The sequence below is a fragment of the Polaribacter sp. OB-PA-B3 genome, from assembly GCF_054589375.1.
In genome coordinates, this window is sequence record NZ_BAAIIX010000001.1 from 1 (window position 1) to 115,343 (window position 115,343).

General features: G+C 31.4%; 76 protein-coding genes (1 of these 76 running past the window's edge). 31 read left to right on the plus strand and 45 right to left on the minus strand.

The window, feature by feature from the left end; all coding sequences use genetic code 11:
* A partial coding sequence (locus ACYPV9_RS00005; RefSeq protein WP_459741172.1) for an MBG domain-containing protein occupies positions 1-1,154 on the plus strand: 1,154 nt, incomplete at its 5' end.
* A gap of 58 nt (positions 1,155-1,212) precedes the next feature.
* Here the strand turns inward: ACYPV9_RS00005 and ACYPV9_RS00010 are convergent.
* The 11 genes from ACYPV9_RS00010 to ACYPV9_RS00060 all read right to left on the minus strand — a co-directional run bounded on the left by ACYPV9_RS00010 (position 1,213) and on the right by ACYPV9_RS00060 (position 42,987).
* Entirely contained in the window at positions 1,213-1,818 is a 606-nt protein-coding gene (locus ACYPV9_RS00010) for a DUF4230 domain-containing protein (RefSeq protein ID WP_459741173.1), read from the minus strand.
* A 30-nt stretch (positions 1,819-1,848) separates the two neighbouring features.
* Positions 1,849-2,466, minus strand: coding sequence for a lipoprotein signal peptidase (locus ACYPV9_RS00015; protein ID WP_459741174.1), 618 nt, complete (start codon positions 2,464-2,466; stop codon positions 1,849-1,851).
* A gap of 42 nt (positions 2,467-2,508) precedes the next feature.
* Positions 2,509-3,153, minus strand: a complete 645-nt coding sequence (locus ACYPV9_RS00020; protein WP_459741175.1) for a hypothetical protein — start codon at positions 3,151-3,153, stop codon at positions 2,509-2,511.
* A 57-nt stretch (positions 3,154-3,210) separates the two neighbouring features.
* Positions 3,211-3,588: a TraR/DksA family transcriptional regulator gene (locus ACYPV9_RS00025; protein WP_077810847.1), complete on the minus strand. Its 378-nt coding sequence runs from the start codon at positions 3,586-3,588 to the stop codon at positions 3,211-3,213.
* A gap of 4 nt (positions 3,589-3,592) precedes the next feature.
* On the minus strand, positions 3,593-7,069 hold the full coding sequence (ileS, locus tag ACYPV9_RS00030) for an isoleucine--tRNA ligase (protein ID WP_459741176.1): 3,477 nt from the start codon (positions 7,067-7,069) through the stop codon (positions 3,593-3,595).
* Positions 7,070-7,182: 113 nt separating this feature from the next.
* Positions 7,183-9,156, minus strand: coding sequence for an OmpA family protein (locus tag ACYPV9_RS00035; RefSeq protein WP_459741177.1), 1,974 nt, complete (start codon positions 9,154-9,156; stop codon positions 7,183-7,185).
* A gap of 16 nt (positions 9,157-9,172) precedes the next feature.
* Entirely contained in the window at positions 9,173-10,090 is a 918-nt protein-coding gene (locus ACYPV9_RS00040) for a PorP/SprF family type IX secretion system membrane protein (protein ID WP_299062997.1), read from the minus strand.
* A gap of 26 nt (positions 10,091-10,116) precedes the next feature.
* On the minus strand, positions 10,117-35,295 hold the full coding sequence (locus ACYPV9_RS00045; protein WP_459741178.1) for a tandem-95 repeat protein: 25,179 nt from the start codon (positions 35,293-35,295) through the stop codon (positions 10,117-10,119).
* Positions 35,296-35,393: 98 nt separating this feature from the next.
* Positions 35,394-39,383 carry a hypothetical protein gene (locus ACYPV9_RS00050; protein ID WP_459741180.1) on the minus strand — a complete coding sequence of 1,330 codons (3,990 nt, stop codon included), beginning with the start codon at positions 39,381-39,383 and terminating at the stop codon, positions 35,394-35,396.
* A 353-nt stretch (positions 39,384-39,736) separates the two neighbouring features.
* A complete protein-coding gene (locus tag ACYPV9_RS00055) occupies positions 39,737-42,148 on the minus strand; it encodes a DUF11 domain-containing protein (RefSeq protein ID WP_459741181.1) in 2,412 nt (803 codons plus the stop codon).
* 74 nt (positions 42,149-42,222) lie between these two features.
* Positions 42,223-42,987 (minus strand): TerB family tellurite resistance protein, encoded by a 765-nt coding sequence (locus ACYPV9_RS00060; protein ID WP_299064065.1) that lies wholly within the window; start codon positions 42,985-42,987, stop codon positions 42,223-42,225.
* A gap of 157 nt (positions 42,988-43,144) precedes the next feature.
* Here ACYPV9_RS00060 and ACYPV9_RS00065 point away from each other — a divergent pair, with 157 nt between their 5' ends.
* The 3 genes from ACYPV9_RS00065 to ACYPV9_RS00075 all read left to right on the plus strand — a co-directional run bounded on the left by ACYPV9_RS00065 (position 43,145) and on the right by ACYPV9_RS00075 (position 44,527).
* A complete protein-coding gene (locus tag ACYPV9_RS00065) occupies positions 43,145-43,555 on the plus strand; it encodes a BrxA/BrxB family bacilliredoxin (RefSeq protein ID WP_299064068.1) in 411 nt (136 codons plus the stop codon).
* A 135-nt stretch (positions 43,556-43,690) separates the two neighbouring features.
* Positions 43,691-43,864: a hypothetical protein gene (locus ACYPV9_RS00070; RefSeq protein WP_459741182.1), complete on the plus strand. Its 174-nt coding sequence runs from the start codon at positions 43,691-43,693 to the stop codon at positions 43,862-43,864.
* A 3-nt stretch (positions 43,865-43,867) separates the two neighbouring features.
* Positions 43,868-44,527, plus strand: coding sequence for an HD domain-containing protein (locus ACYPV9_RS00075; protein WP_459741183.1), 660 nt, complete (start codon positions 43,868-43,870; stop codon positions 44,525-44,527).
* A 194-nt stretch (positions 44,528-44,721) separates the two neighbouring features.
* Here ACYPV9_RS00075 and ACYPV9_RS00080 read toward each other — a convergent pair whose 3' ends face one another.
* Positions 44,722-45,591, minus strand: coding sequence for an AraC family transcriptional regulator (locus tag ACYPV9_RS00080; RefSeq protein WP_299064077.1), 870 nt, complete (start codon positions 45,589-45,591; stop codon positions 44,722-44,724).
* Positions 45,592-45,794: 203 nt separating this feature from the next.
* Between ACYPV9_RS00080 and ACYPV9_RS00085 the strand changes: the two genes are divergently transcribed.
* A complete protein-coding gene (locus ACYPV9_RS00085; protein ID WP_299064080.1) occupies positions 45,795-46,379 on the plus strand; it encodes a hypothetical protein in 585 nt (194 codons plus the stop codon).
* A 93-nt stretch (positions 46,380-46,472) separates the two neighbouring features.
* Here the strand turns inward: ACYPV9_RS00085 and ACYPV9_RS00090 are convergent, their stop codons facing one another.
* From ACYPV9_RS00090 to ACYPV9_RS00130, 9 genes are all read right to left on the minus strand, one after another.
* Complete coding sequence (locus ACYPV9_RS00090; protein WP_299064082.1) at positions 46,473-47,255, minus strand: enoyl-CoA hydratase/isomerase family protein; 783 nt, start codon at positions 47,253-47,255, stop codon at positions 46,473-46,475.
* A 35-nt stretch (positions 47,256-47,290) separates the two neighbouring features.
* On the minus strand, positions 47,291-48,700 hold the full coding sequence (locus ACYPV9_RS00095; RefSeq protein WP_299064662.1) for a sensor histidine kinase: 1,410 nt from the start codon (positions 48,698-48,700) through the stop codon (positions 47,291-47,293).
* A gap of 49 nt (positions 48,701-48,749) precedes the next feature.
* A complete protein-coding gene (locus tag ACYPV9_RS00100) occupies positions 48,750-49,214 on the minus strand; it encodes a hypothetical protein (protein WP_459741184.1) in 465 nt (154 codons plus the stop codon).
* A gap of 94 nt (positions 49,215-49,308) precedes the next feature.
* Positions 49,309-49,566, minus strand: coding sequence for a SemiSWEET family sugar transporter (locus tag ACYPV9_RS00105; RefSeq protein ID WP_299064088.1), 258 nt, complete (start codon positions 49,564-49,566; stop codon positions 49,309-49,311).
* Between the two features lie 90 nt (positions 49,567-49,656).
* Positions 49,657-53,007 carry a leucine--tRNA ligase gene (locus ACYPV9_RS00110; protein ID WP_459741185.1) on the minus strand — a complete coding sequence of 1,117 codons (3,351 nt, stop codon included), beginning with the start codon at positions 53,005-53,007 and terminating at the stop codon, positions 49,657-49,659.
* Between the two features lie 149 nt (positions 53,008-53,156).
* Positions 53,157-53,708, minus strand: a complete 552-nt coding sequence (locus ACYPV9_RS00115) for a DUF2911 domain-containing protein (RefSeq protein WP_299064094.1) — start codon at positions 53,706-53,708, stop codon at positions 53,157-53,159.
* 208 nt (positions 53,709-53,916) lie between these two features.
* Positions 53,917-56,028 (minus strand): ferrous iron transport protein B, encoded by a 2,112-nt coding sequence (gene feoB, locus ACYPV9_RS00120; protein WP_459741186.1) that lies wholly within the window; start codon positions 56,026-56,028, stop codon positions 53,917-53,919.
* Positions 56,028-56,258 carry a FeoA family protein gene (locus ACYPV9_RS00125; RefSeq protein ID WP_299064101.1) on the minus strand — a complete coding sequence of 77 codons (231 nt, stop codon included), beginning with the start codon at positions 56,256-56,258 and terminating at the stop codon, positions 56,028-56,030. The genes feoB and ACYPV9_RS00125 overlap by 1 nt, the downstream gene beginning before the upstream one ends.
* A gap of 52 nt (positions 56,259-56,310) precedes the next feature.
* Entirely contained in the window at positions 56,311-56,991 is a 681-nt protein-coding gene (locus tag ACYPV9_RS00130) for an SCO family protein (RefSeq protein ID WP_299064104.1), read from the minus strand.
* A 172-nt stretch (positions 56,992-57,163) separates the two neighbouring features.
* Here ACYPV9_RS00130 and rseP point away from each other — a divergent pair, with 172 nt between their 5' ends.
* Positions 57,164-58,510 (plus strand): RIP metalloprotease RseP, encoded by a 1,347-nt coding sequence (gene rseP, locus ACYPV9_RS00135; protein WP_459741187.1) that lies wholly within the window; start codon positions 57,164-57,166, stop codon positions 58,508-58,510.
* Between the two features lie 59 nt (positions 58,511-58,569).
* On the opposite strand, the gene ACYPV9_RS00140 is transcribed toward rseP, so the two are convergent.
* From ACYPV9_RS00140 to ACYPV9_RS00150, 3 genes are all read right to left on the minus strand, one after another.
* Positions 58,570-58,725, minus strand: coding sequence for a hypothetical protein (locus ACYPV9_RS00140; protein WP_299064110.1), 156 nt, complete (start codon positions 58,723-58,725; stop codon positions 58,570-58,572).
* Positions 58,726-58,795: 70 nt separating this feature from the next.
* Entirely contained in the window at positions 58,796-59,662 is an 867-nt protein-coding gene (locus ACYPV9_RS00145) for a cupin-like domain-containing protein (RefSeq protein ID WP_299064113.1), read from the minus strand.
* A gap of 246 nt (positions 59,663-59,908) precedes the next feature.
* The gene (locus ACYPV9_RS00150; RefSeq protein ID WP_459741189.1) at positions 59,909-61,729 is read right to left on the minus strand and encodes a TonB-dependent receptor plug domain-containing protein; all 1,821 of its coding nucleotides are present in this window, start codon (positions 61,727-61,729) and stop codon (positions 59,909-59,911) included.
* 67 nt (positions 61,730-61,796) lie between these two features.
* On the opposite strand from ACYPV9_RS00150, the gene ACYPV9_RS00155 reads away from it, so the two are divergent.
* The 8 genes from ACYPV9_RS00155 to ACYPV9_RS00190 all read left to right on the plus strand — a co-directional run bounded on the left by ACYPV9_RS00155 (position 61,797) and on the right by ACYPV9_RS00190 (position 67,877).
* On the plus strand, positions 61,797-63,299 hold the full coding sequence (locus ACYPV9_RS00155) for an aminotransferase-like domain-containing protein (protein WP_459741190.1): 1,503 nt from the start codon (positions 61,797-61,799) through the stop codon (positions 63,297-63,299).
* Between the two features lie 78 nt (positions 63,300-63,377).
* Positions 63,378-64,637 (plus strand): Y-family DNA polymerase, encoded by a 1,260-nt coding sequence (locus ACYPV9_RS00160; protein WP_459741191.1) that lies wholly within the window; start codon positions 63,378-63,380, stop codon positions 64,635-64,637.
* A gap of 42 nt (positions 64,638-64,679) precedes the next feature.
* Positions 64,680-65,114, plus strand: coding sequence for a LexA family protein (locus ACYPV9_RS00165; RefSeq protein WP_459741192.1), 435 nt, complete (start codon positions 64,680-64,682; stop codon positions 65,112-65,114).
* A 67-nt stretch (positions 65,115-65,181) separates the two neighbouring features.
* The gene (locus tag ACYPV9_RS00170) at positions 65,182-65,883 is read left to right on the plus strand and encodes a Bax inhibitor-1/YccA family protein (protein WP_299064127.1); all 702 of its coding nucleotides are present in this window, start codon (positions 65,182-65,184) and stop codon (positions 65,881-65,883) included.
* Between the two features lie 151 nt (positions 65,884-66,034).
* Entirely contained in the window at positions 66,035-66,538 is a 504-nt protein-coding gene (locus tag ACYPV9_RS00175) for a DUF2975 domain-containing protein (protein WP_459741193.1), read from the plus strand.
* A gap of 3 nt (positions 66,539-66,541) precedes the next feature.
* Positions 66,542-67,042, plus strand: a complete 501-nt coding sequence (locus ACYPV9_RS00180) for a DUF2975 domain-containing protein (RefSeq protein WP_459741194.1) — start codon at positions 66,542-66,544, stop codon at positions 67,040-67,042.
* A 53-nt stretch (positions 67,043-67,095) separates the two neighbouring features.
* A complete protein-coding gene (locus tag ACYPV9_RS00185) occupies positions 67,096-67,668 on the plus strand; it encodes a DUF2975 domain-containing protein (RefSeq protein WP_459741651.1) in 573 nt (190 codons plus the stop codon).
* A gap of 2 nt (positions 67,669-67,670) precedes the next feature.
* Positions 67,671-67,877 carry a helix-turn-helix domain-containing protein gene (locus ACYPV9_RS00190; protein ID WP_299064134.1) on the plus strand — a complete coding sequence of 69 codons (207 nt, stop codon included), beginning with the start codon at positions 67,671-67,673 and terminating at the stop codon, positions 67,875-67,877.
* Positions 67,878-67,954: 77 nt separating this feature from the next.
* Here the strand turns inward: ACYPV9_RS00190 and ACYPV9_RS00195 are convergent, their stop codons facing one another.
* The 3 genes from ACYPV9_RS00195 to ACYPV9_RS00205 all read right to left on the minus strand — a co-directional run bounded on the left by ACYPV9_RS00195 (position 67,955) and on the right by ACYPV9_RS00205 (position 72,225).
* A complete protein-coding gene (locus ACYPV9_RS00195; RefSeq protein WP_459741195.1) occupies positions 67,955-70,453 on the minus strand; it encodes a S9 family peptidase in 2,499 nt (832 codons plus the stop codon).
* Between the two features lie 96 nt (positions 70,454-70,549).
* Positions 70,550-71,770 carry an NAD(P)/FAD-dependent oxidoreductase gene (locus tag ACYPV9_RS00200; protein ID WP_459741196.1) on the minus strand — a complete coding sequence of 407 codons (1,221 nt, stop codon included), beginning with the start codon at positions 71,768-71,770 and terminating at the stop codon, positions 70,550-70,552.
* 5 nt (positions 71,771-71,775) lie between these two features.
* A complete protein-coding gene (locus ACYPV9_RS00205) occupies positions 71,776-72,225 on the minus strand; it encodes a nucleoside deaminase (RefSeq protein ID WP_299064140.1) in 450 nt (149 codons plus the stop codon).
* A gap of 56 nt (positions 72,226-72,281) precedes the next feature.
* Between ACYPV9_RS00205 and ACYPV9_RS00210 the strand changes: the two genes are divergently transcribed.
* On the plus strand, positions 72,282-74,048 hold the full coding sequence (locus ACYPV9_RS00210) for a 1-deoxy-D-xylulose-5-phosphate synthase (protein ID WP_459741197.1): 1,767 nt from the start codon (positions 72,282-72,284) through the stop codon (positions 74,046-74,048).
* A 50-nt stretch (positions 74,049-74,098) separates the two neighbouring features.
* Here the strand turns inward: ACYPV9_RS00210 and ACYPV9_RS00215 are convergent, their stop codons facing one another.
* The 5 genes from ACYPV9_RS00215 to ACYPV9_RS00235 all read right to left on the minus strand — a co-directional run bounded on the left by ACYPV9_RS00215 (position 74,099) and on the right by ACYPV9_RS00235 (position 82,244).
* Positions 74,099-76,744 (minus strand): T9SS type A sorting domain-containing protein, encoded by a 2,646-nt coding sequence (locus tag ACYPV9_RS00215; protein ID WP_459741198.1) that lies wholly within the window; start codon positions 76,742-76,744, stop codon positions 74,099-74,101.
* Between the two features lie 50 nt (positions 76,745-76,794).
* Entirely contained in the window at positions 76,795-78,132 is a 1,338-nt protein-coding gene (locus ACYPV9_RS00220; RefSeq protein WP_459741200.1) for a deoxyguanosinetriphosphate triphosphohydrolase, read from the minus strand.
* Positions 78,133-78,150: 18 nt separating this feature from the next.
* Positions 78,151-78,660, minus strand: a complete 510-nt coding sequence (locus ACYPV9_RS00225; RefSeq protein ID WP_459741201.1) for a TlpA family protein disulfide reductase — start codon at positions 78,658-78,660, stop codon at positions 78,151-78,153.
* Between the two features lie 76 nt (positions 78,661-78,736).
* On the minus strand, positions 78,737-81,136 hold the full coding sequence (locus tag ACYPV9_RS00230; protein WP_079737911.1) for a ribonucleoside-diphosphate reductase subunit alpha: 2,400 nt from the start codon (positions 81,134-81,136) through the stop codon (positions 78,737-78,739).
* 136 nt (positions 81,137-81,272) lie between these two features.
* On the minus strand, positions 81,273-82,244 hold the full coding sequence (locus tag ACYPV9_RS00235) for a ribonucleotide-diphosphate reductase subunit beta (protein WP_299064153.1): 972 nt from the start codon (positions 82,242-82,244) through the stop codon (positions 81,273-81,275).
* A 422-nt stretch (positions 82,245-82,666) separates the two neighbouring features.
* Between ACYPV9_RS00235 and ACYPV9_RS00240 the strand changes: the two genes are divergently transcribed.
* Positions 82,667-83,689 carry a COX15/CtaA family protein gene (locus ACYPV9_RS00240; RefSeq protein ID WP_459741202.1) on the plus strand — a complete coding sequence of 341 codons (1,023 nt, stop codon included), beginning with the start codon at positions 82,667-82,669 and terminating at the stop codon, positions 83,687-83,689.
* A 33-nt stretch (positions 83,690-83,722) separates the two neighbouring features.
* Here ACYPV9_RS00240 and ACYPV9_RS00245 read toward each other — a convergent pair whose 3' ends face one another.
* Positions 83,723-84,199: a molybdenum cofactor biosynthesis protein MoaE gene (locus ACYPV9_RS00245; RefSeq protein WP_459741203.1), complete on the minus strand. Its 477-nt coding sequence runs from the start codon at positions 84,197-84,199 to the stop codon at positions 83,723-83,725.
* A gap of 40 nt (positions 84,200-84,239) precedes the next feature.
* On the opposite strand from ACYPV9_RS00245, the gene ACYPV9_RS00250 reads away from it, so the two are divergent.
* On the plus strand, positions 84,240-84,512 hold the full coding sequence (locus ACYPV9_RS00250; protein ID WP_299064156.1) for a DUF3817 domain-containing protein: 273 nt from the start codon (positions 84,240-84,242) through the stop codon (positions 84,510-84,512).
* A 3-nt stretch (positions 84,513-84,515) separates the two neighbouring features.
* On the opposite strand, the gene ACYPV9_RS00255 is transcribed toward ACYPV9_RS00250, so the two are convergent.
* The 3 genes from ACYPV9_RS00255 to ACYPV9_RS00265 form a co-directional block, all read right to left on the minus strand.
* A complete protein-coding gene (locus tag ACYPV9_RS00255; RefSeq protein WP_459741204.1) occupies positions 84,516-84,758 on the minus strand; it encodes a MoaD/ThiS family protein in 243 nt (80 codons plus the stop codon).
* Between the two features lie 9 nt (positions 84,759-84,767).
* Positions 84,768-87,242 carry a DUF5686 and carboxypeptidase regulatory-like domain-containing protein gene (locus ACYPV9_RS00260; protein WP_459741205.1) on the minus strand — a complete coding sequence of 825 codons (2,475 nt, stop codon included), beginning with the start codon at positions 87,240-87,242 and terminating at the stop codon, positions 84,768-84,770.
* Positions 87,243-87,368: 126 nt separating this feature from the next.
* Positions 87,369-88,394 carry a LacI family DNA-binding transcriptional regulator gene (locus ACYPV9_RS00265; RefSeq protein ID WP_459741206.1) on the minus strand — a complete coding sequence of 342 codons (1,026 nt, stop codon included), beginning with the start codon at positions 88,392-88,394 and terminating at the stop codon, positions 87,369-87,371.
* A gap of 178 nt (positions 88,395-88,572) precedes the next feature.
* On the opposite strand from ACYPV9_RS00265, the gene ACYPV9_RS00270 reads away from it, so the two are divergent.
* The 10 genes from ACYPV9_RS00270 to ACYPV9_RS00315 all read left to right on the plus strand — a co-directional run bounded on the left by ACYPV9_RS00270 (position 88,573) and on the right by ACYPV9_RS00315 (position 106,935).
* Positions 88,573-91,200, plus strand: a complete 2,628-nt coding sequence (locus tag ACYPV9_RS00270; RefSeq protein ID WP_459741207.1) for a TonB-dependent receptor domain-containing protein — start codon at positions 88,573-88,575, stop codon at positions 91,198-91,200.
* A gap of 99 nt (positions 91,201-91,299) precedes the next feature.
* Entirely contained in the window at positions 91,300-92,610 is a 1,311-nt protein-coding gene (locus tag ACYPV9_RS00275) for an MFS transporter (RefSeq protein ID WP_459741208.1), read from the plus strand.
* Positions 92,603-93,544 (plus strand): carbohydrate kinase family protein, encoded by a 942-nt coding sequence (locus ACYPV9_RS00280; protein WP_299064162.1) that lies wholly within the window; start codon positions 92,603-92,605, stop codon positions 93,542-93,544. The genes ACYPV9_RS00275 and ACYPV9_RS00280 overlap by 8 nt, the downstream gene beginning before the upstream one ends.
* A gap of 4 nt (positions 93,545-93,548) precedes the next feature.
* Positions 93,549-95,285 (plus strand): alpha-amylase family glycosyl hydrolase, encoded by a 1,737-nt coding sequence (locus ACYPV9_RS00285; protein ID WP_459741209.1) that lies wholly within the window; start codon positions 93,549-93,551, stop codon positions 95,283-95,285.
* A gap of 92 nt (positions 95,286-95,377) precedes the next feature.
* Positions 95,378-97,660, plus strand: a complete 2,283-nt coding sequence (locus ACYPV9_RS00290; RefSeq protein WP_299064664.1) for an NADP-dependent malic enzyme — start codon at positions 95,378-95,380, stop codon at positions 97,658-97,660.
* Between the two features lie 36 nt (positions 97,661-97,696).
* Entirely contained in the window at positions 97,697-98,278 is a 582-nt protein-coding gene (gene ruvA, locus ACYPV9_RS00295; protein ID WP_459741210.1) for a Holliday junction branch migration protein RuvA, read from the plus strand.
* A gap of 4 nt (positions 98,279-98,282) precedes the next feature.
* Positions 98,283-105,398, plus strand: coding sequence for a T9SS outer membrane translocon Sov/SprA (sov, locus tag ACYPV9_RS00300; protein ID WP_459741211.1), 7,116 nt, complete (start codon positions 98,283-98,285; stop codon positions 105,396-105,398).
* 30 nt (positions 105,399-105,428) lie between these two features.
* Complete coding sequence (gene gcvH, locus ACYPV9_RS00305) at positions 105,429-105,809, plus strand: glycine cleavage system protein GcvH (RefSeq protein WP_079737897.1); 381 nt, start codon at positions 105,429-105,431, stop codon at positions 105,807-105,809.
* A 58-nt stretch (positions 105,810-105,867) separates the two neighbouring features.
* Entirely contained in the window at positions 105,868-106,146 is a 279-nt protein-coding gene (locus ACYPV9_RS00310; RefSeq protein WP_459741212.1) for a VanZ family protein, read from the plus strand.
* A gap of 69 nt (positions 106,147-106,215) precedes the next feature.
* Positions 106,216-106,935 carry an energy transducer TonB gene (locus ACYPV9_RS00315; RefSeq protein WP_459741213.1) on the plus strand — a complete coding sequence of 240 codons (720 nt, stop codon included), beginning with the start codon at positions 106,216-106,218 and terminating at the stop codon, positions 106,933-106,935.
* 389 nt (positions 106,936-107,324) lie between these two features.
* On the opposite strand, the gene ACYPV9_RS00320 is transcribed toward ACYPV9_RS00315, so the two are convergent.
* Entirely contained in the window at positions 107,325-107,678 is a 354-nt protein-coding gene (locus ACYPV9_RS00320) for a toxin-antitoxin system YwqK family antitoxin (RefSeq protein ID WP_459741214.1), read from the minus strand.
* 162 nt (positions 107,679-107,840) lie between these two features.
* Between ACYPV9_RS00320 and ACYPV9_RS00325 the strand changes: the two genes are divergently transcribed.
* From ACYPV9_RS00325 to ACYPV9_RS00340, 4 genes are read left to right on the plus strand one after another with little or no spacing between them, the layout of a single operon-like run.
* The gene (locus ACYPV9_RS00325) at positions 107,841-108,041 is read left to right on the plus strand and encodes a dodecin family protein (protein WP_299064176.1); all 201 of its coding nucleotides are present in this window, start codon (positions 107,841-107,843) and stop codon (positions 108,039-108,041) included.
* A 47-nt stretch (positions 108,042-108,088) separates the two neighbouring features.
* Positions 108,089-108,442 carry a DUF1304 domain-containing protein gene (locus ACYPV9_RS00330; RefSeq protein ID WP_459741215.1) on the plus strand — a complete coding sequence of 118 codons (354 nt, stop codon included), beginning with the start codon at positions 108,089-108,091 and terminating at the stop codon, positions 108,440-108,442.
* A 14-nt stretch (positions 108,443-108,456) separates the two neighbouring features.
* Positions 108,457-109,263, plus strand: coding sequence for a mechanosensitive ion channel family protein (locus tag ACYPV9_RS00335; protein ID WP_459741216.1), 807 nt, complete (start codon positions 108,457-108,459; stop codon positions 109,261-109,263).
* 34 nt (positions 109,264-109,297) lie between these two features.
* A complete protein-coding gene (locus ACYPV9_RS00340; RefSeq protein WP_459741217.1) occupies positions 109,298-109,987 on the plus strand; it encodes a hypothetical protein in 690 nt (229 codons plus the stop codon).
* Here ACYPV9_RS00340 and tsaB read toward each other — a convergent pair.
* The 8 genes from tsaB to ACYPV9_RS00380 all read right to left on the minus strand — a co-directional run.
* Complete coding sequence (gene tsaB / locus ACYPV9_RS00345) at positions 109,984-110,670, minus strand: tRNA (adenosine(37)-N6)-threonylcarbamoyltransferase complex dimerization subunit type 1 TsaB (RefSeq protein WP_459741218.1); 687 nt, start codon at positions 110,668-110,670, stop codon at positions 109,984-109,986. The two genes, ACYPV9_RS00340 and tsaB, sit on opposite strands and share 4 nt — an antisense overlap.
* 91 nt (positions 110,671-110,761) lie before the next feature.
* The gene (locus ACYPV9_RS00350; protein ID WP_299064186.1) at positions 110,762-112,084 is read right to left on the minus strand and encodes a TolC family protein; all 1,323 of its coding nucleotides are present in this window, start codon (positions 112,082-112,084) and stop codon (positions 110,762-110,764) included.
* A 189-nt stretch (positions 112,085-112,273) separates the two neighbouring features.
* Complete coding sequence (locus ACYPV9_RS00355) at positions 112,274-112,495, minus strand: hypothetical protein (protein ID WP_459741219.1); 222 nt, start codon at positions 112,493-112,495, stop codon at positions 112,274-112,276.
* Positions 112,488-113,027 carry a DUF420 domain-containing protein gene (locus ACYPV9_RS00360; RefSeq protein WP_459741220.1) on the minus strand — a complete coding sequence of 180 codons (540 nt, stop codon included), beginning with the start codon at positions 113,025-113,027 and terminating at the stop codon, positions 112,488-112,490. The genes ACYPV9_RS00355 and ACYPV9_RS00360 overlap by 8 nt, the downstream gene beginning before the upstream one ends.
* Positions 113,020-113,664, minus strand: a complete 645-nt coding sequence (locus ACYPV9_RS00365; protein ID WP_459741221.1) for an SCO family protein — start codon at positions 113,662-113,664, stop codon at positions 113,020-113,022. The genes ACYPV9_RS00360 and ACYPV9_RS00365 overlap by 8 nt, the downstream gene beginning before the upstream one ends.
* A 5-nt stretch (positions 113,665-113,669) precedes the next feature.
* Entirely contained in the window at positions 113,670-114,320 is a 651-nt protein-coding gene (locus ACYPV9_RS00370; protein WP_299064193.1) for a hypothetical protein, read from the minus strand.
* A 77-nt stretch (positions 114,321-114,397) separates the two neighbouring features.
* Entirely contained in the window at positions 114,398-114,736 is a 339-nt protein-coding gene (locus tag ACYPV9_RS00375; RefSeq protein WP_299064195.1) for a cytochrome C oxidase subunit IV family protein, read from the minus strand.
* Between the two features lie 18 nt (positions 114,737-114,754).
* Positions 114,755-115,343, minus strand: partial view of a cytochrome c oxidase subunit 3 gene (locus tag ACYPV9_RS00380; RefSeq protein WP_459741223.1) — the 3' portion only. 386 nt of this gene lie beyond the right edge of the window; only the last 589 of its 975 coding nucleotides appear in the window; the start codon falls outside the window, past its right edge — the gene reads right to left on this strand; its stop codon occupies positions 114,755-114,757.

Sequence of the window (115,343 nt, forward strand, 5' to 3'; positions counted from 1 at the left end):
TAGCGGATGCAAAAACTAAAGTATATGGGGATAGTGATCCAAGTTTAACCTATACTGTTAGTCCTAGTTTACTATCTGGTGATGCTTTAACTGGTAGTTTGTCTAGAGCAACGGGGGAAAACGTTGGTACGTATGCCATCTCTTCTTCGCTAGCAAACAGCAACTATGCAATCTCTTTTACATCGGATGATTTGACAATCTCTCAAAAAGCAATTACCATTATAGCGGATGCAAAAACTAAAGTATATGGGGATAGTGATCCAAGTTTAACCTATACTGTTAGTCCTAGTTTACTATCTGGTGATGCTTTAACTGGTAGTTTGTCTAGAGCAACGGGGGAAAACGTTGGTACGTATGCCATCTCTTCTTCGCTAGCAAACAGCAACTATGCAATCTCTTTTACAACGGATGATTTGACAATCTCTCAAAAAGCAATTACCATTGTAGCGGATGCAAAAACTAAAGTATATGGGGATAGTGATCCAAGTTTAACCTATACTGTTAGTCCTAGTTTACTATCTGGTGATGCTTTAACTGGTAGTTTGTCTAGAGCAACAGGGGAAAACGTTGGTACGTATGCCATCTCTTCTTCGCTAGCCAACAGCAACTATGCAATCTCTTTTACAACGGATGATTTGACAATAACCAAAGCAAATCAAAACATTACTTTTGACCCTATAACTCATGATGATGAAGATAGTTTTGAGCTAACAGCAACATCAACATCTGGTCTTACTATTACATATAGCAGCTCAGATACTTCTATTGCAACAATCAATGGAAATATGATTACAGTTATTGGAACAGGAAACGTTACAATAACAGCATCTCAACCTGGAAATAATAATTACAATGCAGCAACAGATGTTTCTCAAATATTAAATATAACAACACTTAGTATTTCAGATTTTTCATTTACCAGTAGTAATGTTCTGTTATATCCAAATCCATCAAAAAATAACATTAAAATTAGATTAGGAATCGAAAAAGCAAATATTAATATTTATGATATGTCAGGAAAATTAGTGAAAACACATAAGGATTATATTTCTGATAATAATATTGATATTTCAGATTTACCAATTGGTGTATTTATTCTGAGAATTAATAATAATAAAAAAATGATTACTAAAAGATTGACAAAAACTGAATAGTTTTAATAATCAACTTAATTTAAAAAGGGCTATCAGATTTAATTTTGATAGCTCTTTTTTATTGCTTTAATTTTGTAAAGGAATTCAATAAATTTTCTTTTGTATTATCTACAACTTGCCAATTATAAATTGCAGATAGCTGATATAACTTAGATAACTCTTCTAATAATCTTTCTTTAGCTTTTTGTTTTAAAGCCGTTAACTCTATAGTTTCTTGTATATTAAGAATACTATTTTCATTAATTTTATTTAAATCAGATTTAGAAAAGGAATTGAAACTACTTTGCTGTAAATCAAAATATTTAATGTCTGGGGAAATGTTAATCTCTTCTTTAGGTATTTTATTGATGTAAATAGTTTTACCAATAGAATCTATTTGAATTTCTAATTTAGATAAATCATAACCAACTTCTACATTTGCATTTACAGTAACAATAGCTTTTTTATCAAAAGAAAGATAATTATAAAAATATTTTTTTGAGTCTGAATAATTATAGACTTCAGAAAAACTAGCTTTAGAGACAACTAGCTTACTTAAATTTTTAATTGAATTTACAACAACCTGAATTTCTTCTTTTTTAACGGTATTACTCTCCTTTTTATACCACAATTTTGCAAGCATAAAACCAAAGAAAAACACCAAAGCATATTTTAGAAAACGCATTTTAAATCTTTTTCTAAAGATACTAAAAGTTTATTCTTCTACTGTTTGCTCTTCTTTTGGAAAAGCTTGTTTACTATAGATAAATAAAAGCGCCACACCAACACTAATAAAAGCATCTGCAGGATTAAATATATATTGAAAAAAGGTAAAGAAATCACCACCAATTACAGGAATCCAATCTGGTAAAGTTCCTTGCCAAATAGGAAAATAAAACATATCTACAACTTTACCGTAAAACAAGTTTCCGTAAGGTTTATCTGAAAATAATGTTGCTACTTGATGATTAGAATGATCGAAAATAATACCATAAAAAACAGAATCTATAATATTACCTACTGCACCAGAAAAAATTAATGAAATCGCAATTATTACACCGTTATGTACTTTTCTTTTGATATTGCCAATTAACCAATAAATTATTGCAGAAACTGCCACCAATCTAAATAAAGTTAAAAATAGTTTACCGGCTTTACCGCCAAACTCAAAGCCCATTGCCATCCCATTATTTTCTGTAAAATGAATTCGAAACCAATCGAAAACCAATACCTCTTCACCCAAAGCAAAATTGGTTTTTACATAAATTTTAATAATTTGATCTAATAAAATAGCAACTACTATTGTAAATATTGCCAGTTTCTTTTTTGACATTTTTTCTAATTTGTGCTCACAAAAATAACAATATTATTGTCTTTATAAGTGTGTTAAGTAAATATTCCCTTTATTTGAGGTAATAGTAAGTTTTTTAAAATTCTTACTATTTATTTCTTGATGTTTTTTTTGATAAAAAACACTATCTATTTTTATCTTTCCGTTTTTAGAAATCACATTTAAATTTGCATTTTTAAAGTTGCCAAAAACGTTACCGGCAAACATTTTTAACTCTAAATCTTTTTGTATTGTATCTAATTTTACGATACCGTTTTCTAAAAACATTCTTAAGTTTCCTCTAAAACTTTTACTATGTATATTAATATAATCACCAAAAATGACAACATTAATATTTTTGGGTAATTTTATAGTTGCAGATGCTCTTTTTAACCTTTCTGTAATGTATTTTCTAAAAACCGTTTCTGGTGTTTTTAAATTCGCAATTTTAAATTTAATTTCTAATTCTTTATTATTTTCATCAACAATAATGTGTTGCTTATTTGGATTTTCTGCATACAAAAAGACTTCTATAAATTTAGAATTAGAATTTTCTAAAGTAAAACTATCTAATCCTTCCGTAGAAATTGCTACTTCTGTTGCAGTACTTGTAATTTTTTTTAAAACCTTTTTTTGACAGACAGTAACTGAAGTAATAAAACTTAATAAAAGCAAAAAAAATTTACGCATATTATTTAGTTTGCTGATTTAAAAAAAGCTTTCAAGTTATTTGAAAGCTTTTTTAAATTATTGTTTGCGTTTTGCCTCGATACTTAGAGTAGCGTGTGGCACTAACTTTAAACGTTCTTTTTGTATTAATTTACGTGTTACTCTGCAAATACCGTACGTTTTATTTTCTATTCGAATTAAAGCATTTTTAAGGTCTCTAATAAACTTTTCTTGCCTAATTGCTAACTGCACATTTGCTTCTTTGCTCATAACTTCAGAACCTTCATCAAAAGATTTAAAAGAGTGAGAAGTATCGTCTGTACCATTACTTGCATCATTTTTATAAGAGCTTTCTAACAAAGCTAAATCTGCCTTTGCTCTGGCAATTTTCTTCTCTATAATCTCCTTAAATTCTTGTAAATCAGCATCTGAATATTTTAACTTAACATCTGACATATTCTTACATTTTTTCTATTAATATTCTACTTTTAATGGCATCAAATTCAATTTCGGCACCATTAGTTAACTCGTCTACAAAAACCAATTCTTTGGTTAGTGTTTCACTCATAATGTAGTCTTTATTATCTAAAATAGATTTTTGTAAGTTATCGAAATTTAAAACCGTTAACTTTATTTTATCTGTTACTTCTAAACCTGTGTCTTTACGCGCATTCTGAATTCTGTTTACCAATTCTCTAGCAACTCCTTCTTTACGTAACCCTTCCGTTATTGTAACATCTAAAGCAACTGTTAACGAGCCCTCATTTGCAACTAACCAGCCTTCTATATCTTTAGATGATATCTCTACATCTGAAAGTTCTAAAGTAATATTTTTTCCATTAACGTCAAGAGAAATGTTTTTATCTTTTTCTATTTTGTTAATATCTTCTTGGTTAAATTTTTGCACTTCTGCCGCAATAAAACGCATGTCTTTACCAAATTTTGGCCCTAAAGCTTTAAAATTAGGCTTAATTTGTTTGATTAAAATATCTGAAGCATCATCTAAAATAGTAATCTCTTTTACGTTTACTTCGTTTTTAATTAAGTTGGCTACTGCTAAAATTTCTTCTTTTTGTTGTGCTGTATCAACCGGAATCATAATTTTTTGTAATGGTTGACGCACTTTTATCTTTTCCTTTGCTCTTAAAGATAATACTAAAGAAGATATTGTTTGTGCATTTTCCATTTTACGCTCTAAACTCTTATCTACAAAACTTTCGTCGTATTTTGGAAAATCGGATAAATGAATACTTTCTGAAGCTTCTTTAGCTGTTACAGAGTTTAAATCTTGATACAAGCGATCCATAAAAAACGGAGCAATTGGCGCACTTAACTTTGCAATTGTATTCATACAAGTATACAAGGTCTGGTATGCAGAAATTTTATCTGTTTCGTAAGTTCCTTTCCAAAACCTTCTTCTACTTAAACGCACATACCAGTTACTTAAATAATCTTGTGTAAAGTCTGATATTGCTCTAGCAGCTCTTGTTGGTTCGTATTCTGAATAAAACTTATCTACTTTTGCAATTAATGTATGTAATTCAGATAAAATCCATCGATCTAATTCTGGTCTGTTTTCTAAAGCGATATCATCTTCTTTATAAGCAAAACCATCAATGTTTGTATATAAAGTAAAGAAAGAATATGTGTTGTAAAGTGTTCCGAAGAATTTACGTTTTACCTCTTCGATTCCTTCTAAATCAAACTTTAAATTGTCCCAAGGATTTGCATTCGAAATCATATACCAACGTGTTGCATCTGCACCGTATGTTGATAATGTTGTAAAAGGATCTGTTGCATTACCTAAACGTTTAGACATTTTATGTCCGTTTTTGTCTAAAACTAATCCATTAGAAACTACATTTTTATAAGCTACCGAATCAAAAACCATTGTAGCAATTGCATGTAAAGTATAAAACCAACCTCTTGTTTGATCTACTCCTTCTGCAATAAAATCTGCCGGAAAAGATTCGTTACCATCAATTTTCTGTTTATTTTCGAACGGATAGTGCCATTGTGCATAAGGCATAGAACCAGAATCGAACCAAACATCTATTAAATCACTTTCTCTTTTCATTGGCTGCCCAGAAGCAGAAACTAAAATAATTTGATCTACAATGTTTTTATGTAAATCTAATTTTGCATAGTTTTCATCAGAATTATTGTCAACTTCAAAATCTTCGAAAATATCTTTTGCTAAAACGCCAGCTTGTACAGCTTTTGCCATTTCTTCTTTTAATTCTTTTACAGAACCAATACAAATTTCTTCTTTACCATCTTCTGTTCTCCAAATTGGCAACGGTATTCCCCAATAACGAGATCTTGATAAATTCCAGTCGTTTGCATTTGCTAACCAATTACCAAAACGGCCAGTACCCGTAGATTCTGGTTTCCAGTTAATAGTTTTGTTTAAGCTATGCATTCTATCTTTTACATCTGTTACTTTTATAAACCAAGAGTCTAGTGGATAGTATAAAATTGGTTTATCTGTACGCCAACAATTTGGGTAACTATGCTTGTATTTTTCTACTTTAAAAGCTTTATTTTCATTCTTTAACTTTAGTCCTAAACGTTCATCTACAGATAAATATTTATCTTGATTTTTTAAAACCTCTGTTAAATTCCCTTTTTGAATTTTTAATTCTTCTTCTAAATCTTTTTCATTTAAATATTCTGCTTTTACATATTCTCCTGCAAAACCATAAATATCATCTTTAATTTCTTTTCTAAATCTACCCTGTAAATCTACTAAAGGAACTAAATTATCGTTTTCATCTTTTATTAATAAAGGCGGAATTTCTGGTGAAGCTTGTTTTGCTACCAAAGCATCATCTGCACCAAAAGTTGGTGCTGTGTGTACAATACCTGTACCATCTTCTGTGGTTACAAAATCTCCAGAAATTATTCTAAAAGCGTCTTGTTTGTTCTCAAACTCACAACCATAATCCAATAACTGCTCGTATTTAATACCTACTAAATCTTTACCTACAAATTCTTTTATAATATAAAAAGGAATCTTTTTATCGCCAGAATTGTATGCTTTTAACTCTTCTAAAGTTTCTACTTGCACATTGTTTTTACCACCAAACTGCTTACCAACTAATTTCTTAGCCAACACAACTTTTGTTGGTTTAAATGTATACTGATTATAAGTATCTACTAAAACATATCCTATTTTTGGCCCAACCGTTAATGCGGTATTACTCGGCAATGTCCAAGGCGTTGTTGTCCAAGCAATAAAGTTAATTGCACCTTCATTTTGTAAGAATTCTGGCAATGTACTTTCTATTGCTTTAAATTGTGCAACGATAGTTGTATCTGTTACATCTTGGTAAGTTCCGGGTTGATTTAACTCGTGAGAACTTAATCCTGTACCTGCTTTTGGTGAATATGGCTGAATTGTATATCCTTTGTAAATTAACTTTTTACTGTAGATTTCTTTTAACAACCACCAAACAGATTCCATATATTTAGGTTCGTAAGTAATATATGGATCTTCCATATCTACCCAATAACCCATTTTCTGCGTTAAATCGTTCCAAATATCTGTGTAACGCATTACCGCTTTTCTACATGCCGCGTTATAATCTTCTACAGAAATCTTTTTACCAATATCTTCTTTTGTGATTCCAAGCTCTTTTTCTACACCTAATTCTATCGGTAACCCATGCGTATCCCAACCAGCTTTTCGCTTAACTTGGTATCCTTTCATGGTTTTGTAACGTGGAAAAATATCTTTAATAGCACGTGCTAAAACATGGTGAACACCTGGTAAACCATTTGCAGACGGTGGTCCTTCGAAGAATACAAAAGGTTCTGCACCTTCTCTTGTTGTTACACTTTTTTCAAATATGTTATTTTCTTCCCAGTAGTTAAGAATTTCTTCTGCAACTTTTGGTAAGTCAAGACCTTTATATTCAGGAAATTTCGCGCTCATTTTCTTTCTTTTCTTATAAGAATGCGAAATTAATCATTTTCTTGTAATTCTTAGATTTATGGCAAAAAAAAAGAGCCTAATTAAAGGCTCTTCTTATATGTTTGTGTTTTTTACTACATTTTTATGATAACAAACTCTGTTCTTCTATTTGCTTGATGCTGTTCTTCTGAACATTCAACAGTATTTGTATGGCTATTGTTATCTACACATTTATTTACCAACCTTGCTTCTCCGTATCCTTTACCAGAAATTCTATAATTTAAAATTCCTTTATTAATTATATAAGCTACAGAAGATTTTGCTCTTCTATCTGATAACGCTTCATTGTATGCTTCATTACCTCTAGCATCTGTATGAGAACTAGATCTTATTACTAATTTTTCATACTTTTTCATGATACTAACAATTTTATCTAACTCTAATGCAGCATCTTCTCTAATATTAGATTTATTGTAATCAAAATAAATTGGTCTAATTTTAATTATTAATTCTCCCCTTTCATTATAAGTAAAGTCAGATATAACTTTTAAATCAAAATCTAATTTTAAATCTACCTTTTGTTCTGTTGTAGTTTCAAAAGATACAGTATCTGGTTGATAATATTCTTTTATTGCTGTAATCGTATATTTATTATCACAAGGCAAACTAAAAGAGAATTTTGCGTTTACATCTGCATAAACTTCTTCTACAATATTACCTTTATCATCTTTTAAAGTTAATTTTGCTCCTGGTAATATATTCTGAAATTTTTTATCTTTTACAAAACCTGAAACAATTTGCATGCACGGTGTAACTTCTGGTTCGATAAGCGATTCTACTGCATAAATATCATCATCACCTAAACCACCTTCTCTATTAGAAGATAAATATCCTTTTTTAGTAATTGAATTGATAGAAAAAGCAAAATCATCTAATTTAGAATTTACGGGTGCTTTTAAGTTTTCTGGTTTGGTGTATGTTCCATTTTCTTTTTTTGTTGAAAAAACATCTAAAGCTCCTATACCAAAATGACCATCCGAAGAAAAATATAAAACATCATCATCAGAAATAAAAGGAAACATTTCTCTACCTTCTGTATTTACAGTAGTTCCTAGATTTTGAACTTCTCCAAAACCACCATCTTCTTTAATTTCTACTACATAAATGTCTGTACCTCCAATTCCACCAGGCATATCAGAAGCAAAATATAGTTTTTTACCATCTTTACTAACAGACGGATGACCCACAGAATACTCGCTACTATTAAATGGTAATTCTACTACGTTATCCCATTTATTATAATTCCATTCTGCTTTTAAAATTTTTAAATTATTATATCCTTCTTTATCAACTTTATATTTACCTGCTACATAATTGTTTCTTGTAAAATACATTGTTTTTTTATCCGGAGAGAAACTAACAGAAGATTCGTGATATTTAGAGTTTACTTCATCAGAAAACATTGGTCTCACTTCAGAATCGTCTCCTTCTACAGTTGTTATTTTTTCTTTAACAACTTTAAATATATCTAAAAAGTATTTATCATTTCTTGTGTGGCTTCTTTTTACGAATAGGTTTCTTTCTCTGGGTGAAGAAAATAAAATTGTATTTCCGTAATCAGTTACTCCAAAATCTGAATATTTTGTATTGATACTTTTTTGGTTAACTACTGTATAATTTGGTTTTCCGTTTTTTAAATCATCTAGGGTTACTTCATTATTTGTAAAATTTTCCCCTCTAGAATCATTCTGCTTTTGTTCATGAAATTTTTTCATCCATAAATTAGATGCATCAAAATTACCAACACTTCTTAGAGTTTGTGCATATCTAAAAATATGCTCTGGTGATTGATTAGGAAACTCATTAAATAAACGCTCATAAACGCTCGAGGCTTTTTGCATATTTACATTAAAATAATAACTATCTGCCAGTCTTTGTAAAACATGTTCTGTAGCGTTTTCTGATGCTAATTTCTCATAAGCATCTGCGGCAAAAACATAAGATAGGTTTTCGAAATAAGTATCTGCTTTTTTAGTTTCTTTAGTTTGCCCAAGTATGGTTAAAGAACTAAATAAAAGTACGATTGTAATTTGTATTGTTTTTTTCATAATTGTTGTGTTAAAACTAAAAGAATCTTGGAGATTTAATTTTATTTCTTTCAAAATCGAAATTAAATAGTACAAAAACTTCATGAGAACCAGAGTTAAAATTACCCAAGTTTGTTAATGTATAATCATACGCGTAACCTATTCTTAAACTTTTTGATGCTCTTACATTTATTAATGCAGAAACAGACTCGTCTAATCTGTAAGAAAGTCCGAATTCTAATTTATCGTATAAAAGAACGTTTCCAGAAAAATCTATAGATAAAGGCGCTCCTTCTGCTGCTTTTACCATTGTAGATGGTTTTAATTTGACATCATTAGATAAATCGAAAACATAACCTGTTGTTAAAAAAAAGTGTTTTCTTTCTGATGCTCTTGTTACTTGACCTCCTTCTTTTTCAAAATGAAATGTTTGTAAAAGATTTGGTATTGATAAACCTGCGTAAAACTTATCGGTATAATAAAATGCCCCTGCGCCTAAGTTTGGTAAAATTTTATTTGCATTCTGATTTATGAATGCTTGGTCATTATCATTAACAGTATTTAAACACGGTAAACAAACATTAAAAAATGTAAACCCTGCTTTAATACCTAAAGCCAAATTCGCATTTTCTCCTACTTTTAATGTGTAAGAGAAATCTCCGTAAACATTTTGTTCTTCTACCGGACCAATTTCATCTACAATAACAGAAAAACCTAAACCAACATTTTTACCTACTGGAGAATTTATTCCTAATGTTAATGTTCTTGGTGCCCCGTCTATACCAACCCATTGTGATCTACCTAAAAGATTTACACTTAGAACATCATATGACCCAGCATAAGCTGGGTTTATGATATTCATGTTATACATATACTGTGTATACTGTGGATCTTGTTGTGCTTTTACAGAAACAGTAAATAATAGCACTGTAATTATTACAATTATTTTTTTCATTTTTATTGCCTTTATTTTTTTATCTGTTATCTATTTAAATATACCCAACCTGTAATTGGTTTTCTAACACCGTCGTTAAAGTAAATAATGTAGAAATAAGTTCCTGTTGGCACTGGTTTACTATCGTTTAGAGTTAATCTACCCGTAGAGTAACCATCCCACCAATCTGGACTCGTTTTACCATTATTACTATACTCGTACACTTTATTACCCCATCTATTAGATATTTCTAATTTAAAATTAGGATAGTTAGCTAGTGCAGGTATTACAAACGTATCGTTGTTACCGTCTCCATTTGGAGAGAATGCATTCGGAACTAAATCACAATTAGTAACATCCATATGGTCTTGAATCTGATCATTGTCACAATCGAACATATATTCATCGATAGTTAATATTCCATCATTATCATCATCAATATCTTGGAAATCTTTTTTAGTATCTGAATCCGTATTTCTAACGATATAACTTAAAATACCGCTATCATCAAACGTTTCTAAATCGTTAAATAATCCGTTCAATCCAGAACCTGTATCAGAACCATCTATAACTCCATCACTATTAGCGTCTGCTGCTCCAGAACCAGATTCTTCTAAATCTGTTAAATTATCTCCGTCTGAATCTAAATCTAAATGATCTGGAACCCCGTCATTATCTGTATCTAAACTATTATCACCTCCGTTTTCGATAAAATCTGGAATACCATCATTATCATCATCTAAATCTACAGTATCTGGTACGCCATCGCCATCTGTATCATCTGCATCTAAATAATCTGGAATACCATCTAGGTCATCATCATCATTACTTAAATTAGTATCTCCGTTATTATCTTCATCAATTGTGTCAATTCCGTCACCATCATCATCGGTATCTAAATAATTTGGTACACCATCTTTATCGGTATCATCATCTGTAGGATCTCCATTAATTATAGCTACATCTTCATCAGAGGTATCGACTCCATCACCATCATCATCGGTGTCTAAGTAATTTGGTATACCATCTTTATCGGTATCATCATCTGTTGGGTCTCCGTTAACAGATACTACATCTTCGTCTATTGTTTCAATACCATCACCATCATCATCTGTATCCTGAAAATCTGGTTTACCATCTTTATCTGTGTCTATTGGTGTATAATCTATAGTTCCACTTTCTGGTGTTACCTCTACTCCGTCAAATAATCCGTTAGAACCAGAACCTGTATCTGCACCGTCTATTACGCCATCATTATCTGAATCTAAAGCACCATTACCAGCTTCTACAACATCGTTTACACCATCACCATCTGAATCTAAATCTAAATGATCTGGAATTCCATCTTTATCTGTATCTCTAAGTGGATCACCATTTTGTTCTACAGTATCTGGTATACCATCATTGTCATCATCTAAATCAATGTCATTTGGTATTCCATCACCATCTGTATCTCCTTCTACAGTTATTGTTACTGTTTCTGTTTTACATACTGATGGATTAACAGCTGTGTTACAAACTGTATAATCTACTGTTACAGTTGTTCCTTCTTCTCCGGCTAACGGTATATATGTCATCTCACCTGTTAATGGATCGAAACTTATTAATCCCGCTGCTGTTCCTGTTCCTGCATCTGTTATAGTTGTATTTACTCCTGGTAAATAATCATCATTTGCTAAAACATTTACAACTCCTGCAACTCCTTCTACAACTGTTAGTGCATCCGAACCTACTGTTGGCACTAACGGATTTGGATCTGATGTATCTGGATTTCCATCGTTATCATCATCTAAGTCTGTAATATCTGGGTCACCATCGTTATCGTTGTCTAATTGAACTGTAATTGTTACTGTTTCTGTTTTACATACTGATGGATTGACAGCTGTGTTACAAACTGTATAATCTACTGTTACAGTTGTTCCTTCTTCTCCGGCTGCTGACGTATAAGTCATCTCGCCTGTTAATGGATCGAAACTTATTAATCCCGCTGCTGTTCCTGTTCCTGCATCTGTTATAGTTGTATTTGCTCCTGGTAGATAATCATCATTTGCTAAAACATTTACAACTCCTGCAACTCCTTCTACAACTGTTAATGCATCCGAACCTACTGTTGGCACTAACGGATTTGGATCTGATGTATCTGGGTTTCCATCGTTATCATCATCTAAATCTGTAATATCCGGATCTCCATCATTATCATTATCTAATTGAACTGTAATTATAACAGCTGTAGTTTTACAAACTGATGGATTGACAGCTGTGTTACAAACTGTATAATCTACTGTTACAGTTGTTCCTTCTTCTCCGGCTGCTGGCGTATAAGTCATCTCGCCTGTTAATGGATCGAAACTTATTAATCCCGCTGCTGTTCCTGTTCCTGCATCTGTTATGGTTGTATTTGCTCCTGGTAAATAATCATCATTTGCTAAAACATTTACAACTCCTGCAACTCCTTCTACAACTGTTAGTGCGTCCGAACCTACTGTTGGCACTAACGGATTTGGATCTGATGTATCTGGGTTTCCATCGTTATCATCATCTAAATCTGTAATATCCGGATCTCCATCATTATCGTTATCTAATTGAACTGTAATTATAACAGCTGTAGTTTTACATACTGATGGATTAACAGCTGTGTTACAAACTGTATAATCTACTGTTACAGTTGTTCCTTCTTCTCCGGTTGCTGGCGTATAAGTCATCTCGCCTGTTAATGGATCGAAACTTATTAATCCCGCTGCTGTTCCTGTTCCTGCATCTGTTATAGTTGTATTTACTCCTGGTAAATAATCATCATTTGCTAAAACATTTACAACTCCTGCAACTCCTTCTACAACTGTTAATGCATCCGAACCTACTGTTGGAACTAACGGATTTGGATCTGATGTATCTGGGTTTCCATCGTTATCATCATCTAAATCTGTAATATCTGGGTCACCATCGTTATCGTTGTCTAATTGAACTGTAATTGTAACAGCTGTAGTTTTACATACTGATGGATTAACAGCTGTGTTACAAACTGTATAATCTACTGTTACAGTTGTTCCTTCTTCTCCGGCTGCTGACGTATAAGTCATCTCGCCTGTTAATGGATCGAAACTTATTAATCCCGCTGCTGTTCCTGTTCCTGCATCTGTTATAGTTGTATTTGCTCCTGGTAGATAATCATCATTTGCTAAAACATTTACAACTCCTGCAACTCCTTCTACAACTGTTAATGTTTCTGGACTTACTGCTGGTACTAATGGGTTTGGATCTGATGTATCTGGGTTTCCATCGTTATCATCATCTAAGTCTTCACTATCAGGTATTCCGTCATTATCTGTATCTAAAGAATCTAAATAATCTGGTGTACCATCATTATTATCGTCATCATCATTAAAGTTTCCATTATTATTATTGTCTTCATCTTTAGTTAAAACGCCATCATTATCATCATCTTCGTCTAAATAATTAGGTATACCATCATTATCAGAATCATCATCTGTAGGATCTCCGTTACTATTTACAACATCTTCATCTTTAGTATCAATACCGTCGTTGTCATCATCTATATCTTGGAAATCTAAAATTCCATCTTTATCAGAATCTTGAGGATTATCAATTGTTACCCCACTTTCTGGTGTAGTTTCAATTTCATCAAATAATCCGTTAGCTCCAGAATTAGTTTCAGCTCCATCAATTCTTCCATCGTTATCTAAATCTGTTTTTCCAAAACCAGATTCTACCAAATCATTAACTCCATCGCCATCTGAGTCTAAATCTAAATGATCTGGAATACCATCTTTATCTGTATCTCTTAACGGGTTTCCGTTTTGTTCTACTGAATCTGGAATACCATCGTTATCATCATCTAAATCTACACTATCTGGAACACCATCGTTATCATTATCTTTAATTTCTCTGTAATCTACTTCTGGTGTTGATGTATTATCAAGATTTGGTAAATCTATTGCACCATTATCTTGATCGTCGTTTACATCAAATAAAGTACCTACTGTATTATTATCATCATAACTATCTAATAAACCATCTGCATCTGAATCATTATTAACTGTGGCTTTAATAAAACCTGCTTCTTCTGTATCGCTTTCACCATCATTATCAGAATCTAAATCTAAATAATCTGGATTAAAATCTCCTTCTGTATCTACAGGTATTAAACCACTTATTACCGCATTATTATCATAAGCGTCTATTAAACCATCCATATCTGCATCTGCTGTTGCAGAAATTGGCTTAATATAACCAGCTGTAGTTTGTGCTTCTACGTTATCTGGAATTCCGTCGTTATCTGAATCAATATCCTTATCATCTGATATTCCATCACCGTCGCTATCAATACCATCATTTACTGTGAATAACGGGAATGTTCCCGGACCTGAGTTTTCTGAAGTTCCGTTTGTTTGTGATGGTGCGTTTGATGTTGTATTTCCTTCAAACAATCCATTAATTGCACAACCAGAGAATAAAACAGAACCTAGATTCGTATTTGATGATGCTGATAATAATTCTGCTGAGAATCTTATATTAAAAGCAGAAGTATTATAGTATCCAAAGAAAGTTGCTAGCCTTGGTGATACATCTACACCAGCATAGGTATCATCTGGACCTTCAAATGTTACTAAACCTGTTGCAGGGTTATCTGTAACATTTAACAATGTTTCGTTATCTACTGCGTATAAACCAGGTCTAGATAAAATAACAGATTCTCTAGCATTAGCTCCATCTATATCATAAATAACACCACTAAACCTACTAATATTATATAGTGTATTTGTATTATCATTTACTAAAATAACTCTAAAAGCCATTTCTGCTTTATTACCGGTTGGTGTTGGTACAGTATATTCTGGTTGCCAAGCATCTGGATTACCAGTTGTTGAGTTATCAATAGAAATTAATGAAGCGCCTCCTTGAATATCTGTAATTTCTACTATTGCATCTAAAATACCTCCTGTTCCACCAAAACCTGTAACATCTACAACATTTTCAAAACGATATTTAGCTCCTATAGATCCCGAACCAGAAACACCTGTTCCTGCAACATAAGTTGGATTTTGGAAACTAACGTTAGGTAATATACATCTAGGATCGTTTGCTGATGATGAAGGAATATATCCTAATGATTCAACAACATCTACAATACCATCATTATCGTCATCTATATCTATATCATCTGTAATACCATCGCCGTCTGTATCAACTAACACCCCAAAAGTTACTTTATCTCTAAAATCTACTTCTGCAGTACCTGGATCTTGATCATTAGGGAATAATGTAACATCTTGATTGTTGTTTGATGCTGCATTTGGATTTGACAACCCTGATGGGTTTAAATCGAAAGCATCATCTAAACCATCATTATCTGTGTCTACACCTGACGCTGTAATTTCTGCTACATTATCTCCGTTAGTATCATAAGCTTCTACTGTGTCTAAAACACCATCACCGTCTGAGTCTACATCTAAGTAATCTGGCGGATCAATACCATCTGTATTTAATGGGAATCTAATTGGATTACCTGATCCTGGTGCAGTTTCATAAACATCTGCTAAACCATTACCATCAGAATCTATACCTGGTGCAATGTAACCCACTGTAGTTTGCCATTCGATGTTGTCTACAATACCGTCATTATCTGAATCTAAATCTAAATAATTTGGCAATGCATCTGAATCTGCATTTTCTGGATTATTTATTGGTGTTCCTGTAATAGACCCACACGGTGTACAATCTACGTCGTAAGCATCATCGATACCATCTTTATCTGTATCTATACCCGATGGGGCTACATAGGTTAAAGGATTTTGCGCCTCGATGTTATCTATAATTCCGTCTGCATCTGAGTCTAAATCTTTATAATTTGGCACTCCATCGCCGTCTGAATCTAACACTGGTAATGAGTTATTGGCAATTGTATCATCCAATCCATCATTATTAGTGTCTGTAAAATTATCTACTTTACCATCACCATTTGTATCAACTCCGCCTGCTTCTACCAAGTCAGAAATACCATCGTTATCTGAATCTTTATCAAACTGATCTATAATTCCGTCTTTATCTTTATCAAAATTGTCATCAATTCCGTCATTATTTTCATCTAAAGTAATGTTGTCTGGATCTTTATAATCTGGAATTCCATCATTATCTGTATCTGCTAATGGATCATTACCACCGTTTTCTACAGAATCTAATATTCCGTCATTATCATCATCTAAATCTACACTATCGATAATTCCGTCACCATCTGTATCTGGTTGAACTGAAATTGTTACTTGAGCTTCGTTAGATATTAGCCCGTTATTATCTTTTACTGTATAAGTTATATTAGCATCACCTGTAAATTCTAATTCTGGTGTAAAAACTATATTACCTAAATTATCTACAGTATATGTTCCTTCTCCTGGAATAACTAATGGTGTAGCCGAGTCTCCGGTATTACTAACATTATTTGGATCTATTAATGTTATTGTAGCAGCATCTACTGTGCCATCTGTATCTGTATCATTAGCAGTAATTGTTGCTATTGTTACTGGTGTATTCTGAATTGTAGTCTCTGTATCATTAACTGCAACTGGCGCATCGTTTTCTCCTGTAACCGTAATATCTAAAGTAGTTTCACTATTATTATTTCCGTCTGAAACTGTATAAGTAACCTGAGGAACATTACCTGTAAAGTCTAATGCAGGAGTAAAAGTATAACTACCATCAGAATTTATAATTAAATCTCCTTCTGTTAAAGATATTGTATTTCCTGCTGGTGTATCTATACCACCTACAGTAAATTCTAATATGGTTAATGGAGTGCCTTCAACATCATTATCATTATTTAATAATCCGTTTGTAGCATTTACCATTAAAATAGTATCTTCTGGTGTTGTATTAACATCTGCAACTGCATTTGGGGCATCGTTTACAGCTGTAATTGATATTTCAATTATTGCTTCGTTAGAAACTAAACCTTCATTATCTTCTACTGTATAATTAATATTAGCAGTACCGTTAAAGTTTGGCACTGGTGTAAAAACTACATTACCTAAAGTGTCTACAGCATAACTACCAACGCCTGCTATAACTAACGGATTAGATGAATTACCTGTATTTGCGGCATTATTTGGATCTATTAAAATAATAGTAGTTGCATCGATAGCAGCACTATCATCGGTATCGTTACTTGTTATTAAAGATACACTTACTGGTGAATCTTCATTACTTGTATTTCCTAAATCATCTACGGCAACTGGTGCATCATTAACACCTGTTACAGAGATGTCTAATGTACTTGTTGTTGATAATGAACCGTCTGTAACTGTATAAGTAACTTGAGGCACAGATCCTAAGAAATCTGCTGCTGGGTTATAAATATAACTACCGTCTCCGTTTACTGTTATTGCTCCTTCTGGTAAGTTTACTGTTGTACCTGCAGCATAATTTATTCCGTTTATGGTAAACTGAGTTAACGTTAATGGTGTACCGTCTGTATCTGAATCGTTAATTAACAATCCTGCAGAAGCTGCTACACTTAATTGTACGTCTTCTGGCGTAGTATTAGTATCTGCAATTGCAACAGGTGCATCATTTACAGGAGTTACATTTAATGTTAGCGAGCTAGTAGAATTATCTGTAGGTGTACCGTCTGAGATTGTGTAGTTTATTACCGGAACCGAACCATTATAATTTGGTGTTGGTACAAAAGTATAACTACCATCTGCATTAATTGTTATTTGACCCTCTGTAATTGTTACAGTATTTCCTGCCGTATAATTAACGCCATCAATCTGAAAAGAAACTACTGTTAATGTTTCTCCTGGATTAGAATCTGTATCATTATTTAACAATCCGTCTACAGCATCTATTGTTAACGTAACATCTTCTTGAGTAGATTTTGTATCTGGGTTTGCAACTGGTGGTAAGAATGATTTTGGAACTGTTACATTTACAGTTGCAATATCGCATAATCCATTTGCATCACAAACTTGATATTCGAATGAATCTGAACCTTTGTTAAAACCTGGGTTTGGAGTATAAGTTATTGTATTATCTCCGTTAATCACTACAGTTCCATTTACTGGTTGCGTTACTATTGCTGATACGTTTAAGGCGTCTCCGTCTACATCTGTATCATTTGGTAAAACAGCTATAACAACCGCAACTCCTGGATCTGTTGATGTTACATCATTTGTTGCTACAGGCGCATCATTTACAGGCGAAACTGTAATGTCTAATGTTGAATTCGCAGTATTGGCACCATCTGTAATTGTGTAGACAATTTGTGGTAAAGAACCATTAAAATTAGCAATTGGTGTAAATGTATAACTACCATCAGAATTTATTAGCAAACTCCCTTCTGCTATAGAAACCGTGTTTCCTGCAGTGTAAGTTGTACCATTTACTGTAAATGTTGTAACACTTAGAGAACTGTTTTCTGTATCAGAATCATTAGTTAATAATCCGTTTACAGCTGTAACCGTTAACGGCGTGTCTTCATTTGTTGTATTTGTATCTAAAACAGCAATTGGTGCATCATTTATTGGGTTTACAACTATGTCTAGTGTACTAATTACAGAATTTAACCCGTCATTTGCCGTATAAGTTACTTGTGGTACATCTCCATTAAAATTAGAAGCAGGCGTAAACGTATAACTACCGTCTGATTCTATTTGTAAAACACCTTCTGTCAAGCTAATTGGAGCTCCAACAGTTTCTGAATTACCATTAATAGTTAATGCTGTAACAGTTAAAGTATCATTTTCTAAATCTGTATCATTAGATAAAATACCATTTGCTGCCGATACGGTTAATGGAGTATCTTCATTAGTATCATTAGAATCTGCGACCGCAACAGGTGCATCGTTTACTGCAGTTACAGTAATATCTAATGTTCCTGGTACAGTTGCTAAACCATCTGTAACATTATAAGTAATTTCTGGAACCGTACCGTTAAAATTAGACGCTGGTGTAAATGTATAACCTCCGTCTGAAGTAATTTTTAACACTCCTTCTGTAAAAGTTGCCGTTTCACCTGCACCATATGTTGTACCATCTACTACAAAATTTGTAATGCTTAATGGGTCTCCATCTAAATCTGAATCATTTATTAACAATCCGTTTGCTGCAGTTACAATTAACTGCGTGTCTTCTGTTGTTGAGTTAACTTCATCTACAACTACCGGATTATCATTTACTGATGTTACAGTGATTCCGATTGTTGCAACATTTGATGTTAATGGCGTTGTATCGTTATCTTGAATTGTATAATTAATATTTGCTGGCCCGTTAAAGTTATCTGCAGGATCAAAAGTTACATTTCCTAAATTATCAACAGTATAAGTACCAACTCCTGCAATTAATAATGGTGTTGCAGTGTTTCCGGTATTGGTTGCATCATTTGGATCTATTAAAGTAACTGTTGATGGATCTACAGCGTCATCATCTGTATCATTATTACCAATTGTAGCTACTGTAACATCTGTATCTTCTAAGGTTGTTGTTCCTAAATCATTTACTGCAATTGGCGCATCATTTACAGAAGTAACTGTTATATCTAAGGTTCCAGGAACTGTTGCTGAACCATCTGTAACATTATAAGTTACTTGCGGAACTGCTCCATTAAAATTAGTTGCTGGTGTAAAAATATAACTACCATCTGATGAAATTTCTATAGAACCCTCTGTTAAACTTACAGTTTCTCCTGCTGTATAAACATTTCCTCCTACTTCAAAGGTTGCTATACTTAATGGGTCTCCATCTAAATCTGAATCATTTGTTAACAATCCGTTTGTTGCAGTTACAATTAACTGCGTGTCTTCTGTTGTTGAGTTAATTTCATCTACAACTACTGGATTATCATTTACTGATGTTACAGTGATTCCGATTGTTGCAACATTTGATGTTAATGGCGTTGTATCGTTATCTTGAATTGTATAATTAATATTTGCTGGCCCGTTAAAGTTATCTGCTGGATCAAAAGTTACGTTTCCTAAATTATCAACAGTATAAGTACCAACTCCTGCAATTAATAATGGCGTTGCAGTGTTTCCGGTATTGGTTGCATCATTTGGATCTATTAAAGTAACTGTTGATGGATCTACAGCGTCATCATCTGTATCATTATTACCAATTGTAGCTACTGTAACATCTGTATCTTCTAGGGTTGTTGTTCCTAAATCATTTACCGCAATTGGCGCGTCATTTTCTGATGTAACCGTTATATCTAATGTTCCAGGAACTGTTGCTGAACCATCTGTAACATTATAAGTTACTTGCGGAACTGCTCCATTAAAATTAGTTGCTGGTGTAAAAATATAATTACCATCTGATGAAATTTCTATAGAACCCTCTGTTAAACTTACAGTTTCTCCTGCTGTATAAACATTTCCTCCTACTTCAAAGGTTGCAATGCTTAAAGGATCTCCATCTAAATCTGAATCATTTGTTAACAATCCGTTTGCTGTAGTTACAATTAACTGCGTGTCTTCTGTTGTTGAGTTAACTTCATCAACAACTACCGGATTATCATTTACTGATGTTACAGTAATTCCGATTGTTGCAACATTTGATGTTAATGGCGTTGTATCATTATCTTGAATTGTATAATTAATATTTGCTGGCCCGTTAAAGTTATCTGCCGGATCAAAAGTTACATTTCCTAAATTATCAACAGTATAAGTACCAACTCCTGCAATTAATAATGGTGTTGCAAAGTTTCCGGTATTGGTTGCATCATTTGGATCTATTAAAGTAACTGTTGATGGATCTACAGCGTCATCATCTGTATCATTATTACCAATTGTAGCTACTGTAACATCTGTATCTTCTAAGGTTGTTGTTCCTAAATCATTTACTGCAATTGGCGCATCATTTACAGAAGTAACTGTTATATCTAAGGTACTTGTTACTGTATCTATTGTACCATCTGTAATTGTATAAGTTACTTGTGGTAAATTTGCAGTAGAATCTGATGCAGGCACAAACACATAACTACCATCTGCATTAATAGTTATAGAACCTTCTGTTACGTTTGCAGTATTACCTGCCACAAAAGTAGTTCCACCAATTTCAAATTCTTTTACAGAAAGTAAGTCTCCATCAATATCTGTATCATTATCTAATATTCCGTTTGCAGCATTTACTGTTAACGTAGTATCTTCTAAAGTAGTTTCATTATCTGGATTTGCTATCGGAGCATCATTAATAGGATTAACAGTTATATCTAAAGTACTAGTTGCGTTTGGCGTACCTGTACCATCTGTAATTGTATACGTTACTTGTGGTACTGCGCCATTAAAATTAGTTGCTGGTTCAAAAGTATAACCACCACCTGCATTAATTGTTAAATTACCTTGTGGTAAATTAGCTGTACTTCCTGCTGCATAATTAGCACCTCCTGCAGTAAACTGTGTTACTGTAATAGCATCTAAATTTGCATCCGTATCATTTTTAATTAAACTTTTTGCATCAGCATCTGCTACAACTACATCTACTTCTTCATCTGTTTGATTTGTATCTGGATTTGCTACCGGAGAAAATGCAGATTGTGGCACAGCAATTGTAACTACAGCCGTATCAGTTCCTCCATTTCCATCAGAAATTTCATAAGTAAACGTATCTGTACCGTTGTTAAATCCTGGTTGAGGTGTATATGTAATTACATCATCTGATGTATCTGCAGGAGTTCCGTTATCAAAAATTATAGCAGTACCTTTTGTTGGTGCTACAGTAATATTACTAATTGATAAAGTATCTCCATCTAGATCAGAATCATTTGTTAATACCGGAATATTTACTGTAACATTTGGATCTGTAGAAGAGGTATCATTTAACGCTACCGGATTATCATTTACAGGCGATACAGTAATTTTTAATGTACTGTTTGCTGTATTTACACCATCTGTAGCTGTGTAAGTTATAGTAGGTACAGCTCCGTTAAAGTTTAATGCTGGCACATAATTATAACTACCGTCTGTATTTAACGTTATTGTTCCTGATGGAATTGTAGCAGTTTGTCCCGCTGTATACGATGTTCCAGAAACTGTAAATTTACTTACAGATAAACTATCTCCATCAATATCAGAATCATTATTTAATACTCCGTTTGCTGCATTTACATTTAAAGCTACATCTTCTGATGTTGTATCTGTATCTGCAATTAATGTTGGTGTATCATTTGTTGGATTAACAGTAATAATTAATGTAGATGTTGCAGAATCTGTTCCGTCTGAAACTGTATAAGTTGCAGTTTGCACAACTCCGTTAAAGTTTGATGTTGGTACAAATGTATAACTACCATCTGTATTAATTGTTAAATCTCCTTCTGAAACAGAAACTGAGTTTCCTGCTACAACAGTAGTACCGCCAATTTCAAATTGAGTAACCGTAATTAAGTTTCCATCAATATCAGAATCATTTGCAAGAACACCATTTGTTGCTGTAACGTTTAAAGTTACATCTTCGTTAGTTGCCTTGGTGTCGGCTACAGCTGTTGGCGCATCATTTATAGGATTTATAGACAATGTTAACGTACTATTTGCTGTATTAGATCCGTCTGAAACTGTATAATTAACAACTGGTACAGCACCATTATAATTTAATGCTGGTGTAAAATCATAACTTCCGTCTCCATTAATTTTTAAAACTCCTTCTGTTATTGTTGCAGTTGCACCTGCTGTATAAACTGTACCATTTACAGTAAATTGAGTTACTGTTATAGCATCACCTTCTGGATCAGAATCGTTATTCAATAATCCGTTTGCAGCATTTACATTAATTGCTACATCTTCATCTGTTGAATTAGTATCTGTATTTGCTATTGGCGAATCATTTACTGCTGTAACGTTAATATCTAATGTTGTAAATGCTGTTAGAACACCGTCTGTAATTGTATAAGTTACTTGTGGTGCTGCTCCGTTAAAGTTACTAGCTGGCACGTATGTATAACTTCCATCAGAATTTAATTTGATTGTTCCTGCTGATGTAGTTGCAGTCTCGCCAGCTAAATATGAGGTAGATTCTACTACAAAACCTGTAACATTAATAACATCTCCATCTAAATCTGAGTCATTTTTAAGTACTCCGTCTGCTGGTATAACATTTAATGCAACATCTTCTGTGGTCGAATTTGTATCTAAAACTGCAGTTGGTGCATCATTTGTTGCATTTACTGTTAAAGTTAATGTACTGTTTGCAGTATGCTCACCATCTGAAATCGTATAGTTTACAACAGGAACAGCTCCGTTATAATTTAGTGCAGGCGCAAAACTATAACTACCATCTGTATTAACTTGAATGTCTCCTTCTGTTATACTCGCTAAAGTTCCTGCAGTATATTCTGTACCACCAATTGTAAATTTAGTTACAGTAATTGGGTCATTTTCTGGATCAGAATCATTATTTAACAATCCGTTTGCTGCAGTAACATTTAATGTAACATCTTCATTGGTTGCATTGGTATCTACATTTGCAGTTGGTGAATCGTTAAAAGGAGTAACATTTATATTTAAAGTTGATGTTGAAGTATCATTGCCATCTGTAGCCGTATAAGTTACTGTAGGTACTACACCATTAAAGTTAGTTGCTGGTGTATAGACATAACTACCATCTGCATTTAATCTTAAGCTTCCTTCTGTTAAATTAGCTGTATTTCCTGGGGTGTAATTTGTACCACTAACAGTAAATTGTGTTACGGTTAAACTATTATTTTCTTTATCAGTATCGTTACTTAAAACTCCGTTTATTGCTGATACGTTTAATTGAATATCTTCTTGTGTACTATTTGTATCTGCTACTAAATCTGGTGCATCATTAACCGGTGTAACCTCTATTTTTAATGTTGTGTTAGATGTATTTGTACCATCGGAAACTGTGTAAGTAACTGTAGAAGCTTGTCCGTTAAAATCTGGTGCTGGAGTATACTCATAACTACCATCTGAATTTAATTTAATTGAGCCCTCTGTAAAGTTTGCTGTTTCACCAGCAGTATATGTTGTACCTGCAACAGAAAATTTCGTTAAAGTTAATGGGTCTGCATCAATATCAGAATCATTATTTAATACTCCGTTTACTGCATTTACGGTTAATACCACATCTTCTGCCGTGGTATCTGTATCTAAAACTGCTGTTGGAGCATCATTTACAGGAGTTACAGTAATATTTAGTGTACTTGTAGCTGTTAATGCGCCGTCTGAAATTGTATAAGTTATTTCTGGTACGTTACCATTAAAGTTAAGTGCAGGTAAGAAAGTATAACTACCATTTGCATTTAATTTTAAAGTTCCTTCGGTTAAAACAATGTCTTCTCCAACATTTTTAGGTGTACCGTTTATAGAAATTGCTGTTACAGAAATAGCATCACCATCAACATCAGAATCATTATTTAAAACTCCATTTACTGCCGTTACAGATAACAAAGTGTCTTCTAAAGTAGAATTTACATCTAGATTTGCAACTGGTCTATCATTAATAGGGTTTACTGTAATATCTAATGTGGATGTAGTTGTTGTCGATCCATCCGAAAGTGTGTAAGTAACTTGCGGAAAACTTCCATTAAAATTTGTAGCTGGTGTTAATGTATAACTACCATCAGAATTAACTACTAGGTCACCTTCTGTAATAGAAGCTGTATTACCAGCTAAGTAGGTTGTTCCTGCTATAGAAATCTGTGTTACCGTTAATAGATTTCCATCAACATCAGAATCATTACTTAAAACACCATTCGTAGCATTTACATTTAGTGTATTTCCTTCATCAACAGAATTTACATCGGCTGTTGCTACAGGAACATCATTTGTTCCGTTAATAGTAATACCAATTGTTGCTTGATTTGCAGAAACTAAACCTTCATTATCTCTAATTGTGTATTTAATATTTGCATTACCATTAAAATTGGCTACCGGAGAAAACAAGACATCTCCGTTGTTATTAACTGTATAAGTACCCACGTTTGCAATTATTAATGCCTTAGTAGAATCTCCAAAATTAGAAGCGTTACTTGGGTCTATAAGTCTTATTGTTGATGGATCTACAGAACCATCATCTGTATCATTCGCACCAATTGCTGTTACAGTAATTGGATTATCTTCATTTCCAGAATTTCCTAAATTATCTACTGCTACCGGAGGATCGTTTACTGGTATTACAGTAATATTTAATGTAGCATCTTCATCTACAGTACCGTCTGTTAATGTATAAGTAACTTCTGGGAAGCTTCCATTAAAATCTGTAGCTGGTGAAAAAGTATAACTACCATCACTTAAAATCGTTAAAGTACCTTCGGTAATTGTTACAGTAGTTCCTGCAGAATTAACTGTTCCATCAACTTCAAATTCTTTTACTGAAATTGCATCTCCATCTAAATCAGAATCGTTATCTAAAACTCCATTTGCAGCCGTTACATTTAAAACTGTATCTTCATTTGTACTGTTGGTATCGTTTTCTGCAACAGGATTATCGTTTACTGGTGTAACTTCTATATCTAAAGTACTAGATGCATCAGTAGTTAAGCCAGAGTTATCTGTAACTACATATGTTACTTGAGGTATGTCTCCGTTATAATTTAATGCTGGTATAAATTCATAACTTCCGTCTGCATTAATTTTCAAAGAACCTACTGCTGGAATAACAGATGTTTCGCCTGCTAATTTAGAACCAGGAATACCATCTACAGAAAAACTCACAACGGATAAAGTGTCTAAGTTACCGTCGGTATCATTCTTTAAAACTCCGTTTACAGCTGCAACTGTTAATGTAACATCTTCTAGAGTAGAATTTGAATCTGGATTGGCCACTGGCGGGAATGGTGAAATAGGTACTGTTACATTTACAACTGCTGTATCTGTGCCTCCATTTCCATCTGATATTTCATATGTAAAACTATCAGATCCATTATTAAATCCTGCATTTGGTGTATATTTTATTGTACCATTAGGATTTATACTTGCTGTTCCGTTAGCTGGCTGAACCGTAATACTACTTACTGAAATTGTGTCTCCGTCTAAATCATTGTCATTTGATAAGACTGGAATATCTATCGCAACACCAGGATCTGTACCTGCTGAATCAGTATTAGCTACTGGCGCATCATTTACTGGGGTTACTGTTATATTTAACGTGCTATTGGCTGTGTTTGCTCCGTCACTTACCGTATAAGTTACTTGTGGTACATTTCCGTTGTAATCTGTTAATGGTACAAAACTATAACTACCATCTGAATTTACTGTCAACGTTCCTACATTTGGTATTGCTCTTACTCCTGGTGATCCGGCTGATACCGGAACCGCTGTTCCGCCAACTACATATTGTGTAACTGTTAACGTGTCTCCATCAATATCTGTATCGTTATCATCTATTAACCCGTTTGCTTTTGCTACTGTTAATGTTACATCTTCATTTACTGTGGCAACATCTGGATTTGCTACTGGCGCATCATTTACTGGTGTAACTGTAATATTCTCATCCGCAGTGGCTGTTTGTCCGTTACCATCATTTATTACATAAGCAAATGTTGATAATCCATTAAAATTAGCATCACCTTTAAAACTAATTGCTCCTGCTGCTGAAACTGTTACGGTTCCATCTGGAACTGTAATAGTTTGTGCTGTTCCTGGTGTTAATGTTATTCCGTTGATACTTGTAATTGAAATCGTATCTCCATCAACATCACTATCTCCTGTTAATGGTAATAAGGTTACAGCTGTATCTTCGTTTGTTGTATATGTATCATCAACAGCTACTGGCGCATCATTTACTGGGGTTACTGTTATATTTAATGTGCTATTGGCTGTATTTGTTCCATCACTTACCGTATAAGTTACTTGTGGTACATTTCCGTTGTAATCTGTTAATGGTACAAAACTATAACTACCATCTGAATTTACTGTCAACGTTCCTACATTTGGTATTGCTCTTACTCCTGGTGATCCGGCTGATACCGAAACTGCTGTTCCGCCAACTACATATTGTGTAACTGTTAACGTGTCTCCATCAATATCTGTATCGTTATCATCTATTAACCCGTTTGCTTTTGCTACTGTTAATGTTACATCTTCATTTACTGTGGCAACATCTGGATTTGCTACTGGCGCATCATTTACTGGTGTAACTGTAATATTCTCATCCGCAGTGGCTGTTTGTCCGTTACCATCATTTATTACATAAGCAAATGTTGATAATCCATTAAAATTAGCATCACCTTTAAAACTAATTGCTCCTGCTGCTGAAACTGTTACGGTTCCATCTGGAACTGTAATAGTTTGTGCTGTTCCAGGTGTTAATGTTATTCCGTTGATACTTGTAATTGAAATCGTATCTCCGTCTACATCACTATCTCCTGTTAATGGTAATAAGGTTACAGCTGTATCTTCGTTTGTTGTATATGTATCATCAACAGCTACTGGCGCATCATTTACTGGGGTTACTGTTATGTTTAACGTGCTATTGGCTGTATTTGTTCCATCACTTACCGTATATGTTACTTGTGGTACATTTCCGTTGTAATCTGTTAATGGTACAAAACTATAACTACCATCTGAATTTACTGTCAACGTTCCTACATTTGGTATTGCTCTTACTCCTGGTGATCCTGCTGATACCGAAACTGCTGTTCCGCCAACTACATATTGTGTAATTGTTAACGTGTCTCCATCAATATCTGTATCATTATCATCTATTAATCCGTCTGCTTTTGCTACTGTTAATGTTACATCTTCATTTACTGTGGCAACATCTGGATTGGCTACTGGCGCATCATTTACTGCATCAATTGTTATAATCTCGTTTGCAGTGGCTGTTTGTCCGTTACCATCATTTATTACATAAGCAAATGTTGAGGTTCCGTTGTAATTCGCATCTCCTTTAAAACTAATCGCTCCTGCTGCTGAAACTGTTACGGTTCCATCTGGAACTGTAATAGTTTGTGCTGTTCCAGGTGTTAATGTTGTTCCGTTGATACTTGTAATTGAAATCGTATCTCCATCAACATCACTATCTCCTGTTAATGGTAATAAGGTTACAGCTGTATCTTCATTTGTTATATATGTATCATCAACAGCTACAGGCGCATCATTTACTGGGGTTACTGTTATATTTAACGTGCTATTGGCTGTATTTGTTCCATCACTTACCGTATAAGTTACTTGTGGTACATTTCCGTTGTAATCTGTTAATGGTACAAAACTATAACTACCATCTGAATTTACTGTCAACGTTCCTACATTTGGTATTGCTCTTACTCCTGGTGATCCTGCTGATACCGAAACTGCTGTTCCGCCAACTACATATTGTGTAACTGTTAACGTGTCTCCATCAATATCTGTATCGTTATCATCTATTAACCCGTTTGCTTTTGCTACTGTTAATGTTACATCTTCATTTACTGTGGCAACATCTGGATTTGCTACTGGCGCATCATTTACTGGTGTAACTGTAATATTCTCATCCGCAGTGGCTGTTTGTCCGTTACCATCATTTATTACATAAGCAAATGTTGATAATCCATTAAAATTAGCATCACCTTTAAAACTAATTGCTCCTGCTGCTGAAACTGTTACGGTTCCATCTGGAACTGTAATAGTTTGTGCTGTTCCTGGTGTTAATGTTGTTCCGTTGATACTTGTAATTGAAATCGTATCTCCATCAACATCACTATCTCCTGTTAATGGTAATAAGGTTACAGCTGTATCTTCATTTGTTGTATATGTATCATCAACAGCTACAGGCGCATCATTTACTGGGGTTACTGTTATATTTAACGTGCTATTGGCTGTATTTGTTCCATCACTTACCGTATAAGTTACTTGTGGTACATTTCCGTTGTAATCTGTTAATGGTACAAAACTATAACTACCATCTGAATTTACTGTCAACGTTCCTACATTTGGTATTGCTCTTACTCCTGGTGATCCGGCTGATACCGGAACCGCTGTTCCGCCAACTACATATTGTGTAATTGTTAAAGGATTCGCATCTACATCAGAATCATTATTTAATAAACCATTTATTGCATTTACATTTATTGTAACATCTTCCTCTTCAGTTGCCGAATCTGGATTGGCTACTGGCGCATCATTTACTGGTGTAACTGTAATATCTAAAGTTGCCTGATTAGATACTAAATTGTCATCGTCTTCTACAGTATATAAAATATCTGCAGATCCGTTAAAGTTTTCTAAAGGAACAAAAGTTACTGTTCCTGAAGCATTTACAGAATATGTACCAACATTTGCAATTACTAAAGGATTTCCATTAGAACCTGTATTTGTTGCATTATTTGGATCAATTAAAATAACAGTCGAAGCATCTACTGTACCGTCTACGTCTGTATCATTTGCTGCAATTGTTGTTAAAGTTTGTGTAGCACCTTCTAAACCAGAAGAACTATCATTATTAGCTATTGGTGCATCATTTACATCTGTAACTGTAATTCCTATTACGGCCTCATTAGAAACATTATTATTACTATCATTAACAGTATAATTAATATTTGCTGCACCATTATAATTTAAAACTGGTGTAAATTTTACATTTCCTAAAGGATCAACCTCATAAGAACCAACATTAGTTATAATTAAAGGTGTACCTGTTGAACCTGTATTTGATGTATTATTTGGATCTATCAATATTACTGTTGATGGATCTGGAGTTGTATCTTCTACATCTGTGTCATTACCAACAATTGTTGTAATTGTTATAACTGTATCTTCATTAGTTGTATTATTTAAATCATCTACAGCAACCGGTGGATTATTATTTACCGTTAATGTTGCTGGTGGTGTTGATGGTGTTTCACAACTATAATCTGATTTAGAAACAATTACTTGATATTGGTAATTATTTTCTGTTGTAGATAAGTTAGATATAGTTAATGTATTTGTTGTAGCTCCTGCATACTTACCACCGTTTATAATATTTGTAAAAGTAGCACCGCCATCTGTACTTTCTTGCCATTGAAAAACATTTCCTGTTGATGTTACTTCAAATGATACACTACCTTGTATAAAACCAGTTTGATCTTGTGGTTGTTGACTTATTACAACAGGTGTACCTGCTGTAGTAACATTTGCATTAGTACCTGTATATGAAGTAGCTGCACCTGAAACTGTACCATCTGTTGCATAACCAGTTCCTGCTACCTCCCCTGATTTTGTAGTACTTTCTAAATGACCAGCTTCTCTTACATCTGGACATGAATCGTTATCTGAATCTGTATCTTGATGATCTGGAATTCCGTCTAAATCTGTATCAAAATTGTCATTAATTCCGTCTGAATTTGAATCTACAAACCCTGCATAATTAGCGTCTTTGTAATTAGGGGTACCATCATTATCTGCATCTAAATCTGGATTTGTATTGTCTGGTGTTTCTGCTGTGTCTAAAATACCATCATTATCGTCATCTAAATCTAATGCATCTGCAACACCATCATTATCTGCATCTAATATATCTCTATAATCTACATCTCCTCCAGAATTTACGTCTCCATCTTCATCTGCAAAATCTGTTTTAGGGTCATTATAAATACCATTAACATCATCATAACCATCGACAGTTTCAGAATTATTTTCTAATCCATTTGTTCCTGTTGTACCATTGGTTCTACCATCTCCGTCTGTATCTAATGCTGCGTTACCAACTTCAACAATATCCTTTATAGTGTCATTATCAGAATCTACATCTAAATAATCTGGTGTACCATCATTATCAGTATCAACAGGTGCTATAGCTGTTCCAACTCCGTTTGTAGAATCATAAGCATCATTTAATCCATCTTCATCGGTATCGTTAGCTGCTGGTAAAATGTAACCTAATGTGGTTTGTGCTTCTACATTATCTGGTATAGAATCATCGTCTGAATCTAAATCTAAATAGTTTGGTAAACTATCTCCGTCTGTATTAGGTATTGTTAATTTTTTACCAGGATTTAGAGCTGTATCTGCGTTACCATCTCTATCATCATAAGGATCTATAGCATCTGCAAGTCCATCTGAATCTACATCATTTGCAATACCTGCACCATATTTACCATCTCCATCAGGATCTATACCACCACCTTCTATAGCATCTACAATTCCATCATTATCAGAATCTAAATCTACAAAATTAGGATTGTCTGCTCCTGCAGTATTCGGAATTGTTAAATTTGAAGTTTCACTAGTTCCTGTAGTTACAGTGTCTGGTGAAACTGCCAAAGGAATACCTTTAGAGTTTACTTCTGTATTGTCTAAAACACCTGTTCCTGGTTGCCCATTTCCGTCTGGATCATCAGTTCCACCTGCTTCAATATAATCTGTAATACCATCATTATCAGAATCTAAATCAAAATAATTTGGTATTCCGTCTCCATCTTTATCTGATGGATTTGTTCTTGGATCATTATCTCCATCTTCATTAAAATCTTCATCTGTATCTAAAATTCCATCATTATCATCATCTAAATCTACAATATCATTTATTCCATCACCATCATTATCTTGAGTAGATGATTCTCTCCAATCTCTGTTTCCTCCTGCCGGATCATTATCTGGGTGGGTAGCTGGAGTTTGTAATCCGTTTGTAGAATTGTTTGCTGTACTTGTGCCAGAAACATTTTCAAAAATATCTGCTAATCCATCACCATCTGAATCTACAAAATTTGCTGGATCTATAATTCCATTTCCGTCTGTATCTAAAACAGCATCTATAGAATTATCTATGTTATTTTCAGAAATATCAAATATTCCATCATTTTCAGAATCTGTATCTGCGTAATCTGGTGCAGAACCACCATCTGTGTTTGTGTATCCAATACCTACACCACCATTATCTACGTCATAAGCATTATCTATACCGTCATTATCTGTATCTACTCCAGAAGGTGCAACATATGTTGTAGTTGATTGACCTTCTATATTATCAATAATCCCATCATTATCAATATCTATATCTAAATAATTTTTTACACCATCGCCATCTCTATCTTGATTAAAACCAAAACCTCCTAAAATATTATCACCTGAGTCTGGGTCATTTGTGTCTGCTAATCCATCTGCATCTGCATCTGCTGGTATTCCGGTACCAACAATACCATTATTATCGCCATCTGTTACTTGAAAATTACCTTCGAAAGTATCTGGTAAACCATCGCCATCTGAATCTAAATCTAAATAATTTGGAATTGTATCTGTATCAGAGTTTAAAAATGTAGGAAAGTTTACTTCGTTATCAATTGTATCGTGCCAACCATTGTTATCATTATCTACAAAACCGTCTACAATACCGTCATTTGTAATATCATTATAAGTTGCATTGTTAGAAAATGCTTCTTCTGTATCTGAAATACCGTCGTTATCTGAATCTCTATCTAAAAAGTTGAATAAATTTGCATTAATATCTGATGCAGCATCTGTATTTATTGGGTTATTGGCTGCAACACCACTTTCTGCTGCTGTTTCTAAACCATCTGCAAAACCATTTGCTCCAACGCTTACTGCTGCTGCGTCTGCAATACCATCATTATTAGTATCTGCATAACCTGCTTCTAAAACATCTGGTATAGCATCGTTGTCTGAATCTAAATCTAGATGATTTGGTATTCCGTCACCATCAAAATCAAATCCTGCAGCAATACCATTACCATCTAATGTCCCAGAATCTGCGTCTAAATAATTAGGTGTACCATCATTATCTGCATCAGCAGTTGGATCTGTTCCTAATCCTTCAACTATATCTAAAATTCCGTCATTATCAGAATCTAAATCTACTATATCTGCAACACCATCATTATCGGAATCTACATTTATTGTAATTGTTAATGTTGATGATGCTGTTCCTGGTGTTCCAGGATTATTGTCTGTAATATTGTATGTTGTAACAGGTACTGGCCCAAAGTAATTTGCTACTGGAACAAATTCGTAACTACCGTCTGCATTAATTTGCAAAGTACCAACTCCTGTAATGGTTGCAGTTTGTCCTGCATTATAATTTGTTGCATCACCAGCAACTGTAAAAGTTGTTACATTTAAAGTTGTTCCTGCATCAACGTCAGAATCGTTGTTTAAAACTCCGTTGGCAGCATTAACCGTTAATGTTGTGTTTTCTGTAGTTGAATTTACATCTGCAACTGCCTCCGGAACATCATTTACTGCAGTTATAGAAATATCTAGTAAAGCCTCATTAGATGCAAAACCACTATCATCATTTATTGTATAGTTGATGTCTGCATCTCCATTAAAATTTGCTTCTGGAGTAAAGATTACATTACCCGCAGCATCTACAGTGTATGTTCCTTTACCAGTAATTACTAAAGGAGTTCCTGTTTTTCCTGTATTTCCAGCATCTGCCGGATCTATTAAAATTATTGTTGATGGTACTACATTACCATCTTCATCTGTATCATTATTACCAATAGTTGCAATGTTTACCGGATTGTCTTCTAATGCAGTACCCGCATCTGAATTTGCCACTGGTAAATCGTTTATTGGTGTAATTGTAATATCTGCAGTACCTGTTACTGGCGCCGCTATTCCGTCTGAAACCGTATAGGTAAATTCCCCTGGATCTGCTACTCCGTCATAAGCAGTTGGTGCATCGTATATTAAACCTTCTACTTCTGCTGCAGTTAAAGTGGAATTATTTGCAACAATATCTCCATTAGCTTTTTTTACAACACCTAAATCTGGTAAACCGGTAACAGTTATTGTAATTGTATTAGCATCTGGATCTGTGGGTGCGGTTAAACCTAATGATGTACCCGTACTTTCTTCAGCAACAGTAATTGCGTTGCTACTGGCTACTGGCGGATCATTTGTAAAAACAGTTAATGTACCAGCATCTGAAATTGTAGGACAAGCATAAGTAGATTTAGAAACAACTACCCTGTATTTGTAATTATTCTGCGCACTTGTTACACCTGTAATAACTAATGTATTTGTAGTTGTACCAGCATAAACACCTCCATCTAAAACAGTATTGTAAACTGTACCACCATCTGTACTAATTTCCCATTGAAAAATTGTACCATCTGTAGTTACCGTAAAAGTAGTGTTTTCTCCAACTAAAACATTTCTGTTTGGTGGCTGAGCAGTTATAGAAGCTGCTGTTCCTGCCGTAGAAACATTAGTATTTGTACCTGTATATGCCGTTGTAAAACCTGTAACTCTACCATTTGTTGTATTGTATCCTGTACCCTGAACTTCTCCTGGCATTGATGAACTTTCTGTATGACCAGCTTCTAACACATCGTTACAACCATCTCCATCTGCATCTGTATCAAATTGATCTATATTTCCATCTAAATCTACATCGTATCTATCGTCTATGTTATCAGAATTTGAATCTACAAAACCAGAAATTGCAGGATCTTGGTAATCTAAAACTCCGTTATCATTTGTATCAACTATTGGATCTCCGCTTGTTGCATTTTCTGCGGTATCTAAAATTCCGTCATTATCGTCATCTAAATCACAACCATCTGCAACGCCATCATTGTCATTATCTAAATTGTCATCAAAACCATTACATTCATCTACAGAATCTAAAACTCCGTCTCCATCTGAATCTCCATCTACAACTACAATAATTTGTGCAGTTTCACAATTATTAGTATTTGAAATATCACAAATTTTGTAAGTTAAAGTATAGCTACCTGTTGCTGAGTTTGCTGGCACATTTACTATACCGTTTGCATTAATTGTAGCACCTGTTAAACCATCTAAGTCCACTAATGAAACAGTAACATTAGTTGAGGTTGCTGTTGCACCATCTATAGTGTCATTTGTAAAAACATTACCAGCAGTTCCGCCAGTAATACCATTTACAGCTGTTGCAGAAAAATCATCGTTTGTAGCAACTATGTTTGATATAGCAAATACAGAAGCAAATGAAATATCATCTTCATGAACATTTTCTGTATGGGTTGCCGTTTCTGCCGTAGTAATTTCTGTACTTGTAACGCTAAATATATTATCTACTTTAGTTGCTGTAATATCTGCTGCAGTAATTGTGTAAGAACCTGTGTACACCCAGCTCTCATCTGCATCTAAAATACTATTGTTATTTACATCTCCGCTATTTAATGTCATAGCGATTCCTTTAGAGCTTGAAATCGCTACATTATTTAAAGGAATTGCACCAGAGTTATATACCGCAACGCTATAATTAATTATGTCTCCAGCATTTTTACTTCCGTCTGGTGTTGTAGCATTTGGCACAATTGTTATCGCTTGAGCAAAACTTGCACTAATTGAAATAAACAAGAATATTATGAGCAGAAAAAACTGCCTAGTCTTTATACTAAATTTATTTTTGAAGTTGAAAAGTGTGTACATTTTTTCCATCTTTTTAAATTTATTTGTTAGTTATTGCTATTAGGTGTAGAATCTTTATCTGTTTCTGTTGTAGAAAAGATTTCTGTATTATTTGTAATAATTACACCTAAAGTGTTTATAGTTGCTGCTATTTTAAGTTCTACAGAATCATTAACTCCTATTGTAAGAGAACTAAGATCCCAAATACCAGTTGTTGGGTTATAGGTAGTATTTGTTGCTATTACAGAACTTGCTGCATTGTATGTTAATCCTGCTGGAAGCAAATCTCTTACCTGAACGTTTGTTGCTGGTTGAGGCCCCGCATTAGTTAAAACCAATGTAAATATTACTGTTTCACCAATTTTCAAAATTGGTTTATCAACCTTTTTTGTTATGTTTAAATCTATAGCACAAGCTAAACTTACATTTGCATCTTTAACATCGTTTGTAGATGCTTGAGTAAAACCAGTTGCTCCTTGCCCACTAACAATAGGACTACCGTTTGCATCTACATTAGAGCCTAAATTTTGAGAACTTCCACCAACACTACCACCTGTAAAAGTTGATAATTTATCTAAAGTTAATGTTGCTGCACCTTCCATTGCATCTGGGCATCCGTCATTGTCTGAATCTGTGTCAAAAGAATCTATTACACCATCACTATCTGTATCTGTACAAGATGTTTGAGACAGACTAACATTATCTATTAAAACACCTACTTGACCAGAACCTAAACTTGTTGATTGAATAATAATTTTTATTGAACCCGAAGCTGTAGGCGTTAAAGTTGCACTGTAATTAGACCAAACTACAGAAGAAGCTCTTTGTCCTGCAACACCTGGGCTATCTGAAGCTGCTATACCGTTTGGCTGCAAGGTTGTTAATAAAACTGGCCCAGAACCATAATCTACAGAAACTGTTGCTTCAAATAAACCTGCTACAGAGCTGTAATCTAAAGAAAAATCTACCTCTACGCCTTCTGTAAAACCTGTGTATGTTTTTTGAATTCCCGTTGCTGTTGGTGTACCGTACAAGTCTAAACTTTGATTACCATCTGAGGCATTTAAAAGGTCAAATATAATATCAAAACTATTTGCGTCTGTAGTTGTCCAACCTTCTATAGATGTTTGAGATATAAACATATCTACCTCTCCGTCTGCATCTGCATCTGGCCTACTAGTTAAATTTGTACCCAAAGATTGTATATTGGGCACTTCGAAAGAATCATTATAAATTACTGGAGTTGGGCATTCATTTGCATCTAAGATCCCATCATTATCATCATCTACATCTACCGCATCTGGTATGCCGTCTTTATCATTATCATCACAAGTAATAACTGCTGTATTTAAATAATAAGCATTTGGTGTTGCATAAGAAGCTGTTGTTACTTTCCCTTGTCCATCTACCGTAGGAACTCCTGAACCATAATAACCGTTATTATCTGAATCTGCATCTGCTAAACCATTATAATAAGCCTCATCTGCATCTGTACATCCATCATTATCACTATCTGAATCTAAATAGTTTGGTATGCCATCTTTATCAAAATCACATGGAGCTTCTTGACTGTACCTAAACTCATCAATACCAAAATTATCTGCACCAAAACTATCTGTAATATAAGTTGAACTATGCCTAATTTCTATAGTAGAAACTGGCCTTGGTTGAATAAAACCAATAAAAGTTTCTAAATTTTGACCTACAGTAATATTAGATAAAAAATTACCTGAACCATCTTTTAAGGTAACCAAACCAGAAACTCCAGAACCAACGGATTTATCTGGCCCTATTTTAAATATAAGTATTCCATCTGCATAAATCCCCCATTCATCTTCAAAACTACCAACCGAACCATGATCAAAATAATCTACCAAATCAAAACCGAAGCTGTAAACCGGATTTGTAAAATTAATAAATACACTTGTAGTTAAATTTTGATCCGTTTCAGATCTAGAATCTCCAGGAACAATTGAATAACCAGAACCAGAAGCGCCAGATATAAATGAATCTGCATTTGTTACGCTTATGCCAACTGCACTTGTATTTGCAGCAGCACTAACATCTGAACTTATAGTAAGTGATCCGTTAGAAAATGTTGTACTTGTAAAGTCACTTTCAGATACTACAACACTTCCTGCCTCTGATATTGCACCAGACCAACCAGATTCTATATATCCATTTGCATTTATGTTATTTGAAACTGAAAAATATCGCCCGTGAGAACTCTGATAATAAGATGCATCTGCGGCTGCACTTAAAGGAGTCAAGGGGCATTCTATAGAATCTAAAATTCCATCATTATCATCATCTAAATCTACACTATCTGGCACACCGTCATTATCTGTGTCATAACAAGCGGATAATGTTTCATCTAAATAAACAGCATTAGGAGTATTGTAAGACGCACCTACAACCCTACCTTGACCATCTACCGTTACGGCGCCATTACCATAAAATCCATCATTGTCACCATCTACTCTTAAAGTTGTTCCAAAATATGCTTCGTTAGCATCTGTACAACCATCGTTATCAGAATCTGTATCTAAATAATTTAAAATACCATCTCCATCAGTATCACATGAACCCGTACCATAGACAAAATTATCTATACCGTGCGGATCTCTTGCTGTTGAGGAGATACTACCTGATTCTACTCTATGTATAACTTGTATCTGAGTAATTGGTGTTTGTGAGATAAAACCAATTGTATTCTCTATATTTTGACCAGCAACAACAGAACCAACATTAGTACCACTGCCATCGATAACATTTAAATTACCTGTACCATCATCTCCCAAAAATCCTCCTGTAAAACCTACATACTCTACACCATTAATAACTAAGGAATAAGTACTTATTGGATTGCCTGTTGTAATAGTGTCAAAAATATCGACCAAATCAAAACTAAATGCCGTAACTGGTGTTGTAAAGTTAATAGTTGTTGTATAAGTGTCTCCTGCTTGCCCTCCTTGGTAAGGTAAAATGTAAACACCTTCTCCAATATTTCCTGAAAAGAAATTTGAAGCTGTTGTAGTTCTAAACTCATCATTATTGGTTGGCGAACTATAATTTACCCCATAAGTTATTGTACCATTGGCAAAAGAAACCGTAGAATTGGATGCCGAACCTGCACCTGTGGCTCCTGTTACAGTAAATTCATCTGGACCACTTAATACTGTTAAAGAAACACCTTTATCAAAAGCTGCTTTTTCAAAACCAGACTCTTTATATCCTAGTGCATTAGTATTGTTACCGGCAACATAAAAATCATAAATGTCTCTACTATATGATATTGCATCTGCTTCAGGTAAAGCAGCACCTGAAATTGACTGGCACTCATCAACATCTAAAATACCATCATTGTCATCATCTAAATCATTTATATCTAATACTCCGTCTCCGTCTGAATCTAAGGGACCAGGTAGTTGAAATGTTACGTTTATATTGTCAACTGCAATATCACTCGTAAACTGAGTACCTCTAGTTGCTTGAAATCTTAATTTAACAAGTTTCTTATCAAAATAACTCAAATTTATCGGATTTGTTCTTAACCAATTATTACCTTGATTACCCGTTATTGTAAAAACATTGGTTAAAGTACCTTCATAATCTACAAAAACATCTAAAGACCCCATAGCGTTTGCATCTAATGAATTGGCCCACATGTGAAAATCGAATACTAATTGTACATTTTCTTTACCCCTAAAATCATAAACCTTCTCTATCCAAGCCACATCTCCAGTGGTACCACCAGTTGCCTCATAATAAATATATGTTGCGCTTCCAGAACCTGTTGTTGGTCCAGTATTTGGACTTGGCGTAGAACCAGTAGTTCTTAACCAATTACTTTGGTCTCCTGCAATATTTACCCAACTATCAAAAGATGTTTCAAAAGTGTCTTGAGCCAAAGATGTATTTGTATTAGCAATGACAAACAACAGCATTAGAAAAACTGGTAGTAAAGTCGCATTCTTTCTTGTTAAAGAAAAATTATTCTTCAACTTAGATATGCTATGTGATATGTAATTTTTCATAATCATATATAATTGTATATAACCTTTAACCTACTATTACTAATAGTAATTACAGATTTGTATTTGTATAAAGAAATGTATTTAAGTGCTAGAAAAATATTTTCTGAAAACCTTAAAACCAAAGCACAGATAAAATTATTCTTCTTTAAAAATGGAAGTGATGTAAGAAGTAATTTTGAGTTCATACGCTTTTTGGGGGTTAAAAAGTACAATCAAAACAAATTTAATAAAAATTTATAATATTTATTAACAAATGTTAATGTTTTTCTTGAAAACAAAATTAAAACATAAGAGTATATTAAAATAAATCTATCGATAAAATGCGTTTTAAGCGCGATGAAGTGCGGTATTGCTTAGTTTTCTGAATTAGAAAAAGAGTCTAAATCTTTTTGTTCCGTCTTAAAAATTTCTGTTTTATTTACTATTAAAACATTTAAGTTTTTAACTTTAGCATTTATTTTTAAGGAAATCGAAGTGTTTTTAGCCAAATTTATTGATGATAAATCCCAGATACCTGTAGTAGCATTATAAGTTGTATTTGTTGGGATTTCTGACCCTAGAGACACAAATTCTAAACCAGCAGGAAGTAAATCTTTAACCTGTACACCTGTAGCTGTATCTGGCCCTTGATTACTTAAAATTAGTGTAAAAACTACATTTTCGTTTAATTTAACTATTGATTTATCAACAGTTTTAATTAAAGACAAATCTATTTTTTTTGATACCAATGTAAAGCTTTCAATCAAATCATCTTCAGAATCGTTGCTATCTATTTGATCTTGTGTATTAGAAACCACATTAGAAAAAACACCATCTTCTGGCTTATTAGGTACTTTCGATACAAATTTTAAAGTAAACAATTCTCCAGCTTCCATAGTACCAATTGTCCAATCTGGACTTACCCAAGTACCTTGACTTGGAGTAACACTAATTAAATCTAACTGTGTTGGAAAAATATCTCTAATGACTAAATTAGTTACAGGAAACAAACCAAAACTTTGAACTGTTACCGTAAAATTTACTTCATCTCCGTCTGTTAAATCTCCAGAAATATCTGAAGTTTTTTTCACTACAATATCCGGATCACAATTAAAAACGTCTACAGTTTTAGATGAATAAGAACAGGTCCCTTCTGTAACAACCAAATAATATTCTCCAATACTATCTGGTGTATAGACTGCAGATGTTGCTCCCGCAATTATATTTCCGTTTTTATACCATTGATAGGCATCAAAATTTTTAGAACTTTCTTCTAAATTTCCAGAAGGAAAACAACCACCACCAGTAATTTCTACACCAACAACAGGCACTGTATCAAACCCAGAAAAATAACCTGCTAAACCTGCATTAGCACCTAAACTCATAAAAGTACCAACAGCTATTGGCCCAGAAGAATTAACATCTATTTCACCAGACAAACCATTTACGTAAAAAGTTTTCCAATCTGAAGTTCCTGCCGGAAAAACAGGTGTTGGCAAAGGTACTAAAACACCATTTTCTCTTACTTTAATATTTGTATTTGGCGTTAATGCAGACGCAATTATTGTAATTGCAGATTCATTTGTAAGCGAACCTGCAATTCTATCAATATCGGATATTTCATCCATTAAATTTGGTAACAGACAGTTTACCGGCGCTATAAAGTTCATACCAATTGTCTGAATTTTATTTCCAGGAGCTCCCTGTAAACATTGATATGCATACGCCTCTCTAGACGTTGTAACATACATACTAGCACCTGCACTTGTAGAAGAATAATTACTACCCGGAATCTCTAAATATTCTCCGTCATTAATTGTACCAATTAAATTACCACCTGCAAATACCTGCGTATTATTCTGAGTTGCAACAATTATTGGAAATTCTGATTCGTTTGTACCATTTCCTCGAACAAAAACATATTCTCTACCGAGATTTTCTACTGCTACAGGTTGATCTATACCAACATCTCTACTTTGACTGCCGGTTCTTACACCAACATTTAAACCTCCATTACTAATTACAATTGGCTTTGTTGCTTCAATCTTGGCACCCAACCATCCATCAATATTAGAAATACTTTGATTTTTAACAGCCTCTAAAACAAAAGATTGCCCCTTATTTAAGTTTATTGTTTGAGAAGTAGCTGTAATACCTCCGGCATTGGTTCCTTTTCTAAATACTACACCATTATTATAACCAGAAACAGTTACAACTGTGCCGTCTTCTGTTGCCATCATACCAAGGGTTGTAGATAGTTTTCTATTATTATTATCTGTTGCTCTGTTTGGTATTCCTCCCCATCTAAATTCAGTTCCTTTAGCTTTTGAACCTTTAGATGTTAAAGATCCTGCTTGTGCACCAGATCTTCCTCTATAATTTACATAAAACTTTTGCCCGCCAGGTGCAATAATTCTTAAACCTGCAGTTGATAAAACTTCTCCGGTATTTGCATTTGTTACTAAAGTTATATTATTATCTCCATTGGCTAATCCGTTAGAATTATCAAATATCTTACCAGAACCTTTAACCAAACCAGTAAGAGTTAACAACGGTGTTGTGCTATTACCTCTATAAATTTCTATGGGAAAAGGTGTAGTTTCTGGAGTAGAGAAATATACCGCTTGTTGCTGGATACCTGCGTTATTAAATACTTGTTTTAAAGGAGGTAAATAGTGCTCGTTATCTAATTGAGCGTAAGTATTTGAAAAACCAAAAAATGTAATTATAAATATGTAAAATATTTTTACTTGATTTTCTTTTAAAAAGGGTACTTTTAAACTCAAACTCTTTTCTTAAATAATGATTAAAATTGATTAAGTTCAAATTTATGCATTTTTATTTACATATAAGGTAGCTATTACATTCCTCGTTCTTTCTTTATTTTATCGTAAGCTTCTTGTATACTTTGAAATTTCTTATTTGCGCCTTTTAAATGCTCTTCACCTAAATCTTGTAATTTGTCTGGATGGTATTTTTTTACCATTTTTCTATACGCCTTTTTAACCTCTGCATCTGACACAGTTTTTGAAATTTCTAAAATTTTATATGCATTATCAGACTCATCATAAAACATCGCTTTAATAGAAACAAAATCTTTATCATTAATATATAAATATCCTGCAATTTTTCTAATTTCTTCTACCTCACTTTGTGTTACAAAACCATCTGCCTTAGCTATTCCGAATAAAAAATGAATTAATTGCAATCTAGATGCATGGGGCATGTGCTGTCTAATTTGAATACAAACCTGGCGAGCAGAAACCTCTTTTTTAACAATACCATTAAACAATTTAAAAGCACTATTTGCACGCTGTTTACCATACATGTTTACAAATTGATTTCTTACAAAAGAAAGTTCTTTTTCATCTATTTTACCATCAGATTTAATAACAATAGATGCCAAAACAAGTAAACTCATTTCAAAATCTCCAGATTGAGTGTTATCTCTACTTCGTGATCCATCAGTGCTTCTATGTCTTTCGTAGTCGATTCTTTCTTGCTTTAAATCATCTTCAGAAAAACCATCAACAAAACTACCAATTGCAAAACCTATTGCAGCACCAATTGGGCCTCCAAACGTAAATCCTAAACCCGCACCTAACCATTTTGTAAAATTCCCCATATTCTATTTTTGTATGTTTTCAAAGATATGAAAACTACATTTTTAAAGACAAAATTTAGCACATCAATTTTATTGATATATGCATTGAAACATCAATATCTATAAAGTTGAATTTTACTGAACTAATAGTTATCTTTGTATTTTAAAATAAATATTTATGTATCCAGAAGAATTAGTAAAACCAATGCGTGATGAGTTAATTAACGCAGGTTTTGAAGCATTATATACAAGTGAAGACGTTGAAAACGCAATGTCTAAAGAAGGGACAACTTTAGTAATGGTAAACTCTGTTTGTGGTTGTGCTGCTGGTACAGCAAGACCAGGTGCAATTGCATCTTTAGGTGCAGATAAAACACCTACAAACTTAACCACTGTTTTTGCAGGTGTAGAAAAAGAATCTACACAAAAAGCTCGTGAGTTTATGGTTCCTTTTCCTCCTTCTTCACCAGCAATTGCCTTATTTAAAGATGGTAATTTAGTACATATGTTAGAAAGACATCATATAGAAGGTAGATCTGCACAAATGATTGCTCAGAACCTAGCGCAAGCTTACGACGAGTTTTGTTAAACAGTATCTATTTAAAGACTTTAAAAAATCCATTCTATTAAGAATGGATTTTTTATTTTTACTAAAATTATTAAAATGTCATTTACTACTTATACAAAGCAAGAGTTATCAAAAAAATTAAAAACTCAAAAAACAATGTTCGCAATAAAGTGTGTTATTCTTGTTTTAATGATTGTTTTTGCCATATTTTCTACTATAGAAAACGGTATTTCTTTTCATACCTTTTTGCCACTTTTTTTTATTCCGATGAGTATGTATATGTTTATTGAAATAAAAAAAATGAGAGAAGAATTAGCATCTAGAAAGTAAAAAATGAATCAAGAAAAAATAATAACTACAACAATTGCATTTGTAAAAGAAGAATTAAAAAATGCAGAAGGAGGACACGATTGGTTTCATATAGAACGTGTTTTTAAAAATGCAATATTAATTTCTAAAGAAGAAAAAGTAGATGTTTTTATTGTTTCTTTAGCAGCTTTATTACATGACATTGCAGATCCTAAATTTCATAACGGAGATGAATCAATTGGACCTAAAATTGCAACTGAATTTCTTGAAAAACAACATGTTAAAACCACAACAATTAAACATGTTGTAGACATTATAAATAATATTTCTTTTAAAAATTCTTTTGAAAAAAAACAAGTACAGTTTAAGTCTAAAGAATTAGAAGTTGTACAAGATGCAGATAGGTTAGATGCAATTGGTGCTATTGGAATAGCTAGATGTTTTAATTATGGTGGGTTTAAAAACAGAGCTCTTTATAACCCAGAAATTATTCCTAATTTAAATATGACAAAAGAGGAATATAAAAATTCTAATGCACCAACCATTAATCATTTTTATGAAAAACTTTTACTTTTAAAAGATAAGATGAACACTGCATCTGGAAAAAAAATTGCTACAGAAAGACATCTTTTTATGGAAACTTTTCTAAAACAGTTTTATGAGGAATGGAACGGTGTAAAATAATTAAAAATTATACTTTAGATGAAATCAATAATTAGAATTTATAATTTTTGACTCCTTAAACTACTTTTTAAAGCAGTTTTAATTTTATCAAACCCAATTGTAAAACACAACTTAAATAAAGCTATTAAAATTCTTTATTTTAATTTTTCTGATGAAATCGGATAAAAATCTGAAGTTCTAAACTAATTTTTTCTCTATTGAACTAAATTCAGCATTTCACTTCTATATTTTGAAGCAGACTTACCTGTAAACTCTTTAAACAGTTTATTAAAGTGAGAAAAATTATTAAAACCACACTCAAAACAAATATCTGTAATACTCATATTACTTTCTGATAATAGTTTTGTAGCATGCACAACTCTGTATTCATTTACCAACTTAGTAAAAGTTTTAGAAGTTGTTTTTTTAAAAAATCTACAAAATGCAGGAACCGTCATACTAACTAAACCTGCAATTTCATCTAAACTTATATGTTGATTAAAGTTTTCGTTAATATGCTTAAAAATAACATCTATCTTAGTACTATCTTGCGGTTGTGTTTCAAATGCAAAACCATCTGCATTTAATATGGTGTAATCATCAGTTAAAGCCAATTCTTTTAATATATGTAAAAAAGAAATAATTCTACTTGGCCCCTCTAAATCTGCTAACTCCTCAATTTTAGCCCCAATTCTCTTTTTAATTTCTATATTAAAACGAATTCCTTTTTTTGCACGTTCAAACAATTGCTCTATAGCACTCATCTCTGGAATCTTAAAAAAATCTGCTCCTAAAAAATCTGGCTTAAATTGTATTAAGGTTTCAGAACCATTTGTAGTTAATCGATCTGTAAAACCTAAATGTGGCAAATTAGAACCTATAAGCACTAATTGACTATTATTAAAATAACTTATATGGTTACCAATATGTCTTTTACCTTTTCCCTTATTAACGTATACTATCTCTATTTCTGGATGAAAATGCCAAAATGCTTTATTCTCCTTTAAAAATTGAACATGTTTTTTAACCAACAAAGAACTACCAAAACTAGGCGTAATTTTTTCTAAAGTAGGTTTTGTTTTCATTTAAATAATTTAAGCTACAAAATTACAACACTTAAATGTAATAAAATATATAAAATTAACTTTATTGTATACTAAATTAACCTACAACGAAATAGTCAGTATTTGTTATGATAATTTAGTATATATATTAATCAATTTTGATGTTTTTGGGGTTGTAAAACCGTTATACATTTGTAGTGTTAATAATCATTAAATGAAAAACAATGAAAACAACAATTAAAAAGTACTTAGTAGTAGTAGTTATGATGTTAGGAACATTAATAAACTACGCAAACGTAAATAGTAACTCTATAGACGTTGTAAAAGGAAAGAGAGTAAGATTAGAGTACAGAACTGTAAAAAAGGGACATACACTATCTATTAAGAATGAAAACGGAACAGTAATTTATACTCAGGAAATTAAAAATACAGGTTCATTTTCTCAGATATTTGATTTATCTAAATTAGAAAAAGGAAATTATACTACAGAATTGGAAAAAGATTTCGAAATTATAGTAAAGTATTTTACTGTAAATGACGGTGAAATTTCTTTTAACGATGAAAAAACAATCTTTAAACCTGTAATAAGAGCAGAAGATGATACTGTTTATGTATCTAAAATTACATTCGAAAAAGAGCCAGTAAAAGTAGAGTTATACTACGAAAACGAAATTATTTTTTCTGAAACTATTACAAATACAGAAGCTGTATTAAGTAGAGTTTATAAAGTATCAAAAGAAATAAAAGGAGATTACAAAGTAGTTATTAAAAGTGACAATAGATCTTATCAACAAGATTTTAATCTATAAAAATTTAGTTAATTGTTTCATCAGATTACTGCTATAATTTGATGCAAAAAGCGAACCTTAATTGGTTCGCTTTTTTTTATTGTTTTATAAATATTATTTCCCTGGAAAATTCGCTTTTCTTTTTTCTAAAAATGCAGTTGTACCTTCTTTAAAATCTTCTGTGCCAAAACAATTACCAAAAGCTTCTATTTCTATATCAAAACCATTTATACCATCTTTAAAATTCGCGTTTACAGCACTTATTGCTGCACTTATTGCAACAGAAGAATTTCTTAAAATTTTAGAAGCCAATTTTTCTGCTAAAGGCATTAATTCTTCTTGCGTGGTTACATAATTAACCAAACCATTTTGTTTTGCTTCTTCTGCAGATATCATACCAGCAGTCATAATCATTTCCATAGCTTTACCTTTACCTACTAATTGTGGCAAACGTTGTGTACCACCATAACCTGGTATTACACCTAAAGAAACTTCTGGCAAACCCATTTTAGCATTATCAGAAGCAATTCTAAAATGACACGCCATTGCCAATTCTAAACCACCACCAAGTGCAAAACCATTTACTACCGCAATTACAGGCGTAGCTAAATTTTCTACAAAATCGAATAGCATTTCTTGTCCTGCTTTTGCCAAACCACCGCCTTCTTCTACAGAAAAATCAGAGAATTCAGAAATATCTGCTCCTGCTACAAAAGCCTTATCACCGCTACCTGTTACTAAAATTGTTTTTATACTCTCGTCTTTATCTAAACTTTTAAAAGCCTCGTGCAACTCTTCTATAGTTGCCTTGTTTAATGCGTTTAGTTTTTTTGGCCTATTAATAATTACTTTGGCTAAAGCTGCTGATTTTTCAACTAATATATTATCAAAATTCATGTAAATTATATTTATTATTAAATTGTAATTTGTCTTTATTTCTTTGGTAAGGTTACGGTAAAAACGGTTCCTTCTCCTTCTTTAGAGGTAAAAGATATTTTACCATCGTATGCTTCTATTATGTTTTTAATCATTGCCAAACCTAATCCCATTCCGCTAGATTTTGTGGTAAATTTTGGTTCGAAAATTAAATCTTTTACATCATTAGAAATTCCTTTTCCGTTATCAGAAACAATAATCTTTATTTTATTCTGATGCTCTAAAACCTCGACTTGTATTAACGGGTTTTCTTCACTCTCTGTCGCTTGAATCGCATTTTTAACCAAATTAGTTACAATTCTAATTAACTGAGTTTTATCTAAAAAAGCATATAATTCTTTGTTTTCTGGCAGATATTTTATCGATTTTTCGTTAAAAATGTCTAACGCCAATTTAACAACACTAATTACTTCTATTTCTTCTTTTTTCTGAGTAGGCATTTTTGCAAAGTCAGAAAATGCAGATGCAATAGAACTCATAACATCTATTTGTTGAATTAAAGTCTGACTATATTCCGCCAATTTCTCTTTTATATTTTCGTCTTCCGGATTAAATTTTCTCTCGAAACTTTGCACAGACAATCGCATAGGTGTCAACGGGTTTTTTATTTCATGCGCTACCTGTTTTGCCATTTCCCTCCAAGCTTGTTCTCTTTCACTTTTTGCTAATTTTGCTGCACTTTCTTCTAATTGATCGATCATATTATTATACGCAGCAACTAAAACTTCAATCTCTGAACTTGCTTTGTTTAATATAATTTTCTCGTTTCTTTCATTCAAACGTGTTTGTTGCATTTTGTCTGAAATTGTTTTAATAGAACGTGTTATATAACTAGATAAAAAATAAGCTAAAGAAATTGCCACTAAAAACATTAGAGCGTACACCAAACTTAATCTGTAAATAAACTCTTTTAGCTCGTGTTCTATTTCTGAATTGTCTTGTGTAAATTGTAATTCTAAAATACCAATTCTTTTAAATTTTGGATCTGTAATATATGAGTATGATGTTTGATACCCTGTGCCGTCAATTTGTTTATTTTTAAAAATTCTGTGATTAGAATTTTGGGCCAATTCAGTAACAATAAAATCTGTTAAAGGCGTATTGTCTATCTTTTCGAAAGCATTACCAAAAGAGGTTTTTAACAACTTACCCTCTAAATCATAAATTGTAATGTTTAATTTGTTAATAGATGAAATTTCGTAAATTCTATTCTGAAAAATTTTTGAGAGGTTTTCTGTTTTTACAGCATATGTAGTTTTATTTGTAAGTTCTAATTCAATTGTTTTTTTTGCAATAGCTTCTTTACGCTCAAACCGTTGTATATTATAGTCTTTTGTTTGCTCGTCATATTGATAAACAGTAACAACCAGAATTAATACTGATGCCAACAGTACTAACAAAATCATCGATAAAAAAATACGTATTCTTAAAGATATGTTTTTAAATAAACTCAAATTATTCGTTTTTAATTTCTTTCGTTTTCATTGTTAAAAGATCATCTGCAATACCATCATTATCCCAATCATATTTACTTTCGCCTTTAAACCCTTCTTCTGTTTTTGTAATTTTATAAGCTACCTTCATCTCTTTATTATTATAAAAAAAAGAAACTTTTAAAGAGTCTCCAACCACATTCCAGGTACCATCGGTTTCTAATATTTTCTGATTAGAATTAGTTAAAAACCAAGCTGTAAAAGTACCATCTAAATTGTACTTAGACTGTGCTACTTGTATTGGGTTATTATCAAACTTATCTTCAAAAACATTTAAAGAATCTGTATTTTCAAAAGTTGGCATTTCTATTTTTAAATAAGTAGTTTCCCAACTTTTTGCCATGTATTTTTCTAAGGATTCTTCTCGTTTACAGTTACCAAAAAGCATTCCAAAAATCAATATACAGAAGAAATAATTTGTTTTCATTTGAAGTTTATTTTAGAAAGGACAAGATAGTTAAATAAAAAGCCACTACAAATACTGTAGTGGCTTTATCAATTTCACATCAAAAACATATTCTCTATTTATGTTTCAACTTCATAATTATTAAATACATAGAAGAAACTGCTGTAATTGTATTGGCCAAAATCATGGGTAAACTATTTAAATAAATACCGTAAATAAGCCATAAAATGATACCTAAAAAAAACACAATAAACATTGTTAAAGACAAACCAGAAGTATCTTTGGTTTGCCATGTTTTATATACTTGTGGTAAAAAAGATATGGTAGTTAGTAACGCTGCTAACAAACCAATAATTTCAAAAAAAGCGTTCATAATTATTCTTACATCAGATTTCAAAAAAAGAAGGAATTCAATATTTAAAAATATCAAATTCCTTACTTATTAAGATTTTATATTGTTTTATTAACCTACAATATTTACAATTTTTCCTGGTACAATAATAACTTTTTTAGGAGTTCTACCATCTAACTGTGCTATTGTTTTTTCGTGCTCCATTACTGTTTTCTCGATTTCTTCTTTAGATAAATCTAAAGGAAGCTCTAAAGTAAAACGCATTTTACCGTTAAACGAAATAGGGTAATTTTTTGCACTTTCTACTAAATGTTTTGCATCAAAAACAGGAAAAGCTGCTGTAGATATAGATTCTTTATTACCTAATTTGCTCCATAATTCTTCTGAAATATGTGGTGCATAAGGCGATAATAAAATCAATAAAGGTTCTAAGATTTCACGCTTGTTGCACTTTAGTGTTGTTAACTCGTTTACAGCAATCATAAAAGTAGAAACAGAAGTGTTAAAAGAGAAATTCTCTATATCTTCTTCTACTTTCTTAATTGTTTTGTGTAATGTTTTTAATTCTTCTTTTGTTGCTTTTTCATCAGAAACAGAAAACTCTTCGCCATTAAAATAAAGTTTCCAAAGTTTCTTTAAAAACGAAGATACACCAGAAATACCCGAAGTTTTCCATGGTTTTGCTTGCTCTAAAGGTCCTAAAAACATTTCGAACAAACGCAATGAATCTGCACCATATTCTTTTACAATATCATCAGGATTCACAACATTGTATTTAGATTTAGACATTTTTTCTACTTCACGCCCAACTTTATAAACCCCTTCTTCTAAAATAAACGCCGCATTTTTATATTCTGCATTTAGAGGATGTTCTTTAAATCCTTCGATATCTAAATCATCCGAAGCATTTACCAAAGATACATCTGCATGTAAAGGTGTTTTAACAATCATTACTAAATCTGCATAATTAGGATTTAGTAAACCATTATCTAATAAATAATTTTTAACAACAGTTTCAAATTCGTCATCAGAAGTAAATAAGTTTTTAGAAACAAAAACCGTTGGAATTTTCTCGATAACATCATCATTAGATTTATCTATTGCGCAACCATTTTTTACAAACGGAGTCGCTTTGTAAACAAATGCAGAAGTACCTAAAATCATCCCTTGATTTATTAGCTTTTTAGCAAACTCATCTACAGGTACAATTCCTTTATCAAACAAGAATTTTTGCCAAAAACGAGCATACAATAAATGCCCTGTTGCGTGCTCAGAACCACCAATATATAAATCTACTTCTTTCCAGTAATTTAAAGCTTCTTTGCTTGCAAATTCTTCTGTATTAGAAGCGTCCATATAGCGGTTAAAGTACCAAGAACTTCCTGCCCACCCAGGCATTGTGTTTAATTCTAAAGGAAATACTGTTTTGTTCTTTAATTTATCATTAGAAACTACTTTTTTAGCACGAGAATCCCATGCCCATTCTGTTGCATTTCCTAATGGTGGTTTACCATCTTCTGTTGGTAAATATTTTTCTACTTCTGGCAACACAATTGGTAAATGTTTTTCATCTATCATTTGTGGCATTCCGTCTTTATAATAAACCGGAAAAGGTTCTCCCCAATAACGTTGTCTACTAAAAACCGCGTCTCTTAATCTGTAATTTATTTTACCATAACCAAAACCTCTTTTTTCCATTTCATAAATGGCAAGTTTTAGTGCTTTTTTATATTTTAATCCTGATAAAAAGTCTGAATTCGCAATTACAGTTCCTTCTTTATCTGTGTGTGCTTCTTTAGAAATATCTACGCCTTCGAAAATATTAGGAATTGGAATACCAAAATGTTTTGCAAAATCATAATCGCGTTGATCTCCGCAAGGAACCGCCATTACTGCTCCTGTACCGTAACTTGCTAACACATAATCTCCAATCCAAATTTGAACCTTTTCACCAGAAAAAGGGTGTATAGCATACGCACCTGTAAATGCACCAGAAATGGTTTTTACATCTGCCATTCTATCTCGTTCAGATCTTTTTGCTGTTGCAGCAATATAGGCCTCTACCTCTACTTTTTGTGCAGCTGTTGTAATTTTAGAAACCAATTCGTGCTCTGGCGCCAACGTCATAAAGCTTACACCATAAATGGTATCTGGTCTTGTGGTAAAAACATCAATTTTATAGTCGTTTTTCTCTTTAACAACTTCTTTTTCAGTTATTTTTTCTATTTCTTTTGGAAACTGAATTGCTGTATTTATTTCTGATACAACTTTTATAACATTTTCTAAAACCTCTTCATTTGTAAAACGAATAACATTAAAACCTTCGTTATTAAAATAAGTTGTTCTTTCAGCTTCATCTTCTTTACCAGAAAACTCTACAATTAAGTTTTTAGCAATACATGCAAAATCTACCATAAAAGTACCAATTGTATACTTTTTTCTAAATTTTGATGCTCCTTTTTTGTTCTTTAACTCATTCCAAAGTATAGTTTCTGCTTTAGTTAAGTTTAATCGAACTTCTTTTAAATCTTCTAATTCTTTGTAAGATAGTTTTACTTCTGATGAAGTATTTGCGGCAGTTTCTTCTACTTTAAAAGTTACCATTGCACCTTGCGAGCGCCCAATCCAATTGGTTTGAGAATCTTTTAAAGGTTGTGGCCAATCAATTTTTTCTAAGCCGTCTAACAAACGTTGCGCATAAGCAGAAATTCGCATAGACCATTGTGTCATTTTTTTACGAACTACCGGATGACTTCCTCTTTCTGATACTCCGTTTACAATTTCATCATTTGCTAAAACAGTGCCTAATGCCGGACACCAATTTACTTCTGTATCTGATAAAAAAGTTAAACGATATTGTAATAAAATTTCTTCTTGTTCTTTAGCTGAATACCCTTTCCATTCATCCGCAGAAAAAATAGCAATATCTTCATCAGAAACAGCGTTTACATTTGCGTTTCCTTCTTTATTAAAGATTTTTTCTAAGCTAGAAATATCTTCTGCTTTATCAGAGTCTTTATTATACCAAGAATTAAATAACTCAATAAAAATAGACTGCGTCCATTTATAATATTCTGGACTAGAAGTTCTTACTTCTCTGCTCCAATCGAAAGAAAAACCAATTTTATCTAATTGTTTTCTGTACGTTGCAATATTTGCCTCTGTAGTTTTTGCAGGGTGTTGCCCTGTTTGTATTGCATATTGTTCTGCAGGCAAACCAAAAGAATCATATCCTTGCGGATGCAAAACGTTAAAACCTTTATGACGCTTGTAACGTGCATAAATATCACTTGCAATATAGCCTAAAGGATGCCCAACATGTAAACCTGCACCAGACGGATAAGGAAACATATCTAACACGTAATATTTTGGTTTTTCAGAATTATTTTCGGCTTTAAAAGTTTCGTTTTCTGCCCAAAACTTTTGCCAATTTTCTTCTATTTCTTGATGATTATATTGCATTTGATTCTTTTATTATAGGCTGCAAATTTACATTTAATCTTTAGAAGATTAAAGTAAAAAAGTACTTGCTTAAACAGTTAAGATATTTTAAAAATAAAAAAGCCTTTTAATAGGAATTAAAAGGCTTTTTTATGAATTTTAAATAGTAATTATTTTTCAATAATTTCCATTGAAATCGGTACAGATACTACTGTATTTGCCCAACCCATTTTTAAGGTCATATCGTCTTCAAAAATCATAGAAAAAGCTTCTATATTTTCTTCTGATTTAGAAACAGTCCCTTTTACTCTAGCAACATCATCTGCCTGTTTATAAGTATAATGCCCCCAAACGTTTCTAGCATTATTTAAAATAACTGTCCAATCTCCTTCTGCAGCAGGAATTGTAAATAAAGAATAAGTTCCTGCTTTTACTTTTTTACCACCAAAAACCACATCTTTAAAAAATGTAATTTCTGCTGCTTCGTTTGCTCCTGTTCTCCAGACTTTACCTGCTGGTGCTAATTTTGCTAAATCTCTTCCTTTTAACTGCGGACGACCATAAACAACTTTTACTACCTTATTTGATTCTCTCCAATTATCAGGAAACGTAGAAGCATCCATAGGGCTTACATCTAATTTTTTCCATTTTTGTGCAAAAGAATCTGTACCACTAAATAATGTAATTGCAAATACTGCAATTGCTAAAATTGATTTTTTCATTTTTTTTAATATGTTTTGTTAATGTATTTGTTTCAAGTCTTTCAAAAATAGAAATCATTACAAGAAAAGACAATTAATTTTCTGTTAAGTTTTTAATGGCAATCGCACCCTGTATTACAGTTTCCTTTTTTCTTTGCTGGAAAAATATACTTTTTACCTAAAAAGAAAACAGCTAAAATTACTAATATGTAAACAATTACCTCTTGCATTAGCTTAATAATTGATATACGATAAACGATGAAATATAAGCCAATAATGCCATACCAAATAATTGTATTAAAGGCCATCTCCAAGTTTTAGTTTCTCTTTTTACAATTGCTAACGTTGCCATACATTGCATTGCAAATGCATAAAAGACCATTAAAGACATACCAACCGGAAAATTAAATCGGCTTTTACCCGTTTCTAAATTTACCTCAGAACGCATTTTTTCTTTAATTGTAGTTGTATCTTCATCATCAGACTCTACGCTATAAATTGTTGCCAAAGTTCCTACAAAGACTTCTCTGGCCGCAAAAGATGTTATCAATGCAATTCCAATTTTCCAATCGTAACCCAAAGGTTTTATTGCTGGCTCTATAGTTTTACCCATTATACCTATATAAGAATTCTCTAATTTAGAAGATGCTATTTTCTGATTTAACTCTTCTTCATTTAGATTATTATTAACAGTATTTTCTACAACGTTTTTCTCTGCATTTTTAAATGATTCTGGTCCGTTAGAAGCCAAGAACCATAGAATAATAGACAAGGCTAATATTATTTTTCCGGCACCAAATACAAAGGCTTTTGTTTTTTCTACTACTTCAAAAAAGATATTTTTAACAGAAGGCACTTTGTAATTTGGCATTTCTATTATAAAAAAAGACTTCGATTTTACCTTTAATGTTTTATGCAATATATATGCTGCTAAAATTGCTGTCGCAAATCCTAAACCATATAGCGAAAGTAAAACTAAACCTTGTAAGTTTAAAAACCCAAAAATTCTTTTATTTGGTATTATCAATGCAATTAAAATTGCATAAACAGGTAAACGTGCAGAGCAAGTTGTAAATGGCGTAACTAAAATTGTTATTAAACGCTCTTTCCAACTAGAAATAGTTCTTGTTGCCATAATTGCTGGTATTGCACACGCGGTTCCAGAGATTAATGGAATTACACTTTTACCATTCATACCAAAACGACGCATAATTTTATCCATCAGAAAAACTACACGACTCATGTAACCTGTTTCTTCTAAAATAGCAATAAATAAAAATAGTATTGCAATCTGGGGTATAAATATTATAACTCCTCCAATTCCTGGTATAATACCTTCTACTAGTAAATCTGTTAAAACACCGGGTGCTAATTTACTTTTTACAAAGTTTGATAAATCAGCAAATGTGGCATCAATAAAATCCATAGGTACTGTTGCCCAATCAAAAACAGATTGAAAAATTACCAAAAGAATCAAAAAGAAAATTACATACCCAAAAATTTTATGTGTAAAAATTTTATCTAATTTACTTCTTATATCTGTAGCTTTACTTTTATCTACTAAATATGTTTTTTTTAAAATTTTATTTATCTCTTGATAACGATAAATTGTTTCTTTATGCTGATACTTTTTTAACTTAGATACATCTTGCTTAAAGGCAAGTAATTTCTCTTTTTCTTCTTTACTTATAGCGTCTGGATAATTATTCTGAGTTACCATCAACCATAATTCATACATCGAGTAATTAGGGCTAATTTCTTTTAGTTTAGAAAAATAATCTGGATCTATTTTAGAGTTTATTCCGCATAAAGGCGATGCTTTAGCCGCAACATGACAACGAATAATCGCCGCTTTAACCTCTTCGATTCCTTGATTTTTTCTCGCACTAATTAAAATAACCTCTGTATTTAGCTCTTTTTCTAAGGCAGATAAATCAATAGAAATTCCTTTCTTAGTCATTTGATCTACCATATTAATTGCCAAAACTGTCGGAATTTCTAAATCTTTTATTTGAGAAAACAATAAAAGATTTCTTTTTAAATTCTCTACATCTGCAACTACCAAAATTACATCTGGTGATTCTTTTATATCTTTTTTAAGTAATGTTTTTAATACAATACTTTCATCTAAAGACGTAGGATTTATACTGTAAGTTCCTGGTAAATCTGTAATTAATGCATTCTGGGTAGCAGATAATTTACTTGTACCTTGTTTTTTATCTACAGTAACACCTGGATAATTACCAACTTTTTGATTTAAACCTGTTAGTTGATTAAATAAAGATGTTTTACCTGTATTAGGATTTCCTATTAAAGCAACTTTTATATCGTTTTTAGGCATTATAAATTTGCTTTTAAGATTTTTATTTTTGATGCTGTTTCTTTTCTAATTGCCAAATGACTACCGTTTACACAAATATATAAAGGGTCTTTTAAGGGCGCTATTTGCACCAGTTCTACTTCGGCACCTGGCAAGCAACCCATTTCTAGTAATTTTAACGGAATAAAATCTAAAGATTCTTCAGATATATAACCCATTTCGCCAATATGTAAAGATGCGATTGTGCTCAATATTTATTTTTTGGATTAGCAAAGATAATCATTTAGAATGATTCTAAACAAGTTATTCGGATGCATATTCTTCCTTTAACAAAACAATATCATTTTTTAACTTCTCCATATCTTCTTTTTCAGTACCATCATAGTATCCACGAATACGTCTATCTTTATCCACTAATACAAACTGCTCTGTATGTATAAAGTCGTTTTCATCACCATTTCCTTCGTCTAAAACAGCGAAGTAACTTTTTCTTGCAAGCTCGTAAATATGCTTTTTAGATCCTGTGGTTACATTCCATTTACCATCAATCACTCCTTTTCTTTCTGCATATTCTTTTAACACAGAAACACTATCTATAATTGGTGTAACCGAGTGCGAAAGAAACATTATATCTTTATCATTCTTATAAAAATCTTGTAACTCACTCATGTTATAAGCCATTGCAATGCAAATAGTTTGACAGCGTGTAAAAAAGAAATCTGCTACGTAGATTTTATCTTTATAACTGTTATTCGTAATTATTTCTCCGTTTTGATTTGTTAGTTCAAAATCTGCAATGGTATGATCTTTTGTAATATGTTTCATAGAAAAATCTACCAATCTCGGGTTTACATCTGCAGGACTATATACTTTCAATTTTTTATCAACTTTTAATAAATGATAAAAAACAGGTATTGCAACCGCAGAAAAAACTGCTAAAAAAATAAGTGTCGGAATCGATTTTTTAAAGAATTTAACCTCCATAATACAACGTTTATGTTGCAAAAATACGACTTAAAAACAGCCCAAAAAAGGAAACAAAATCAAAAGCTATCTAAAATCTATGTTAAATAAAAAAAGCTAGCGTTAATTGTTCTTTTACAACTCTCTCGAAAACCTTACATTTGTTTCTTATTTAATTATGATTTAACGCTGAATGGAAATATTAATAAAAGCATCGCAATTTATACTAAGTTTATCTTTATTAATTGTTTTGCATGAATTAGGGCATTTTATCCCTGCAAAATTGTTTAAAACTAGAGTAGAAAAATTCTACTTATTCTTCGATTATAAATTCTCTATTTTCAAGAAAAAAATAGGAGAAACCGTTTATGGTATTGGTTGGATTCCTTTAGGTGGTTATGTAAAAATCTCTGGTATGATAGACGAAAGTATGGATACCGAACAAATGGCTTTACCACCACAACCTTGGGAGTTTCGTTCTAAACCCGCGTGGCAACGTTTAATTATTATGCTTGGTGGTGTTTTTGTAAACTTTGTTTTAGGTATTTTTATTTACATAATGCTAATGTGGGCTTATGGTGAAAAATATTTACCAAACGAAAACGTAAAAGATGGTGTTTGGGTAGAAAATAAATTAGCAGAAAACTTAGGCTTACAAACCGGTGATAAAATTTTAACTGTTGATGGTCAAAAAGTAAAAAAATTCTCTGGACTATCTTTAGAGTTTATAAATGGTAACACTTATCAAATAGAAAGAAACGGACAAATTTTAGACAAGGAAATACCAGAAGATTTTATTTCTCAATTAATGGATAGAGGTAAAGATGCTGGTAATTTCTTAAATGTAAGATATCCTTTTGTAATTGCGAAAGTTCAAAAAGATTCTTTAAATGCAAATGCTAATATTTTACCAAAAGATATTGTTACAGCAATTAATGGCACATCAATTACTTATTATGATGAAGCTAAAAAAGAACTTGCAAAGTACAAAGGACAAGACATCTCTTTAACTGTTAAAAGAAACAACGAAACAAAAGAAATACCTGTAAAAGTCTCTAACTACGGAAACCTAGGTGTAGTTTTTGGCGGAACCTCTTTTAAAGATTTAGAGCGTTTAGGTTATTACGATTTAGAAGAAATAGAATATTCTTTTTCTGAAGCAATACCTGCGGGTTTAAACAAATCTTGGAAAACTCTAACAGATTATATAAAACAATTAAAAAAGATTTTTAACCCAAGTACTGGTGCTTATAAAGGTTTAGGTGGTTTCATTTCTATTGGAAGTATTTTTCCAGATACTTGGAGTGCACAATCTTTTTGGGAAATAACTGCTTTCTTATCTATTATGCTAGGTTTTATGAATCTTTTACCAATACCTGCTTTAGATGGTGGACATGTAGTTTTTACACTTTGGGAAATGATTACAGGTAGAAAACCTGGAGATAAATTCTTAGAGTACGCACAAGTAGTTGGTTTTATTCTACTAATTGCATTATTACTTTTTGCAAACGGAAATGATATATTTAGACTCTTTAAATAACACCTTTAAAGAATTAACGCATAAAAAAAGCCTCACAATTTTACTTGTCAGGCTTTTTTTTATAATCTAAAAGATCTGTTTATTATCGGAAACCAAGTATAGCTAGTATTACACTTATCGCAAGCATAACCCTTAGTGCCAGGAAAAAGTCTAGAAATACCTTTTCTTTTCATTCTGTGTCTAGATTCAGACTTGCATTTTGGACATGACTTCATAATACCTTAGTTTTTTAAAAACGCAATTTAATAAAAAGTAAAAAACAAACAATAGGTATAACCACCCTAATTATAAGTTATTTAATCTATTAGTTCTTGATATTGCTTTTTCATTCTTCCAATCAATCCACTTTTGACCTTTAATTCTTCGCATTACATTATCTATTGTTCTCATTACAAAAACATTGTAAATTGCCTTAGAAAGGTTTTGGGGCTTTCTTGCAATTGCTCTTAAACTCATAGAAAAACCTGGTGTAATGTATTTCATGTAATGCCAATATCCTTCTGGCATATAAAGTACTTGCCCATGCTCTAAATGTGCAGTATAACCTTTAGCTTTCTTTAAAGCGGGCCATTTATCAAAATCTGGATTCGAAAAATCAATATCTTCTCTAACGATTAAAGAATGCGGAATTTTATATAAAAAATCATTTTGCTTTTGATCGAATAGAATTACTTCTTTTTTTCCTTCAAAATGAAAATGAAAAATATTTGCCAAATCGATGTCATAATGCATAAATGTATGCGAATTTGTACCTCCAAAAAATAACATTGGTAAACCTTTCATCAAACGTAAACCAAAATCTGGAAACTTAAAATCTTTTTGTAAAACCGGTACCTCTTTCAAAATATTCCAAAGAAAAATTCTAAATTTTGTAGGTTCTCTTTTAAGTAAATCTACATATTCAGACATTTTCATTTTAGCGTGTGGCTCGTTAAAACCGTCTTTAAAATCAACTGGTCTATCGTCGTATAAAGGCACTACTTTATCTCCTGCCACTTGCTTCATATATTCTAAATTCCATTTAGAATATGCAGGCCAATCATTTACAAAATTCTTTATTACTAAAGGTTTTTGTGGCTTAAAGTAATTTTTTATAAAATCTTCTTTGGTTATTGTTTCTACCGTATCTATTTGAGATAAGTTTAAACTCATGCTATTAAAAATTAAGCCACAAAGTTAAGAAATTGTAAATTAATTGATTTATGTAAAGAAAAAAACCGATCGTTTCAAAAAATGATGATATTGGTAATTTCTATTGAATTCTAATAAATGGCTAAACTTAGCATACATAAAACTTTATTAGTAAGAACCTGTTATTTACTACCAACTTCAATTTATAAAAAAAACCTGTTTTTCAACAGGTTTTTTAACTTTATTAATTTTTAAGTTCTACAATATTTAAAAATTGTAACGCAAACCAAATAAAATGTTGCTAGGTGGCATTGGTAAAAAACCAGATTCTATATATTCTGCATCAAAAATATTATTTGCTGTAACTGTAAAGTTAAATTTATTAACTGCAACAATTATAGAAGCATCCCAAACATTATAACTTGGTCCTACGGTTCTGTCTGCATGTTTGTAAATAATATTCTGACTTACATTTTTAAATAACTTCGTAGAAAAACGTGTTATAAATTGATGCTTTAAAGTGTTTAATCTATAACGAGATAAACTTCTGTTTTGATCATTTATATCATCTTCTATAAAGGTATACCCAAATGATAAATTCTGATTAAAATCTTTAATTTTAAATGTATAGTTAGCATTAAACTCTAAACCTTGCGTATTTACTTTAGCAATGTTTGTTGCCGTAAATTTGTTTTGAGCATCGTTTTGTCTAATAAAATCTATAATATTATCAGAAGCTCTGGTAAATAAAGATAAGGTTGCAAAAAAGTTATTATCAGTATATTTTAAACCAAACTCTTGCGCAATTGCTTCTTCTGGTTTTAAGTTAGGGTTTCCGGTTGTACTAGAGTCATTGTAATATAAATCTGTATACGTTGGTATTCTATATGTATAACCAATATTCCAATAATACTTAAATTTATCAGACAATTTTAACCCAATATCTAAGCCAGGAAATGCATGAAATTTAAAATCAGAAAAATAAGTTGCTGCTACACCCGGAGTAATATCTACAGCACCAAATTTAAAACGATGTTCTAAAAACACATTTGCCATTGTTCTGTTTCTTTTACCCAAGTTATTGCTACTTATAAAAACTCTAGAAACATCTACACCAAAACCAGTAACTCCTAAGTTAGAAGTATAAGATACATTTGTCTCTACACCAACTTTGTTTGTAATATGAAGGTTTCTATAAAAATCTGGATCATCTCTTTTTAATAGAAATATATCTTGCCCTCTTCTCCAATAAACTCTTGGCGTTATTTTAAAATTTTCTGATTTAAAAGTTGTAGAAACTCCTAATAAGCTATTCTGAGTTTCTTCATATTCATTTAAGCCAAATGCTTCTGGTGTGTAAAAGTTTTGTGCACCAAATTTTTTGTCGAAAAAAGTAGCTAAAACCTCGATTGGTTGCTTCTTTTTATTAAAAACTCCTTTTAAGAAATAATTAAAATTATTATAATCAGAATTTTCTCTATAACCATCTGATGTTAAAGCACCAACATGCGCAATAATCGATGTGTTTTCAAACTCTTTACCAACGGTTAAAGAACCGTTTAATTGCCCAAAAGAACCTGCTTCAACATTTAAAGAAGCCGTGTTTTTTAACCTTTTTTTAGTTACAATATTTATGGCTCCGGTAAACGCATTTTGACCAAAAACCCTTGCGGCTGGTCCTTTAATAATCTCTATTCTTTCGATAACTTCAATAGGCAAAGCTGCATTTAACGTATGATGCCCTGTTTGAGCATCATCCATTTTAATACCATCAATTAAAAGCAAAGTTTGATCAAAACCACCACCTCTAATATATAAATCTGCTTGACTTCCGGCTGTTCCTCTTCTTCTAATATCTACACCCGCAACTTGCTGTAATAAATCTGCAACATTTGTAGCTGCACTATTTTTTATATCTGCAGCAGAAATAACATTTATAGTTCTAGAGTTTTCTTTAAAAGGTAAATCGATTCTATTTGTTGTAATTACAACTTCTTTTAAAGTATCTCGTTGCGCCGTATTTTCTTGTGCTTTTATAGATACTGCACCTAAAATTAAAGCAAATAATAAGGTAAATTTAATTTTCATGAATAATGATTTTATTATGATGCAAAACTCGTAACTTTAGCGCCGACTAAACTAGTCCAGTTTTAAAATGAAAGATAGTCCGGTTAATACGCTTTTTAAAGAAACAATTAATTTTGATAAGTCTGCAGCACAACCTGTTTACATACAAGTTGCGCAACAAATTATAAATGCAATTCAAAGAAAGCATTTAAATAAAGGCGCTATTTTACCTGGCACTAGAGTTTTAAGTAAACTTTTAAAAATTCATAGAAATACAGCTGTTGCTATTTATGATGAATTAGCATCACAAGGTTGGGTAGAAATTATTCCTAATAAAGGTACTTTCATATCTGCATCCGCAGTGCAAAAAAGAAAAATAAAAGCGCCTGTACAAAACGGAAACGAAACATCTAATTACGCTACAACTGCTGGTTTTCCTTTTCAAAATTCTTTTCATTTAGCTTCTACCACACAAACCACAAAGGCAAAATATACAATTAACGATGGTAAACCAGATTTACGTTTACATCCTGTGCATCAATTTTCTAGATGGTATAGCGCAGCCATGAAACGTAAAACGTTAATTAAAAAATGGAACAGATCTAACGAAATTTCCTACTCTTTGTTTCAAACAGAATTGTGCAATTATTTAAATGCAACTAGAGATTTTTTTATAAAGCCAGAAAATTTAATAAGTACGCGAAGTACAGAAATGAGTTTGTACATTGTTTCTCAATTATTAATCAAACAAAACGATGTTGTTTTAGTAGGTAATTTAAGTAATTATGCTGCAAACATGATATTTCATCAAGCTGGAGCTGCTATTAAAACGATTCCTGTTGATAAAAACGGATTGGATGTAGACTATATTAGAAAACATTTTATAAAAAATAGTATACGATGTGTGTATGTCTGCGCGCATAGAGACTACCCAACAACGGTAACTTTAAGTACAGAGAGACGTTTGGCTTTACTTGCTTTGGCAAAAGAGTTTGGTTTTGCAATTATAGAAGATGACTATGAGTACGATTTTCAGTATGATGGAGCTGCAATGTTACCAATTGCAAGTGCAGACACAAACGGCTTGGTTATTTATTTAGGTAAATTAGGGCAATCTTTATTTCCTAGTTTTCAAACAGGTTTTATAGTCGCGCCAAAAAATGTAATATCAGAAGCTAAAAATTACTTGCAATTACTTGATGAACAAGGCGATTTAATTCAGCAGCAAATGTTATCAGAATTAATTCACGAAGGCGAAATTCATCGTCTAATGAAAAAAAACATTGTAATTTACAAACAAAGACGAGACGCTTTATCTATCTTACTAACTCAACATTTTTCTAAAATTGCAACATGGCAAATTCCTGCTGGTGGTTTAGCTATTTGGTTGCAATTTAAAAAACATATTTCTCTAATAAAATTAGCAGAAGAAACGCAAAAAAACGATTTATTTCTACCTAAAACGATCTTATATCAAGATAAAAATACGTGTGCAATTCGTTTTGGTTTTGGCCATTTAGAAAAAGAAGAAATGGTAATCGTCATCAAAAAATTAAAGAATGCTTACACAAAATTAGCATCCATTTCTTAAAAAAAATATAATCGTTTTTTAACAGATTAAGATATTAACAATCTTAATTTGAGCCTATTTTTTTAATAATTTTGCAACATGTTTGCGCTAATAGATTGTAATAATTTTTATGCTTCTTGTGAACGCGTTTTTAACCCAAATTTACAAGGAAAACCAGTTGCTATTTTAAGCAATAATGATGGTTGTGTTATTTCTATGAGCGACGAAGCCAAGAAATTACAACTACCTTTTGGTGCGCCAATTTTTAAATGGGAACAATTTTGTAAAAGCAACAATATTACCGTTTTGTCTTCTAATTATCCGTTATACGGAGACATGAGTACTCGAGTTATGAATATTTTAGCGGGTTTTTCTCCGGATATAGAAGTCTATTCTATAGATGAATCTTTTTTAGAATTAAAAGGTTTCGAAAATTATGACTTGTCTAACTACGCAACCAAAATGCGCAGTAAAATTTTAAAATGGACAGGAATACCAACATGCGTTGGTATTGCACCAACAAAAGCACTTAGTAAAGTTGCCAATAAAATTGCGCGTTCTAACTTAAAACAATCAAAAGGCATTTGTATAATAGATTCTGAAGAGAATAGAATTAAAGCTCTAAAATGGACTAAAATTGGCAATGTTTGGGGAATTGGAAGTCGGTTAAAAAAACGCCTACAAGCAAAAGGTTGTGAAACTGCATTCGATTTTACACAACTACCAAGCGATTGGGTTTTAAAAAATTTTTCTATTGTAGAATGGCGTTTGCAAAAAGATTTACAAGGCATTTCTAAAATACCGTTAGAAGATGCTGTTTCTTCTAAAAAAATGATTGCTACCACAAGAAGTTTCGAAAATACGTATGCAGATCTAGAAAATATTACAGAACGTATTTCTACTTTTGCGTCGAGTTGCGCAAAAAAATTACGCGATCAAAAATCGAATTGCCATGTAATAACTGTGTTTCTTAGAAGCAATCGTTTCGATAAAAATCAAACTTATTTAAAAGAAAACAAAACAGTTTTTTTATCCTACCCAACAGATTCAACGTTAACTATTTCATCCGCAGCAATAGCCGCCGTAAAAACGATTTTTCAAAAGGGTGTTAATTATAAAAAAGCAGGTGTAATTATCTCTGGCTTGGTACCTAACGACAATTTTCAGCTAAATTTATTTAGCCATGAAAACCCAAAACACAAACCTTTAATGTCTGCAATAGACAATTTAAATAAGAAATTTAAAAGTGATAAAATTAAACTTGGCAATCAAGATTTAAACAGAACCTGGAAAATGAAACAAAACCGATTGTCTAAAAAATTTACCACAAATATTAACGAAGTTTTAATTGTAAAATAAACTCTTTAAAATTTAAAGAAATGTTTTAATTTGCAAAGTATTATGACAACATCTAAAAATCTTACTTTTTTTACGCCAAAGACTTCTTCTGGAGACGGAGCTGTTTTGGTTGATGTTGGCATTTCTGCCGGTTTTCCTTCGCCTGCAGACGACTTTAGAGAAACTAGAATTTCTTTAGATGATGAACTAATACAAAACAAAGACGCTACTTTTTTTGCCAAAGTAAAAGGGCAATCTATGATTGATGCTGGTTTAGACGACAACGATTTATTGGTAATTGATAGAAGTTTAGAACCTGCTAACAATAAAATTGCGGTCTGCTTTTTAGATGGCGAGTTTACTGTAAAAAGGCTTCGTGTAGAAAAAAACGAAGTTTGGCTACAACCAGAAAACCCTAATTACCCAATTATAAACATTACAGAAGATAACGATTTTGTTATATGGGGAATTGTAACCAATGTTATAAAAAAAGTATAAATTTCTTCTCTCTTCTTTTACTTCAACTTAAAAAGAATATCTTTATTTTTTAAAAAATTATATTACTATGGAAAATACGTTTGAAAACAAAACGATGCTAATTAATGCTACCGATTTAGATCGAGTAGAATTCTACAAAAAAACATATGCACACGTTGCTGGTGGCGTACTTTTATTTGTTTTATTTGAATATTTATTATTACAAAGCGATGCAATTGTAACCTTTATGATGTCTATGACACAAGGTTGGCGTTGGTTAATTATGTTAGGTGGTTTTATGCTGATTACAAATTATGCAGAAAGTACAGTTTTAAAAACTGCCGATAAAAATATACAATACATGGCGTATGCTTTGTATGTTTTTGCACAAGCAATCATTTTTGTGCCGTTATTAGCAATTGCCATTTACTACACAGAAAGTGAAGATTTAATACAACAAGCAGCTTTAGTTACTTTAGCTTTATTTGCGGGTATTTCTGCGGTTGTTTTTTTAACTAAAAAAGACTTTTCTTTTCTTAAAACAGGTTTAACAATTGGCTTTTTTATAGCTTTAGGTTTAATTGTTGCAGGCTCTTTATTCGGTTTTAATTTAGGTTTATGGTTTTCTGTTGGAATGTGTGTTTTAGCTGGCGGATCTATCTTATACCAAACATCTAACTTGGTTAACAAATTTGGTACAGAAGACTACATACCTGCGTCTTTAGGTTTATTTGCTTCTTTAATGTTGCTATTTTGGTACGTTTTACAAATATTTATGTCTAGAGATTAAGAACCAATTCATTTAAAAATATTTAGAAAAATCAGAAGTTTTAACTTCTGATTTTTTTTATCCTAAAACAAAATAATTACTCTTTTTTAATATTTTATTATTGTTTTTCAATAATTTTTATATATTTGGACTATCAAAAATATATGAAATAATGAAAAAACTTAATGTTCTAAAAGCAATTGTAGATTTACTTTGGATTTTTTCTATGCCCATTGTAATAATTATAATTGGTATTTCAATAGCTGTATTCTTTGTTGATTTAGGCGATTTAAACATCAAAATGAATTCAATAAATTTTACTAACGATACTTTATTATCAAAAATATTACTTTCAGTTTCTGCTTTAAATTATTTATTGATTATTACTGCGTTATATTTCTTTAGAAAAGTATTACACCTTTTTATAAGAGTAAAAATTTTTGAAGAAACTGTTATTATATACTTCAAAAAAACTGGAAATTTATTAGCTATTTCTGGTATTATTTCTCTCTTAATATCTTTTACAAGCAAAATTTACTTTGACCATAAAGTTTCTTTAGAATTTGGTTTAAATCAACACTTGGTAATTATTTGTTTAGGATTGTTCTTTTTAACGTTAAGTGAAATTTTTAAAATTGCTAAAAACACAAAACTAGAAAACGATTTAACAATATAGTTTATGAAAGACATACAAGACTTAAAAAAAGGAATTAAAACCTTTTCATTCGTTTTTACATTTATTCTTTTTCTATATCCAATTAAAGCATTATTTGCTTTTATGGAAAACGATTTCAGTTATTTAGGTATGGTAATTAATAACGCAAGTTCTAGTGCTATTTGGATAAAATTTGGTATCAAATTTATAGCCAGTATATTATTTTTTATAGGTTTTTACAATTTGATAAAAACTCTAAATTTTAAAGACATTGAAGATATCTTTTCAATCGAAAAAATATTGCTATTTAAAAAAACAGGTTTTTACTTTTTACGCGCCGCAGCAGTCGGTAGTTTAACCATTTTTGTAGATATTTTTGATGGTAAGTTTGCCAGCTTAAAGATGAGTACTGACTTTATATTTATCCTATATTTTTCTATGATTATGGGTTTTTTCTTCTACATTTTCAGTAAAATATTAGAAAAAGCAAGAGAAGTAAAACAAGAAAATGATTTAACAATATAATTATGAAAACAGAAAAACGTTTAAAATTAGCTTCATATTTTCTGAAGTTTTTAATGAGCCTTCAATTAATCCTTATAACTGGACTTATTTTTATTTATTTTCATTCCATATTTTCTCCTAATAATTACAATAATCTAACTTTGAATAAAAAGAGAGATTTGGTTTTTAATTTGAACGTTGAAAAAACTCCAAAAAACTATGAAGAATGGAAACAATCAGAACAATTAACTTATTATAATTTATTAGATAATTATTCAAAATTTTATGTTATTTGGACAAAAGTTATTATGTTTTCAGGTTTTCTTTTTATCCTATATTTATTAAATAAATTTCTCAAAAACACTAAAAACTTTGATCTTTTTTTTACTTCAAATATTAAAATTCTAAATAAAATTATATTTTTAATTTCAATCTTATTTGTTTTAGATTTCATACTTAAAGGTACAACACTAAACCCCATCTCTATGGTTTTTAACGATAAAGAAGTACCGCATTTTATCACAAAAGGAAGTGCATCTCTAGACTTTTTAATTTTCTATCCTTTAGGAATTATATTTTTTTATGTTCTAAAAGAAGTTTTTAAAAGAGGACAAGAATTAAAACAAGAAAACGACCTAACAATATAAACATGGCAATTATTGTAAACTTAGATGTAATGCTTGCCAAACGCAAAATGCGAAGTAAAGAGTTGGCAGAAATTATTGGCATTACTACTGCTAATTTATCTATCTTAAAATCAGGTAAAGCTAAAGCAGTTCGTTTTTCTACATTAGAAGCTATTTGCAAGGCTTTAGAATGCCAACCTTCAGATATTTTAGAGTATGTAGAAGATTAATTAAAAATTAAACATAAAAAACTCCGAATTTTCATTCGGAGTTTTTTTTTATTATTAAAAGCTATTTAATAGATAGATTATCTATTCATTGGCTTATCTAAATTCATAAACATAATATCTGTATCGGTTGCTTCTTTTCCTAATAAATACTTACTAAAATGATCTGCTCTTAACCAGAAAGAATATTCTGTCATACTACCAAAACCATGTCTTTGTCCTGGCATAATCATAAATTTAAAACGTTTGTTTGCCTTAATTAATTCGTTTGCCATTCTAATAGTTCCTGCCGGATTTACGTTATTATCCATATCACCATGAATCAACATTAAATGTCCTTTAAGATTTTTTGCTAAAGATTGATTGTCATCAATCTTGTATTTATGAGAAATTTTTCCTTTTGCATCTATTTCTTCTTTTACACCATGATGCGTTTCACTCCACCAAGAATTATACACATTATTATCGTGATTTCCGGCAGAAGAAACTGCCGCTTTAAAGAAATCTGGATATACCAACATTGCTGCAGTAGACATAAATCCACCACCAGAATGACCATAAATTCCTACCTTTTCAATATCAATAAACTTGTGTTTATTTGCCAATTGTTGTGCAACATATTTTTTATCAGCCAAACCATAATCACGTAAATTTCCGTAACCATAATTGTGATACCATTTAGATCTATCTGGGTGCCCACCTCTGTTTCCTAAAGTAATAACTACAAAACCAACTTGTGCCATTCTATCTAAACGATCCATTCTGTAAGAAAAAGATTTGTTTACAGCTTCTGTTTGCGGACCAGGATACACATATTCTAATAACGGATATACTTTTGTAGAATCCATATCAAAAGGCTTGTACATTACACCATAAATATCTGTAATTCCATCATCTGCTTTTACTTTAAAAGGTTCAGGAAATTTATAACCAGATGCAAATAATTGTGATAAATCTGCCGTTTCTAAATCCATAACTTTACGCCCATTTGCGTCTCTAAGTTCAGATTTTGGTACTGTATTTACTCTCGAATAATTACTTACAAAATATTTATTAGAATCTGCCATAGAAGTAGTTGCTGTAAAATCTCCTGCATCTAATGTTTTCATTCCAGACCCATTTAAATTAATTTTATAAGTATGTAAATAATAAGGATCTTGTTTTTTATTAACGCCATTTGCGGTAAAGTAAAGTGTTCTTGTTTTTTCATCTAAACCTGCAAAACCATCTACATGGTAATCGCCTTCTGTTACTTGGTTCTTTAAGTTTCCATCAGAATCATACAAATAAAAATGCGCCCAACCATCACGTTCTGCCCAATGCAACATCTCTTTTTCGTTGTTTAATAGAATTAACGGACGAGACTCTATATATGTATTAAAACGCTCTTCTATTAACGTTTTATATTCACCTGTGTTAAGGTCTGCAACATTAATATCATACTTTTTACGATCTCTAGAAATTACACTGAAATATATTTTTCCTTTTTTTGATAAAAGCAAAGAAGGCCTAAAATCATCATCTCTACTAGATTGTTTTCTTGGTGCTCTAAACACAGATATACTTTGTTGACGAACTGTATCTAAAGGAACTTTTATGTGAGATTTAGTAGGAATATCAAAAATTAATAACTCAGATTTATAATATTCTTGTTCTCCTGGCATGTGGTATTTATAGGTTTCTAAGGTTGGTCTTTTTTTACCTGTAGAATTAATTACCCACAAATCTTTAATATGTCTAGAATCTGATTTTTGAAATACAAACTTTTTAGAATCGTGAGACCAAGTTCCCCAAACACCTTTACGCTTGTCTTTGTTTTTTTCTTTATCTACATTATCTTCTCTAGAACCGCCGCCGTATCCGTAGTTTTCTTCTCCGTCTTTAGTCCATTGGTTTTCTACAACCGTACTATCTTTTTCATCTTTAATAAACTTTTTAAAGTTCACTTTATCCATCCAATACAAATTGTAATTTTTAGAATATAAAACAATAGAACTGTCTGGAGCAACGTTTGCCCATCTTAACCAAGGCTTTTTTTCTTCCTTTTTAGTATTAATTATTTTTAAACCGTTTCCGCCTAACTTATATTCTAAATAATAAGTTTTCTTCTCCATTTTAGGCTTTTTATTTTTGGCTTTTTTAGTTGATGTAGAATCTTTCTTTTCTTCTTTTTTGTCTTCTACAACGGCAACTTCTTCTGTAGATTTTACTCTAAAACGAATTGCATTTTCTGCTTCGTTAAATTTAAATCTAAAACGAGGTAAGTGTTTTGCATCGTACGGATCTTTGGTAATTTCTGTTAACCATTTTGCCATTTTAACATTATCGAAAAGTAGTTGTTTCGACTTTTTATCTGCATCTACTAAGTAATAATTAGAACCTTCTGATGTTTTATAAGAATACCAAAAACGGTTTCCTTTTTTTAACCAATGCGGACTAACACTTGTAGAATGCACCATTTTCGCTAAGTTTTTTGGCGAATATTTTGCTGCTGCTCTATAATTTGGTGCAGGGGTTTCTTGTGCAGATATTGCTATTGCAGCAAATAATGACAAGAATAAGAGTAGAATGTTTTTCATCTGTAAGAGAATTTAATTAGTTCTTGTAAAGTTCTCTAAAACAAACTATCTCACAAATTTTTAAGATTTTTTTATAAAATATTTAACAAAAAGACATTAAAATCTATCTTTTTTAAAAGCAAATTCTATTTTTAATCGAATTAATTGAAAAAATCGTAAAATAATTTGGTTGTATTTAAAGTTAAACAAACTATCTATTAAAACGTCTGTACTAAAGTTTTCATGAAAAAACTTTACTCTATTTTCTATCTGAATATCTGTATACTTACTGTACATTCTTTGACTAGAAACTTCACTTAAACGCCATTTAAAAAGTTTTCTTCTACGCCATTTTTTTCGGTAATTATCAAAGTTTGTTGTGCCTTTAACCAAATATTCATCAATATAAACGCACGCTAAATCTGCACTTTGCATTGCATATCTAATTCCTTCACCACCTCTTGGGTTTATTGCAGAAATAGAATCGCCTACTGCAATTACTTTATTATTATAGAATTTGTCTTTTAAACCCTCAGAATATCTTAATATACCACCATGAACATCTAACAGTTTATAAGTATCGCACTTTAAATATTCTTTAATAATTTGTTCGGTAATTTTTTTAGTAGTTTTATCTGTATTTTCTTGATTAAGAGATTTTAAATGTGTTTTTCCTGCACCAACTTTTAAGATATTTTGTTCCATAGGAAAAATCCAAGAATACCCTTTAATTGCCCATTTATGTCCTAAAAAAAAGACTAATTGATCTTTGTATTTCTCATAAATATCTGGTGCAACTTCTATTAAATATTCTGTACCACTACCCAAATTCATTGTTGGTTGTACTTCTTTATCATCGTACATTACCTTTCTAAGTGGCCCTGTAGCATCTACAACTAATTTGCTTTCTACTTCTATAACTTCTGTAGACTTCGCTTTTTGTAAAGAAACAATTACAGTTTTATCGTTTACTTTTTTACTGATGTATTTATAGCCTGTTAAAACTTCTCCACCAAAACTCTTTGCATCATCAGCTAAAAATTGTTTTAATTTTCCGTAATCTAAAACAACACCTTTGCTTGTATTTCCTTTCCAGAAATAACTGTTTTTTGTACACTGAATGGTAATATTTTTCCAATAAGCGCCAATAACTTTGTCTGGTAAATCAAATTCTTTTAAAGGTGCTAACGTCATACCAGCACTAGAAAAATTATTATCTAAAAATGAAGGAAATCGTTCTACCAATAAAATTTTATGCCCTTTTTTGGCTAGATTTCTTGCAACTTGCCCTCCTGCCGGACCACCACCAATTACAACTACATCGTATTTTTGCATCATAAAAATTAATTCAAATTACGTTTCTGAATAAAAAATCGTTTTAAAATCTGTGCACAATCGTTCTCTAAAATTCCTGCTACAATTTCTGTCTTTGGATGCAACTTTGTCCCTAAATTTCTAAAACCTCTTTCGGGCTCAGATGCTCCGTAAACAATCTTACCCAACTGTGCCCAATAACTTGCACCTGCACACATTTGACAAGGTTCTAGAGTAACATATAATACACAGTCTTTTAGGTATTTTCCGCCTAAAAAATCTGCCGCAGCTGTAAAAGCTTGCATTTCTGCATGTGCCGTTACATCATTTAGCATTTCTGTTAAATTATGGGCTCTTGCAATTATTTGATCTTTAAAAACGATGATTGCGCCTACAGGAACTTCGCCTTTATCAAAAGCAAGTTCAGCCTCTTGTAAAGCTTTCTTCATAAAATAAACATCGTCGAAAGGTTGTATCATTTTTTGAAATATAAAAATCAATATTACAAAAAGTTAAATTGTATTTTTGCATTCTCATGACAAATTTGTTAGATAACATATCAAACCCAAAAGATTTACGCAAATTAAATCAAAGTCAGCTACCTCAACTCGCAAAAGAGTTAAGAGAATTTATTATTGATATTGTTGCCACAAAAGAAGGCCATTTAGGTGCTAGTTTAGGCGTGGTAGAATTAACTATTGCTTTACATTATTTATTTGAAACTCCAGATGATTTACTAGTTTGGGATGTTGGGCATCAAGCATACGGTCATAAAATTTTAACAGGAAGAAAGGACGTTTTTCATACCAATAGACAATTTGGAGGAATTGCTGGTTTTCCGGCAAGAAAAGAAAGTGAATTTGATACTTTTGGTGTTGGACATTCTTCTACATCCATTTCTGCTACTTTAGGAATGGCAATAGCATCTAACTTAAAAGGAGAAACCGAAAAACAACATATTGCTGTTATTGGAGACGCTTCTATTGCTAGCGGTATGGCTTTTGAGGCTTTAAACCATGCTGGTGTTTCTAACGCTAATTTGTTAATTATATTAAATGACAATGCAATTGGTATCGACCCTGCTGTTGGAGCTTTAAAAGAATACTTAACAAAAGTAAAAAGCGATAAAAAATTAGCAGCTCAAAATAATATTATAAAAGCTTTAAACTTCGATTACTCTGGACCGATTGATGGACATGATTTACCTAAAATATTAAATGAATTAGAGCGCTTGAAATCTGTTAAAGGTCCAAAATTTTTACACGTAATTACTACAAAAGGAAAAGGTTTACAAAAAGCAGAAGAAGACCAAGTTACGTACCATGCTCCCGGTAAATTTGATAAAATTTCTGGAGAAAGAATTCTAAAAGAGAAAAGTTTATATACTAAATATCAAGATGTTTTTGGACAAACTATTGTAGAACTAGCAGATAAAAATTTACGAATTGTTGGTATTACACCTGCCATGTTAACGGGTAGTTCTTTAAAGTTAATGTTAGAAAAATACCCTAACAGAACTTTTGATGTTGGTATTGCAGAACAACATGCAGTAACATTGGCTGCTGGTATGGCTACTCAAAATTTAATACCATATTGTAATATCTATTCTACATTTTTACAACGAGCGTACGACCAAGTAATTCATGATGTTGCTATACAGAATTTACCTGTTATATTTTGCCTAGATAGAGCTGGTTTGGTTGGTGAAGATGGCGCAACACATCACGGTGTTTTCGATTTAGCTTATCTAAGATTAATTCCTAATTTAATTATTTTTGCTCCTAGAAATGAAATTGAACTAAGAAACATATTATATACTGCTCAATTAGGATTAAAAAATCCAATTGCAATTCGTTACCCTAGAGGAACTGGCAATATTATCGACTGGAAACAGCCTTTCAAAAAAATTGAAATCGCTAAAAGTTATTGTTTACAAAAAGGAAACAAAACGGCTATTTTATCTATTGGAACAATTGCTAAAAATGTTACTGAGGCTTTAAAATTTGTAGATCTACCTTCTAGTTTTTCTCATTATGATATGCGCTTTGTTAAACCGTTAGATGAAAACACTTTGCATACAATATTTAAAACATATCAGAATATTTATACTATCGAAGATGGAACAGTAAAAGGAGGTTTTGGAACTGCTATTTTAGAATTCATGGCAGATAATGAATATCAAAATAAAGTAGAAATACTTGGTATACCAGATAATTTTATTGAACATGGTAGTGTAACAAAACTACAACAAACACTTAATTTAGATATTGATAGTTTAATTTTTAGATTTAATAGAGCATAAAAAACGGCACTAAAATTAGTGCCGTTTTTTAAATTATAAACTTTATAAAATTATTCTATTATAACTTTTCTAGAAGATTTGTTATTGTTCTTATCTACTAAATTTACAATATAAATTCCTGAATTAATATCTAATGAAATTGGTTGTTTTTCAGTTACACTAAAATCTAAACTAGAACTATAAACTTGTCTTCCTGCAGTATCAAAAATATTTATTTTCACTTTACCTAAAGTGTTTTTAGCAAAAACTGTAAAATCTCCTTCAGAAACTGTTGGATAAATAGTAAAAACTTTGTCTTTATTTATAACATCTGCAACAGAAGCTGTGTTGTCAGTAAAGTTAGCTGTAAACATTCCTCTACCATGTGTAGCTGCTAAGATTAAATTATCTGATGCTCTATACTGTAGCATATCTACTCTAACATTTCCCATTCCAGAAGATGCAGGTTCCCAAACAACTGTTTCTGCAGTTACATCACTTGTTTTCCATATTCCGGCCTCAGTAGCTAATAAAACCTCTTTTCTATCCAAAGGATTGAATAAAGACCACCTTACAGGAATATCAGGTAAATTACCTTCAACATCCTTCCAGTTATCTCCACCATCAATAGTATACCAAACACTTTTTACTCCGTAATTAGAATATGTTAGCAGAATTTCATCGTCGGAAGCACCTAGTTCTACAGACGAAACAGAACCTGTAATAGATGGAGTTCCTAAGGTTTTCGAGGTATCATCATTCGCATTAATGTAGACAACTCTTCCATCTTGAGTTCCTAAAAAAACCTTTCTATCAGATTTGTTATGTGATGAAACTCTAATATGTGTAACATTTATATCAAACAAAAAAGGAACAACAATTGTATCTCTAGTTATAAAACTTTGATTTTGATAATCAGGATTTAATATTGCTCTAGTGATAGAACTATCTTCATTAAAAGAATAAAAAATATTGTTCTCACTGTCATAATCAGCAGGATTTATAAAACTTGCATTTCCATTGTTAACCAATGTTGTAACTCTTGGTCTAGTTTCGGAATTAGAAAAATCATATAAATAAAAATTATTATTCTGAGTTGAAGCAATGTAATATAAACCTCTTTGAGTATTAACTGCAGTTTGATCTATAAAACTTAAGCCTCCGTCACCACCTAATAGCTCTGTAGAATTACTTAAACCAGATTCAAACAAATAATTAGTACCATTGTCTTGAGCACCACCTAAAAAAGCATTTGTGTTTACTGGATCAATCGCGCCAGAATAAAATTGGGTAACATTAAAATCTAAATTTCTAGCCTCTAAACTACCAAATGGTAAGTCTGATGATCTTTTTCCATAAAACATACCTCCATCAGTTGAAAAAATAATTCCGTCAGTATTTGGTCTAAAAACAATATTGTGTTGATCAGCATGAACAAACTTCACAGAGTTATCTCTATCTAAATCCCAACTAGAGACTTTAAACCAAAAATCACCACCATTTCGACTTTTAAAAATATTAATACCACCTACATAAACCTCATCTTCATTTGTTGGGTTAACTTGAATTATTAAATCATACCATGCCTGACCTCTTGTAAAATCACTATCTGGTATCGATGAATCTCCAGAATCTTCTGGAGTATTAGACAATGACGTCCATGTATTTCCTGAATTTGTAGTTTTTACAATTTCACCCAATCTATTAGCACTTGCAATCATTGCATAAACTACATTAGAGTTTGATTGAGCAACTGCTATATCTACTCTTCCTAATGAAGACAATGAAGATCTATATCTTTGAGTAAAGGTTAATCCATTAGTAGATGAGTAAATTGTCCCAGAGGAATCACCTAACCAAATTGTGTTATCTGAAGCTAATTCTAAATCTCTATAAGCTCCAGAAGATTCTCTATTCCAAGTTAAACCACCATCTGCAGATCTAAAAATACCAGAACCTTGACCACCATCTAAATCTTGCATTGCCGCATAAACAACACCAACTCCAGCTTCATTTCTAACTATTAAATCATAAACATATTCAAACCCAGTTGTGGCTGCTAAATTATTCCAAGTTAAACCACCATCTGTTGTTTTCCAAATTCCTGCACCATTTACTGCATCTACATTTCCCCAACCTTCTCCGGTACCAACATAAAATGTATTGTTCTGTACAGGATCATAATCCATTGCAGAAATAGCAAAATTTGACATATCAGAATTCACCATAGTCCAAGGTGAATTTTCATCTGTAATGTCTTCATTTTTCCAAATTCCACCGCTTACACCACCAGCAAACACACGCTTACTTTCGGTATCATTAGGATCAAACATCATTGCTCTAACTCTTCCTGCTACAGTTTTTGGACCTCTAGACTCCCAATTAAAAGTTGTTGCAGATTTAGAGCTAAATTCTTGTTTTACCTTTTTACCATATTTTAAAGCTTTTACCAATCTATCTTGATGCAACTTTTTAGTATTCGGATCCATAGTTCTTAAAAAATCTTGCTCAAATGCTAAATCTGGTCGATCTTTTTTTGGCATTGCTTTTATTTCTTCTCTAGTTAAAGGAGCTCTTTTAGCATATGGATGATTTGCCAAGTACTCGGCATATTCTTTTTGTTTTTTTTCAAACTCTGTTTCTGAGTTATAATTTACTAAAACAACAGTTATAATGGCAACAATTGCCAAAATAGAAAAAGATAATTTTTTATTCATATTTATAATTTCTTTAAAAAAGTCATCAAATTTAGTGATTATTAATAGCTTTATATAATATTACCAGTTAGTTTTTTATGCATTCGTATGGCGTAACTATCTGATATTCTAGAAACATAACTACAAACCTGCATAATCCTATGATACAAATTAGTTGTTTCTGTTTTGTATTCTTCTGGCAATAAATTTAAAACCAAGTTGTCAAAATTTGATGAGCAACCGTCAAACTTATTATTTAAAGCTGTTACAAAAACGTCTAATAAATCTGCAATAATTCTATAACCAGCAACTTCTTTTTCTACCACTTCTGTGCTTTTGTATATTTTAGAAACGCTTATTTTAATTATGTCGTTAATTTGAGCTTCATACTTACACTTGTCGAGTAAAGATTTTTCGAACGTACCATTTAAAATTGCTTCTTCGTTGTCTAAAAAAATTGTTACTGCTTCGTTAATTAAAACACCAATTGCTAAAGCTCTTAAATAACTAACTCTATCAGTTTTATGTTGTAAAGAATGGTACTTTTTAATATCGATTGTATCTTTTACCAATTTAATCATGTATTCTAAAGCAAATTCTTCGTCTATTAAGCCAAGGTTTATTCCGTCTTCAAAATCTATGATTGTGTAGCAAATGTCATCTGCAGCTTCAACTAAATAAGCTAAAGGATGTCTGAAAAAAGAAATACCGTCAGATTTTTTTTCGAGCATTCCTAAATCTTTTACTACATCTAAAAATGCTTCTTTTTCTGATTGAAAAAAGCCATATTTTTTATCTACAATATGGTTTGTTGGCTTTTTAGGAAGACTCTCTTTAGGATATTTTAAAAATGCGCCCAAGGTTGCATAACTTAATCTTAAACCACCAGAAATTCCTTTTCTAGATTCGGTTAAAATTTTAAATCCGTTCGCATTTCCTTCAAAATCGATTAAATCTTGATATTCTTTATCCGACAGTTCATTTTTATATTTTACACCTTTACCCGTTTTAAAATACTCACCAATTGCTTTTTCTCCTGAATGACCAAATGGCGGATTCCCAATATCGTGCATAACAGACGCAGCGGCAGTTATTGCACCAAAATCATTAAAAGTGTAACCTAAATCTACCAAGTTAGGATGACGCTCTAATAAGGCTTTACCAACTCTTCTACCAAGCGTTCTACCAACTACAGATACTTCTAAACTATGCGTTAAACGCGTATGTACAAAATCTGTTTCAGATAACGGAATTACTTGTGTTTTGTCTTGTAAACTTCTAAATGCAGATGAAAAAATAATTCTGTCAAAATCTACATCAAAACCTAATCGTGTTTCATCTTGTGCAATTCTAGGTCTTTTTTGAGTATCGCCAAAGCGCTTTAAAGAAAGGAGTTGTTCCCAGTTCATTCTACTTTAATTTTAGGGCTATTTTTTTATTTTTAAATAATTGATTACTTGCTTGAAGGAATTAAATTTTCGCAAAATAAATCCTTTATCATTTACATAATAATATCTTGGAAAAAATTTAATATTTAAGTCGTATTTTAAATCATTTTCTTCTTGAAACTGATTGTAATTTTGCCAGTTATATTGATGTTTTTTTAAATAATTTCTCCAGTTTTTCTGGCTTCTATCAATAGAAATACCAATGACTTTTATATTGTTTTTAGCAAGTATATGCTGATATTCTCTAATCTCTTTATGTTGTTTTACACACGGCTCGCATTCTAAATACCAAAAATCTAAAATATACATACTTTCTTTAGATAAGGTTATTTTTTCTCTAGTATTCTCTGTTGTGTTAAAAGTATATTTATCAAAATTGATAAATGTTTCTGAAGTTTCTTTATTAATTTTTTGCGTATCTACTTCTTTACCTTTTTTACAAGAAAAAGAGATTAAAACTATAGCCAATAATAAAAAAGCTTTTTTCATTTTAAAATTTCTTCGAAAATACAATAAAAAAAGAGAAGCCTTTCGACTTCTCTTATTGATTATATTTTATCAAAAATTAAGAACCACACATTAAGCAATCGTCGTCTGGTGCTCCGTTTTTAGAAGCATCTACCATAGCTTTAAATTCTGCAGCGCTCATTGGTTTTTCTTCTTCTATAACTTGTGCTTTCTTTTCTTTAGAAACTGTAAACTGAATTGCATTTACCGCAGATTTTGTTCTTAAGTAATACATTCCTGTTTTTAAGCCAGATTTCCAAGCATAGAAATGCATAGAAGTTAATTTACCATAATCTGGATCTTTTAAGAATAAGTTTAGAGATTGAGATTGATCGATAAAATATCCTCTATGGCGCGCCATGTCTATAATATCTTTCATACTCATTTCCCAAACAGTTTTATATAACTCTCTTAATTCTGCAGGAATTTCTTCGATATGTTGTATAGATCCGTTTGCACGCATTATACTTTCTTTCATATCGTTGTCCCATAAACCTAATTCTACTAAATCTTCTAATAAGTGTTTGTTTACTACAATAAACTCACCAGACAATACTCTTCTTGTATAAATATTAGATGTGTAAGGCTCAAAAGCTTCATTGTTTCCTAATATTTGAGAAGTAGATGCTGTTGGCATTGGCGCAACTAATAACGAGTTTCTAACACCGTGCTTCATTACTTGTTTACGTAATTTTGCCCAATCCCAGTTTCCGCTTAACTCATCATCTTTAATTCCCCACATGTTAAACTGAAACTCTCCTTTAGACATTGGAGAACCTTCGAAAGTAGAGTAAGGCTCTTTTGCTTTTGCAATTTCCATAGAAGAAGTTACAGCTGCAAAATACATCGTTTCAAAAATTTCTTGATTCAGTTTTTTAGCTTCATCACTTGTAAAAGGTAAACGTAATTGTATAAACGCATCTGCTAAACCTTGTATACCTAAACCAACCGGTCTGTGTCTAAAGTTAGAGTTTTCTGCTTCTATAACAGGATAAAAATTAGCGTCTATTACTGTATCTAAATTGCGCGTTACTTTTTTAGTTACGTCGTATAATTTTTTATGATTAAAGTATTTTTCTCCGCCTTCTCTTTCAGAAATAAACATTGGCAAAGCAATAGAAGCCAAGTTACAAACCGCAACCTCATCTTCTGCTGTATACTCCATAATTTCTGTACATAAGTTTGAAGAACGAATTGTACCTAAATTTTTCTGATTCGATTTTCTATTTGCTGCATCTTTATACAACATATATGGCGTACCTGTTTCGATTTGAGATTCTAAAATTTTCTCCCAAAGCTCACGTGCCTTTATTGTTTTTCTACCTTTTCCGGCTGCCTCGTAACTTGTGTATAAACGCTCGAATTCTTCATCATATGTATCATATAAATGCGGACATTCATGAGGACACATCAATGTCCAATCTGCATCTTGTTCTACACGTTTCATAAATAAATCAGAAATCCACATTGCGTAGAATAAATCTCTAGCACGCATTTCTTCTTTACCATGATTTTTCTTTAAATCTAAAAAGTCGAAAATATCTGCATGCCAAGGTTCTAAATACATTGCAAAAGAACCTTTACGCTTACCACCACCTTGATCTACGTAACGAGCAGTATCATTAAAAACTTTTAACATTGGCACAATACCGTTTGATGTACCGTTTGTACCTGCAATATAAGAACCTGTAGCTCTAATATTGTGTAAAGACAAACCAATACCACCTGCAGATTGCGATATTTTTGCAGTTTGTTTTAATGTATCGTAAATACCTTCAATACTATCATCTTGCATTTGTAATAAGAAACAAGAAGACATTTGTGGTTTTGGTGTACCTGCGTTAAAAAGAGTTGGTGTTGCGTGTGTAAAATATTTTTTACTCATTAACTCATAAGTAGCTATTGCTTCATCAATATCATTTTTATGAATACCAATAGAAACACGCATTAACATGTGTTGTGGACGTTCTGCTATTTGACCGTTCAATTTTAATAAATATGAACGTTCTAATGTTTTAAAACCAAAATAATCGTAATTAAAATCTCTATTATAAATAATAGTAGAATCTAATTTTTCTGCATTTTCTTTGATAATGTTATATACCTCATCTGCCAATAATGGTGCTTTTTTGTTTGTACGAGGGTTTACATACGTATACAAATCATCCATAGTTTCCGAGAATGATTTTTTAGTGTTTTTATGTAAGTTAGAAACAGCAATTCTAGCAGCTAATTTTGCATAATCTGGGTGCGCAGTTGTCATTGTAGCGGCAGTTTCTGCAGCTAAATTATCTAATTCTGATGTTGTTACACCATCATATAAACCTTCAATTACACGCATTGCAACCTTTACAGGATCTACAATTTTGTTTAACCCGTAGCACATTTTCTTTACTCTTGCCGTGATTTTGTCGAACATCACCGGCTCTTTTTTACCGTCTCTTTTTAGTACAAACATTTTATTATTTGGTTTTTTTATTAATTATTAGAGCCCACAAAAACGTCCAATTTTTTTAGGATACTCTTTTACTACTTTTATTTTGTATGAATTAACGCTTAAGAATAAAAGGCGTTAACTATTTGTATTCTGATAATTAAAAATCAGAATCGAAACTAATACTTCCTGTACCACCAGATTTTACACCGGCTTTTTGGTATTCTGATACTCTTTTTTCGAAGAAATTAGTTTTTCCTTCTAAAGAAATCATTTCCATAAAATCGAAAGGATTTGTTACATCGTAAACTTTATCACAACCAAATTCTAACAACAATCTATCTGTAACAAACTCTAAGTATTGCGTCATCAATTTGGCATTCATACCAATTAAACTAACAGGTAAAGATTCTGTAACAAACTCACGTTCTATATTTAAAGCATCTACAATAATTTCTGTAATACGTTCTTTTGGCACTCTATTAACCATGTGGTTGTTGTGTAAGTGTACCGCAAAATCACAGTGCATACCTTCGTCTCTAGAAATTAATTCGTTAGAAAAAGTTAAACCTGGTAATAAACCTCTTTTCTTTAACCAAAAGATAGAACAAAAAGCGCCAGAGAAGAAAATACCTTCTACGGCTGCAAAAGCAATTAAACGCTCTGCAAAAGAATCAGATTCTATCCATTTTAAAGCCCAATCTGCTTTTCTCTTAATTGCCGGAAAAACCTCGATAGCTCTAAATAAATTATCTTTTTCTACTTCATCTTTCACATAAGTATCTATTAATAAAGAATATGTTTCAGAATGAATGTTTTCCATCATTATTTGAAAACCATAGAAAAATTTAGCTTCAGAATACTGTACTTCATTTACAAAGTTTTCTGCTAAGTTTTCGTTTACAATACCGTCTGACGCAGCAAAAAAAGCTAATATGTGCTTTATAAAATAACGCTCGTCATCTGTTAATTTTGTAGTCCAATCTACAAGATCTGCAGTAAGGTCTATTTCTTCTGCAGTCCAAAAACAAGCTTGTTGTTTTTTATACCACTCCCACAAATCATCATGTTGAATAGGAAAAATTACAAAACGGTTGTCATTTGGTTGCAAAATAGGTTCTAATACAGACATTTTTTATAAAGCTTTTTGAGAATTATTGTTTGTTATTTAATCGTGAAAACGACTCCTACAAAGATTGGGTTTTTTGTTCCAAAATGAAAGTTATACTTATTCACAAATCCCTTGAAGTTTTTAACAAAAAGTTAAAATTTATGATATTCGTAAAATTTTAACACTATTTTATTTTATTAAAAATCAACCTATTAAAAGACAAAATTTAGCTAAACCACTGCTACTATTGACATTCTTAAAACCATATTTTTAAAAGTTTTTTTATTCAATTTTATTTCTGACTTCGGCTCTAAAATTGATCGTTTTGTTATGCTTTAATATTTATAAAAACTGTTATTTAGAATTTTTAAAGATAACAGAAGAATGTTTAATTTTTTTTTGCTGTTTTATTTTTGAGGTATCTTTGCAAAAAGACTTTTCCAATGCAAAATAGGTTTCCAAAAATTGTACAAATTGCTATAATTTCTGTTTATTTAATATTTTTAGCAGGTTCTGTTGTTAGAATGACAGGTTCTGGCATGGGATGTCCTGATTGGCCAAAATGTTTTGGTTATTACATACCACCAACATCCGAAGAACAAATTACATGGCAGCCAAACACCAATTATAAAAAAGGAATTATAATTATTAAAGACGAAGTTTTATTTGTTGCAGAAGAAGATATACAAACTGCCACAGACTTTAATATTAATAACTGGAAAAATTATACAAAACACGATTACGCAAAATTTAATAAGTACCATACTTGGACAGAATACATCAACAGGCTTGCGTCTGTTTTAGCAGGTTTTGTTTTTCTATTTTTAATATACAGCGCTTTTAAAAATAGAAAAAAAGACAAACGAATTACTTTATTAGCTTTTGGCGCCTTTTTTCTGATGCTTTTTGAAGCTTGGTTGGGTAAAACTGTAGTAGACACCAATTTAACACCTACAATCATTACCATTCATATGGTTGTTGGCTTATTAATTATAGCTCTTTTATTAAAATTAAATTTTATTGTTTCTGATAAAAAAACAACGTTTAAATACAACTCTGTTTTTAACAAGCTACTTATAGTTTCTGTAATTTTTTCTTTGATTCAAATTGCGATGGGAACCCAAGTAAGACAATTTATTGATGAGCAAGTAAAGTTATATGGTTTCGAAAACAAAAATTATAGTTTAATGAATCCTAGTTTTAAATTTTACTTTCATAGATCTTTTACTATTGCAATTGTGTTGGTAAACTTCGGAATGTTTTACATAAACCAAAGTAAAAGCCTTGGTTATAAATTAGTAAATTGGATTGTTGCCCTAATTTTTATCGAAGTAATTTCTGGTATTTTAATGTATTACGCAGAAATTCCTTTTGGTACACAAGCAGTACATTTATTAGCAGGAGCAATTTTATTTGGTTTACAATTTTATTTATGGCTACAAAGTCGAAAAACGACAACTAACTAACAATTAACGCATTGTTTTAAAAGAATAATTGATTTAAGGATGCGCGTTTACCCAAACTTCGCCATCAGAAAAGTGTTCTTTTTTCCAGATTGGTACGGTTTCTTTTAAAGTGTCTATAATAAATTCACACGCTAAAAAAGCTGCTTTTCTATGTTTTGAAGAAACTGCTATTATAACCGGAATGTCTCTTATTTGTAATTCGCCTTCTGCATGATGAACAGCAACTTTTTTAACATCAAATTTTTCGAGTGCCAAATCTGCAATTTTTTGCATTTCTTTTAGCGCCATCGGTTTATATGTAGAAAAATCTAGCTTTTTTACTTCTTTACCTTCGGTATCGTTTCTAACAGTTCCTACAAAAACAGATATTCCGCCGCAAGAATCATCTTCAACAAAAGCATAACAAGCATTTAAATCTAATTTTTCTGATGTAATTTTTATTGAAGTTCTTTGCATGGTTTTTAAAATCTCGAAACAAGTTATATGCTCATAGCAAAAATAATAATTCATAATGTATCTTTGCAAACTAATATTTTATACTTCAAAAAAAATGAAAAGTGTCTTTAGAATTATTAGCTTGTTAGAAGGGGTTTCTTATTTACTTTTACTTTTTATAGCAACACCTATTAAGTATTTACAAGGCGATGCTTCTTATGTAAAAATGTTAGGAATGCCACACGGAATCTTATTTATGTTGTACGTTGTTTTAGCTATTGTTATTAAAAAAGAAATGAACTGGAACAATAAAACATTGGCTATTGTCTTAATTGCTTCTGTGATTCCTTTTGGTACTTTTTATGTGGATAAAAAATATTTAAGATAACTACTAACCTCCGCTAACTGGCGGAATAATAGCAACAATATCGTTTTCTTTTAATAATAAATCTTCTTCTGCATATTCTTCATTTACGGCAATTGCATACGAATTTATATTTTCTAAAGACGGATGTTTCTCAATCAAAAACTGCTTAAAATCTTTGATTGACAGGTTGTTTTTCACATCGAAATCTAGTTGGCTTTCTTCTACTAAATCAGAAGTAATTCCAAAAAAAAGTGTTTTTATTTTCATCTATATTTTTTAATTAAAAAGGCTAAATCTAAATAAAAAGCCATTTTCTGACACGCCATTATAGTTAGACATTACATAATCTAACCTTAAAAACCTCCACTTACCAAAACCTAAATTATCTAAACCAACAGAATATTCTGTGTATGGTTTTGCATCTGCCATAACCATTGCTTTAGAGCCTGCTACTAAATAAAAGTTTAGCTTATTTAATAACGGAATTTTACCTAAAATCGCACCTCTAAAATTATGTTCTAAATGCGCTTCTGCATATTTATCATTAGAGTACAACTTGTAATAATCTAACAAACCAAAACTACCTATTCCGCTTGTTTTAAGAGGATATGTTAACTCGTTTCCGTTTGGTTGTAGATAATCCATAAAAGCAATATTTTTCTTTTTTAAGAAAATTCCCGCTCTTAAACTGTATTTAAAATTACCATAATTACCTGCGTTAATAAACTGATTAATATTTGTAATAAATACATCAGAATTTAATTCGGAATTAGAAGCCCCAAATCTTTTTCTGTATCGAAGACTAACAGACGGATATTTATTGTTTCCTACGTTTTGCTTGCTATCTGGATACGTTAAATATTTTTGCCCAAAAACAAATCTTGTTCTTAAATCTAAAGTTGCTATTCTATGCTCTTTAAAAGGCGCTTGTGTAAAATCTGTTTTATCTAAAGGATTATTGGAGGTATAACCACCGTTTTTATCTGCAGAAGCCCAAGAAAAATCTGTGGTATTAAATAACGGTTTTCTATTTGCATACTCTAAAGTTCCAGAAAAGTAAATTCCGTTTTTAATTTCTTGAGAATACGTAATTTCTGCAGCTTGTTTCTCGTAAATTTTTAAATAATTAAGGTTACTTATTAAAGAACTTAAAGAATTATTTAACCTAGATATTGGATTTCTTTCGTTAAACTGCGGAGTTGTAACACCAATTTTTGCCAATATTCTTGGTCTAGAAATGTTATTCCATTTTTTAGAAAAATAAATAGTTGGTCTAATTTTTTTCTCAGAAAAACTGTAATTAGCATTTACACCTGCACTCCACCACTTCCCTGTATCATTTAAAGATTTAAAATAATTAAAACCTACACCTGTATAAAAACCTTGTACCGTGTTAAAACCTGTTCTTAATAATGGCCCATTGTAAGAAAAAGATTTATCTTCGAAAGTGTTATTAAAACTGTACCCAGTTATAGGATCTAACCAACCAAACTTGTTACCTTTTGCATCAATAGAATCTAAATACTTTTTAGATTTTCTAAGAGTCTTAATACTATCTTTTACTTTATAATCTGTTACTTCTTCTAATGTTAAAGGAATTGGTCTTAACTTGTTCCAGAATAAAGAATCTTTTTTTGTAGCACTTTCTTCAAAAGATAAAACCTCATTTGTAAAAGTAGTTTCTGTAAAATTTGGTTTAAAATTATAATCAGAATAAGTGTAAGAAAATTTTCCGCTAGGTTTAAAACCAAGAAAATTTAAATCGAAATCTAAAGTTTGATTTATTAAAACCCAACCATCAATTTCTTCGGAATAATTAAAGCCTTGTGTTACTTTTAAAGTATTTACAATTGGTATGTTGGTTTGCGCACCTGTTGTGGTAACATCTATACCGTACAATGCCCAATCGTCTTCTACAATATAAATAAACCCTTCAAAAACTCTATCGTTTTTACGCCTAGGTAAAAGCTTAATTTTATTAATTAATTTTTGATTTTTATCATAAAATGTTCCTACCAATTTATAGTTGTAATACGTAAAAGCGTTGGTAGAAATAGGAGAAACTAAACCATTAAAAATTTCGATACTGTTTTCATATAAATCTAAATTAGACTCTTCTGCTCTATTAAAACTTACGCCATTATCTTGCCCAGAAACTTTAGATGCAACAATTTTTTCTTTAAATTTTTTAGGTTTTTTTTGAAATGATATATTAGAAAACGTTTCAGATAAATAGATTATTCCGCTTCTTGTAGAATCTAAACCTCCACCAAAATCTCCCATACTTTGTCCAAAAAATTTTTCTGGTGCATCTTTAATTCTAGTTAAACCTCTAGAGTAAAACTTGGCTGTGTAATTTGAATACTTTTCTGTATTCTTATCTTTGTTTTTAATAGCATTTCTAATTATTCTATTTGCAGGATTGTCTTTTGTAGAGATTACAATTTCGTTTAATTGTACATTTTCTTCTTTTAAAACTGCATTTAATTCAAAAGGGAAACTTGAAATTGTTACTTCTTTTTTTAAAGTTGTAAAACCTATAAACTGAAAAATAATGGTATACTTTCCGGGTTTTTTAAGGTTTAAAAGATAGTTACCTTCTTCATTAGTTGTAGTACCTGTAATTGTTTTATTTAAATAGACACTTACAAAAGATAAAGGATCTCCTTTTTGATCTGTAACAGTTCCTTTAACTTGTGCTTGTAAAGAAAATACTGTGCATAAAAATAAAATAAACGTAATTTTTTTCATAAATAGTTTGGGTTGATTGCTACAAACTTAATTTTTAAATAATTAGCAAATGTTTAATATTTGTTAAACGAAACATAAAATGTTCACAAAAGATTAGACTTCAATTTTATGTAAATGGTTGCCTGCTTATTTATTTTTAGTTGAATCTCTAATTACTAAATCTGTATCTAAAACTACTTGTTTATGAGTTACTAACTTATTTTCCTTTCTATTTTTAATTTCTTTATATAATAATTTAAAAGCTTTTTTACCCATTTCTAAACCTGGTTGATTGATAGTTGTTAAACTTGGTGATATAACTGAAGCCATAAACCAATTACTAAAACCTACAATATTTATGTCTTGAGGTATTTTGATACCTTGAGCAGTAAATTCTGTCATGGCACCAATGGCAACCAAATCTGTATTTATAAAGATTCCGTCAACATCATCATGATCTTTTAAAAGTTGTTTTGCATTGGTTTTTCCTTCTTCAAAACTCATATCACCACACTCACAGGTGTAAACCAAAGAAGCATCGAACTCTAAACCATTATCTAATAAAGCTTTTTTATATCCTAAATATCTATCTATAGAATTTTGTGGTAACAAAGGACCTCTAAAATGAGCAATTTTCTTGCATCCTATATCTATTAAATGCTGTGTTGCAGTATATGCTGCTTTTCTATCATCAATAATAACTTTAGAACATTTTACAATTTTAGCTATCTTATCGAACATTACCAGTGGTGTTTGCTGGTTTATAACTTGGTTTAAGTGCGTAAAATCTGATGTTTCATTTGCTAGTGAAATTAGAATTCCATCAACCCTCTTTCTTAATAATAAATCAATTTGCTTTTGTTCTAATTCATACGATTCATTAGATTGTAGTATAATAACCAGATATCCTTTCTTTTCTGCTTGTGCAATAATACCTTTAATTACAGATGAAAAAAAGTGATGTACAACCACCGGAATAATCAAACCAATTGTTTTAGATTCTTTAGTTCTTAAGTTTACTGCAAAAGAATTTGGTTTATAATTTAACAATGCTGCTTTTTCTCTTACACGTTTTCTCGTTTTCTTACTAACATCTGGGTAATCCTTTAACGCTTTAGAAACCGTTGTAATAGAAATACCTAACTCTTCTGCAATTTGTTTTAAAGTTACCAAATCTTAACCTATTGATTTATATTAAATTAGTAATCAAATATAACACTATTTTGCAAAACGAAAACCTTTTCGACAATTCGAAAACGTTTTCGTTTTGGTAAGTTGATAAAAAAAATAAGCAAAATTTTAACTTTACTAAAAAAACAATTATCTAATTATTAAATTCACAATCAAAAAAATGAAAAAACTAACAAATCTTAAAGGTTTACTTTTAATGTTGTTCTTAGCAGGGACATCAACATTATTAGCACAATCTAGCATCTCTGGTACCGTAAAAGACCAGAACGGAGAATTAATTCCTGGTGTAAACATCATTTTAAAAGGAACAACAATTGGTACTAGTTCTGATTTTGATGGAAATTACGAAATTAAAAACATTAAAGAAGGTGTTTATACATTAGTAGCTTCTTCTTTAGGTTTCGACAATTTTACAAAAGAGGTAAATTTAAATTCTTCTAAAATTGTTTTAAATATCGTTATTATTGAAAATGCACAATCATTAGACGAAATTATAGTAACTGGTGTTGTAAATCCAAAATCTAAAATAGAATCTAGTATTTCTGTTTCTACAGTTGGTATTAAACAAATTGAACAAGCATCACCAAGATCTGCAGGTGAACTTTTTAGAAACATACCTGGTATTCGTGCAGAATCTTCTGGTGGTGAAGGTAACGCAAACTTTAATGTACGTGGTGTACCAGTTTCTTCTGGTGGATCTAGATATTTACAGTTACAAGAAGATGGCCTGCCTTTAATGTTGTTTGGAGACACTTCTTTTGGTAATGCAGATAACTTTTTACGTATAGATTCTAATGTAGGTAGAGTTGAAGCAATTAGAGGTGGTTCTGCTTCTACACAAACTTCTAATGGGCCTGCAGGTATTATAAACATGATTAGTAAAACCGGTAGAACAGAAGGTGGTACAATTGGCGCAACTTACGGTTTAGATTTTCAATCTAGTAGATTAGACTTTGAATATGGTACACCAATTAGCGAAGATTTGTATTACCACGTTGGTGGTTTTATGCGAGTTGGTGAAGGCCCAAGAAACATTGGCTACCAAGGCAATAAAGGAGGTCAAATTAAAGCCAATATAACTAAAGAATTTAAAAACGGATATGTTCGTACTTATTTCAAATATTTAAATGACAAAACAGTTATGTACATGCCAATGCCAGTAAGTTTAACGGGTACAAATGCAAACCCAACTTTTGGAAACTTGCCTGGTTTTGATATTACTTCAGATTCTCCTCACTCTGTAAATATTCAGAATACATATAGTGTTTACGATGGAAATCCTACCCAAAACGATATGAGAAGCGGTAACAATCCTGTAAGTTCGGCGATTGGTGCAGAATTTTCTTTTGATTTAGGTGATGATTGGAAAGTAAATGGTAAAGCAAGATATTCTAACAACTCTGGGCAATGGAACGCTCCTTTTACAGCTAACGTAGGTACTGTAGCAGAAATAGAAGCTTTAGTTAGAGGTGCTTCTGGTGCAACTGGCGCTCTAACTTACAAAGACGGAACACCATTTAATCCTGCAAACGGATTAGCACAAGACATTAGATACTTTGATGTTACTATTGAAGATTTGAGTAACTTTTTTAGTGATGTAAAAGTTACTAAAGCAATAAACGACAATATAGGAGTTACCGTAGGTATGTTCTCTGCAACTCAAAATACAAAAATTGGTTGGCAATGGAGCTCTGCTATTTCAGAAGTAGCAGGAGACGGTAAAGCTAGACTTGGTATTTTCGAAGGATTTTCTGAAGGTGGTGCTTACTCTTATGGTCAGCCAGTTTGGGGCAACTGTTGTCAAAGAAAATACAATACAGTTCATAATGTAAATTCTCCGTATGTTGGTGTAGATGCAGAAATTTCTGAGAAATTAAATTTTGATGGAAGTATTCGTTTTGAAAATGTAAATGTTAATGGTTCTATCAACTCTGGTCAATTAAGTAATTTAGATGCAAACGGAGATTTAATTGGTTTTGATTATGATAGTGATGGTGAAATTAGCGATTTTGAATCTACAATACCAACTATAGCTGGTAACCCAGGGCAAGCAATTAGCGACAACTATAATTTTGTTTCTTACTCTGCAGGTTTAAACTATAAAATTAACGATGGTGCAGCAGTTTTTGGTAGATACAGCAAAGGTGCTTCTGGTAGAGCAGCCGATAGAAATAACTACGGAACAGACGGTTTAGGAGATGTTCAATTTGATGAAATCTCTCAGTTTGAATTAGGTTTAAAAAAGAGATTAAATAATGGTGTTTTAAACGTAACTGGTTTTATAAGTAATACAGATGAAGGTATTAGTAATGAATTAAACAGAACAGTAGGAAACCCTTTTAAAGCTTTAGGTTTAGAAGTAGAATCTGCATTAAGTTTTGGAAACTTTGGTATAAACGGTTCTGTTACTTATACAAAAGCAGAAATTGATGGTGGTGCTAATCAAGGAAACACACCAAGAAGACAAGCAGATTTTGTTTATAATTTAGCACCTACATATTCTTTTGGTACTAGTAAACAACATTTATTAGGAGTTACAGTTCTAGGTACATCAGAATCTTACGCACAAGATGATAACGATTTAGTTATGCCAGGTTACGCATACGTAAACGCAGTAGCTAAAGTAAGTTTAACAAAAGGGTTATCTCTAAGCGTAAACGCTAATAATTTATTTGATACAATAGGTGTTACAGAAGTAGAAGGAAACGGTAACATTGCTGGTGGTTTAGCTGCAGCAAGAACAATTTCTGGTAGATCTACAACAATGACATTACAATATAGTTTTTAAAGTTTGAGTTAATAGTAAGTTTGGTTATTAAGAAAAGGGCCAACGTTTTTATAGTTGGTCCTCTTCTTTTTTAAAAGTCATTTAAAAATTAAAACACTAATGTTAAAAAAACCTCGCCTAAGTTTTTGGCAAATATTAAATATGAATGTTGGATTCTTTGGAATTCAATATAGTTTTGGTCTACAACAAAGTGCAGTAACCCCAATTTACGATTTTTTAGGTGCTAGCCCAGATCAAATTCCAATTTTACACCTTGCTGGCCCTGTAACTGGTTTATTAGTACAACCAATTATAGGAGCATTAAGCGATAATACTTGGAGCCCAAGATTCGGACGGAGAAAACCTTATTTTTTAATTGGTGCAATTTTATGTAGTTTAACATTGTTTGCTTTCCCTTTTAGTAGTTCTCTATGGATGGCAGCCGGACTTTTATGGATCTTAGACGCAGGTAACAATACCGCAATGGAGCCTTACAGAGCTCTTATTGCTGACAAATTAAACACAGAACAACAGCCTTTAGGATTTCAAATGCAAAGTTTCTTCACAGGCTTAGGACAAGTTTTAGCAAATTTATCTTTATTTATTTTTCCGCTAATTTTTATTGGTACAACAGGTTCGTTACCAACTTGGGTGTATGCATCGTTTTTTTTAGGTGCCTTCTGTTCTATTGCAACTATTCTTTGGAGTATCAAAAAAACAAAAGAGATTCCGCCAACAGAAGAAGAGTTACAAAAAATTAAAGAAAAGAAAAGTGTTATAGAGCCCTTCATAGAAATTTTTTCTGCCATTAAAGACATGCCAAAAGTAATGTGGCAATTAGCTTTGGTTTATTTATTTCAGTGGTATGCATTGTTTTGTTATTGGCAAAATTCATCTAAAAGTGTTGCTCTTTCTGTTTGGAACGCCACACCAGAAAATAAAGAAGCCTATAGCGAAGCTGTAAGTTGGACAGGTTTGGTAAACGGTTGGTATAACGTTGTTACATTTTTGGTAGCATTTGCATTGGTTGGTTTTGCAAAAAAATTCAGTCCTAAAAAAGTACATGCTTTCTGTTTAATAATTGCTGCAATAGGTTTCTTAGCTTTTCCGCATATAGAAAATAAAAACTTATTATTCTTTGCAATAACTGGTTTTGGTATTGGATGGGCAAGTATGATGGGTATTCCTTACTTAATGGTAGTAGCAGATATCCCTAAAGAAAGATATGGTGTTTATATGGGTATCATAAACATGATGATTGTAATTCCCATGATATTTCAAACGCTATCTTTTGGTTATATCTTAAAAAACTTTTTAAATAACGACCCTCGAAACGCAATAACATTTGCAGGTGTTTTACTAATTATCAGTGCAATCTTTACGCTTTTTATTAAAAGTAAAAGCAATTTAAAAAAACAAAATTTTGGATAACAACAGAAATATAGACATTTTATGCGTTGGCGAAGTACTAGTAGATTTTATTGGCCATCAAACTGGTGTTTTAATTAATAACACTAGAGATTACCACAGATATCTTGGAGGTTCTCCTACAAATGTTGCAATGAATGCTGCTAGATTAGGATTAAAACCCGTTATGGTTTCTACTGTTGGTAACGATGGTTTTGGAGAATACATTTTTAAAAGATTAAAAGAAGTTGGTGTTAATATAGAAAACATAAAAGTTTTAGAGAATAAGCCAACAAGTGTAATATTTGTTTCAAAATCTGATGGAACACCAGATTTTATTCCTTTTAGAGATGCAGACAGGTATATTTCTGAAGATCAAATTTCTAAAGAAACACTTCTAGATTCGAAAATATTTCACACAACATGCTTTGCTTTAAGTAAAGAACCCGCGCAAAATACAATTCTAAAAAAGGCAGAAGAAGCTTATAAATTAGGCTGTAAACTAAGCATCGACTTAAATTATGCAAAAAAACTTTGGGAAAGTAGAGATCAAGCTTTTAAAGTAATAGAAGCTTACTGTAAATTAAATCCGTTAATAAAAATTAGCGAAGATGATATGCTACGCCTTTTTGAAAAAGAACTTCCTCATAATCAAATTTTTACATTTTTTCATGATTTAAATGTAGATACTGTTTGTTTAACTTTAGGGCAAGACGGTGTTAAATTATCTCAAAAAGGCAAAAAAGTAATTACTTTACCGGCTATTAAAGTTGACAAAGTTATGGATACCACAGGTGCTGGAGATGCTTTTTGGTCTGGTTTTTTATTTGCTTATATAAAAGAAAAACCAATAGAAGAATGCTTAGAAGTTGCCTTAAAACTTGCAGCTTTAAAATTACAAAACGTAGGTAGATTACCAGACAATATTAATATTTTATCTAAACTTTTAGAGCAATAAAAGAATGAAGCTAGAAGAAAATAAAACTTTTAACGGAGTAATGTTAAACGCATATCCGGATAGTATTGGAGAGAAATTAGCAGACACTATTAACATGCTTAAAATGCCAGAGTTTAAAGATGTTTTCTCTTTATTCTACATATTGCCAACATTTTTTAATAGTGATTTAGACAGAGGTTTCTCTATAATCGATTACAATTTAAATAAAGATTTAGTTTCGAAAGACGACCTAAAAGCATTAGAAGAATTAAACATAATGCTAAAATTTGATATTGTATTAAATCATTTATCTGTAGCTTCACCTCAATTTAAAGACTTGCTAAAACACGGAGAAAAATCTAAATACAAAGACTTTTTTATCAATTGGAATTCTTTTTGGGAAAACAACGGAACAAAAAATGAAAATGATATAATAATTCCTAAAAAAGAATTTTTAGATAAATTGTTCATGAGAAAATCTGGACTACCGATTTTAAAAGTTCCTTTTCCAGATGGCACAAAAAAACCTTATTGGAACACTTTTTATCAAGATGTAACATATCATAAGATTTCTTCTGAAGAAATATCTAAAATAACTGGTTTACCTGTAGAAAAAGCAACAGTAATTTCAGCAAAAATTAATGCAGCAATAGATGATAATCAAGATTTATCAACTATTAATTTTGATGCCTTTGATGGATCAAAAAACAAAATTTTAAATTTTATAAACCAAAAAGCAACCTATTTAGGCCAAATGGATGTAAATGCCAAATCTGAACTAGTTTGGCAGTTTTACGAAGAAACTTTGGCAAAAGTTAAAAGTTTTGGTTGTAAAATTTTAAGATTAGATGCTTTTGCTTACCTACACAAAGAAATAGGGCAAACAAATTTTTTTAACAAACCTGGCACTTGGACCTATTTAGATAGAATTAATGAAATTGCTAAAAAAAACGACCTGATTTTATTACCAGAAATTCATGCCGAATACGGTTTAAATTTACATGATGAAGTCGCAAAAGAATCCTATCAAATTTATGATTTTTTCTTACCTGGCTTAATGATTCATACTTTAGAAAAAGCAAATAACAAAGCGCTTTTAACTTGGATACATGAAATTATAACTAAAAATTACAAAACTGTAAACATGTTAGGTTGCCACGATGGTATACCTGTTTTAGATTTAAAAGGTAAAGAGGTTAACGGAGCCTACAATAAAGGTTTATTAGAAGATGTCGAAATTGAAACCATAATGAATACAATTATGGAAAGAGGCGGAAGAGTTAAGAATTTATATGATCCTTCAGGAAAAAAAATATCATATTATCAAATAAACGCCACGTTCTTTAGTGCTTTAGGCGAAAGTGAAGAAAAACTATTATTAGCTAGAGCAATTCAATTATTTATGCCAGGTATACCTCAGGTTTGGTATTTAGATATTTTTGCAGGTAAAAATAATTACGCCGCTGCAGATAAAGGCGGAAGTGGCGGACATAAAGAAATAAATAGAACAACTCTTTCAAATAAAGATATCGAAGAAGGTCTAAAAAAAGATATTGTTAAAAACCAACTTAAATTGATGCGTTTAAGAAATACTTCTAGCGCTTTTTTAGGTGAAATATCTTGTAGTAATACCAAAGAAAATGAATTAGAAATTACTTGGACAAACAACAATGAATTCGCAAGATTATCTGCCAACTTAAGTAGTTTAAATTTTTCGATTAATTATTCAGAAAAGAATAAGAATACAGAACTAGTTTTTTAAACATCTTTAGAATCTATTATTCTTTGATATTTAATATGGTCTTTCATTGAAAACCCTATCTTTGTATGCTTAAACAAGCAAACAAATATTATATGAGTGATTCTAGAAAAAGACACGAAGCCTTAGTATATCATGCAAAACCAAAACCAGGAAAAATAGCGGTTGTTCCTACAAAAAAATACGCAACACAGCACGATTTAGCTTTAGCGTATTCTCCTGGTGTAGCAGAACCTTGTTTAGAAATTGCAAAAGATAAAAATAACGTTTATAAATATACTGCAAAAGGAAACCTTGTAGCTGTAATATCTAACGGTACGGCAGTTTTAGGTTTGGGTGACATTGGGCCAGATGCCTCTAAACCTGTAATGGAAGGTAAAGGATTACTTTTTAAAATCTTTGCAGATATAGATGTTTTTGATATTGAAGTAGACGCTACAGACGTAGATCAATTTATACAAACGGTTAAGGCAATTGCTCCTACTTTTGGAGGAATTAATTTAGAAGATATTAAAGCACCAGAAGCTTTCGAAATCGAAAGAAGGCTAAAAGAAGAATTAGACATTCCGGTAATGCACGATGACCAACATGGTACCGCAATAATTTCTGCAGCTGCTTTAAAAAATGCCATCGATATTACAGAAAAAGACATTAGTAAAGTAAAAATTGTAGTAAATGGTGCTGGCGCCGCTGCAATTTCGTGTACTCGTTTATACCTAAAATTAGGTGTAAAAAGAGAAAATGTTGTAATGTGCGATAGCAAAGGAGTAATTAGAAAAGATAGAGGTAACTTAACTTCTCAAAAAGAAGAATTTGCAACCGATAGAGATCTTAATACGTTGGAAGAAGCAATGCAAGATTCTGATGTATTTATTGGTTTATCTAAAGGAAACATAGTTTCGCCAGAAATGCTTTTATCAATGGCAAACAACCCTATTGTTTTTGCAATGGCAAATCCAGAACCAGAAATAGAATATGATGTTGCCATAGCTACAAGAAAAGATATTATCATGGCAACGGGTAGATCAGACCACCCTAATCAAGTTAATAATGTACTTGGTTTTCCGTTTATTTTTAGAGGTGCTTTAGATGTTAGAGCTACTAAAATTAATGAAGAAATGAAAATGGCAGCAGTACATGCTTTGGCAGATTTGGCAAAAAAATCTGTGCCAGAGCAAGTAAATATTGTGTATGATGAAGTAAGTTTAACTTATGGTAGAGAATACATCATTCCAAAACCATTCGACCCAAGATTAATTTATGAAATTCCACCAGCAATTGCAAAAGCAGCAATGGATTCTGGTGTAGCTTTAGAACCAATTTCAGATTGGGATAGATATAGAGAAGAATTAATGGAGCGTTCGGGATCTGGTAGTAAAGAAATTAGACTTTTACATAACAGAGCAAAAAGTAATCCTAAACGCGTGGTTTTTGCAGAAGCAGATCATTTAGATGTTTTAAAAGCAGCACAAAGAGTTCACGAAGAAAAATTAGGAAAAGTAATTTTATTAGGACGTAAAGAAGTAATTCTAGAACTTAAAGAAGAAATCGGGTTTACTGCAGATGTGCAAATTATAGATCCTAAAACAGACGAAGAAAAAGAAAGAAGAATCCGTTTTGGAGAAGCTTACTGGAAAACACGTCAAAGAAAAGGTAGAACCTTTTCTGAAGCTAAAAAATTAATGCGAGAACGTAATTATTTTGCAGCTATGATGGTAAACGAAGGTGAAGCAGATGCTTTAATTACGGGCTATTCTAGACCTTACCCTACGGTTGTAAAACCAATGCTAGAGTTAATAGAAAGAGACAAAGATGTAACAAAAATTGCAGCTTGTAACTTAATGCTTACCAAACAAGGTCCTTTGTTTTTAGCAGATACAACTATCAACCAAAATCCTTCAGCTAAAGAATTGGCAAAAATTGCGCAAATGACAGGTAAGTTTGTAAACATGTTTGGTATGAAACCAAATATTGCAATGTTGTCTTATTCTAACTTTGGATCATCTAGTTCTGAAACTTCTAAAAAAATTAGAGAAGCGGTATCTTACATTCATCGTCACTTTCCAGAAACAGTAATAGACGGAGAAGTACAAGCAGATTTTGCTTTAAATTCTGAAATGCTTGCTAAAGAATTTCCGTTTTCTAAACTAAATGGTAAAAAAGTAAATGTTTTAATTTTTCCTAACTTAGAATCTGCAAATATTACTTACAAATTATTAAAGCAAGTAGAAGGTGCAGAATCTATTGGACCCGTAATTTTAGGTTTTAACAAACCGGTACATATTTTACAATTAGGTTCTAGTGTAGATGAGATGGTAAACATGGCAGCTTTAGCTGTTGTAGATGCGCAACAAAAAGAAAAAAGAAACAACAAATAAAAAATAGTATTTTAGAAGCCTGAAAAAGATAATTTTATGATTACACAAGTTAGAGGAAGACTCGTAGAAAAAAGCCCAACCGAAGTTGTAATAGATTGTAATGGCGTTGGTTATTTGCTTCATATTTCTCTAAATACATATACTGCATTGCCTGCAGATGAAAATATAGTGTTGTATACGCATCTTTCTATAAGAGAAGATGCGCATACACTTTTTGGGTTTATCAATAAAACAGAAAGAGCTGTATTTAAATTCTTAATTTCTGTATCTGGTGTTGGGCCTAGTATTGCTAGAACAATGTTGTCTTCTATGACTTCGGAAGAAATACAACAAGCAATAGCATCAGAAAATGTTAAATTAATACAATCTGTAAAAGGTATTGGGGCAAAAACAGCCCAAAGGGTTATTGTAGATTTAAAAGATAAAATCTTAAAGACTTTCGATATTGACGAAGTTTCTGTAACTGCAAGCAATACAAACAAAGAAGAAGCGTTATCTGCTTTAGAAGTTTTAGGCTTTCAAAGAAAACAATCAGATAAAATAATAACAGCAATTTTAAAAGAACATGCAGATGCTTCTGTAGAAAAAATTATAAAATTAGCCTTAAAAAGTTTATAATCAATTGGGTACAATTTTTAAAAATACGTTTTTATTAATAACAATTATCTTAACGGTAAGTTTATCTACTTATGCTCAAGATACTACAGAAAAAGACTCAACAAAAGTTAACAAAGACAACGTAGATTTACGCTACGATTTTAAAAGCACCCAAAAAGGTGGTTTATATTTAGATGATTTATCAAAAAAAGAAATCATTTTTGATAAGGTTTTAAACAAATATGTAATTGTAGAAAAAATTGGCAATTATTACACAAGAACTCCCATTTATTTATCGCCAAGAGAATACCAACAATATCGATTAAAAAGAGACATGTTACTTTATTTTAAAGATAAAGTAAGTGCGACAAACGGTAAGAAAAAAGGATCTAAAGAAGCTCAAAAAGATTTATTACCAACTTATTATGTTAACAACAAGTTTTTCGAAACCATTTTTGGTGGTACAGAAGTTAAAGTAACACCAACTGGTAGCTTAAATTTAAAGTTAGGTTTTATTTATCAAAACACAGATAACCCTCAAATATCCGAAGAAAATAGAAGCAATTTTACTTTTGATTTTGATCAGCAAATAAACGCAAGTATTCGAGCTAAAGTTGGTACTCGATTAGAATTTACAGCAAATTACGATACGCAAGCTTCTTTCGATTTTCAAAATTTAGTTAAAGTTGGTTTCGAACCAAATGAAGACGATATTATACAAGGTCTAGAAGCAGGTAATGTTTCGATGCCAATTAAAAACTCTTTAATAAACGGAGCACAAAGTTTATTTGGTGTTAAAACCGATTTAAAGTTTGGAAACACCAATATTACTGCGGTCTTTTCTCAGCAAAACTCAGAAAGTAAAACTGTAGTTGCAGAAGGCGGTGCATCAATACAACCTTTCGAATTAAGAACTACCGATTACGATAATGACAGGCACTTTTTCTTATCGCAATATTTTATTGATAATTATGCAAATTCGCTTAAAAACTACCCATTAATTAATAGCCCAATTAATATAACAAGAGTAGAAGTTTGGATAACGAATAGAAACGCAAGTACAGAAGATTATAGAAGTATTGTTGCTTTTGCAGATATTGGCGAATCTGAAAACCAAGTTTTGGTTGATGAAAACGGTGTTGTATTAAACCCTGCAATTACGCAACCACAAGTTGCTGGTAATAATTTACCTTTTAATGGAGCAAACAGAATTGGTACGGAAATTATTCCTGCAGGTGGTATAAGAGATATTTCTACTGTTGATAGTTCTTTGCAACCTTACAACATGCAAAACGGAACTAATTATTCGGTTTTAGAAAATGCAAGAAAATTAGATGCAAATGAGTATCGATTAAATCCGCAATTAGGTTTTATTTCTTTAAATAGAAGATTAAACGATGGTGAAGTTTTAGCTGTTGCTTATGAATATACAGTAGCGGGTAATGTTAGCGGAAGCACAAAAAACTCTTTTAAAGTTGGTGAATTTTCTAACGATGGTATACAAGCACCAAACAATTTAGCTGTAAAATTATTACGCTCAGAAATTTTACAAACAAAAAGAACGAATGTAACTACCGGAGAAGACGAAGCTTTTCCTACATGGCGTTTAATGATGAAAAACGTGTATGCTTTAGGCGCTTTCCCGTTAACTCAAGATGGGTTTCGTTTCGAAATTCAATATAGAGACGACCAAACAGGTATACCTTCTAATGTTTTACAAAACGCTGCAACAGCTGGTATTTCTAACTTACCTTTATTACAAGTACTAAAACTAGACCAATTAGATCAAAGTCAATTTAGATCCCCAGATGGTTTTTTCGATTATGTTGAAGGGATTACTGTAAATTCTGAAAACGGATTTATCTTTTTTCCTGAACCAGAACCTTTTGGTAACGATTTGGCAGACGAATTAACAAACCCTTCTGATGCAAATTTTATATTTAAAGAACTGTATTTAAACACTAAAATAAACATCAAAAACAATTTTCAAAATAAAGATAAGTACTTTTTAAAGGGATATTTTAAATCAGAAAATTCTGGCGGAATACCAATTGGCGCATTTAATGTTCCTAGAGGTTCTGTAAGGGTTTCTGCTGGCGGAAGACAGTTGGTAGAAGGTGTCGATTATGTTGTAGATTATTCTTTAGGAAGAGTACAAATTATCGATCCGGGTTTACAAGCTTCTGGTGTACCAATTAGCGTTTCTACAGAAAATAATGCTGTATTTAATCAGCAAAGAAAAACGTTTTTTGGTATCGATGTAGAGCATAAATTTTCTGAAGATTTTGTGGTTGGTGCAACTTATTTAAATATCGAAGAAAGACCATTAACACCTAAAGTTAATTTTGGTGCAGAACCTATTAACAACACCATGTTAGGTTTTAATTTTAATTATGCTACAGAAGTTCCTTATTTTACGAAACTGGCAAACAAATTACCGTTTGTAGATACAGATGCTCCTTCTAATTTATCTGTTCGTGGAGATATGGCTTATTTGATTCCTGGCACACCAAGCGGAATAGACGTTACAGGTGCAGCAACTTCATATATCGACGATTTTGAAGCATCACAAGTACCTATTAGTTTACTTTCTTCGTTAGATTGGTATGAAGCTAGTACGCCAAAATACTTTCCTAACTTTAACGGAGAAAGTGATGATTTATCCTATAATTACAAAAGAGCAAAGTTAGCTTGGTATAGCGTAGATCAAATATTTTACGGTGTTGGTGATACGCCTGCTAGTATAGATGCTGATGAACTTTCTAGAGCAGAAACAAGACAAATTAATTATAGAGAATTGTTTCCTAATGTACAATTAGATATTACGCAAAACTCTTTAGTTAGAACTTTAGATTTAGCTTATTTTCCGGCAGAAAGAGGTTCTTATAATTATGACCCTACAGCAACAATTCAAGATGATAAGGTAACATTGCCAAACCCAGAAACTAGATGGGGAGGTATTATGCGACCTTTAACAACAAATAATTTTGATCAAGCAAATGTTGAGTATATGCAATTCTGGATTATGGATCCTTATCAAAATTATTCTATCACGAACGAAGAAGGTTTACCAACTGGTATAGACCCTAACAATCCAGCAAATCAAGTAGGTGATTTGTATATAAATCTTGGTAATATTTCTGAAGATATTTTGAAAGACAACCGCAAAATGTATGAAAACGGTTTGCCAGAAGATGGTTTAAAAGTTAACGGCAATAATGTTAACAGAACTACTTGGGGTGATGTTCCTAGAAATCCATCGATAATTTATGCTTTTAATGAACTAGATGATGCAAGAACAAATCAAGATATTGGTTTTGATGGCTTAAATGATGATGAAGAACGAAATTTACCAGGCATAGGGCAATATGCAAATTTAACAGATCCTGCGGCAGACAACTTTCAATTTTTTAGAGGATCAAATTTAGACGCAATAAATGCATCATTAATAACTAGATACAAAGATTACAACAATACTCAAGGTAATTCGCCAACGTTAAATCAATCTACAGAACCTTACCCAACATCTTCTACAACGTATCCAGATACAGAAGACATCAACAGAGATCAAACCATGAATACTGTAGAAAGTTATTATGAATATAGAATCTCTATGAATCAGAATGATTTAAGAAAAGGAGTTGGTTATATTGTAGATGAGAAAACAACAACAGTTACTTTAGAAAACGGAAACACACAACAAACAAAATGGTATCAATTTAGAGTTCCGGTAAGAAGTGGAACGCCCGTAAATGGTATTTCTGATTTTAATAGTATTCGTTTTGTAAGAATGTTCTTAACTAATTTTAGAATGCCAGTTGTTGTTCGTTTTGGTGAATTAGATTTGGTTAGAGGTGATTGGAGAAGATATGTTAGAACTTTAGATGCTACAACAAATCCAGACAGAGAATTAACGCAAGACGAACTAAACAATTTTGAAGTTGGGGTTGTAAGTATAGAACAAAACGAAGGCAGTTATATACAACCACCAGGTATCGAAAGAGAACGTTTACAAGGTAGCACAACGGTTCAACTACAAAATGAACAATCGGTTACTTTAAAAGTTACTAGATTAGAACCAGAAGAAACAAGAGCTATTTACAAAAATATAAGTGTAGATTTAAGACGTTTTAAACAGTTAAAAATGTTTATGCACTTACAAGAAATAGAACGAGAAGCTGTTGTTAACGATAATGAGTTAGCTGCTGTAATTCGATTAGGAACCGATTTAAATGAGAATTTCTATCAAATAGAATTACCTTTAAAAGTTACAAAATCGGGTACATCTGCTTTAGACATTTGGCCAGAAGCAAATAATTTAGATGCCTTTTTAGAAACTTTTGGTAAGATAAAATTAGAAAGAAATAATGTTAATTTTCCGGTAAACGAAATTTATCAATCTCAAGAACAAAATCCAGATTTACCTTATACTATTAGTGTAAAAGGAAACCCAACTTTAGCACAATTAAGAACAATAATGTTAGGTTTAAAAAACATTTCTTTATCTCCTAGAAGTGCAGAGGTTTGGTTTAATGAACTTCGATCTGCCGGTTTTGATAATAAAGGTGGTTGGGCTGCTGTTGTAAATGCAGATGCTAATTTTGCTGATGTTGCCAACGTTTCTTTAGCCGGAAGCATGTCTACAATTGGTTTTGGTAATGTAGAAGATAGAGTAAACCAACGTAGTTTAGACGAAACCAAACAATATGATGTTGCAACTACTGTAAATTTAGGCAAGGTTTTGACACCTAAAAAATGGGGAATTCAATTACCGATGAGCTATAGTATCGGAGAGAAGTTTATAGATCCAAAATACGACCCACAGTATCAAGATGTAACCTTAGAAGATGCTTTAGAACAAAATCCTAACAGCGAATTTTCTAGAGATTATACTAAAAGAACAAGCATAAGTTTTATTAATGTAAAGAAAAACAGAAATCCGAATTCAACTAAAAAACCAAAGTTTTACGATGTTGAAAATGTTTCTGTTTCTTACGCTCATAATAAAGAGTTTCATAGAGATTACAATATTCAAAAATATGTAAACGAAAACGTAGTTGCAGGTGCCACTTACAACTATAATTTTCAATCAAAATCTATAGAACCATTTAAAAACATAAGCTTTTTACAAAGTAAGTATTTAAAGCTAATTAAAGATTTTAATTTTAACCCAATACCATCTACCGTAGCGGTAAATTCTAGAATTAATAGAAATTTTACAGAACAACAATCTAGAAATTTAGTAGCTGGTTTATCTGATCAACCTGCATTAAAACAACGTAGATTTTTATTCGATTGGGATTATACCGTTGGTTTTGATTTAACAAAATCGCTTCAGTTTAATTTTAACGCTACCAATAGTTACATTTACGATACTTTTGACACCAATGAAAATATTCAAATTTATGATGATTTCTTTAATACTGGTAGAGCAAATCATTATCATCAAAAATTAAACGGAACATATCAATTACCAATAGATAAACTACCTTTTTTAAGTTGGGTAAAAGCAGATTATGCGTATACCGCAGATTTTGATTGGCAAGCTGCAGCACAAAGTACAATAGATGTAAATGGTACGGATGTTGCCTATGTAGATTTAGTTGGTAATGTTGTTCAAAATGCAAACACACACAATTTAAATACAACTTTAACTTTCGATAAGTTCTACAAAAGTTTAGGTTTCGAAAAATTATTACTTTCAAAAAACCAAAGAAAAAATTCTAAAGGTCTACCAGGAAACGGTCTACCTCCTGCACCAGGAAGAACAAATACTAAGAAAAAATTATCTGTAGGTAAACAAATTTTAAAAGGTGTTTATGATGTAGTAACCTCTATAAAACAAGGTAAGATAAGTTATTCGGAAAATAACGGACAGTTTTTACCAGGTTATACAGAAGATATTGGCTTTTTAGGTGGTGCACCAACTTCTTTTGCTTTTGGTAGCCAAGTAGATATTAGAAATAAAGCATTACAAAATGGTTGGCTAGTTGGGCCAAGAGATCCAGATAATAGCGAATATTATAACAAGACTTATAGCAGAACGCATTATAATAAATTAGATTACACTTTTACAGTTAAGCCTTTTAAAGATTTAAATATTGATGTTAGAGGTAATAAAATTAAAACAAGAGATTTATCTCAGCAATTAGATGTCATCGAAAACGGTACAACAAACGGAGCATTAGATTTTAGTGCACCTGCTTTTGAAACAGGAAACTTTAGTACAAGTCATTCTATGATTGCAACAGCTTTTAAAGATGGTGATGCACTTTTTGAGACCATGAGATCATACAGATCTGCAATTTCACAAAGATTAGCAACAGAAAACGGTGGTAATGCAACAGGATACGGTAACAATAGTCAGCAAGTTTTATTACCTGCATTTATGGCTGCATATTCGGGTTCTAGCCCAGATAAAGTAAATACTAGTTTGTTTAGAAATATACCGATACCAAATTGGACTTTGAGATATACTGGGCTTATGAAATTAGATTTCTTTAAGAAGAACTTTAGCAATTTTGTAGTTTCACATGGTTACAAGTCTTCTTACACGGTTTCTAGTTTTACAAACAACCTACAATACGATTCTAATAATCCTTTTAGTACAACAAATTCTTCTGGAAATTACGAACCAGAATTGTTAATTTCTGCAGCGACTTTGGTTGATGAGTTTTCTCCTTTAATTAAAGTTGATATGAAAATGAGAAATTCTTTCTCTTTAAGAGGTGAAGTGAAAAGAGACAGAACATTAACAATGAATTTTAACAACAGTACCTTAACAGACATAAAAGGTACAGAATATATCTTTGGTTTAGGTTATGTTTTTAAAGATGTAAAGGTAAATACACGCTTTACCGGTAAAAAAACAACCCTTAAAGGGGACGTAAATTTAAGAGCAGATGTGTCTCTAAGAGATAATTTAACACAAATTAGATCTGTAGATGAAGATAATAATCAAATAAGTGGCGGACAAAGATTATTTTCTATTAAATTTACAGCCGATTATAGATTGAGTACAAATTTAACGGCATCGTTTTATTACAATCATCAAACATCTAGATATGCTGTATCTACCACTTTCCCGCGACAAGCAATAAATGGTGGCTTTAACATTATCTACAATTTAGGAGGAAATTAAAAACAATAAACAACCAATAATAATATTAAAATGAATATTCCAGCAGAATTAAAATACACAAAAGATCACGAGTGGCTTAGAATTGAAGGAAATGTAGCTACTATAGGAATTACAGATTTCGCACAAAGTGAATTAGGAGATATCGTTTATGTTGATGTAGATACATTAGACGATACTGTAGAAGAAGGAGAAGTTTTTGGTTCTGTAGAAGCCGTAAAAACTGTTTCCGATTTATTTATGCCTTTAAAAGGAGAAGTAACAGAATTTAACGAAGAGTTAGAAGATGAGCCAGAATTAGTAAACTCAGACCCATATAATAAAGGTTGGATGATAAAAATTGAAATATCAGACAGCTCGCAAATAGATAATTTATTAGATGCTGAAGCTTACGAAAAACTTATTAAGGGATAAAAAATTACTCTTTGCTATAGCAACAGCAATGCTAATTTTGTACTTAAGCTTAATGAAAATGCCAAAGTATAATGTATCTATAAGCAATGTAGACAAATGGCAACATAGTATTGCTTATACTGTTTTATCATTGTCTTGGCTTTTAGCATTACAAAAGTTCAATAAAAATTATTTAATTATAATTAGTTGTATCTCTTTTGGCATAATTATTGAAATTTTACAAGAAACTGTAACCTCATATAGAACAGGCGATTTTTTAGATATTATTGCAAATTCTGTAGGTGTACTATTAGGTTTATTAGTATTTAGCATTTTTTTTAAAAAAAAAAGAGGTTAAAAAATAAAAAGACTTGTATTTAACACAATAATTTAGTTAAATTAGCGAACTATATAAAACTCTTATTCAATGGAAATAAAGAAAAATCCGAAATCGAACTTAGAAAATTACAGTAAAATATTTATGCAAATTGGTTTAGTATTAGCCTTATTTGTTACTTATGCTGCAATCGAAAAGAAAACATACGACAAGACTACAAGTTCTTTAGGTGTAGTTAATATGAATGCAGACATGGAAGAAGATATTCCAATTACTGAAAGAGTAGAGCCTGTAAAACCTAAAACTCCACCACCACCAACTCCAGAAAAAATTGAAGTTGTAGAAGATGAAAAGGAAGTTGAAGAAACTGTTATAGAATCTACAGAAACAGATGAAACTGAAGCGGTAGAAGTTGAAGAAATTGTAGAAATTGAAGAAGCAGAAGAAGTTGTAGAAGATGTAAACTTTATGATTATTGAAGATTCACCAGTTTTTCCTGGATGTAAAGGAAGTAAGAAAGAGTTAAAAGATTGTTTCAGTAAAATGGTACAAAAGCACTTTTCTAGAAAATTTGATGCAGATTTACCTAACGAGTTAGGTCTTTCTCCTGGTAAGAAAAGAGTATTTATTGGCTTTAAAATTGATAGACAAGGTAACATTGTTAATGTACAAGCAAGAGCACCACACCCAAAAATTAAAGCTGAGGTTATTAAGGTAATGAAGTTATTACCTAAAATGAAGCCTGGTAAACAAAGAGGTAAGCCAGTAGGTGTTAGTTATAACATTCCTTTCTCTTTATTAGTAGAATAATATAAGATATAAAATATCAAAAAAAACGCTTAGAACTTAGTTTTAAGCGTTTTTTTCGGTTTAAACATATGACTACAATTAAATAGCACTTAGTAATTAACAGGTCTATTATCGTTAAAATAACACTTATAATAATTCATAAATGACTAACGTAAAAAATTTTATCAAAAAGAAATAGGTGTATAAATTTAAACTAGTATTACATAAATTTAACAATGCTTACATGAGTTTAACTTTCTTAATTACTAACCCTGTACTATTGTTATTGAAAATAACTTAGTAATAATAAATTAATTTATGGGCAATCAAAAACTTAGATTTAGGTATAATTAAGAACAAAAAAAACCTAAAGTAAAACTTTAGGCTTGTATAAATTTTAAATATATACTTTATTTATTGGTTGCTACTTTAGATTCAGCTTTCCATAAATTAACACTTTCTATAGTATTATTATTGTAAGTTACTTCTTGTAAAGAACCTGCATTATTCCAGAAAAACCATTTTCCAGTTTTTTTACCATCTTTATAAAAAGCCATTTGAACTTTATTTCCTTCTTTATCAAAACGTGTCCAGATTCCTGTTAATTTTTTATCTTTAAAATAACCTTCTGTGCTAATAGAACCATCCTCATGATAATAAGTTGCTTTAACTAAAGCACCTTCAGCTTGATAAGTAGGTTTAATATCTTGTGAGTATCCTATTGCTGCGATGCATAAAAATGCTATTGTTAAAATTTTTTTCATGGTTTTATATTTTGAGGGTTAACACTTGCTTTACAAATATAATACATTTATAACATTTTACAAACATTTACATAACATTAAATTAACATTAGAAGTTTTTAATACAATAATCTACTGATTTACTTATATTTACATAATATTAACCTTAAATAATTACATAACATGGCAGTAATGAAAGTAATAGAAGTTTTAGCTAATTCAGACAAAAGTTGGGAAGAAGCAACAAAAAAAGCAGTAAAACAAGCTTCTAAATCTGTAAAAAACATTAAATCAGTTTTTGTTCAATCGCAAAGTGCAGTTGTTAAAGATGATGAAGTGACTGAATTTAGAGTCAATTTAAAAATTACATTCGAAGTAAATTAATATAAAGAGGCGATTCTAAAAAATCGCCTTTTTTAATATAACGAATCATGAATCTTAAAATAATTTTTACAATTATTGTAGCTTTAATACATGCATATATATGGTATTTAGAAATGTTCTTATGGACCAAGAAAAAAGGAATTAAAGCTTTTAATTTAAAAAGTAAAGAATTTGCAGATGAAACAAAGATTTTAGCAGCTAACCAAGGATTGTATAATTTATTTATTTCCGTAGGATTAATGTGGTCAATATTTTATGATAAACAAAGTTGTATTTTACTTTTTCTAATTTTTGTTGTCATAGCGGGTATTTACGGAAGCTATTCAACAAACAAAATAAAAATTTTTTACATTCAATCAATACCAGCAATACTTACATTATTACTAACTTTGTTTTTCTAATTTAAATAAATTATATGGAAGAATATATTGAAAACTTAAAGGAAGTATTGGTAGAATATACACCCAAAGTTTTGATGGCATTAGCCATGTTGGTTATTGGATTAATTTTTATTAAAATAATTATTAATACAACTACAAAAATCCTAAAGAAAAGAAATGTAGATGTTACACTCGAAAAATTTTTAGGAAACCTAATTAATTGGGTTTTAAAAATATTATTATTTATTACTGTAATTGCAAAATTAGGTGTAGAAACTGCTTCTTTTGCTGCAATTATAGCTGCTGCAGGTTTAGCTGTAGGATTAGCTCTTCAGGGATCTTTAGCTAATTTTGCTGGAGGTGTGCTAATAATGATTTTCAAACCAATGAAAGTTGGAGATTTGATACAAGCTCAAGGAGAAACTGGTGTAGTTAAAGAAATTGAAATTTTTACAACTAAGTTAACCGGTCTTTCTAATAGAGAAATAATAATACCTAATGGTGCACTTTCTAATGGAAACATAATAAATTTTACTACAGAAGGTACAAGAAGGGTTGATTTAGTGTTTGGAGTTTCTTATGATGCAGATATAAAGCAAACAAAAGATGTTTTAATGAATGTTTTAACTTCTCATCCAAAAGTATTAAAAGAGCCTAAACCAAGTGTTACAGTGTTAGAATTAGCAGATAGTTCAGTTAATTTTGCTGTAAGACCATGGTGTAATACTGAAGATTACTGGACTGTATATTTTGATGTTACTGAAAACACAAAAATAGCATTAGACAACGCCGGAATTGAGATACCATATCCACATCAAGTGGAAATTCAGAAGATGGCATAATTTTTGCCAAGAATTTAAATAAAATATATAAATTATGAAAACAAAGATTTTTACAACAATTTTAGTGTCATTTATAACCTTAGCAACAATCGGTCAATCTATTAGCACTGGTGGTGGGAATACATATAATACTTTATTTATGACTCCAGGCACTCCTTCCTTTGTGGAAAAAAATAAAGAAAATTTAAAGGAATTTAAGAAAATCTCCCATAAAATGTACTTATCTAATAACTACTTAACTAGTAAAATAGATAAAATGGAAGGAACTGTTCCAATGAAATATAACATTTATAAAGATGAAATGGAGTTTTCAAAAAATGGACAAATTCTATTTTTAAATAAACAAGAAGGTAGAAAAGTTTTTTTTACAGACTTAAATAAAACTTACACTATCTTTAACTATAATGGTAAGCTAAGGTATTTTGTAGTGCATAACGATGGTAAAAATAAATTACTGAGCAGAGAAATTATAAAATATATAGAAGCTAAACCCGCTCAATCAAGTTACGTAAGCAGTAAACCAGCAAACTTTAAAAGAAAAGATGATGTTTTCTACTTAATTTCAAATAACTCAATTGTAGAAATTTCGACTAAAAAGAAAAGCTTTTACCCGTTATTTGGTTCAAACTCTGCAAAAGTTAAAAAATTTGTAAAATCTAATAAATTAAATATCAAGAAAACAGAAGATTTAAAAAAGATTATTATGTATTCAAATACAATCTAAAAAGTAGGTTTTTTCTTTTTTTCTGGAATAGCAATAAAATCTTTTAAATAAAAAGGTTCAAAATAAGCGACATCTTCGATGTCGTTTTTTTTATACTTTAAATAAGACAATAGAGCCATTTCTTTAGAAGAAGGAAACTTATCATCTACGAAAACAGCATTTTTATGAGTAATAATTTGTTTGCACTTCTTAGATCCATCACCTAAAAAATAAACTTTAGACTTTTCTAATTCTTCTAGAAAAGAACTATCCTCTATAATTTCTGCCTTTGTATCTCTTATTTTTATATTATCTGAATTAAAAATAGCTGCATATACTTCCATTCTTCTAGCGTCTAACATTGGTACTATAAAGCCTTCTTCTATAGATATCGCGTAAGTTAATGCTGTTAAGGTGTCAATAGATATTAAAGGGCAATTTAAAGCAAAACAAAGCCCTTTAGCCGCAGAAACGCCAATTCTTAATCCTGTATAAGAACCAGGACCTTTACTAACCGCGATTGCGTTGATTTGAGGTTTGGAAATAGCTGCTTGTTCTAATACTTCTTCTATAAATGGATGCAACACTTCGGCATGTGAATAATTGCCGTTATTAAGTTCTTTAATAGCCAATACAACTCCGTTTTCTGCTACGTTTACAGAGCAGTTTTTAGTTGATGTTTCTATGTTTAATATAATTGCCAATGTCTATTTTTTTACAAAGATAGTATTTCAAAAAAAGAAAACCTCACAAGTTATAAAACTAGTGAGGTTTAAAATATAATTATGGGGGACCTTAGAAAACTAATTCACCTGAATAGAATTGCAATACTTTTGTTTTAAATACATAATCGTATTTAGAACGAATCATAGCACCTTCAGCATTTACCAATCTTGTTCTTACCAAATCAAAATCAAATAAAGTCATAGCACCATAATTGTATCTTTCTTGTGCATTTTTAAAAGCTTCTTTTTGTGCTTCTAAAGAAATTTTTGCAGCTTCAAATGCTTTTAAACTAGATTTTACATCTAAAAAAGCTTGTTCTATTGTCTGTTTTAAAGCCAACTTTTGACTCTCTAATCTTGTTTCTGAGATTTCTTTATTAATTTTAGATTGTGCTAATCTATTTTTAGTTTGAAATCTATTAAAAATAGGGATGTTTAAAGATACACCAACATTATAACCTAAATTATCATTTAATTGTTTGAAAAAATAATCATTCGTAAAAATTTCATTAAACCTATGACTGTAACCTGTTCCCATACCTGCAAAAGCAGTAACTGTAGGTAAAAAAGCTCCTTTTGTTATTTCAATATTAAAATTGGCATTTTCAATTGCCAATTTGGCTCTTTTAATCTCTGGCATATAGTTTAAAGACTTTTGAAATACTGATGATGAGTTTGCATATAATAATTCTGATGATGGTGATGCAACTTCTATTGGTGCAACATCAAAATTATCTACAGGTTCTTGCAATAATTGCGCTAAATTTAATAATGCCAAATCTAATGCATTTTCTTGCAAGATTACATTTTGCAAATCGTTGGCTGCTGTAGACTGGAAGTTTAGAAGTTCTCCTTTGGCAATTACACCTGCGTCAAATCTCGCTTTTGCAGCATCAATTTGTTTTTTACTAATTTCTGCTTGTACTTTTGCTACTGCTAAGTTTTCTTTAGCAAATAATACATTTAAAAACGTATTTACAACTCTTAAAGAAATATCATTTTCTATTTGTTTTAAGTCTAACAGACTCGACTCGACACCAAGTTGGGCTTGTTTATAAGTATTTGTATTTCTAAAACCATTAAATAAGGTTGCATTAGAACTTAAATCAAAAGAGGCATTAAAGTTATCTGTAGAAATTCTAGCATTACTAATATTATCAATGAAAGAACCGAAACCAAATCTACCAGAAGAACTACCATTTAAATTTGGTAAAAAATTACCTTTTGCAATTTCTACATCTTTTTTTGCCAGTTCTACACTTAACTTATTCTGTTGTATAGAAATGTTTTTTGCTAAAGCCTGATCTACAGCTTGTTTTAAAGTCCATTGTTTCTGTGAAAAAGTAGCAATAGAAGTACATAATGCTACAAATAAAATAAGTTTGGTTTTCAAAATCTCTAATTTTAATTTTGCGTTGATTGATTTAGTTTTCAATAATTAAAACAAAAATAACTTAATCTACTAAAAACCAGCAAGGTGAACAGACTAGAATTTAACTAATAAATAAAACTTATTTTTTGTTTGTTTTAATAAGACGACTAAAATTAAAATATGTTACAGTAAATCTCTCTTATTTATTTGTTAATTTTTGGCCTTCTTTTTATATCTATAAAGTGTGTAAAATAAAACTCCAATTAATAAGTAAGGAAAAATCATCAAATATGTAATTCCATTATTTACACCTTCTGCCATAGAAATATCTCCGTTCTCTACAACTGCTTTACACATAGCGCACTGAGAATAACTATTAAAAGCAGTAAATAAAATAATTACTAAGAATAAAACTATTTTGTTTTTATACATAATAAGGAGAAATCATTAGATATACTATAACACCTGTAACCGCAACATAAAGCCAAATAGGAAAGGTTTTTTTTGCAACTTTTTTATGCTCAGGAAATTTACCCAATTTTGCTTTCATGTATGTTATCAACACAAAAGGAATTACGATAATAGATAACACAATATGAGTAAACAGTATAAAATAATACACATATTTGATCGTTCCTTGACCTCCAAAAGCTGTAGAATCAGATGTCATGTGGTAAGCAATGTACATCAGTAAAAATAAAAGAGAGCATGCAATTGCTAAACTATTTAATTGTTCATGTAACTTTTTATTTCCTTTTTTAATTGCAACTACTGCTGCAATTAAAAGAACTGCCGTAATACCATTTATGGTTGCATAAATAGGAGGTAAAAACTTTAAAGGCTCAACATCAAAACCTAATTCTCTTAAGTTGATACCAAATAATGCAGCTACAGCAATAGGTATTACTATAGATAAAGCCGTAATAATTTTTTTATATTTTTTTTCTTGTGCTAAATTATTCATTTAATAAAATTTTAATGTCTTCTTTCAGTTCTTTAATCTGATCTGGAAAAGTTTGCTCTTCTATAGCTCTGTAATACATAATAGGATTACCGTATTCATCTTTTCTAGATCGAATGTATCCATCTTTATCTACTAAAGCAAATAAACCAGAATGCTCAAAACCACCATGCTCTTCATCTCCTTTTCCTGCATATAATTTAAATCCTTTGTTAGAAAGAGCATAAACTACATCGTCATTTTTACCTGTTAATAGATGCCAATTTTTATGTGTTATTCCGTTTAATTTTGCATATTCTTTTAAAACTTCTGGTGTATCAATATCAGGTGTAATTGATATTGAAGCTATTCCGAAGTTAGGATTTCCAAAAAATTCGTCTTGAATCGTTAACATTTTCTGGTTCATTATCGGACAAATAGTAGGACAAGTGGAAAAGAAAAACTCTACTACATGTACTTTTCCTTTAAAGTTTTTATTGGTAATTGTTTTGCCTTCTTGATTTGTAAACTCAAAATTTGGTACTTTATTAAACTTAACCAAATCAGTGTTTTTAAACCTGTCTACAACTTTGGGAACGGTATAAATACCAAATAATAAAATAATAAACGCAATACCAATAAAAGAATATTTTTTGTTCATATTACTTAAATTTTTCTTTCTGCCTTATTTTCGTTTCTTTCTTTAAAAGCTGCGTAGTATTCATAATACAATACATTTACATCATCTTTTAACTTATCTTTTAACTCTGCAACAGAATTCATATTATATCCAAATAAAACTTCCTTTTCATCTAATCTACCTCTAAGATTTACACCTTTATCTACCAGATAAGCTTTTGCACTTCCTAGGTTTACTAATTTTTCATTAGTTTCGAAGCTCTTATAAAACTTTAAAATATTTTCTTCGGATGCAGCAATAAAATTCCATTTTTTCATGTCAGTAAAAGCTCCTAATTGCTTTTTTAAATTATTTGCTTGTAATTCTTTACCTGAAGGATATAATGCTATTATTTGAAATTTTTTGTTATCTATAAATTCTTTATAAATTTTTTGATTCAAATTAAAAAGACGCGATTTATTTTTATCGATATCGTTACCCAAAAAGCAAATTATAGAAACTTTATCGTATAATTTTACAGTATTCGTTTCATCAATCGTAGAAATGTCTAAAACATTCTGAGTAACAATTGGTAATTTTGTGAAGTTATTTTGCCCAGTAGACAGCAATAAAAAACAGATTAAAGGAAATATAAATAATAAAAATAGTACGACTCTTTTTTTTGTAAATAACTTCATAATTAATCCTTTTAAAAAATGTTATCTCTTAAATTTTGGGTATAAAAAAAGGTGGTTATAAAACCACCTTTTTTATATTACCATTTTACAAGTGGTGATAATGTATCGAATAAATAACCTCCTTCTATTAAGAGTAAGGTAACTAAATAGCATATTAAAAAAACTGCAGACCAAACAATTGATCTTCTAAACCATTTCTTTTCGCCTTCTAAATGCATAAAAACCCATGCAATACCATATGCTTTAGCTAAAGTTAAGATAATAAAAATCCAATTTAACCAACTAGTTCCCGGTCCGTGTAAGTGTAAAGAGTCTGGTTTAATAATACCTAAATAAACCTCTACTAATGTTATTACAGAAAGAATACCAAAAACGATCCATATTCTTTTTGTGTTTGATTCGTGTGCGTGTGCCATTTGTATCTATTTTATTTATTAAACTAAGTAGAAAAAGGTAAAAACAAATACCCAAACTAAATCTACAAAGTGCCAATATAAACCAACTTTTTCTACCATTTCATAATGTCCTCTCTTCTCATAAGTTCCTAAGATTACATTAAAAAAGATAATCATATTAATAACTATACCAGATAATACGTGAAAACCATGAAAACCTGTTATAAAAAAGAAGAAATCTGCAAAAATTGTATTACCATACTCATTTGCTTTTAAGTTTGCACCTTCAACAACCATTTTAGTTTTGGCAAGTTGTAAAGAACCTTCTTCTCTAGATAATATTGTTTTTTTCTTGTTGTCTATTAACTCTGTTCTAACTTGAATGTCTGGGTTAGCATTGTAAGCTGCTAAAACTTGTGCAACAGAATAGGTTGCAATTGTTTCTTCGCTTTGAAACCATAAACCATTTTTTCTAGTGTGCTCTACTCTCTCGTCTGTTCTTTCTCCAGTAACAAAATCTGCTAAAGCAATTTGTTTACCATCTTTTACAAATTGTAAAACTTTACCGTCTGTTGTTTTTACAGCACCATAAGAACCTTTGATAAAAGTATTCCATTCCCAGGCCTGT

Coding starts and splice junctions, on each gene's coding strand:
- ACYPV9_RS00010 (WP_459741173.1), bottom strand. CDS start 1,818: ATGCGTTTTCTAAAATATGCTTTGGTGTTTTTCTTTGGTTTTATGCTT.
- ACYPV9_RS00015 (WP_459741174.1), bottom strand. CDS start 2,466: ATGTCAAAAAAGAAACTGGCAATATTTACAATAGTAGTTGCTATTTTA.
- ACYPV9_RS00020 (WP_459741175.1), bottom strand. CDS start 3,153: ATGCGTAAATTTTTTTTGCTTTTATTAAGTTTTATTACTTCAGTTACT.
- ACYPV9_RS00025 (WP_077810847.1), bottom strand. CDS start 3,588: ATGTCAGATGTTAAGTTAAAATATTCAGATGCTGATTTACAAGAATTT.
- ileS (WP_459741176.1), bottom strand. CDS start 7,069: ATGAGCGCGAAATTTCCTGAATATAAAGGTCTTGACTTACCAAAAGTT.
- ACYPV9_RS00035 (WP_459741177.1), bottom strand. CDS start 9,156: ATGAAAAAAACAATACAAATTACAATCGTACTTTTATTTAGTTCTTTA.
- ACYPV9_RS00040 (WP_299062997.1), bottom strand. CDS start 10,090: ATGAAAAAAATAATTGTAATAATTACAGTGCTATTATTTACTGTTTCT.
- ACYPV9_RS00050 (WP_459741180.1), bottom strand. CDS start 39,383: ATGAAAAATTACATATCACATAGCATATCTAAGTTGAAGAATAATTTT.
- ACYPV9_RS00060 (WP_299064065.1), bottom strand. CDS start 42,987: ATGGGGAATTTTACAAAATGGTTAGGTGCGGGTTTAGGATTTACGTTT.
- ACYPV9_RS00065 (WP_299064068.1), top strand. CDS start 43,145: ATGTATCCAGAAGAATTAGTAAAACCAATGCGTGATGAGTTAATTAAC.
- ACYPV9_RS00070 (WP_459741182.1), top strand. CDS start 43,691: ATGTTCGCAATAAAGTGTGTTATTCTTGTTTTAATGATTGTTTTTGCC.
- ACYPV9_RS00075 (WP_459741183.1), top strand. CDS start 43,868: ATGAATCAAGAAAAAATAATAACTACAACAATTGCATTTGTAAAAGAA.
- ACYPV9_RS00080 (WP_299064077.1), bottom strand. CDS start 45,591: ATGAAAACAAAACCTACTTTAGAAAAAATTACGCCTAGTTTTGGTAGT.
- ACYPV9_RS00085 (WP_299064080.1), top strand. CDS start 45,795: ATGAAAACAACAATTAAAAAGTACTTAGTAGTAGTAGTTATGATGTTA.
- ACYPV9_RS00090 (WP_299064082.1), bottom strand. CDS start 47,255: ATGAATTTTGATAATATATTAGTTGAAAAATCAGCAGCTTTAGCCAAA.
- ACYPV9_RS00095 (WP_299064662.1), bottom strand. CDS start 48,700: ATGATTTTGTTAGTACTGTTGGCATCAGTATTAATTCTGGTTGTTACT.
- ACYPV9_RS00100 (WP_459741184.1), bottom strand. CDS start 49,214: ATGAAAACAAATTATTTCTTCTGTATATTGATTTTTGGAATGCTTTTT.
- ACYPV9_RS00105 (WP_299064088.1), bottom strand. CDS start 49,566: ATGAACGCTTTTTTTGAAATTATTGGTTTGTTAGCAGCGTTACTAACT.
- ACYPV9_RS00110 (WP_459741185.1), bottom strand. CDS start 53,007: ATGCAATATAATCATCAAGAAATAGAAGAAAATTGGCAAAAGTTTTGG.
- ACYPV9_RS00115 (WP_299064094.1), bottom strand. CDS start 53,708: ATGAAAAAATCAATTTTAGCAATTGCAGTATTTGCAATTACATTATTT.
- feoB (WP_459741186.1), bottom strand. CDS start 56,028: ATGCCTAAAAACGATATAAAAGTTGCTTTAATAGGAAATCCTAATACA.
- ACYPV9_RS00130 (WP_299064104.1), bottom strand. CDS start 56,991: ATGGAGGTTAAATTCTTTAAAAAATCGATTCCGACACTTATTTTTTTA.
- rseP (WP_459741187.1), top strand. CDS start 57,164: ATGGAAATATTAATAAAAGCATCGCAATTTATACTAAGTTTATCTTTA.
- ACYPV9_RS00140 (WP_299064110.1), bottom strand. CDS start 58,725: ATGAAGTCATGTCCAAAATGCAAGTCTGAATCTAGACACAGAATGAAA.
- ACYPV9_RS00145 (WP_299064113.1), bottom strand. CDS start 59,662: ATGAGTTTAAACTTATCTCAAATAGATACGGTAGAAACAATAACCAAA.
- ACYPV9_RS00150 (WP_459741189.1), bottom strand. CDS start 61,729: ATGAAAATTAAATTTACCTTATTATTTGCTTTAATTTTAGGTGCAGTA.
- ACYPV9_RS00155 (WP_459741190.1), top strand. CDS start 61,797: ATGAAAGATAGTCCGGTTAATACGCTTTTTAAAGAAACAATTAATTTT.
- ACYPV9_RS00160 (WP_459741191.1), top strand. CDS start 63,378: ATGTTTGCGCTAATAGATTGTAATAATTTTTATGCTTCTTGTGAACGC.
- ACYPV9_RS00165 (WP_459741192.1), top strand. CDS start 64,680: ATGACAACATCTAAAAATCTTACTTTTTTTACGCCAAAGACTTCTTCT.
- ACYPV9_RS00170 (WP_299064127.1), top strand. CDS start 65,182: ATGGAAAATACGTTTGAAAACAAAACGATGCTAATTAATGCTACCGAT.
- ACYPV9_RS00175 (WP_459741193.1), top strand. CDS start 66,035: ATGAAAAAACTTAATGTTCTAAAAGCAATTGTAGATTTACTTTGGATT.
- ACYPV9_RS00180 (WP_459741194.1), top strand. CDS start 66,542: ATGAAAGACATACAAGACTTAAAAAAAGGAATTAAAACCTTTTCATTC.
- ACYPV9_RS00185 (WP_459741651.1), top strand. CDS start 67,096: ATGAGCCTTCAATTAATCCTTATAACTGGACTTATTTTTATTTATTTT.
- ACYPV9_RS00190 (WP_299064134.1), top strand. CDS start 67,671: ATGGCAATTATTGTAAACTTAGATGTAATGCTTGCCAAACGCAAAATG.
- ACYPV9_RS00195 (WP_459741195.1), bottom strand. CDS start 70,453: ATGAAAAACATTCTACTCTTATTCTTGTCATTATTTGCTGCAATAGCA.
- ACYPV9_RS00200 (WP_459741196.1), bottom strand. CDS start 71,770: ATGATGCAAAAATACGATGTAGTTGTAATTGGTGGTGGTCCGGCAGGA.
- ACYPV9_RS00205 (WP_299064140.1), bottom strand. CDS start 72,225: ATGATACAACCTTTCGACGATGTTTATTTTATGAAGAAAGCTTTACAA.
- ACYPV9_RS00210 (WP_459741197.1), top strand. CDS start 72,282: ATGACAAATTTGTTAGATAACATATCAAACCCAAAAGATTTACGCAAA.
- ACYPV9_RS00215 (WP_459741198.1), bottom strand. CDS start 76,744: ATGAATAAAAAATTATCTTTTTCTATTTTGGCAATTGTTGCCATTATA.
- ACYPV9_RS00220 (WP_459741200.1), bottom strand. CDS start 78,132: ATGAACTGGGAACAACTCCTTTCTTTAAAGCGCTTTGGCGATACTCAA.
- ACYPV9_RS00225 (WP_459741201.1), bottom strand. CDS start 78,660: ATGAAAAAAGCTTTTTTATTATTGGCTATAGTTTTAATCTCTTTTTCT.
- ACYPV9_RS00230 (WP_079737911.1), bottom strand. CDS start 81,136: ATGTTTGTACTAAAAAGAGACGGTAAAAAAGAGCCGGTGATGTTCGAC.
- ACYPV9_RS00235 (WP_299064153.1), bottom strand. CDS start 82,244: ATGTCTGTATTAGAACCTATTTTGCAACCAAATGACAACCGTTTTGTA.
- ACYPV9_RS00240 (WP_459741202.1), top strand. CDS start 82,667: ATGCAAAATAGGTTTCCAAAAATTGTACAAATTGCTATAATTTCTGTT.
- ACYPV9_RS00245 (WP_459741203.1), bottom strand. CDS start 84,199: ATGAATTATTATTTTTGCTATGAGCATATAACTTGTTTCGAGATTTTA.
- ACYPV9_RS00250 (WP_299064156.1), top strand. CDS start 84,240: ATGAAAAGTGTCTTTAGAATTATTAGCTTGTTAGAAGGGGTTTCTTAT.
- ACYPV9_RS00255 (WP_459741204.1), bottom strand. CDS start 84,758: ATGAAAATAAAAACACTTTTTTTTGGAATTACTTCTGATTTAGTAGAA.
- ACYPV9_RS00260 (WP_459741205.1), bottom strand. CDS start 87,242: ATGAAAAAAATTACGTTTATTTTATTTTTATGCACAGTATTTTCTTTA.
- ACYPV9_RS00270 (WP_459741207.1), top strand. CDS start 88,573: ATGAAAAAACTAACAAATCTTAAAGGTTTACTTTTAATGTTGTTCTTA.
- ACYPV9_RS00275 (WP_459741208.1), top strand. CDS start 91,300: ATGTTAAAAAAACCTCGCCTAAGTTTTTGGCAAATATTAAATATGAAT.
- ACYPV9_RS00285 (WP_459741209.1), top strand. CDS start 93,549: ATGAAGCTAGAAGAAAATAAAACTTTTAACGGAGTAATGTTAAACGCA.
- ACYPV9_RS00290 (WP_299064664.1), top strand. CDS start 95,378: ATGAGTGATTCTAGAAAAAGACACGAAGCCTTAGTATATCATGCAAAA.
- ruvA (WP_459741210.1), top strand. CDS start 97,697: ATGATTACACAAGTTAGAGGAAGACTCGTAGAAAAAAGCCCAACCGAA.
- gcvH (WP_079737897.1), top strand. CDS start 105,429: ATGAATATTCCAGCAGAATTAAAATACACAAAAGATCACGAGTGGCTT.
- ACYPV9_RS00310 (WP_459741212.1), top strand. CDS start 105,868: ATGCCAAAGTATAATGTATCTATAAGCAATGTAGACAAATGGCAACAT.
- ACYPV9_RS00315 (WP_459741213.1), top strand. CDS start 106,216: ATGGAAATAAAGAAAAATCCGAAATCGAACTTAGAAAATTACAGTAAA.
- ACYPV9_RS00320 (WP_459741214.1), bottom strand. CDS start 107,678: ATGAAAAAAATTTTAACAATAGCATTTTTATGCATCGCAGCAATAGGA.
- ACYPV9_RS00325 (WP_299064176.1), top strand. CDS start 107,841: ATGGCAGTAATGAAAGTAATAGAAGTTTTAGCTAATTCAGACAAAAGT.
- ACYPV9_RS00330 (WP_459741215.1), top strand. CDS start 108,089: ATGAATCTTAAAATAATTTTTACAATTATTGTAGCTTTAATACATGCA.
- ACYPV9_RS00335 (WP_459741216.1), top strand. CDS start 108,457: ATGGAAGAATATATTGAAAACTTAAAGGAAGTATTGGTAGAATATACA.
- ACYPV9_RS00340 (WP_459741217.1), top strand. CDS start 109,298: ATGAAAACAAAGATTTTTACAACAATTTTAGTGTCATTTATAACCTTA.
- ACYPV9_RS00355 (WP_459741219.1), bottom strand. CDS start 112,495: ATGTATAAAAACAAAATAGTTTTATTCTTAGTAATTATTTTATTTACT.
- ACYPV9_RS00360 (WP_459741220.1), bottom strand. CDS start 113,027: ATGAATAATTTAGCACAAGAAAAAAAATATAAAAAAATTATTACGGCT.
- ACYPV9_RS00365 (WP_459741221.1), bottom strand. CDS start 113,664: ATGAACAAAAAATATTCTTTTATTGGTATTGCGTTTATTATTTTATTA.
- ACYPV9_RS00370 (WP_299064193.1), bottom strand. CDS start 114,320: ATGAAGTTATTTACAAAAAAAAGAGTCGTACTATTTTTATTATTTATA.
- ACYPV9_RS00375 (WP_299064195.1), bottom strand. CDS start 114,736: ATGGCACACGCACACGAATCAAACACAAAAAGAATATGGATCGTTTTT.